Origin of the sequence: Paucibacter sp. Y2R2-4, from assembly GCF_025717535.1 — a bacterium.
Taxonomy (GTDB): Bacteria; Pseudomonadota; Gammaproteobacteria; order Burkholderiales; family Burkholderiaceae_C; genus Paucibacter_A.
On record NZ_JAJIRO010000005.1, the window covers coordinates 171,605 to 283,457 of the forward strand.

Here is a 111,853-nt window from a genome sequence, read left to right on the forward strand (position 1 = left end):
GCCGGTAGCCGGGATGCCGCCGAAGAACGGCGTCACGATATTGGCAACACCTTGGGCCATCAACTCTTGGTTGGGGTCGTGGCGCGGCAACTCGGTCAGGTTGTCCGCCACACGGGCGCAAAGCAGCGACTCAATCGCCCCCAAGAGCGCAATCGTCAGGGTCGGAATCACCAGCAGGCGGGCCGTGTCCCAACTCAGCGCTGGCAAGGCAAAGCTGGGCAGGCCCTGGGGAATGCCGCCAAAGCGGCTGCCAATGGTCTCTACCGGCAGCTTGAAGGCATAGCAGGCGACGGTGGCGCCCACCAAGGCGATCACCGTGCCCGGCAATTGCGACATCCAGCGTTTCATCTGGGTCTTCAGGTCGTGGCTGCCTCTTTGCATTGCATAGGTCTTGGGCCAGAGCAGCACGATGGCCACACAGGCGGAGCCGATGAGCAGTGCCGCAGGTGAGATCTCGCGCCAGTGTTGGCTCAACACCGCCACCTGGCCGAAAAAGTCGGCCGGCATGTCGGCAATCTTTAGACCCAGAAAGTCCTTCAGCTGCGACAAGCCGATCAGAACCGCGATGCCATTGGTGAAGCCGATCACGATGCTGACCGGGATGTAGCGCACCAAGGCGCCCAGGCGCAACAGGCCCATGAGGAACAAAAGGCCGCCCGCCAAGATGGTGGCGATCAATAAATTGGGCAGGCCGTAGCGCTGGTTGATGCCGTAAATGATGACGATGAAGGCACCGGCGGGCCCGCCGATCTGCACATTCGACCCGCCCAAGAGCGAGATCAAGAAGCCGGCAATGATGGCGGTGAAGATGCCCTGCTCCGGTTTGACGCCACTAGCGATGGCAAAGGCAATGGCCAGTGGCAGGGCCACGATGCCGACCGTCAATCCTGCGCCGATATCCGCGATAAAGCGTGCTCGGGAGTAGTCCTTGAGCAAGGACAAGGCGCGCGGGCGGAAAGGGTGGAAGTGCGTCATTGCCCTTGATTTTGCGCCTGCTGCTGCCCAAAGCAATACGGGCCACCCTGATCTAACTCATCAGGTGGCCCGTACTTTTTTGATGCTTGAGGGTCAGGTCTTGCCTGCCCCTCACTCGCAAGCCTTAGCGCACCCGCATGCCGGGCTGCGCGCCGGGGAAGGGCTCCAGCACAAAGATGCCGGGATTGGTTTTCTCGTCAGCGTGGCTGGCGGCCAGGACCATGCCTTCGCTGATGCCGAACTTCATTTTGCGTGGCGCCAGATTGGCCACCATCACGGTCAGCTTGCCTTCCAACTGTTCGGGTTGGTAGGCGCTTTTGATGCCGCTGAAGACATTGCGCAAGCGACCTTCGCCAGCGTCCAAGGTCAGGCGCAGCAGCTTGTCGGAACCTTCCACATGCTCGGCCTTGACGATCTTGGCAATGCGCAGATCGACCTTGCTGAAGTCATCGATCTTGATCTCGGGGGCGATGTCTTCGCCGCCGGGCACGACCTTGGGCGCGGGTGGCGCTTCGAACAGGGCCTCGACCATCATGGCGTCGACGCGCTGCATCAAGTGCTCATAAGCGCCGATCTGGTGGGGGCCCATGGCGCGAGCGGCGTCAGCAAACTGCAGCGGCTCCACGCGCAAGAAGGTCTCGACCTTGGCGGCCAGGGCCGGCAGCACCGGCTTCAGATAAATGGTCAGCAGGCGGAAGGCTTCGATGCAAACGCTGCACACATCGTGCAGCACCGCTTCCATGCCTTCTTTCTTGGCCAGCTCCCAAGGCTTGTTTTGGTCCACATATTCGTTGACCTTGTCCGCCAGCAGCATGGTCTCGCGCAAGGCCTTGCCGAACTCGCGTTCTTCGTATAACTCGGCAATCACTTCGGCCTGGGCGCGCAACGCGTCCAGCAAGCTGCGACCTTCCACGCCCAGATCGCCCGACAGATGGCCGTCAAAGCGCTTGCTCAAAAAGCCTGCGGCACGCGAAGCGATATTGATGTACTTGCCGACCAGATCGCTGTTGATGCGGGCGACAAAGTCCTCAGGGTTGAAGTCAATGTCTTCCACCTTGGCATTGAGCTTGGCGGCAATGTAGTAACGCAGCCATTCAGCGTTCAGGCCCAGGCCCAGGTACTTCATCGGGTCGAGGCCGGTGCCACGGCTCTTGCTCATCTTCTCGCCGTTGTTGACGGTCATGAAGCCGTGCACGAACACATGATCCGGCGTCTTGCGGCCGCTGAAGTGCAGCATGGCGGGCCAGAACAGGGTGTGGAAATAGGTGATGTCTTTGCCGATGAAATGCACCTGCTCGACCGACTCGTCGGCGAAGAAGGCGTCAAAGTCGCGGCCGGTCTTGTTGAAGTAGTTCTTCAGTGAGGCCAGGTAGCCAATCGGCGCATCCAGCCAGACGTAGAAGTACTTGCCCGGTGCATCGGGAATCTCGATGCCGAAGTAGGGCGCATCGCGGCTGATGTCCCAGTCGCCCAGGCCGCCATTGCCTTCTTCGTCTTTGGCAAACCATTCCTTGATCTTGTTGAAAACCTCGGGCTGCAAGCGGCCGGGGGTCTGCGTCCATTCTTCGAGGAAGGCGATGCAGCGGGGATCGCTGAGCTTGAAGAAGTAATGCTCCGAGCTCTTCATCACCGGCGTGGCGCCGGTCAAGACGGAGAAGGGGTTCTTCAGGTCGGTAGGCGTGTAGACCGCGCCGCAGACCTCGCAAGAGTCGCCGTATTGATCCTTGGCGCCACACTTGGGGCATTCGCCCTTGATGAAGCGGTCCGGCAGGAACATGGACTTTTCGGGGTCGAAGAACTGCTCGATGGTCTTCACACCGATCAACTCATTGCTGCGCAGGGCACGGTAAACGTCCTGGCTGAGCTCATGGTTCTCGGGCCCGTCAGTGGAGTGCCAGTTGTCGAAGCTGATGTGAAAGCCGTCGAGATAGGACTTGCGACCGGCGGCGATATTGGCCACGAATTGCTGCGGCGTGATGCCGGCTTTTTCGGCGGCGATCATGATGGGCGCGCCGTGGGCGTCGTCCGCGCAAACAAAGTGCACCTCTTGGCCGCGCATACGCTGGAAGCGAACCCAGACGTCAGCCTGGGTGTATTCCATGATGTGGCCAATGTGGAAGTTGGCGTTGGCGTAGGGCAGTGCGGTGGTGACGAAGAGCTTGCGGGTCATGATGTTCTTTGTGGGCCTGGCAGCAGCGCCGAGCAGCCCGACATTTTAGGGGCAGCGCTCGCAGCCGGGCTGAGGCGCACGGCAGAGGGCGTCGCTGCGGGGCGGGCTGAAGCCGCCCGGAATGGCTCAGGCGGCCGCGGGTGGCGTACTGTCGGAGCTGGGTGTTTCTTCAGGGTTTGCACCGGCTTCTGTGCCTTCACCCTCTTCACCGGGCTGGGCCTCGCCGTCCCCCTTATTGGCCTTACGCATGCGCTTTTCTTCGGTCTTGCGCTTCTTGGCCAATTCACGTTGGCGTTTTTCGTATGAGTAGTTGGGTGTTGCCAAGGACGTGCTCCTGCTGGGGGTCCGCGGTGCGCGGATTTGCCTTCACTGTAACCGCTGCAGCGTGTGAGGCCTCATTCCGGTGTTGTGTTGGATTGCTTTCTGAATCCGTCCAACTTAGCGGCGAATGCTCATTTTTGCTTGAGGCTTCGGCGCTAAGTGGCTGATTTCAAAAGCCTTCAAAGCCTATCCACCTTATCTGTGGATAACTTTGTGGACAAGGGCTGGCGAGTCGCGCTAAACCCTTGAAATTCGGCCCTTGGGCTTGGCTTGCCTCATTTCGATGCACTTCCTTGCTTTCTATATGAATCAATGACTTAGCGCGCTTGCCCCGATCTTGGGCATAGGCAACAAAGCGCTGTCGCAATGGGCTCGCGTAAATCCTGATGTGGGGATAAGTCAAGCGTCTATAGGAATCTGTCACAAAAAAAATCGCTGGACGAGGGGCTGCGGCGCACGTTTTTTTCCACATTGGCTGTGGATATCCATGTGAGTGGCCTTGGCAAAGTCTGTCTAAGTGCTTGAGCCGACTGGTTCTTTGCTGGTCTGCTCAAAACTCGAGCAGTGTCGGACGCCCGGCTTGGGGGCAATGCCTAGCGAGGCCTTTCATGGGCCGGGCTAAAATCGTGTTTTTTGCACAAGAACAGCAAGCAATGGCTCAGGCACAAGTGGGGAGGACGGCGCAAAAGTCGGCCGAGGTATTCGAGTTGAAGAGCGCCTCATTGAGCCTGCTCTCCTTGGTCCTGCGGTCGAGTGACCTGGCATTGCTGGAGGCGGCGCTGAAGGAGCGTCTGGGTGACACGCCCGACGTTTTCAATCACGACCCATTGTTGATCGACCTCAGCCACTTGACCCGCGCCCCGCTGGCGCCTGAGTCCGAAGGCCAGGCGCAGCTGAGCTTGGACGACCAGGTCGCGGCTGCCGATGTTGAGCTAGCGCCTTTGGTGGCCTTGCTGCGACAGTTCCGCATGCAGCCGGTGGCGGTGGTGGGGGCCAGTGCTGCTGAGTTGGCTCAGGCCATGGCCTTGGGCTTGGCCGAAGCTCCGGCCAGCGATGCCCCGGCTCAACCCCGCAAAGAAATGGCGGCAAGCGAGGCCGCAGCTGGTGCCAAAGAAGTCGTGGTCGAAGTCGTTCGCGAAGTGATCAAAGAAGTGCGGGTGGAAGTGCCCGTGCCGCTTGAAGGCTCGGCGCGCACCCTGATCATCGACAAGCCCTTGCGCTCGGGCCAACAGGTCTACGCCAAGGGCGGCGACTTGGTGGTTCTTGCCTTGGTCAACCATGGCGCTGAAGTGATTGCCGACGGCAGCATTCATGTCTACGCACCGCTGCGTGGCAAGGCGATTGCAGGCGCCAAGGGCAATACCGAGGCGCGCATTTTTGCCACCTGCATGGAGGCCGAGTTGATTGCCATTGCAGGTACTTACCGCACCACCGAGAACCCGCTGCCCGAGACCGTGTTGGGCAAGCCGGCGCAGATCCGCTTGGAAGGCGAGAAGCTGGTGATGGAAGCGCTGAACTTCTGAATTTGAATGATGTGTTGAATCGTGGGCGGGATGCATGGGATGCATCCGCCCGTTTGAAAAAATAGTTTGAAAGGCTTGATTCGATGACCAAGATCGTCGTGGTGACCTCCGGCAAGGGCGGCGTGGGCAAGACCACCACCAGCGCCAGCTTTGCAACCGGCTTGGCTTTGCGCGGGCACAAGACCTGCGTGATCGACTTTGACGTCGGCCTGCGCAACCTCGACCTCATCATGGGTTGCGAACGCCGCGTGGTTTATGACCTGATCAATGTGATCAACGACGAAGCCAAGCTCAGCCAGGCCCTGATCAAGGACAAGCAACTCGACAAGCTGTTTGTCTTGGCCGCTTCGCAAACCCGCGACAAGGATGCGCTCTCGGTTGAAGGTGTGGAGCGCGTGCTGGAAGAGCTCAAGGCCATGGACTTCGAGTTCATCGTTTGCGACTCGCCGGCCGGTATCGAAACCGGCGCCTTGATGGCCATGCACTTCGCCGACGAAGCCATCGTGGTGACGAACCCTGAAGTCTCCTCGGTGCGCGACTCCGATCGCATCTTGGGCATGCTCAATAGCAAGACCAAGCGCGCCATCGAAGGCAAAGAGCCGATCAAAGAGCACCTCTTAATCACCCGCTACAACCCGAACCGGGTTGAAGGCGGCCATATGCTCTCGCTGGAAGACATCCACGAGATTCTGCGCACGCCGCTGATCGGTGTGATTCCAGAATCGGAAGTGGTGTTGCAAGCCTCCAACCAGGGCTCACCGGCGATTCATATGCAAGGCACCGATGTGTCGGAAGCCTACAAAGACGTGATCCGCCGTTTCCTGGGTGAAGAGCGCCCGATGCGCTTTATTGAGGCCATCAAGCCCAGCCTGTTCAAGCGCCTGTTCGGCGGCAAGTGAGGAGGGCTTTGCCATGGGATTTTTGAGTTATTTTCTCGGCGAGAAAAAGAGCACGGCCAGCGTGGCCAAAGAGCGCCTGCAACTGATCTTGGCGCATGAGCGCAATGGTCGCGCGCCCAAGGCCGATTGGCTGCCGCAACTGAAGAACGAGTTGCTGGTGGTGATCTCCAAATACATGGAGATCGACCCCAAGGACATCAACGTCGACATCCAGCATGTGGGCGATATGGATGTGCTGGAATTGAAGATCGAGATGCCGGAACCCAAGCCGCGCTGATTCGGTTCTGCTTCCTACGAAAAACGCGACCCTCGGGTCGCGTTTTGTTTTTTTCTCGGCTGTTTTGGATCAGGGCCGTGGTTGGCGCTGCTGCTCCCGCAGCATAAACAGGTACAGACTCTCCACCTTGGTGCGTGCCCAAGGCGTTTTGCGCAGGAACTTCAGGCTCGAGGCAATGCTGGGGTCGATGACAAAGCAGCGGATTTCGATCTGATGCCCCAATTCTTCCCAGCCGAAATAATCGACCAGAGCGGTGACGATGGCTTCCAGCGTTAGGCCGTGCAGCGGGTCTTTCGATTTGAAAGGCTTGGCAGCCGTGTCGCTGGTGTTCGAAGCTTCACTCATTGGTGGTCAAACTGTTGCCAGTTCTTGCCTTTGAACTGCGCGTAATAGGCTTTGATTTTGACCATATCGGCTTCGATATCGCCGCTGGGGATGAACTCGGGGCCGAGTCCGCTGAGCTTTCGCTCGTAGTCCATATACGCCATCACGATGGGCACCTTGGCGGTGTGGGCGATCCAGTAAAAGCCGGTCTTCCAATAGCGGGTCTTGCTGCGCGTGCCTTCGGGGGGCACGATCAGTTGCACCGCACCGTCCGCCTCCACCAGGGCCGCGGCGGAGGCGGCCACCAGATTGGTCGACTGATCGCGATTCACCGAGATACCGCCCAGCCAGCGCATGATGCCGCCGAAGGGGAAGCGGAAGATCTGGCTCTTGCCCATCCAATACGGCGTCAGCCGCAAAGAGAAGGCCACCATCAAGGTGTAGGGCAGGTCCCAGTTGCTGGTGTGGGGTGCGGCGATCAGCACGCATTTGTGCTGTTGGGCCGGCAGATTGCCTTCGATGGTCCAGCCCTTCCATTTGAGGAAGGCGATCGAGCCGGCGCGCAGCAAGGTGTTGACGACGGGCGTGGTGAAGATGGTGCGGTGCATGAAGCAAGGGGCGCCGGGGGCGGCGCGGACCGTTGGGAGAGGAGGGGCGAACATGGAGTCGCCGATATTGGGGAGGGATTATCCCGCCGCAAGCTAGCGCTCGCGCAGCTGAGTGCCTGTTTTTTGGGCAAATCAGTAAAGAATGAGTGTTTTCAAGCACTTGGCGACTGCATGCGCAGGCTGTACACGGACTTGTCCACAGCCGCTGTGGATGCAGTTGATGCCGGCCGAATTGCATTTCATCGCGCGGTGCATGAGCAAGATGGGCCGCTTCCCTAAAGTCGCGCCATCGCAATTTCTCTGAGCTGCCCATATGCTGAGTGCGTCATCCAAGATCAAGTTTCGCGCCGCCCCCGGTGCAACATCCGCCGTGCTGGCTGCCATCGCTGGACTGGGCATTGCGCTGTGTGCGCCTCAGCAGGCTCTTGCCGGTCCCTTGCCCGCTGCCGCTGACGTGGCCGCTTATGCCGAGCGCTTGATGGATGAGCAAAAGCTGGGCCGCGAGGGCCCGGGCGTGGCTTTGCTGGTGGCGCGTGGCGATCAGTTGCTTTATAAGGGCGCGCGCGGCATGGCCAGCATCGAGCTGGGCGTGCCCTTGTCGGCCGAACAGTCTTTCCGCATCGGTTCGGTGACCAAGCAGTTCGGCGCTGCGGCCTTGCTCAAGCTGGTCGACGAGGGCCGAGCCAAGCTGGAAGATCCGCTGTCCAAGTACCTGCCCAGTTATCCGGGCGGCGACAAGATCACCCTGGCGCAGCTGCTCAACCACAGCTCGGGCATCAAGAGCTATACCGGCATCCCCGGCTATATGCACAACCCCATCCGCCGCGAGCTGAGCACCGAGCAATTGGTGGCTGAGTTCAAGGATCAATCGGTCGACTTTGCGCCCGGCCAGAGCTGGGCCTACAACAACTCGGGCTATGTCTTGGTCGGTGCGGTGGTCGAGGCCATCAGCGGCAAGCCTTGGCATCAATACATCGACGAAGCCTTGCTGCGCCCGCAAAAAATCAGCTCGGTGCGCTACCCCGGAGAGAACCTTTTGATCAAAGGCATGGTGCAGGGCTATAGCGGCGAAGCCTCTTCAGGCTACACCGTGGCGGGCTTGCTCAGCATGACCCAGCCGCATGCAGCCGGAGCCTTGGTGTCGGATGTGGAAGGGCTGTGGCGCTGGAACCAGGCCTTGCATGGCGGCAAGCTGATCTCCGCCGAGTCCTACAAGCGCATGACGACGCCAGAAGGTGCTGCCATCAAGTCACCCATGCATTACGGCTATGGCCTGGGTGTGGACAGCTTGCGCGGTCAGCTCATGCTGCAACATGGCGGCGGCATTCACGGCTTTGTCAGTACTTTGAACTACCTGCCGTCCAGCAAGACCACGGTGGTCGCGCTGCGCAATAGCGATGGGCCGGGCCTGGCCATGGACTTGTTGGTGCGCAAACTCGGCGCCTTTGCAATTGGCGAGGCCTACCCTGAGCTCAAGCCGGTGCAAGTCAGTGCGGCCGAGTTGAGCGCTGCCGAAGGGGTGTACAGCCTGGATGCCAAGACCAGTCGGAGCTTGCGGGTCCAAGGTGGCGTGTTGACCAGCACCCGCAGCGGTGGCCGGCCTTTGAATTTGATTCCCCTGGGGCACGACCAATTTGCCTTTGAAAACAGTGTGGCGCGTTTGAAGATCGAGCGCGGCACCGATGGCAAAGCCACCGGCCTGCGCTTCTTCAACGACGGTGATGGTGTCGGTGAAGCCTGGGCGCGCAGCGGCGAACTGCCGGCGGTCCACGCCAGCGTGAGCCTGACGCCTGAACAGCAGCAGGCCTTGCTGGGTGACTACGCCTCACCTCAGTTGCAGGTGAAGATCTTCTTGGGTCCACAAGCGCAATTGATGGGCCAAGTGCCGGGGCAGTCGGCGATGGAACTCAAGGCCAGTGGGCCGCGCAGCTTGCTGGTGCAGGGCGTGGACGCCAAGCTGGAGTTCTCGGCGGAAGCTGCGGCGGCACAAGAAGTTACCTTGCTTCAAGGGCCCGCGCGCATCACCATGAAGCGGCGTTGAACCTGGTTTGCGACCAGTCGTAGCACCCAGCCGAGCCCCTCATCGAGGGGCTCTTTTTCATCAAGCGAGCGAGAAGCCCTGCATAGCCCGCGCAGCTTGAGGCATAGCTTTGTCTCGTTTTGATGCAAACTCAGGCCATCGTCGCGGAGGGTTTGCGTGCAAGCTGGGGCCGTTCAGTCCAAGTTGAGTGAGGTATGGGCCAGCCTGACAGGTCAAACTTGTGCCTTTGCCTCGTCGAGCAGCCTGCCCCTGCTGCAGGCGGACGATGCCTGTTTTTCTTTGCCCATCACCGACGGCGTGACGGGTTACACCAACCACACCCGGGCCTTGGTCCTGCTGCAGATGGGTCGAGCGGAGGCCTTGGCTTTGGCCGCGGCCATGTTTGGCCTGCCTGCGGCTGAGTTGCAGCCGGCCGATCTGCAAGATGCGGGCATGGAGCTGTGCAATATCTTGAGCGCCTGTTTGTTGGAGTGTCTGGGTGACACCAGTCTGTCCCACCTGGGCTTGCCCGAGGCGCTGGCCCATGAACCCTGGCAGCGGCTCAGCCAAAGCGCGCCAGCCTTGGCGCTGTATGTATCCGACGACCCAGCCCAGCGCTTGGCCGTGATGATGATTGAAATCTCTACCGTTGCGGGCGAAGCAGGGCTGAACCCTCTGCTGCCGCCCGGCGGTTTTTCTAGCGAGCACTGAAATGATGCAAACAGCCACACCCACCCCCTTGCGTGTTCTGATTGTGGATGACAGTCGGGCCATCCAGGCCATCATTCAACGGGTCTTGCAATCGGCGTCCTTGGGGCCTTTGAGCATTGAGTTGGCCATGGACGGCGAGCAAGCCCTGCGATTGGTGAACTCCTTCCAGCCCGACTTGGTGATCTCCGACTGGCATATGCCCAAGGTCGGCGGTCTGGAAATGTTGCAGACCTTGCGTCAAATCGGCATGCACGATGTCAAGGTCGGTTTTGTCACCACCGAGACCGCACCCCGTCACCTGGATCAAGCGCGCAGCAATGGCGCCTTGTTCGTCATCAACAAGCCCTTCAAGGACGAAGACTTGTTGCGCGAGGTGCAGGCTGCTCTAGCTCAGCGGGTGGCGGAACTGGCGGCGCCCGCCAAGCCGGCCGGCGGGCAGGCTCCCGCGATTGAATCGGTCGATGCCTTGAGCCAATTGATCAAGAGCTTGTTGCGCGACATTCCCTTCCGCTTGATCCCCGCGCCGGATCAAAAGCTGGCTGACTTGAAGCTGCCGCACAACTTGGCCATGTATGTGGCGGAGGGACAAAAAACGCCTCACGCCTTGGCCGCGCTGGATGCCAATTGCTGTTGCATTCTGGGTGGCGGCGGGGCTCAAATGCAGCCCATGCCGGTGCGTGCCGCCATGCAAACCGGGGCACCCACGGCGGAGATGATGAAGTTTGCCGATCAGTTCCTGCGCAGCGCGGCCGGGCTCTTGAGCAAGGACAGCAGCACGCCAGAAGTCGGCCTGAAGGTGGTCAATTTGGTGCCCAAGCCTTTTGAGAAGTTGGGCACCTTGATGGAACGCGGCTTGGCGCGCAGCGACTACCGGCTCTCGGTGCCAGGCTATGGCGAAGGCCGTTTGGTGTTTGTGCGGGTCTGAAGGGCTCTGCTCATGGAACTCAATGTCGAAGGCCTGGCGGCGGTTTCGCTGTTTCTGGCCAATGTGATCGTGGTGATTGTGGTGATCGGCACCTATTGGCGCATGACGCGTTACGAGGAGAGCAACCACATCCACATCGTCAACGCCTTGCGAGAGGCGCGTGAAGCAGGCCGCGAGATGAAGATTGCCTCCCGAGAGCTGTTGCGGGCTGCCGAGCGTGGCGGCATTGCAGGTCCTGGTATGGGGCCTGGCATGGGCCATGCCGGGGACCATCAGCTGTCCGCCACTGATTTGCGCGCCATTGCTGAGTTGCCGCAGTTGGTTCGTCAATTGCTGGGTGCTTATGGCTCGGATCATGAATCCGCGCCCGGCGCTGAGGCGGGCGGCGCCGACGATGGGCTTGAGCGCATGCCTTGGCCCGAACGTGCCCAGGAGATGGATCAGGAGCAGTTGGAGACACTCAAGCAGAGTCATCGCAAAGAAGTCGAGCGCATCCTGGCGCAGCGCCGACGTGTGCAGATGGAGTTGAGCCATGCGCGTGAGCGCCTGGAGGAAAGCAGCCGCCTCTTGAACTCCTTCCGGGCCCGAGCCACTCAGAGCTTGTCGGATAAAGCGGACCTGAATGCTGCGCGGCAGCGGGCCGAACGCGCGGAGCGCACGGCCGCCCGGCTGCAGCGTGAGTTGGAGGAAGCGGCGCTCAATCCGCAAGTGATGACCGGCTCTCCCGGCAAACCAAGCACCGCCGATCCAGCGGCTTTGAAAAAGTTGGAGAAAGAAGCCCAGGCGCAACGCGAACAATTGGCCGATGCGGCCCGCACCATCGAAAAGCTGCGCCGCGATTTGGAGGTTTTGTCGGCCGACCCGCCGCAGCATGATGAGCCCAGTCCCGCAGACAATGAATCGGCACGCCAAAAGCTGGAGAAAGAGATCGAGCAGCTCAACGGTCGGGTGGAAGAGCTGGAGGATTCTTTACGCCGCAATCTGGTGGAGAAGAACTTTATCGAGGAGCACTATTTGAAAGAGGCGCAGAAGCAGCGCGAGGCCGAAGCTTTGCTGGCCATGCCGGCGCTGATTCAGCCTGCCGAGCCGGCCCAAACCCAAGCGCCGGAACCAGACCCGGGGCCGGAGCCGGAACAAGATCAGACGCTCGAGAAAGCAGAGGTCGAGCGCAGCGACACCTCGACTCGCCCTGCACCTTGAGCTTCAACTTGAATTTCGCCGTCAATAGAGCGCAGCGTCCGGCTTGATGAGGCCTCAAGCCCCAAAGTCCGGCCGCTTCAAGCGCAAATCACTGCAGGCTTGGGCCACGCAGGGCAGGATCCAGCCCTCGGCCTTTTCTTCGGCACTCAGGCCTGGCCACTCGATCACATAGCGAATCTCGCCCTCGAGCAAATGGCAGCGGCAGGCGCGGCAAGTGCCGTTGCGGCAGGAACTGAGCAACCCCGCGCCTGCTTGCAGGGCAGCTTTCAAGATGGTTTGGTCGGCAAAGGCCTCAAAGGGAGCTTCTTCGCCGTCAATGGCAATGCGCCAGCGTGCTTTCATGCCGCCATGATGCCTTCAAACTTGACCTTGCCGCGGTGGCGAGAGTCGCTAGACGCTATGCTGTCTGCCCTCGCCGACTCCACAAGAGCCCAGATCCCATGCCTGCCACCACCCAACAAGCTCGCGCTTTTTTCGACCAGCTGAACGAGGCGTACAACGCCGTCCACAAGCGCAAAGAAGATTTGTTTTGGGCCACCTATATGGCCACCAGTGATGACCACGCGGGCTTTGCGGCGGCCGAGGGTGAGTACAAAGCCTTTATCTCCGACCCCCTCAAGCTGAGCGAGACGCGCCAGCATTTGCAGCAACTGCAGGCCTTGCCCGCCGCCGAGCACGACGCGGCCTTGTTGCATGGCTTGACGGGCTGGCTGGCGCTGTTTGAGGCCAATATCATCGACAACGATGAAGGCCGCGCTTTGATGGCGCAGATCATCGAAGCCGAGGCGGCGCTGTTCGCCAAAAAGCGCGACTTGCAGCCCACCCATATCAATGAGCAAGGCGAGACCGAGGTGGCTACGCTGAGCATGTTGGCCACCAACCAAGCCACCAACCCGCGGGAAGAGCGCCGCCGCAGCTCCTTCGAGGGTTTTCAATCCATCGAACACTGGGTCTTGGCGAATGGCTTCTTGGATCTGGTCAAGCTGCGCAATCGCTTTGCCCGCGCCCTGGGCTTTGAGAACTACTTCGAGCTGAAGCTGCGCAAGAATGAGCGCATGACGCCGGCCCAGTTGAAGGGCATCTTGGACGACTTTGTGGCCCGTACCAACGAGGCTCACACACGCACGCTGGCTGACCTGAAGGCCCAACATGGCGAGGCGGCGCTGCAGCCTTGGAACCTGCGCTTCTTCTCTAGCGGCGACGTGGTGCGCCGCATGGACGAATACATGCCTTTTGGTCCGGCGCTGCGCCGCTGGGTCGAGTCCTTCCGGCGCCTGGGCATTCAGTACCGCGGTGCCACCATGCAACTGGACTTGTTGGCGCGCAAGGGCAAGTACCAAAACGGTTTTTGCCATGGGCCTATCCCCAGCTATGTGAACGAGAAGGGCGAGTGGGTGCCGGGCCAGATCAATTTCACCGCCGAGGCCAAGCCCGATCAGGTGGGCAGCGGCTTGCGCGCCATCAACACCTTGTTCCACGAAGGCGGCCACGCAGCCCACTTCGCCAATGTGGCGCAGAACTCGCCCTGCTTTTCTCAGGAATTCGCGCCGACCTCGATGGCCTATGCCGAGACGCAGTCGATGTTCTGCGACAGCCTGCTGGGCGACGCCGACTGGCTCAAGCGTTATGCCAAGAATGCGGCCGGCGAAGCCATCCCTGATCAACTGATCCATGACCGCATTGCCAGCAGCCAGCCGATGCGCGCCTTTGATGAGCGCTCCATCGCCGTGGTGCCTTACTTCGAGGCGGCGTTGTATGAGATGAGCGATGAGGCCCTGACGGCCGAATCGGTGCTGGCGCTGGCCCGCGCGACCGAGCTGCGAGTGCTTGGCATGGCCAGCCCACGGCCGATGTTGGCGATTCCTCATTTGCTGAACCAGGAGTCGGCGGCTTCGTACCAAGGCTATTTGCTGGCCCATATGGCGGTTTATCAAACCCGCGCCTATTTCTTGCGTGAGTATGGCTATCTGACCGACAACGTCGCCATCGGCCCGCAACTGGCCCAGCACTACTGGGTGCCTGGCAACAGCATCGACCACGATGCCACCCTGCGCAGCCTGACCGGCGAGGGCTTCTCGGCTCGCTATTTGGCTGAAGCTTGCAATCAGTCGGTAGCCGACTGCTGGCGTGAGGCGCAGGGCAAGCTGGCCGCTGCGGCCACGCGCGTCTATCCGAGCGAGGTGCCGGCCGCTTTGGACGCGCAGATCCGCGTCGTCCATGGCGATGAGGTTCTGGCCGACAGCAGCGAGGGCGAGGCCGCGATGTGCAGGCGGTTCGAGGCTTGGGTCAAAGCAAATTTCCCCCAGCCCGTGGCGGCTTGAATCGCGAAGTCTTGCTTGTGAAACCTCTGAAGTACCTGGCGGGCTACCCGGCCGATACCTTGCTGCAAGTGCAGCAGCTGATTGCCGAAGGCCCCGAGCGTTTGGGGCAATTGCTCGCGCGGCGCTATCCGCTGGGCCATGAGGTGCGCAGCGACAAGGCCTTGTTCGACTACACCCAGGACTTGAAGCAGCGCTATTTGCGCAATGCCGAGCCGCTCTCCAAGGTCTGCTTCGACGCCAAGCTCAAGATCATTCAGCATGCCTTGGGTACGCACACAAGGGCTGCGCGGGTGCAGGGCAGCAAACTCAAGACCAAGCGCGAGATCCGCGTCGCCACGCTGTTCAAGGAGGCGCCGGCCGAATTCTTGAAGATGATCGTGGTGCACGAATTGGCGCATTTGAAGGAGCTCGATCACAACAAGGCCTTCTATCAACTCTGCCAACACATGGAGCCCAGCTACGGGCAGCTGGAGTTTGACCTGCGTCTCTACCTGACGCATTTGGACTTGCTCGCCGAGGTGCAAGCGTGATTCTCTTGGCGCCGATGGAGGGCTTGCTGGACCATATGTTGCGCGATGTGCTGACCCGTGTGGGCGGCATTGATCGCTGTGTGTCAGAGTTCATCCGCGTCACCGATCGCTTGATGCCGAACCGCGTCTTCACCCGCATCGTGCCCGAGTTGCTGCATGGCGGCCTGACGCCGGCCGGCGTGCCAGTGCGCGCGCAATTGCTGGGCGCCGACCCGGTTTGCATGGCCGAGAACGCGGCCAAGCTGGCGGCCTTGCGGCCGGCAGGCATCGACCTGAACTTTGGCTGCCCGGCTAAATGCGTCAACCAGCATCGCGGTGGTGCGGTACTGCTGGACGAGCCGGAGCTGATTGCGCAAATCGTCGCCGCGGTGCGCCGCGCGGTGCCGCGCGACATGCCGGTCTCGGCCAAGATGCGCCTGGGCTATATGGACGATTCGCGCACCTTGGAATGCGCGCACGCCATGGTTGACGCGGGTGCCGAAGAACTGGTGGTGCACGCCCGCACCAAGGCCGATGGCTACAAGCCGCCGGCCTATTGGGACCGCATCGCGGCGGTGCGCGAAAGCGTGGCGGTACCCGTGGTGGCCAATGGCGAGGTGTGGACGGCGGCAGACGCCGAGAACTGCCTGGCGCAAAGCGGCTGCAGCGCTTTGATGCTGGGGCGCGGCATGGTGGCCGACCCTGGCCTGGCTTTGGCGATTCGATCGGCCGGTGGCGACGGTGTTGAGCCCCTCAGCTGGGGTCAGGTCTTGCCCTTGCTGCGCGACTTCTGGGCCTTGGTGCATATGAATGTCGAAACCAAGCATCAGTCCGGCCGTCTGAAACAATGGCTGAACTATCTGCGCCGCCGCTACCCGGAGGCGCAAGAGGCTTATATGCGGGTGCGCACCATCAACGCCCCGCTGGAACTGCATCAGCAGCTGTTTGGCTGCGCCGCTTAAGACACTTCGGGACGCTTCAGGAAGCTTGAAACCACGATGAGCTCGAACAACAAAAAAACCGCCTCCGGCTTGGCGGGCCTCGGGGCCCTGACTGGCTTGGTCTACTCGACAGACAGCGGCCGCACCTGCCCGGAGTGTCGCCAGGCCAAGGCCGACTGCCGCTGCGGCCGGCCGGTGCTGCCCAAGGGCGATGGCATCGTGCGCGTCTCGCGTGAGACCAAGGGCCGCGCTGGCAAGGGCGTCACTCTGGTCAAGGGCGTACCGCTGGATGAGGCCGGCTTGGTGGCCTTGGGCAAAGAGCTGAAAGCCGCTTGCGGCTCCGGCGGCACGGTCAAGGACGGCGTCATCGAAGTGCAGGGCGACCACCGCGAGCGCGTGATCGAGTTGCTGAAGAAAAAAGGCAGTTGGACGGTCAAGCAGGCCGGCGGCTGAGGGTTGGCGACGCCAGCTTTGGCGAATCTGAGGTTCTGCGTAGTAGCCCAAAGAGGCCCCCGAAGGAGCACGCTGCGAGATAGACTTCGGCGCGGGGAGTGGACTCGATAAGCTGACATCTGAGTCGTGTGAGCGACCGGTCGGCATCATGGGAGAAGTCCATGAAACGCGGGCGTCGGAAGCATTCTTGTGTCGCTTTGGCAGCACCACTGCTGCTGGGCTTGTCAAACGAAGCGGCGCGAGCGGCTTCCTTGCTCGATCTGGATATCGACGCTTTGTCGCAGATCGAGGTGCGCAGTGCCACCGGCTTCAAGATGCCGGCCCGCGATGCGCCCGCAGTCGTGACGGTCTTGACGGCTGCTCAGATCGAAGCGCTTGGCGCACTGAGCCTAGAGGAGGCCTTGCAAGGCATTGTCGGCCTGCACATAACGCCCAAAAATCGCAACCCCAATTTTGTCATTCGGGGCGTCGCCACTTTTGACAACCCCGAAGTCTTGGTGACCCTGAACGATGTGCCCATCAACCAGGTCTTGACCGGCGCTCTTGGGCTGGGCGTGCAACTGCCTTTGGCGGCGGTAGAGCGCATCGAGGTGGTGCGCGGGCCTGGCTCCGCCGTCTTTGGTGCGGACGCCTTCACCGGAGTGATCAATATCGTCACCCGCGATCCGATGCGGGAGCCTGAGACGGTGGCGGGCATGAATCTGGGGGCTTTTGGTGCTCGAGGCGCCTGGGTGCGCAGCAGTACCCGAGTGGCCGATTGGGGGCTGATGTTGAGCGCACAGACGCAGCGCAGTGATGGCGACCGGGGTCGCCGTGTTCAGGCGGATCAGCAGACCGAGTTCGACGCCATTTTTGGCAGCAAGGCCTCCTTGGCGCCGGGCAGTTTGGACACGCAATATCGGGTGAGCAACTTCCATGCGGAACTGTCCCGGCCCAACCTACAAGTCCGCCTGTGGCATTACCGTGCCGATCGTCTCGGCAATGCCTGGGGCGTGGGTGGTGCTTTAGACCCCACAGCCAGCACCGATGTGCGCCAAAGTCTGGGTGAATTGCGTTGGCAATTGCCGGGTAGCAGTGCCGAGCTGAGCTCCAGCTTGCGAGCCTCTTGGATGCATTTTTGGTTTGATGCCCAGTACAAAGTGTTTCCGCCCGGAACGACTTTGCCCGTTGATGAAGACGGAGTGTTGTTCGGCCCGGGCAAGTCTCGGTTGTTCACCTTCACCGAGGGCGCGATTGGCAACCCCGGATTGGTGGAGAACGACTATCGACTGGAGTGGGAGAGTAACTACGCAGGCTGGGACGGGCATCGCCTGCGCCTGGCCCTGGGTTTGAGTCAGCAAAACTTCCACGCTTGGGAGTCCAAGAATTTTTCTAATGGCGGGCCTGCGGGGATCTTGCGTGATGTGACGAACACCCCCTATGTCTACGAGCCGGACCTGAGCCGGCGCAACCGCTACCTCTCGCTGCAAGATGTCTGGCATGTGAGCGAAGGCATCGACGTGACCTTGGGCGTTCGAGCTGATCACTACAACGACTTCGGCAGCAGCGTGAATCCGCGTGCATCCTTGGTCTGGCGGCATACGCCAAGCCTGAGCAGCAAATGGTTGTACGGCCAAGCTTTCCGCGCGCCTTCGATGAAGGAGCAGTATGTGGCCTCCAATCCGCTCAACCTGGGCTCCAAGTCGCTGCAGCCGGAGCGGGTGCAGACGCTTGAATGGCAAGGCGACTGGATCGTCGGCCCCAACTTCAGCACACGCTTGGCGGTTTTTCACAACCGTTTCAGTGAGCTGATTCGCTTGGTGTCCAAGGTTTACCGCAATGTTGGCGAGTTGTCGGGGCCTGGTTTTGAGCTGGAGTTTGATTGGCGCGCCTTTGAGGCCTGCCGCTTTGCTCTCAACTACGCCTACCAACGCATTGCCGATGAGCACGGTCAGCCCGCGCCCTTGGCACCTCGCCAGACCTTGAATCTGATCGCTGAACAGCGGCTGTCGCCAGCCTTGAAGTTGAACGGTCAACTGCGCTGGGTGGGTGAGCGGCCACGTGAAGCGGGAGACATGCGCAGTGGCCTGCCGGCCTACCGTTTGTTGGACCTGGGGCTGCAATGGCAGCCGGCCGCCTCCGCTTGGTCTTGGCGATTGGGGCTGAGGAATGCCTTGGACGCCAAGGCCACCGAGCCGACTGACAGCAGCGCGCTGCAAGGGGACAACCCACTGGCGGGGCGCGAGTGGCGACTTGATTTCCGGATGGCTTTCTGAGACAGCCCAAGCCTATGACCGTGATTTCCTGGCTGGCGCATGGGTCGAAACGAGCTTTGCTGCTCGGGTGCTGTGGGCTCGTGTTTTTGAGCCCCTGGGCTCGGAGCTCGGACGCGAGCTTGGGCGAGTACCGCCTCAAGGCTGCCTACCTCTACCGTATCAGCCAGTTCATTGAATGGCCGGAGGCGGGTAAGCCGGAGCAGGCTTTCAATATTTGTGTGCTGGGCAGCGACCCATTCGGGGAAAGCCTGCGCGAATTGAGCACCCGCACAGTGGCCTCGCGGCCGATTGCCCTGCAGTACCCGGCTACGCCTCGCGAGGCGCGGGCTTGTCAAATCGTCTATATCGATGAAGCGCAGAAGAAAGCGCTCAGCGACTTGGCTGCGGTGCTGGGCGACCTGCCGGTGCTGGTCGTCGGCGGTTCGCCGCAGTTCATCGACCAAGGGGGCGCGATCGGCTTTGTGGTCGAGGCGGGCAAGCTGCGTATGGAGCTCAATCTCGACGTCTTGCGGCGCGCCAACTTGAAGCCCAGTGCCAAGCTGATTGAAGTGGCAGTACGAACTGTCGGTTCGGGGCGGGGGCGGCCATGAAGCGTCTGGCGCAAATCCCAATCCGGCACTTCAGTGTGCTCTTGATCATGGCCGTGTGTTTGGGCAGTTTGCTGCTCTCCAGCCTGGTTCATGTTTGGTCCGAGGCGCGCAGCGCGCGCAGTGCTTTGGGGGATGAGTTGACCACCTTGGCAACGGTCTTGGCCAACCGCAGCACGGCAGCGCTGGCCTTTGATGACGCCAAGACCGCCGCTGAGAACTTGTCAGCCTTGAAAGACGTTCGGCATGTCTTGCGTGCCTGCCTTTATGGCGAGCAAGGCGAGTTGTTTGCGAGTTATGTGCGGGCCTTGCCTCCACGATCTCCAGGGGCAGCGGCAGCATTGCCTGAGGCTGTTTCTCGCGCCTGTCAGATGCAGATGCCTACGGGTGAGCAGACCTTGCTGTTCAGCGCTGATGGGGCACAGCTGCGTCAGCCGGTGCATGTGGACGATCAAAAGCGTGCCTGGCTTTTGATCGATTCTTCCTTGGACGGCGTTCACGAACGCCTGCTGCAACAACTGCAGCTGCAAGGCGGCGTGCTCTTGGTGGCGACCCTGCTGGCGCTGGCGGCGGCATTGCGGCTGCAGCGCTTGATCTCGCAGCCAATCCAGCAACTCAGCCAAGTGGCCCAATCGATTGTCTCCACGCATGACTACGCCACCCGGGCGCAGCGCGGCGGACCCTTGGAGTTGGACGCCTTGTCGGCCTCTTTCAACCAGCTGATGCAGACCACCCAGCAGCAGCATGCGGAGCTGGAGTCGGCGCGAGTGATCGCTCAAGGCCGCTTTGAACAATTGCGCGACAGCGAGGCCTACAACAAGCTCTTGTTCCGAGAGAGCTGCATGGCGCAAGGCATTTTGGACCCGCAGACTCTGCGCTTTGTCGATTGCAATCGGGCTGCGCTCGAGCTGTTTGGCTTTGGCTTGCCCAGACAGTTGCTGGGTATGGCTCCGGCGGATGTGGCCCCGATACGCCAGCCCGACGGCAGTGCCTCGGGCGAACTGCTGGCGACACATTTGGCCGCCGCATTGAGCGGCGAGCGCTGCGTGTTTGAAATGCAACTCTTGCGCGAGCGGCCCGACTTGGGGCCGCTGCCTTGGGAAGCCGAACTGCACCTGGATCGCTTTGAGTCGGGGCTCAAGACGCTTTTGCAAATCAGCCTGATCGATGTCTCAGCGCGTGTCCAAGCTCAGCGTGAGCTGGAAGAGTTGAACCAGCAATTGGAGTCGCGCGTGGTGCGACGCACCGAGGCTTTGTCTGCCGCCAACAGCCAACTCAGCAGTGCCCTCGATGCTCTGCAAAACACCAAAGATGAGTTGGTGCGCAGCGAGCGCTTGGCGTCCCTCGGCGCCATGGTGGCCGGTGTGGCCCATGAGCTCAACACGCCAATTGGCAACAGCCTGGTGGTGGCATCAACGCTGCAAGAGCACAGCCTGGTGCTGCAGCGGGATATGGAAAGCGGTCAGATGCGCCGCTCCACCCTGAATACCTATCTGGACCTGGCACAAGAAAGCAGCGGCCTGTTGATGCGCAATTTGCAGCGCGCGGCCGAATTGGTCTCGCGCTTCAAGCAGGTGGCGGGCGACCAGTCGGGCGGGCAGCGGCAGCGCTTTGATCTGGCCGAGCTGCTGCAGCAGCTGACCGCGGCGCTGCAGCCTCAGTTTCTGGCAACACCGCACCAGCTTTCCTGCCAGGTGCCCGAGGGCCTCCGCATGGACAGCCGCCCTGGCGCTTTGGAGCAGGTGCTGACGCAGTTGGTGATGAACACCTTGGTGCATGCCCACTCCGCGAGTCGCGCCGGGCACACCAGGATCGAGGCTCATTTGAAAGACGGGGAGAGCGGTTTGCTGCAGCTGAGCGTCAGCGATGACGGTTGCGGCATTTCGCCCGAAGCCTTGCCACGCATTTTTGACCCTTTCTTCACCACTCGCATGGGCTCGGGCGGCAACGGCCTGGGGCTGCACACGGTTTTCAGTCTGGTCAACAAGTCGCTGGGCGGCCGCATCTCGGTGGAAAGTCAGCCCGGCCTGGGCAGCAAGTTCCTGCTGGAGATCCCGTGCATCGCCCCACGCGGCTTGGATGAAAAGCTGTGATCACCGGGTTGCTGCCGGGCTTGGAGATTCGGGTTTTTACCGAGCAGGGATAATCGGACGATGAACGCACCCGCCCAAGACAAGAATTCCTTCGCTCAACTGCCGCTGAGCGCCGCCATGCAAGCCAATCTGGCGCAGCTGGGCTATGCGCAAATGACGCCAATTCAGGCTGCCAGCCTGCCGCTGGCGCTGGCCGGCCAAGATTTGATCGCGCAAGCCCAGACCGGCAGCGGCAAGACCGCCGCCTTCGCGCTGGCGCTGCTGCACAAATTGGATGCCGCTCGTTTTGATGTGCAGGCCTTGGTGCTGTGCCCCACCCGCGAGTTGGCCGACCAAGTCACGCAAGAGATTCGCCGCTTGGCCCGCGCGGCCGACAATATCAAGGTCTTGACCCTGTGCGGCGGCTCGCCGATGAAGCCGCAGATGGAGAGCCTGGGCTTTGGCTGCCATATCGCCGTGGGCACGCCCGGCCGGGTGATGGACCATCTGGACCGCGGCAGCTTGAATCTGGCGGCTTTGAACACCCTGGTGCTGGACGAGGCCGATCGCATGCTCGATATGGGCTTCTTTGACGACATCGTCACCGTCGCCAAACAAGCGCCCAAGAAACGCCAGACCCTGCTGTTCTCGGCCACTTACCCGGAAGGCATTGCCAAGCTGAGCGCGCAATTCATGCGCGAGCCCAAAGAGGTCAAGCTCAACACCGCCGCCGTGCAAGCGCCCAGCAGCATCCGCCAATTGGCTTTTGAAGTGAGCGAGGGCGAGCGTCTGCATGCGGTGTCCTTGCTGCTGAACCACTTCCGCCCGGCCAGCACGATTGCGTTTTGCAATACCAAAGCGCAGTGCCGTGATTTGGTGGAGGTGTTGGCGGGTCAGGGCTTTGTGGCCATGGCCTTGCATGGCGACTTGGAACAGCGCGACCGGGACCAAGTCTTGATCCAGTTTGCCAACCGCAGCTGTTCCGTCTTGGTGGCCACCGATGTGGCTGCGCGTGGCTTGGACATTGCACAGCTGGAGTGCGTGATCAATGTCGAGGTGACGCCGGATATGGAGGTGCACACCCACCGCATCGGCCGCACCGGTCGTGCGGGCGCTGATGGCCTGGCCTTGAGTCTGGCCAGCCTGGATGAAATGGGCCGCATCGGCCGCATTGAGCAGATGCAGGGCTACCCCTTCGCCTGGCAAGGGCTTGATTCGCTAACGCCCAGCGCTGGCGGTGTGATGCAGCCGCCCATGGATACGCTGCAAATCCTGGGCGGGCGCAAGGACAAGATTCGCCCCGGCGACATCTTGGGCGCGCTGACCGGTGAGGCCGGCTTCAAGTTCGAGCAGGTCGGCAAGATCAATATCACCGAATTCCACAGCTATGTGGCGGTGGAGCGCAGCATTGCGCGCGAGGCGGTCAAACGCCTCTCGGCGGGCAAGCTCAAAGGCCGCAAGGTCAAGGTGCGCCGCATGGCCGATCTGGCCGAGCTTGGGGATTGAGGAGGCAGACGCTCCGCTGTTTCGGTGGCTCTGTGTTTCGTGACAAATTGGTGTCAGCGAAAGTCCTAGTGCACCGCAGGCTTTGATCCGACGTTATTTCGAGACGTATGCACATGGTCTCCCCCTCATCTGGGGCCTAGTCTTCAAGCATGGCAGTCGAGATCATGGTGACGCATCTGGAGTACACGATGGACACCCAATTCATGCAAAGCAAGACGATTCAGAACATGGCGGCCAACGCGGCCGCCACCCTGCCTAGCAGTCAGTTTGAGCTGCGCTTTCAGTCGCTGTTCCACACCGGCAAAGCGCTGTCCTTTCCCTGCGATTCGCGCGGCGATGTGCTTTTGGACATGCTCAGCAAAAAGGCGCTGGAGAACTATCTGTTCGCCCGCGCCGTGGTCGGCCACGAATACGCAAGCCCCGTGGTTCAGCCTTTGGAGGACTGAGCCACAGGGGCTTCTTCAAGCCCGCTCGGTTTTTTGCTTTACTTAGTCCAGCCGTCCTTCAGCCCGGTGATCTTGTTGAAGACCGGCTTCTCGGCTTGGTGATCATGCCGGTCGGCGACAAAGTAGCCGTGGCGCTCAAACTGGAAGTGAGTTTCCGCGGCCACGCCGGCCAGTGAAGGCTCCAGATAGGCGGTTACCACTTTGCGGCTGTTCGGGTTGATGAAGCTCAGGAAATCGGCATCGCCCGAGTCCGGCTGCGCTTCGGTGAACAAGCGGTCATACAAACGCACCTCGGCCTCAACGGCCTCGTGCACGCTGACCCAGGTGATGGCGCTCTTGACCTTCACTGCATCCGCACCCGGTGTGCCGCTCTTGGTGTCGGGCACCACGGTCGCCAGCACGGCGGTGATCTTGCCGTCCGCATCTTTCTCGCAGCCGGTGCATTCGATCACATAGCCATACTTCAGTCGCGTCTTGTTGCCGGGGTAGAGGCGGTGGTAGCCCTTGACCGGCTCTTCCATGAAGTCTTCGCGTTCGATCCAGACTTCGTGGCCGAGTTGGAACTCGCGCTGACCCAACTCCGGCACTTGTGGGTGTGCCGGTGCGCTGCTGGTTTCCACATGGCTGAGGCTGCCGAACAGCTCTGCCCAGTTCGTGAGCTTCAGTTTGACCGGATCCAGCACCGCACAGGCGCGGGCGGCCTTGCCTTCTAGGTCGGCGCGCAAGCAGCCGTCCAGCACCGAATACTCCAACCAAGCATTGCTCTTGGTCACGCCGGTGGCTTCCACCATATTGCGGATGCTGGCCGGTGTGTAGCCACGGCGGCGCATGCCCACCAGAGTGGGCAGGCGCGGGTCATCCCAGCCGGACACATGGCCTTCGTCCACCAACTGACGCAGCTTGCGCTTGGAGGTGACCACATAGGTGAGGTTCAGGCGGCCGAATTCGTACTGATGCGGCAGCGGGTGCGCCAGCAAGCCTCCGTTGGCCAAATGGCCCAGCAGCCAGTCATAGAAAGGCCGCTGGTCTTCAAACTCCAGCGTGCACAGGCTGTGGGTGATGCGCTCCAGCGCGTCTTCAATCGGATGGGCGAAGGTGTACATCGGGTAGATGCACCATTGGTCGCCGGTGTTGTGGTGAGTGGCGCGGCGGATGCGGTAGAGCGCCGGGTCACGTAGATTGATATTGGGCGAGGCCATGTCGATCTTGGCGCGCAAAATCATCGCGCCGTCGGCATGTTGGCCGTCCTTCATTTCACGAAAGCGTGCCAAGTTCTCGGCGGGTGTGCGCTCGCGGAAGGGGCTGTTCACGCCGGGGCGGCTGAAGTCGCCGCGATTGGCGCGCATCTCGTCCGGCGTCTGCTCATCCACATAGGCCAGGCCGGCTTCGATCAGGTGCTCGGCGGCGCGGTACATGAAGTCGAAATAGTTGCTGGCGTAGAACAGGTGCGAGGTGCCGCTCTGGTTCCAATCCCAGCCCAGCCAAGACACCATCTCGCGGATGGCGTCCACATATTCCTGCTCTTCTTTTTCAGGATTGGTGTCGTCAAAGCGCAGATGGCAGATGCCGCCGTAGTCACGCGCCATGCCGAAGTTCAGGCAGATGCTTTTGGCGTGGCCGATGTGCAAATAGCCGTTCGGCTCGGGCGGGAAACGGGTGCGGATCTTGGCTGCGTCCAGCGGGCCGGCAGCATGGTGAGCCGCGTCGCCCGGCGTGCCAGCAAAGTGACGCTCGGGCTGCCCGGGTTGGCCTTGTTGGGCCAGGTCGCGCTCGATGATGGTGCGCAGAAAGTTATTGCTCGGGGCGGGCTTGTTGGCGTCGGCAGTCGTTTGGGGCATGAAGTCGGCGGCGCAGGGGCGCCGTCAGAGTGGCTGGTTTGCGCTGATTTTATCGGGCTCGGCGTCAGGGGCCGGCCGAGCGTCCCCTGCAAGCAGGAATGACGCTCTCCGACAGCCGTCTCTGAGGGGCGTTCGCTGCCCTTCAGCCTTCCTCCTTCAACACATTGTTGCTGCCCGAGCGATTGATCTTGGACTTGAATCCGCGCGGCACATGCACGGTATTGCCTGTGCCGGAGATGTCGATCCGGTCCACTTCCACGCCGGATTGAATCCAAACATCGTGGTTGATGCCGGTGATGTCCAGGCTGCCGACTTTGTTGCCGGAAGTGATGGTCACATCATTGTTGGAGCCGGTGACCTCGACGTTGTAGATCCCGGCCTTGTTGAGGGTGCTCTTGATATTGAGGCCGTCCACATAGATGGTGTTGCCGTCCTCGCTGGTGCCGCCGCAGCCTAAGAGGCTCAAGGGCAGTAGGGCGATGACCGTGGCGCATAGCAAGCGGCGTGTTGGGTTCGTAGTCATTTAGATTTCCTTATGAATTGAGGTTGCGAGCTGAAGCGGTTCAAAGCAAATAGCTAAAGCCGCCGAAAGCGCTGAGGCTGCGCGACTTTTGGGTCAGGGGGCTGGCCTTGGCCTCGCTGCCCAGCTGGTTGGCACTCACGCCCAAGGAAAAGCCGCTGCGTTCCGAAAGGGCGTAGCTGAGCAAGAGGTTGATGCGCGCATCTCGGAGTCCCGCCTTGGGGTTGTAGACGGCCCAGCCGCTGCTCAGCGACTGTTGTGAGCTGACGCCGAAGTAACTCTGCATATGTTCAGCATTGACCACGCTGGCACCGACGCCGACGCCCAGCAAGATGCGAGGAGCGAGCGGCCTCGTGTAGCTGATGCCAAAGTCGGCGACCAGGCCTTTTTTTGTCTGTCCCGAGCCGTAGCGCAGCGAGTGTGTCGCTTCCAGGCCCTCTGCCAAGGCATAGTTGAAGAAGGCGCCGGCTTCGGGGCGGATGTCCACATCGCCCATGCCGTGCAGGCGAGCATCCAGCGACTCTTTGCGGCCGAAGTCGGCGGTCAAGCGCAGACCATAGGTGGCTGGTCCAGACTTTGCGAAGTTGTAGCCCAGGCCATTGCCGGTGCCGGCGAAAAAGCCGTTTGCCCAGCGATAGTCGATCAAGGGAAAGCCCTGGACGTGGTAGTCCTTGGCCCCCATGTATCTGGGCGCGTAGATGGCTCCGCCACCGATCGTTGCGCCGTCTTCGGCAATCTTGGCGCCATACAGGCGCACGGCGTCAAAGCCTTGGGCCTGGGCTGTGGCGCTGAAAGCGCTCACGAGGAGCAAACCGAGTCCCGCTCGTGCCGCTTGGTCAAGCAGCCGTCGCTTGGTGATTGAGGGGATGAAAGGAGTGAAGGGAGTGATGGAGCGTTGTGTTGGCATGGGCTTTCCTGATCGATGGGCTGGTGTGGAACCGATGGCGCCGCAAGCTGCGGTTCAATCGGTTGCTGAGGCCATTCTGTTCAGGAGGCGGCGCCGCCAGTATTCCGATGCGACGAGCCGTTAGCCTCTGGCGCCAATGGTGCTGATTGGGCGCAAGCTGTGAGGCGAAAGTTGGGCAATGCGGGGGGCAGAAAGACAGCGAGAGCTGTGGCGCCCATCCGCGCGGCGAGCCCAGCCTTCCCAGGCCAAGCTCGTCGAATTGTTTACAGGCCCTTGAACAAGGGCGCGTACAGGCGGCTGACGGCGATGCGCTCGGGGCTGCCGTGCAGGTGCAAGGTGACTTTGCCAGTTTCATCGCGGATCACGCGGTCGATGGCGTCTGATCGCACGATGACGCTGCGATGCACCTGCCAGAAGCGTTGCGTATCCAGTTGCGGCAGCAACTCACGCAGTGAGATGCGCACCAGATGCTCTTTGCTGGCGGTCAGCACGCGCACGTATTTGTCCGCGGCCTCGAAGTACAAGACCTCATCGACCGGCACCATATGGATGGTATTGCCCAAACCAACTTGCAGCAGTCGCAGTGGTGGTGCGGGTCGGGCAGTTAATGCGTTGGCCCCGGAGGCCGTATTGGCTGCGTTGCTACCGGGCTCGCCGATGGCGGTGCCCAGCAATTGGCGCAGCTGTTGGATGGCCAACTCCAATGAGGCGGGCTCAGCGACTTGCGGTGCAGGCGGGTTTGTATGACCGGCGCTCTGACGTAAAGCCAGGGCCTTCTTCAAGCGCTCGCAAGTTTGCGCCAGACGCTCGCTTTGCACTGGCTTGAGTACATAGTCGATGGCCGAACGCTCAAACGCTTGTACTGCGTACTGGTCATAAGCGGTCACAAAGACCAGCAAGGGGAAGGGCTGGTCGGCGGGCCAGTCTTCGGCCATGGCGGCAGCGGCCTCCAGACCTGTCATGCCTGGCATGCGAATGTCCAAGAAGCACACATCAGGGTGCTTTTGCAGGGCCGCATCGACGGCCGCTTGGCCATGCGCAGCCATGCTCACGATGTGCAGCTCCGGCCACAGTCGCGCCAACTCTTGGCGCAGGTTCTCGGCCAACAAGGCCTCGTCTTCGGCGATCAGGGCGGTATGTTTCATGGGTTCTGAATCGGGATGAGGATTCGCGCCAGCGTGCCGCCTTGTGGCGCTGGTGAAATGCTCAGGCTGGCCTGTGAGCCGTATTGCGTGGCCAGGCGCTCGCGCACCTGGTGCAGGCCAAAGTGCGTGCCTGATTCGGCGCCGGGGGGGAGCTCATCAGCGGTGCGGGTGTCTGGACTTGCACTTGAGTTGATGCCGATGCCGATACCGGTGTCCAGCACGTCGAGTTGCAAATGGCTGCCCATGCGCAGGGCGCGGACACTAAGCTCGCCGCCGTCAATGGCCGGCTCCAGGCCATGCTTGATAGCGTTCTCTACCAGGGGCTGAAGTAGTAGCGGCGCAATGGGGAACTCGGCCAGTTCGGCCGGCAGCTCCAAGCTGGGCCGCAGTCTCTGGCCCATGCGGATTTGCATCAACGCCAAATAGTCGCGCAAGCGCTCGAACTCGTCGCGCAAAGGGTGGCTCTCGGCGCGCGAGGCGGTGAGGGTGGCGCGCAGATAGGCGATCAGCTGGTCCAGCATGTGCTGGGCTCGCGCCGGGTCCATGCCGATCAGAACCCGCAAATTGGCCAAGGTGTTGAACAGCATATGGGGCTCGAGCTGCGATTGCAGCAGGCGCAACTGGTTCTCGGCGGCAGAGCGTTGGGCCTTCAGGGCGAGCGCATGGGCTGCCTCGACGCGGCCTCGGCCGACAAAGTACAAGGTGACGGCAACGCCAGGAATCAGCGAAATCACCAAAATCACCAGACCTTGGCGCAGGCTCACATCAACCAGCCCTACGTTTTGATGCCCGCTGATCCAATTGGCCAGCGCATTGCCCAGGCTGTAGCCCAAGAGCGTACCCACGATCAGGCAAGCGCTTTGCAAAGGCCATCCCAACCAAATCCGCGGCTCCGTATGGGCTGGAAGCGATCGGTTGAGCCCATAGAGCATGAGCTGACTCAGGCCCTGAATGATCAGTGAGCAGCAGCAACTGATCACAAAGGTGTAGAGCAAGCTTTGACCGGTCGGTTGGCCAAACACCAGGGTCTCTAGCGCGGTGAAGACCGCGGTGATCACCAAGACGATGCGCAACTGAGAAAACGCGCGTTGCCGCAAGCTGGGCGCTGCCTTAGGCGCCAATCGGTCAAGTGCTACTGCGCTCGGGGATGGTTTCATAAATCCTTGAAGAACGGGAGCGAAAGTGCTGTGCGTGAGTTGGCTGCCTTATGCGCCTTATGCGCCTTGGGCGCCTTGTGCGCCTTGCAGCTGGACTTGTGTGGGCGTTGCGCTTTGCAGAATCTGCCTCGAGCGTGCCAACAAGGCGCCACTCAGGCAGCCGAAGAGGGCACTAAAGCTGGCGGCGAAGTTGGCATTGCTGATCAGCTCCGGGCGCATGCCCAGGCTCATGCCCAGCGCAAACTTGGCCGCGAAAAGGCTCAGCATCAAAGCCAGAGGAGCCCAACTGCCGGGCACGAAGTAGAGCTGCGTTTTCGCATCGAATCGGCTGCCATGGGCCCAGCCGATTTGACGCAGCGTGGCCAGGCTCAGAACCAGAGCGAGCACCCAGGGCAGGATGACGCTGGCACCAAAACCAAAGGTGTTGAAAACGCCCCACAGGCCGTAGCCCAGCCAGACCAGCGGCAAGATCATCAGTCTTTGGCGATTCATGAAACGATCGCGACTTTGCATCACGCCCAGCACCAAGAGCATTGCCAGGATGGCCCAGACATAGGTCGGGACCTGCGACAGGATGGCGTTCAGGGCTGTAAACATGGTGTGGGCTTGTCGGTGGAGGGCTGAAGAGTGCGGCGCTTTTGGCTCGCGTCATCTGTTCAGAGTTCGCAAGCGCTGCAATGCCGGGCTCATCAATCGACTCAGTGCCCGGTGTGTTGGCATCTTGGCCGAGTCCTGGCGTGGCCCCAAGTCTGTTGCGACGAAGGGAGGCTCAAGGTCGCGAGTGGTTTGCTGTGGGCGCGAAGCGAGCTCGGCCCTGGCCGACCTTTGCAAGGCACCCCCAGCGGCTTCACCTTCGACGGCTATTGCTCCCGCCCAAAAGGCTGCCCAACACGCCGCGAACAATTTCGCGCCCCACCGAGCTGCCCATGGTGCGCATGGCTGATTTGGCGGCAGTCTCTGCCAGGCCGGGGTGATGGCCGCCGCGCGGTCCGGTGCTGCCAAACAAGAGCTCTTTCAATCCGCCCAACATGCCGCCGTCATCCGTGCTGCTCGGTACACCGTTGCCGGGCAGGCCGGCGGTGCCTGTGGGCAGGGTGGAGGGTGCTGAACCTGTGCCGGCTGCAGGTCCACCCTTGAGCTTCTCAAAGGCCGACTCGCGATCCAACATGGCCTCGTAAACGCCGGCCACCAGTGAGTTCTTGATCAAGGCCTGACGTTGTTCGGCATTGATGGGCCCAATCTGGCTGCCGGGAGGCAGCACGAAGACGCGTTCGGTCACGCTGGGGCGGCCCTTCTCATCCAACAGACTGACCAAGGCTTCGCCCACCGCGAGTTCGGTGATGGCCGTGCTGATGTCCAAGCCCGGCTTGGCGCGCATGGTCTCGGCGGCGGCTTTGACCGCTTTCTGATCACGTGGGGTGAAGGCGCGCAGCGCATGTTGCACCCGGTTGCCCAGCTGACCCAGCACCGCGTCGGGAATGTCTAGCGGGTTCTGAGTGACGAAATAGACGCCCACGCCCTTGGAGCGCACCAGACGCACGACCAGTTCGATGCGCTCCACCAGGGCCGCCGGCGCATCCTTGAAGAGCAGGTGGGCCTCATCGAAGAAGAACACCAGCTTGGGCTTGTCGAGGTCGCCCACCTCGGGCAGGGTTTCGAACAGCTCCGACAACATCCACAGCAAGAAGGTGGCGTAGAGCCGCGGCGCGTTCATCAGCTTGTCGGCGGCCAGCACATTGATGACGCCTTGGCCGGCCTCGGTTTGCATGAAGTCGGCGATGTTCAGCATCGGCTCGCCGAAGAATTTGTCGCCGCCTTGGGCTTCGATCTGCAGCAGGCCGCGCTGAATGGCGCCGACGCTGGCCGCCGAGACATTGCCGTACTGGGTGGTGAACTGCGCCGCGTTGTCACCCACATGCTGCAGCATGGCGCGCAGGTCCTTCAAGTCCAGCAACAAGAGGCCGGCGTCATCGGCAATCTTGAAGACCATTTGCAACACGCCCTGCTGGGTTTCGTTCAAAGCCAGCATGCGGGCCAAGAGCAGCGGGCCCATATCGGAGACGGTGGCGCGCACCGGGTGGCCTTGTTCGCCAAACACATCCCAGAGCGTGGTCGGGCAGGCGAGGGGCGCTGGGGCTTCGATGCCGCGTTCTTTCAAGGCGGCCAGCAACTTCTCGGAAGGCTTGCCCGCTTGCGAAATGCCGGTCAGGTCACCTTTCACATCCGCCATGAAGACAGGCACGCCGATGCTGCTGAAACTTTCGGCCAGTTTTTGCAGGCTGATGGTCTTGCCGGTGCCGGTGGCGCCGGTGATCAAGCCATGCCGATTGGCCAGTGCGGGCAGCAACAGGCATTCGGTGGTGTCATGGCGGGCCAGCAGAATCGGGTCGGACATGGGGGCTCCAGGGCTCACAGTTAATGCAGTTTTGCTTCAATGAAGACTCAAATCGCGGAGGCGATGTGATGTCGGAATTAAAGCGGTTTGCGCTTCAGAGAAGACTCATATCGCGAAGCGATGTGATGTCGGAACTAAAATCGCAGTCTATCTAACTAAATGGGGCTCGCGAACGCGCGGGTTCAGCAGGAGCAAGAGCCATATGGCGGGTCATTCCAAATGGGCCAATATTCAGCATCGCAAGGGCCGTCAAGACGAAAAGCGCGGCAAGATCTGGACGCGCATCATTCGTGAAATTACCGTGGCGGCCCGCCAGGGCGGCCCCGACATCAAGGACAACCCGCGCCTGCGCTTGGCGGTGGACAAGGCCAAGGGCGCCAATATGCCGGCCGACCGCATCAAGTACAACATCGACAAGGCCTCGGGCAATATTGACGGCCTGGTCTATGAAGAGATCCGTTATGAGGGTTACGGCATCGGTGGTGCCGCCGTCATCATCGACACCATGACCGACAACAAGGTCCGCACCGTGGCCGAGGTGCGGCATGCCTTCAGCAAGTGCGGCGGCAATATGGGCACCGAAGGCGCGGTGGCCTTCCAGTTCAAACATTGCGGCCAACTGGTGTTCGCGCCCGGCAGTGATGAGGACAAGATCATGGAGGTGGCGCTGGAAGCCGGCGCCGAGGATGTGATCACCGATGACGATGGCGCGATTGAGGTCTTGACCGCGCCGGCCGACTTTGAAGCCGTGCGCAATGCCCTGGAAGCAGCCGGCCTGACGGCCGATGCGGCCGAGGTCACGATGCGGGCCGAGAACACCATCGAGCTCAGCGGCGACGAAGGCGTGCGCATGCAAAAGCTGCTCGATATGCTGGAAGACTTGGACGATGTCCAAGAGGTCTACAGCAACGCCAGCATCAGCGAATAAGGGTGGGCTGCGGCCTGTCCAGCAAAACCTCAGAAAGTAAGGTCCTCGAATGAAGGTATTGGTGCTTGGTAACGGCGGGCGAGAGCACGCGCTGGCCTGGAAGTTGGCACAGGGCGCTCGGGTGAGCCAAGTGTTTGTGGCGCCGGGCAATGGCGGTACGGCACGTGACTCGCGGCTGAAGAACGTGCCCATCACCGATGTGAAGGCTTTGGCCGACTTCGCGGTGGAACAAAAGATCGCGCTGACCGTGGTCGGCCCCGAGGCCTACCTGGCCGCTGGCGTGGTGGATGAGTTCCGCGCGCGCGGCTTGCGCATTTTTGGCCCCACCAAGGCGGCCGCGCAGCTGGAGTCGTCCAAGGCCTTTGCCAAGGACTTCATGAAGCGCCACGCCATCCCGACTGCGGCCTACGAGGTCTTCAGTGATGTGGCTGCAGCCCATGCCTATGTGGACGCGCAAGGCGCGCCCATCGTCATCAAGGCCGACGGCTTGGCTGCCGGCAAGGGCGTGGTTGTGGCCATGACCCTGGCCGAGGCGCATGAGGCGATCGACTGGATTCTGGAAGACAACAAGCTCGGCGTGGTGCATAACGAAGGTGGCGCGCGCGTCGTCATCGAGCAGTTCCTGCAAGGCGAAGAAGCCAGCTTCATCGTCTTGTGCGACGGCAAGAACGTGGTCTCGCTGGCCACCAGTCAAGACCACAAACGCCTGCTGGATGGCGACGAAGGCCCCAACACTGGGGGCATGGGCGCTTACTCGCCGGCCCCGGTGGTCACGCCCAATGTGCACGCCAAGGCCATGCACGAAATCATCATGCCCACCATCCAGGGCATGGCGCGTGACGGCATTCCCTTCACCGGCTTCCTCTACGCCGGCCTGATGATCGATGCGCAGGGCCAGCCCCGCACCGTGGAATTCAACACCCGCATGGGTGACCCCGAGACTCAACCCATCATGATGCGCTTGAAGAGCGATCTGTTGGAAGTGCTCTTGCACGCGACCGACGGCACGCTCGATCAGGTCGAGCTGCAATGGGATCGCCGTGTCGCCTTGGGCGTGGTGATGGCGGCCGGCGGTTATCCGCTGTCGCCGCGCAAGGGTGATGCCATCACTGGCCTGCCGGCCGATGCCGAAGACCATATGGTCTTCCATGCTGGTACCGCTGAAGTGGACGGGCAGCTGCGCACCTCCGGTGGGCGTGTCTTGTGCGTGACGGCCTTGGGCGAGTCGGTGCGCAAGGCCCAGCAACTCGCTTATGAGTCGCTGGTCAATATTCAGTTCGAAGGCAAGCAGTACCGCCAGGACATCGGACACCGCGCGGTGAAACGTTGAGCGGACGCGATCTACTGCCCCAGCCGCGCGCATTTGCGGCGGCCGAAAGCCCTCAGCAGCTGCGTTTGCAGGGCAGCGTCTGGGCGCAGGGTCTGCTGCGTCTGGCCGGTTGGCGCTTGGAGTTTGATGGCCTGCCGGGCAAGCAGGGCGTGATTTTGGTCTACCCGCACACCTCGAACTGGGATTTTGTGGTCGGCATTCTGGCCAAGTGGGCGCTGGGCTTGCAGCTGCGCTTTTGGGCCAAAGACAGCTTGTTCCAACTGCCGCTGTTCGGCTCCTGGGTGCGCTGGCTCGGCGGTGTGGCGGTGCGCCGCGACAGCCCGCAGGGCTTGGTGCGCGACACGGTGCAAGACATGCAGGCGGCGCAAGCGCGTGGCGAAATGTATTGGCTGGCCATGGCGCCCGAAGGCACTCGTTCCTTGGCGCCGGCTTGGCGCTCAGGCGCCTATCAGGTGGCGTTGCAAGCGCAGGTGCCGGCCGGTCTGGCCTATTTGGACTACGCCAGCAAAACAATTTGCCTGCGTCAGTTTGTGCAACTGGGCGGCGACCCGGCCGCTGACTTGGCACTGATGGCCCAGACCTTCAGCGCGGAACATGGCCTGAAGCCGGCTTTGGCCAGCCCGATAAGGATGAAATCATGACCATGAACACCCAAAGGGTGCGGGAGTACCTGCTTGATTTGCAGTCCCGCATCGTCGCGGCCTTGCAAAAAGCCGACGGCGGCGAGTTCATCAGCGACGGTTGGACCCGCGAACCCGGCAGCCGCTTGGAAGGTGACGGCCTCTCGCGCCTGATCGAGGGCGGGGCGGTGTTTGAGCGCGGCGGCGTCAACTTCTCACATGTACGGGGTCGGGTCTTGCCTCCCTCGGCCACCCAGCACCGGCCCGAGTTGGCCGGCGCGCCGTTTGAAGCCATGGGCGTGTCGCTGGTGATTCATCCGCACAATCCTTTCGTGCCGACGGTGCATATGAATGTGCGCATGTTTGCCGCCTTCCCGGCCGATGCCGAGCCGGTCGTCTGGTTCGGTGGCGGCATGGACCTGACGCCGTACTACGGCTTTGAGCGCGACGCCCAGCATTTCCACCGCACCTGTGAGGCTGCCTTGCAGCCGCATGGCGAAGACCTGTATGGCCGTTTTAAGCCCTGGTGCGATGAGTATTTCTATCTGAAGCACCGCGATGAGCCGCGCGGCATCGGCGGCATCTTTTTTGATGACTATGCCGAGGGCGGGTTCGAAGCCGCTTTCGCCATGCTGCGCTCGGTGGGCGATGCTTTCGTGCCCGCTTACCTGCCCATCGTGGAGCGCCGCCATGGCTTGGCCTACACCGAGCGCGAGCGTGACTTCCAAGCCTATCGGCGCGGGCGTTACGTCGAATTCAATCTGGTTTTTGACCGTGGCACCTTGTTCGGTCTGCAGTCGGGCGGGCGCACCGAGGCCATCCTGATGTCCATGCCACCCATCGTGAAATGGCGCTATCAATGGGCGCCGGAAGAGGGCAGCCTGGAAGCCAAGTTGTACAGTGACTTCCTGCGCCCGCGCGATTGGGCACAGGAGGCGGCGACGCATCTATGGCTGTAAACCTCTGCGGGGCGGGCCGCACCGGCCTGTTTGGCGGGAGTTTTGATCCGGTGCATCTGGGTCATTTGAGCCTGGCACGCTGTGCCCTGGAACAATTGAGTCTGGACCGCCTGCTTTGGCTGCCGGCCGGCCGGCCATGGCAGAAGACCGGCCGAGGCTTGGCGTCGCCGCTGCATCGGCGCGCCATGGTCGAGCTGATGGTGGCCGAGGAGCCGCGCTTCTCGGTGGATGACAGCGAGTTGGAGCGTGACGGCGCCAGCTACACCATAGACACGGTGCGGCAGCGCTTGGCAGCGCACCCCGGCGAGCAATTGTTCTTGGTGATCGGCCAGGACCAGTTCGAGCGCTTTCACACCTGGCGCGAATGGCGCGAGTTGCTCAGCCTGGTAACACTCGCCGTGGCCGCACGTGCGGGTCAAGAAGTTCAGGGATCGGCCGAAGTACTAGAAATCCTTCAAGCCGAGCCCAACAAAATGCTGAAACTGGCGATGCCGGCGATGCAGGTTTCATCCACCCAAGTGCGCGAACTGGCTTCGCGCGCTCAGGACATCAGCCCCTTGGTGGGCGACGCGGTCGCGGGGTATATTGCCCAGCACCGTCTTTACAGTGAGTAGGTACTGAATGGACATTCGTAAGCTGCAACGCGCCATCGTCGATGGTTTGGAAGATGTGAAGGCCCAGAACATTGTGGTCTTCAATACCGAGCACCTCTCGCCGCTGTTTGAGCGCGTGATCATTGCCTCGGGCACCAGCAATCGGCAGACCAAGGCGCTGGCTTCCAGTGTGCGAGTAACGGTCAAAGAGCGCGGCATGGATGTGCTGCGCTGCGAGGGCGAAGAAAACGGCGAATGGATCATCGTCGACTGCGGCGCCGCCGTGGTGCATGTGATGCAGCCCGCCATTCGCGACTATTACCACCTGGAAGAAATCTGGGGCGGCAAGCCGGTGAAGATGGCGCTGGGCGACGGCAAGACCAAGCTGGTCAAGGCCTCGGATGATGATGAAGAAGACGCCGCGCCAGCTAAGAAGCCCGCCAAGAAAGCCGTCAAGCCCTCGCTGCCCGGCAAGCCCGGCGTGAGCAAGAAGGTCGCGGCCAAGGAAGCCGAAGCCAAGCCAGCGGCCAAGAAGACCGCTGCGAAAAAGGTCGTCGCCAAGAAGAGCGCCAGCTCGCGCGAGGTGGATCACAAGACGCCTGCTACCCAAACCCTCAAAGTGGGCTTGGTCAAGCCTGCCGCGAAGAAGGTGGCCGCCAAGAAAGTGGCGACCAAGACCGTGGGCGTCAAGAAGGCGCCGGCCAAGTCTGCCGCCAAGCCCGCTGCAAAGACGACCGCCACCAAGGCTCCGGCTAAAAAGGTTGTGGCCAAGAAGGCCGCTCGCTGAGCTTCGCTGACCCTCACTGATGCGTTTGTATTTGGTCGCTGTGGGCCAGCGTCAGCCGGCCTGGGCTGATGCGGCTTATGAGGATTTCGCCAAACGGTTTCCGCCCGAGATGCGTCTCGAGTTGAAGGCCGTGAAGGCTGAAACACGCGGCAGCAAAACGGCCGAGCAATTGATGGCCGCCGAGGCCTTGCGCATCGAGGCTGCTTTGCCGCGCGGAGTTCGTCGTGTCATCTTGGATGAGCGCGGCGAGCGCCGTACCAGCATGCAATTGGCCGAGCGCATGAAGCTGTGGATGGGCGATGGCCGCGATGTTGCCTTGATCATCGGCGGGCCGGACGGTCTGGCCACGTCCCTGAAAGCCACTGCTGATGAGACGCTGCGCCTCTCCGACCTGACCCTCCCTCACGCCTTCGCGCGCGTCTTGCTGGCCGAGGGGCTTTACCGCGCTTGGACGGTGATGACAGGGCACCCCTATCACCGCGAGTAAGTGACGATGAGGCAAGCGGACTTGGGCGGTGCCGGGCTCTATCGGCGGGATATTGATGGGCTAAGAGCTTTGGCCGTCTTGGCGGTCGTACTTTTTCACATCAACGCCCATTGGCTGCCCGGCGGCTTTGTCGGCGTCGATGTGTTTTTCGTCATTTCAGGTTACCTGATCACACGCAATATCGTCAGTGATCTGGATGGCGCGCGCTTCACGCTGGCCGAGTTTTATCGACGCCGTATCAAGCGAATCGTGCCAGTGATGTTGACGGTATTGGCCTTCACCTTGCTCGCTGGCTATTTTGTTTTATTGCCTGAAGACTTGGAAGCCTTGGCCAAGTCGGCGGTCTGGTCGGTCGCATCACTTGCCAATGTGTATTTCTGGCGAGAGGTCAATACCGACTACTTTGCTACCGAGAGTGCCCAGTTGCCGCTTTTGCACCTGTGGTCTTTAGGTGTGGAGGAACAGTTTTATCTATTCTGGCCTTTGCTGCTGGCCGTCATTTGGCGACTGTGGCCGCGCACGGTTTCGGGACGCAACGCTGCCTTGTGGCCCGCTTTGATCTTGGTGCTTTTGCTTGTGCCGCTCTCCGTGGTCTTCGCTGAGTGGTATTTCGAAGCGAGTCCGCGATTTGTGTATTACATGCTGCCCAGTCGTGCCGGCGAACTGATGGTTGGCGCTGCCGCGGCCCTTTGGTCTATGGGGAGTCGACCAGACAGCATCACACGAGTTCGCTCGACTGTCATGAGCTGGATGGGTTTGGGCTTGCTGTTGCTGAGTCTGCTTTTTCTGAATGAAACGCAGGTGTTTCCGGGTTGGCGCAGCCTGCTGCCGACGGTCGGTGCGGCCTTGTTGCTCTTGGCTGGCCTGGGAGCACAAGGTACTTGGCTGCAGAGAGCTTTGAGCTTCGCGCCCATGGTTTGGATTGGGCGGCTGTCCTATTCCCTCTACCTTTGGCATTGGCCGGTGTTGGCGTTTTGGCGCTATTTGTACGGCCAGCCCAGTGCGCTGGAAGGCATGGGCCTGCTGGCTTTGATGTTTGTGCTGTCATGGTGCAGCCATCGCTGGGTGGAGGAGCCTGCGCGGCATGTGCGTTATGGTGCCGCCCGCGTGCTGATGGGTCAATTTGTCCTGCCGGGTGGAGCGTTACTGCTTTTCGCACTTTTCTTGGTCTTGGGCCCGCGCTTGGGTCTGCCGACGCATTCGCAGCAGTATCTGCTCGCTTTGCAAGAACGGCGCGCAGACTTGCAAGCTGCTTACCAGCAAGACTGGGTATGTCAACGACAAAGGCTGCATGACGATGACCTGAAGAACGACCGATGTGTGTTGGGGAAGGCCACAGAGCGGCCACCTCGCGTTTTGTTGTTCGGTGACTCCAACGCGGCCCATTACATTCCGATGCTTAAAACGGTGGCCGAAACTACGGGCTTTTCGTTTCGGAACTACGCGATTGGGGCATGCCCGCCGGTGATGGGGGACCCCCAGCCATTTGTCCATGCAGAACGCTTGTCTGATTGCCGAGAGTCGCTGGCGCTGGCTTGGACCGATAGCCAAGCCTACTCCGTGCTGGTTCTGGGTGGTTCTTGGCTCGACTACGGGCGGCGTTCGCCCATATTCATGGCGCGGCTGGAAGAAACTTTGCAATTGGTTGCCGCTCGCGGGCAACGGGTGGTTTTGCTGGCCAAGACGCCGCAACTCAGTGGCTACGATAGCCATTGCCGAGAGAAGGCCTTGAAGTTGCCGTGGCTCAACTGCGCGGGGCTGGACCAGCGGTTCAGTTCTGAACTGCAAGACCTGAATCAGGCCCTTCGCGAAATGGCTGATCGAATTCCGGGCGTGAAGTTTTTTGACGCTAGCGCGCAGCTTTGCCCTGAGGGGCGCTGCAAAATCTATGCAGACGACAACACGCCTCGGTACTTCGACGCCAGTCATCTCACAGTGAAGGCATCTCATGAACTTGGTCTTGCGGTTTTGCAGCAAGACGCGGGAGCAGTGTCTGAAATGTTTGCCCCCTGAACGACGAAGCCAAAAGACCTTGGAATTGCATCGATGATCTATCTTGCCTCGCAAAGCCCACGTCGCCGCCAATTGTTGGAGCAGTTGGGCGTGGCGTATGAATTGCTTTTGCCTGGACCTGAAGAGGACGCCGAGAGCCTGGAGGCCGAGCTTGCGGGGGAGTCGCCTGAGGACTATGTCGCACGGGTGACCGAGGCCAAGTTGGAGGCGGCGCTGAAGCGGCTGAAGATGCGTGGCTTGGCACCTGCTCCGGTGCTGTGCTCGGATACGACGGTGGCGATCGAGCAGCGGATTCTGGGCAAGCCGCAAGATGCGGACGATGCGTTTCAGACGCTGAGTCTTTTGTCTGGGCGCAGCCACCGGGTGATCACGGCCGTGGCGATTGGCCTGGGCGAGCGCCAGACAGCGGCCCTGAACGTCTCCGAAGTGGACTTCATCCAGGTACCCGAGGAGCAGATCCGGCGCTATATCGCCAGCGGCGAGCCCTTTGGCAAAGCGGGTGCTTACGCGATCCAGAGTCAAGCGGCGGCGTGGATTTCTCGCATCGAGGGCAGCTATTCAGGCATCATGGGCCTGCCCTTGTTTGAAACTGCGCAGATGTTGCAGCAATGGGGGCTGCGTTTTTGAGAGAAGTCCGCGTGTTCTGACGCATGCCCGTGGCCCAGTCGGCATGCGTCAGTATTCGAGGTTAGCGCCATGGAAGATATTTTGATCAACTGGTCTCCGCAGGAGACGCGTGTGGCCGTGGTGGAGAACGGTGCCGTGCAGGAGTTGCACGTCGAACGCACCTTGGAACGAGGCCTGGTCGGCAATGTCTATTCGGGCAAAGTGGCTCGAGTCTTGCCCGGTATGCAGTCCGCTTTCATCGACATCGGATTAGAGCGGGCCGCTTTTTTACATGTGGCCGATCTGCATGTGAACGGTGCGCCTGGCCATGTGCGCAGCCAGCATGCCGAGGGCGGCGTGGCCACTCCCATTGAACGCCTGGTCTTTGAGGGCCAGGCCTTGACGGTGCAAGTCATCAAGGACCCCATTGGCACCAAGGGTGCGCGCTTGTCGACCCAGATCAGCATCGCCGGTCGCATGTTGGTGTTCTTGCCGCAAGATGAACACATCGGCATCTCGCAAAAAATTGGCTCGCCCGAGGCTCGTGAACAACTGCGCAGTCGCATGCAAGCCTTGGTCGGTACGGCCGAACAAGGCGGTGGCGGTGGCTTCATCCTGCGCACCAATGCCGAAGATGCCAGCGATGAGGAGCTGGCTTCTGACATCGCCTATTTGCGCAAAGCCTGGGCCGCCATCCGCGAGAAAGGCTCGAACTCACCGCCCGGCACCTTGCTTCACCAAGACCTGAGCCTGGTCGAGCGGGTACTGCGCGATTTGGTCAGCGAGCGTACCGGCTCGATTCGCATTGATTCCAAGCTGCAGTTTGATGTCTTGCACAGCTTTGGCGAGAAGTTCATGCCTGCGGCAACCGCCAAGCTGGAGCATTACCGGGGCGAGCGGCCGATCTTTGATCTGAACAATATCGATGCTGAGCTGAGCCGCGCCTTGGCGCGCCGTGTGGATTTGAAGTCTGGCGGCTATTTGATTTTTGATCAGACCGAGGCCATGACCACGGTGGATGTGAACACCGGCGGCTTCGTCGGCGCCCGCAATTTCGACGACACCATTTTCAAAACCAATCTGGAAGCGGCGGGCGCGATTTCTCGCCAACTGCGCCTTCGCAATTTGGGTGGCATCATCATTGTTGACTTCATCGACATGACACGCGAGGAGCATCGCTCCGCCGTGTTGACCGAGTTCCGCAAGCAGCTCGGCCGCGATCGCACCAAGGTGACCTTGGGAGGCTTCACGCAGCTGGGCCTGGTGGAGATGACGCGCAAGCGCACGCGAGAGTCTTTGTCTCGCATGTTGTGCGAGCCATGCCCCACTTGTGAGGGACGCGGCCAAGTCAAAACAGCGCGCACCGTCTGCTACGACATCATGCGCGAGATCTTGCGTGAGGCCCGGCAGTTCTCGCCCAAGGAATTCCGGATCGTGGCAGCCGCCAACGTGGTGGAGATGCTGCTGGACGAAGAAAGCCAACATCTGGCGGGCCTGTCTGATTTCATTGGCAAGCCCATCTCTTTGACCGCTGAGCCAGCCAATCAGACCGAGCATTACGACATCGTCTTGCTTTAGCCTTGGATGACCTAAAGCGGACAAAAACGGAACACAGAGGCCACAAGCTGTTACCGGCCTCAGGGCGGAAATGCCCCCGGCTCAGGCAGAATGCAAAGCAGTTTGAAGTCGCACCCTGGGGTGCTTTGATCGCGAGTCGCATGTCTGCACAGAACACTACTCCTCTTCAGTTTGAATCGGTGCGAGGCGAGGGCCTTGGCGCTCAGGCGCAAGCACGTCGCTCGGTCTTGATTCGCGGTGCTTCCGCAGTCGGTGCTTGGGCTGGTCTGGCTGGCTTGAGTACACCAGCTTGGGCACAGTTCCGGGTCGAGATTTCAGGCGTGGGCGCCACGCAATTGCCGATCGCTTTGCCGGAATTTCGTGATGAATCGAGGGCCGGCCAGGCCGTGGCCTCCATCATTCGTTCTGACCTGGAACGTAGTGGCAAGTTCCGCATCATTGATGCGCCACAGTCGGGCCTTTTTGAAGGCAGCCAGCCCACGTGGAGCGACTGGCGAGGTCGCAATGCCGACGCCTTGGCGGCGGGTTCTGCTTCGCGCTTGGCCGATGGCCGTGTGGACCTGCGCTACAAGCTCTGGGATGTGGTCAAGGGCCAGGACCTGGGCGGCGAAGCCCATGCGGTGGCCCCTGATGATGTGCGCTTGGCAGCTCATCGCATTGCCGACACCATCTATCAAAAACTCACCGGTGAGCCCGGCGTGTTTGCGACGCGCATGGCCTATGTCACCAAGGCCGGCGGTCGTTACAGTCTGCGCATCACCGATGCGGACGGCGAGGGCGGACAAGTGGCGCTGGCCAGTCCTGACCCCATCATCTCGCCGGCTTGGTCGCCGAATGGCCGTGAGCTGGTTTATGTGTCCTTTGAGACCCGCAAGGCGGTGGTTTGGATTCAAGATGTCTCCACCGGCAAGCGCCGTGCGCTCGCTGATTTCCGGGGCACGAACAGCGCGCCGGCTTTCTCGCCCGATGGGCAGCAACTTTCTTTGACGCTGTCGCGTGAAGGCGGCTCGCAGCTCTTCATCATCAACCGCGATGGCAGTGGCTTGCGCCGCTTGACGCAGAGCTCAGCCATCGACACCGAGTCAGTGTTTTCGCCCGATGGCCGCTCGCTCTATTTCGTCAGCGACCGGGGCGGTAGTCCGCAGATTTACCGTATGTCTGTGGCCGGTGGCGCGGCCGAGCGTGTGACCTTCAATGGCGCTTACAACATCAGCCCGGCCATCAGCCCGGATGGTCGCACCATGGCTTTCATCACCCGCCTCAACGGCGGCACCTTCAGGCTTTGCGTGATGGACCTGGCCAGTGGCACGGTGCAGCAGATCAGCGATGGCAATGATGATGAAAGCCCCAGCTTTGCACCGAACGGCCGCTTGCTGGTGTATGCCAGCCGCTCGGCCGGGCGCGATGTGCTGATGACGACCACTTTGGATGGCCGTATCAAGGCCAAGCTGATCTCGACGCTGGCCGATGTGCGCGAGCCGACTTGGGGCCCGTTTGGCCGTTGAAGCTCGCGATTGTTGGGCCAAAGCGGCGCTGAAAAGCGGCTTGTGAAAGTTGTAAGACAATGAGCCTCAGCGCTATCACAAGAGCTGATTGAGGCTTGTTGTTTTTTGACGCAAATGTAGATTTTTCCGAAGGAGTGAACCGCATGAAGATGACTCGTTACGCATTGAGCTTGCTGGCCGCCGCTGTACTGGCAGGCTGTGCATCGTCCGTCAAGCTGGATGAGCCGGCCCCGGTTGAAACCCGCCCCGTGGCACCGCCGAGCTCGGCTGCTAACAGTGGTGCCAGCGCCACTCCGATGGCCGAGTCCAAGGTGGCAACCGTTGATCTGGGAGCACAACTGACGGCGGCTGTCGCTAACCAGCGCGTGGTGCTGTTTGATTTCGACAGCTATGTGGTGAAGGACGACTACCGCGGCTTGGTGGAGGCGCATGCCAAGCGTCTGAGCAATGACCGCAAGCTGGCTCTGAGCCTGGAAGGCCATACCGACGAGCGCGGCGGTCGTGAGTACAACCTGGCCCTGGGTCAAAAGCGTGCGGAAGCGGTGGCCAAGTCGTTGAGCCTCTTGGGCGTTGCTGCTGCGCAGGTGGAGCCGGTCAGCTTCGGCAAAGAAAAGCCGGCTGCACAAGGCAGCGATGAGGCCGCCTGGGCCAAAAATCGCCGCGTCGAACTGAAGGACAAGTGAGATGAGTCTGCTGCAGCGCAGCCTGGGTGCCTCACGAGTGCTGGCGGTCGCGTCCGTGGCAGCCTTGATGGCGGCTGGCGCGGCTCAAGCGGCCTTGTTTGATGATGACGAGGCGCGCAAAGCCATTTTGGAATTGCGCGGCCGTGTTCAGCAGAGCGAGGACGCCCAGCGCCAACGGGTCGAGCAGTTGTCGACCCAGGTGCAGGACCAGTTGGGACCTTTGCGTCGCAGCATGTTGGATCTCAATTCGCAGATCGACATGTTGCGCAGCGAGATCGCCAAGCTGCGCGGCCAGAATGAACAACTGGCGCGGGAGCTGTCGGAGACTCAGCGCAAGTTGAACGACCAGGCGCAAGCCTTGGATTCGCGCCTGAAGCCGCTGGAGCCACAAAAAGTGGCACTTGATGGTAAAGAGTTCCAGGTCAATCCAGAGGAGCGTCGGCAATACGATGCGGCCATGGGTTTGGTGCGCCGTGGGGACTTCGCCGAAGCGGTCAACACCTTGGGCAGCTTCTTGAAGCGTTTCCCGGCGAGTGGCTATGCAGACTCGGTTCGCTTTTGGTTAGGCAATGCCCAATACGGCAAACGTGACTACAAAGATGCCATCGCTACGTTCAAGGCCTTTATTGCAGGCAACCCTGAGCACCCGCGGGCCAGTGAAGCTCTGCTGGCATTGGCTAACTGTCAAATCGAGCTGAAGGACGTCAAGTCCGCCAAGCGCAGCCTGGAGGACTTGATCAAGGCCTACCCAGGCACAGAGGCTGCACAGGCCAGCAAAGAACGGCTTGCTGCGCTGAAATAATGTTGCAGCGCCAAGCGCTCGCGTGATCCCTGGCCCCGCTTGCGGGGCCTTTTTATTGCCCGCGTCATGCTCGTGCGAGCGGCGAGCATTGCTTTCTACAATCGGTCCATGCGAAAAATGACAAGGGCGAGTCGGCCTATTGCCTCTGTGCCGCAAGGGCTGAATTACGGCGCCAAATATGAGTGACTTCAACGATGACTTCATGGCGCCGGATGACGAGCGCCGATTCGGTGGTTTGCGCCGCCTCTATGGCGAGCAGGACTATCAGTGCTTGCGCCGTGCGCATATTGCCGTGGTCGGCTTGGGCGGCGTCGGCTCCTGGGTGGTCGAGGCTTTGGCGCGCAGCGGTGTTGCGGCTCTAACCCTGATCGATTTGGATCAAGTGGCAGAGTCCAATATCAACCGCCAAGTGCAAGCCTTGGGGTCAACCGTCGGTATGGCCAAGGTCGAGGCGCTGCGTCAGCGTATTCTGGATATTCACCCTAACTGCAAAGTCACGCTGATTGAAGAGTTTGTCGACGAGCAAAATTGGCCGGGTTTGCTGCTTGGCCGAGAGGGTGAATTGCATGGCTTAGTTGATGCTTGCGATCAGGTTCGCGCCAAGGCCTGCCTCGCGGCCTGGGCGCTAGAGCGGCGTCTGCCCTTCGTCAGCGTCGGCGCGGCGGGCGGCAAGCGCATGCCACATCTGATGGGCATCGAAGACTTGGCCGAGATCACCCACGACCCCTTATTGGCTTCCTTGCGGCAACGATTGCGCAAGCAGTACGGCGCCAAGCGGCAGGGGAAGATGGGCGTGGCCTGTGTTTTCTCTCGAGAGCCGGTACATCGCCCGACGGCGCCCGAGGGCCAAGCTTGCGAAGTGGACGGCAGCCTCAATTGCCATGGCTATGGATCTAGTGTGGCGGTCACTGCCAGCTTTGGCATGGCCGCTGCTGCAGCGCTATTGAAGATTCTTTTCGATAATTTGAAAAAACCTCTTGCGCGCGAATTAAAAGTCGGCTTAAAATAGTGGGCTTCTCTGGTAGGGGTCGTTAGCTCAGTTGGTAGAGCAGCGGACTTTTAATCCGTAGGTCGCAGGTTCGAGTCCCGCACGACCCACCAGAAATTACAGCAAATATGTGCTATAATGCGAAGCTTGCAAATTGACTGATTTGAATCTAATTCAATAAGTTAATAAGTGAGGGCTCTTAGCTCAGTTGGTAGAGCAGCGGACTCTTAATCCGTAGGTCGAGTGTTCGAGTCACTCAGGGCCCACCAAAATTAAGAATGGATCAAGCACCGAATGCGAAAGCACTCGGTGCTTTTTTCATTGGCCTTATGCTTTGTGAAAATTGGGGTCGATACTCGCTCGTGGCGTCGCCGCGAGTTTTTGCTCTCTTTTCTTTTTTGAGGCGGCTATGAAAAAGTTTCTCTTTTTTGCAACGCTCTTGTCGGTGATGAGCTGCGTTGGGGCCAAAGAAGTCGTCATCGATGTGCGCACTGCGGCCGAGTATGTCGAGGGTCACGTGGCCGGTTCACTCAATATCGAGCACACCGAGATCGCTAAAGAAATTTCCAAGCTAGCCATAGGCAAGGATGACAAGATCATCTTGTATTGCCGATCAGGTCGCCGGTCGTCGATTGCCTTGGAAACTCTCAAGAACTTGGGTTACTCCAAGCTTGAGAACTATGGCGGCTTGGAAGAGGCGCGGCGACGCTTGGAGTCTCCGGTCACTCCAAAGGTTGAGGACGCAGGCCAGTGAGGCCAGTGCGAGCGCAAGTCTGCCTAGCTGGCGGTGAGTGCCTGCCGCAAGGCTAAAGCTGGAAACAAAGTCTTGAGAGCTGGCGCTGCGTGGCTCTTGGGCGCAAATCAAGAGCTTTGTAAAAAGCTTTGAATCAAGCGAGGTGGGCTTGCTGCAGACGCGGCAGCCAGAACGGCCTCGCGAAACTCATGCTGCATTTGAGCAGCGACCCGGGGAGGGTGGTGAGTTGGGGTTGACGAGCCTTGCCCCGGCACTGGTCACAACGGTTAGGGCTGCTTCGTTCCCGACCTGACCCGGTTGGCCGCGCTTCCATGCGAGGAGGCCCGTCACTTTCTATTGTAAACGATGCGGCGTGTCGCTCTGGGCGCGGGGCTTGAATTGCGCAAGTTTTGAACAAGAAAAAGGCGCCCGTTGGGCGCCTGATTCACAAGACTTGTCGTGTCAGCTCATCTCAGCGCAGCTGCAAATCGTCGTCGCTGAAGCGGATGTTCAAGGGCTCGATCAGCAACTGCTTAGGTCCATCTTCCAATTGGCCCGCCACGATGGCGTCGATGCCGCAAGCTTTGGCTACTTCAACCGTGCGCGCCGCATCTTCTGCCTTCACAAAGATGGCAAAACCTGCACCCATGTTCAGCGTGGAATAGGCTTCGCGGTCATCCTGCTTGGCCTGCTCTTGCATGAAGCGCAGCACCGGTGTGACGGGAGGCACGCTGTGGATGCGGTAAGTGAACTGACCCGGATGACGCAGCAGCTTGCGCCAGCCGTGGCCAGTGATGTTTGCGCAGTAATGCGGTGTGATGCCGGCCTTGAACAGGGCTTCGGTGACCGGTGAGTACAGCACGGTCGGGGCCAGCAGCGCGTCGCCATAGCTCAGGCCGGGTTCGATCTCGGTCAGATAGCCTTCTGGCAGACGCTCAACCAGCTTGCGTGCCAGGCTCAGGCCATTGGCGTGGATGCCGCTGGAGGCCAGCAGCACGATGGCATCGCCGGCGCCGAGTTTGTCGCCCACCGAGAGGCGTTCCTTGGGGTTGATCAAACCGGTGCAGGAGGCGGCCAGATCGATGCGGTCAGCTTCCACAATGCCGGCCAGGGCCGGTGTTTCGCCGCCGCCCCAGGCCACTTGGCAGGTGTCGCAGGCTTTCTTCCAGCCTTCCACCAAGCTCTGGGCGCGCAATTTGTCGCCAAACCAGTCCGAGCCGCCAGCGGCCCAGTAGGCCTGCACCACCAGCGGCGTGGCGCCGACGGTGATCAGGTCATTGATGGCCATGGCGATGGTGTCTTGCGCGATACCGGCGTAATAGCTCTTGCCGGTCAGCTTGTACATCTCGTCAGCGACCAAGGTCTTGGTGCCCAGGCACTCGACGATGGAGGCGATGTAGAACGGCCCCACGTCGACCACGTAGGCTGACTCGCCGCGCGAAGCCAGCACCTCGCTGAAGCCGTGGCCACCGAGGTGGGCGCCAGTCGCAGCGGCAGCGCGCTGCGCGCTGATCTTCAGCGGATCGATCAGGTCGTAGTTGACCCCGGCTTGGCTGTAGCTGAGGGTGTCGGGGGAGGATGGGGCGTCATGCGTACTCATGGGGCGGGATTATCGGTCAGACCGCGCTGATATTCCGCCCAGGCTTTGCAATCGATGCTTCAAGCCTTTCTTTGTCATCTTCTCCGCGAGCGCAGCAGGAGGCATGGGTCGACCCCCGTAGAATCCAACGCCATGAGTTACCAGGTTCTCGCGCGCAAGTATCGTCCCCACAGCTTTGAAGAGTTGGTGGGTCAGGAGCATGTGGTGCAGGCGCTGGCCAATGCGCTGACGCAGCAGCGTTTGCATCATGCCTATCTGTTCACCGGCACACGGGGTGTGGGCAAGACCACGGTTTCGCGGATCCTGGCCAAGAGCCTCAATTGCACCGGCGCCGATGGGCAAGGCGGCATCACGGCCACGCCTTGCGGCGTTTGCGATGCCTGCCGCGATATTGATGCGGGCCGATTCGTGGACTACATCGAGCTCGATGCGGCTTCCAATCGCGGCGTGGAGGAGATCTCGCAATTGCTGGACCAATCGGTCTACAAGCCGGTGATGGGCCGCTTCAAGGTCTACATGATCGACGAAGTCCACATGCTCTCAAACACCGCCTTCAATGCGATGTTGAAAACGCTGGAGGAGCCGCCGGACTACTTGAAGTTTGTGCTGGCCACCACTGACCCGCAAAAGGTGCCGGTGACGGTTTTGTCGCGCTGCCTGCAGTTCAATTTGCGCCCGATGGCTCCGCAAACGGTGTTGAGTCATCTGCGCCAGGTCTTGGAGGCAGAGAACGTTCCTGCCGATCCTGGGGCCTTGCGATTGCTGTCGCGCTCGGCGCGCGGCTCTATGCGCGACGCCTTGTCTTTGACCGACCAAGCGATTGCCTTTGGCGCGGGCGCCTTGGTCGAAGAGGGCGTACGCCAAATGCTGGGCAGCGTGGACCGCAGCCATGTGGTGGCGATTTTGGATGCCTTGATCGCTGCTGATGGGGCCGCAGTGGTGGCGCAGGCCGATGGTTTGCGCAGTCTGGGCTTGTCGGCCGCCGGTACCTTGGAAGACTTGGCCGGGCTGTTGCAGCAAATGGCTGTCGCCCAGGCCGCGCCGGGCGCTTTGGATGAGCAAGACCCCGACACCGCTGAAGCGGAACGTTTGGCCGCGCTGTTGCCGGCGGATGAAATTCAGCTGATGTACAGCATGGCCTTGCATGGTCGGCAAGAGTTGGCCTTGGCCCCGGATGAATATGCTGGCTTGCTGATGGTGCTGCTGCGCATGTTGAGCTTTCGCCCGAATGGGGTGAAGGGATCAGGCGGCAACTCCAGCCAGTTGGCTAAGCCGGTTGCCAGGTCGGCAGGAGGTTCCGCCGGGGGCATGAATGCTGCTGCTGCCGCAGCTCGGCCGGCTGCGCCAAACACGCAAGCTGCAACTCTGAGCGCACCAGTGAGCGCGCCTTTGTTGCGCCCGCAGGCCGCTGTAGCGACCGTGCCGGCGCCGCTGCCGCCTCAGGTGGTGGCGGCTATTAGCCGTCCACAGGCGGCGCCTGCCATCGCTACCCTTGAGGTTTCGGCGCCTGTGCTTGTGGCAGACGCAGGTGAAGAGGCTGATGCCATGGTGCCGGTCGTGGGCGAGATTGCCTCAGCGGCTGTCGTTGATCCTGTCTTGCAAGCTGAGGCCGAAGTTGTTGAATCAGCCCCTGCTGCAGCGCCCGCTGAGTCGCGTCCGACGCCACCTCGTGCTCCTCTGGGCCGCGGTGCGGCCAACGCAGACTTCAGTGCACGCCTGCGGCCCCGCGCGATCGAGCCTGAACCTGCAGCGAAAGTCGAGCCGCCTCGACAAGCGGCCAGTGATGAAGTGCCGCCATGGCTGGACATGCCGCCTCCGGACGACGATGACATGGCTGCCTCGAGCGCCATGGCTTTTGAAGAGGGCGAGGCTGAACTCGATGATTCTTCGCGGGGCATTTCAGCCGCTGAACGTCAGGCCTATGCCTCTACGGCGGGTGAAGATGTTCCCTTGCTGCCCACTGCTCTGGGTGAGCGCTGGGCCGAGCTGGTCAAACCGCTGGGCTTGACGGCGCTGACCCGTGAGCTGGCCGTGCGTTCAGAATGTGTGGGCTTTGAGGAGCAGGGCGAGACCTGGGTCTGGCGACTGCGCGTTGAGCGCGAGTCGCTGCGGCAACCGGCGCTGCGAGATAAATTGCAGGCGGCGCTGGTGGCTCATTTGCAGCGTCCGGTGCAGATAGAGATGGAGGCCGGCGTGGCGCAGGATTCGCCCGCTTTGCGCGACCTGGCGCAGGCGCAGGCGCGGCAACGCTCCTTGGAGCAAATCGTCGTTAAGGACCCGCTGGCGCAAGCTTTGCTGGCGCAGTTCAAGACGGCGCGCATCGTCCCGGGCTCGATCCGCTCGCACTGAGCCGCACTGAGCGTTTCTTCCATCTATTTATTTATTGTTTTGATTCGTCGCGCTGTCACTGGCGAATGAGTTTTTTGAATTTGAACCGAGAGGAGTACGGCAATGATGAAGGGTCAACTGGCAGGTCTGATGAAGCAAGCTCAGGCCATGCAAGACAATTTGAAGAAGGCGCAAGAAGAGCTGGCCACCGTCGAGGTAGAAGGTCAGTCGGGCGCAGGCTTGGTCAAGGTCTTGATGACCTGCAAAAACGACGTCAAACGCGTCACCATCGATCCCAGCCTTTTGGCCGACGACAAGGACATGCTGGAAGACTTGGTCGCCGCCGCTTTCAATGACGCGGTGCGTCGCGCCGAAGAAGTCAGCTCGCAAAAAATGGGCAAGCTCACCGCCGGCATGCCCATGCCTCCCGGCATGAAGTTCCCGTTCTGACGCGATAGTTCTGATCGGTGACGGCACTCGAAACCTTGATTGAGGCGCTCAAGCGCCTGCCGGGCGTGGGCCAGAAGTCGGCGCAGCGCATGGCTTATCACCTTTTGCAGCATGACCGTGAGGGCGCGCAGCGCCTGTCGACGGCCTTGCAAGCGGCTGCCGAGCAGATCGGCCATTGCCGGCGCTGCCACACCTTCAGCGAAACGGAAATTTGCACTATCTGCGCCGACGTTTCGCGCGACCCCAAGCTGCTCTGTGTGGTGGAGTCACCTGCGGACCAAGCGGCCTTGGAGCGCAGCAATTCCTACCGCGGCTACTACTTCGTGCTTTTGGGGCGTATCAGTCCACTGGACGGGGTGGGCGTCGGCCAGATTGGGGCGGCCGAACTCTTGCAGCGCGCCGCAGAAACCGGCGTGGAAGAGGTGATTCTGGCTTGCAGCTTTACCGCTGAAGGCGAGGCCACCGCCCATGTCTTGGCCGAGGCTTTGCGCTCGCGCGGCCTGCGCTCAAGTCGTTTGGCGCGGGGTGTGCCGGTGGGCAGCGAATTGGAATATGTGGATTTGGGCACCATCGCCCATGCCCTGGTTGATCGGCGTTAGGCTGGGCGATTGTTCGGTGTTCGTGCGGGCTTCAGCCTTGCGGCTAAAGCCTCGTAATTTCAATTGACACTACTGGAGAAGCGATGACCATCGCCCATTTCTGCATCATCGCGGCCTGTATGCTGCCCATTGTTTGTGCCGGCCTGGCCAAGTCGAGCGGCTTCGGCCGTTCGCGCCGCGAAGGTGGCTACGACAACCATGATCCGCGCGCCTGGTTGGCCAAGCAATCGGGCCGTCAAGCACGGGCCAATGCCGCACAGGCCAATAGCTTTGAGGCGCTGCCGCTTTTCATTGCGGGCGTCTTGGTGGCGCACCAGTTGCAAGCACCGCAAGGCTGGGTCGATGGACTGGCCCTGGGTTTTATCGCGGCGCGTGTGGCCTATATCGCCGCCTACTTGGCCGACAAGGCGAGCCTGCGTTCCGCCATTTGGTTTGTCGGCGTGGCCTGCAGCGTGGGTTTGTTCTTCAGCGCGCACTGAGCGGGCCAATGAGCTCGCCCATGGGAATTGGGCGGCCGCCTGTAGACACGGCCCGATAAGCCTCTGCAGGCTTGACGCTTCAGCGCTTCATCATCTGACGGGCCGCCACGTTCGGATGCGATGCCGAGGCCACCACGGCCCGGCCGCCTGTCGGCTTGCGGCTGCTCTTGCTGGGCTTCGCGGCTGCAGGGGCGCTATTCGATTTGGCCAAGGTGACCCGCTTGCCGGCAGCGCTCGGTGCGGTGTAGACCACCAAGGTTTGGCCGGGCTTGAAGCTTGATTTGACTGCCACTTTGTTCCACTCGGCCACCTGAGCTGGGCTGACCCGGTAGCGGGCCGCGACAGTCGCCACGGTGTCATGCTTGCCCGCCTTCAGGCTCAGGCGGCGCAGGGGAGGGACGTCCGGCGCCAAGCTGATCGACGCGTGGTCGGCCAAATGTTCAGAGACATCTTCGATGCGATGGGCGGCACGCGGCACCAGCAAGGTGGAGCCTTGCTTGACCAACATCCGCGGCGGAATCTTGTTGATCTCGCGCAGCGAGCTTTCGCTCATGCCGACTTCTTTGGCCGCGGCTTGCGGGCTCATGGTCTTGGGCACGGTCCAGGCGGTCCAACTGGCCAAGGGACCGCGGTGGGCGGCCAAGGCCTGAGCAAAGGCGCGAGCATTGTCGTAGGGCAGCAGAATCTGGTTGGTGCCTGCCGCCAGCATCACCGGCTTGTTCATCTGCGGATTGAACTGCTTGAATTCGTCGACCTTCATGCCCGCCAGTCTCGCGGCCAGGTCCACGTCCATATCGCGGTCGAGATTGACGCTCAAAAAGTAGGGGTGATTGGCCGCCGGTGGCAGCGTCAGCGCAAACTTTTGAGGGGCCAGCACGATGTTTTTGACCGCCTGCAGCTTGGGCACGTAATAGCGGGTTTCATCGGGCATCTTCAGGCTCTCGTAATCGGTCGGCAAACCGGCCTTCTGATTGCGCGTGATGGCTTTTTGCACATTGCCCTGACCCCAGTTGTAGGCGGCCAAGGCCAGATGCCAGTCGCCAAACATCTTGTGCAAGCGGCCCAGATAGTCGAGGGCCGCGCGGGTCGAGGCCAGCACATCGCGGCGGTCATCACGGAAGATGTTTTGCTTCAGATCGAAATCGCGGCCGGTGGCGGGCACGAACTGCCACATGCCCGAAGCCTTGGCCGTGGACATGGCTTGCGGATTGAAGGCGCTTTCGATGAAGGGCAACAGGGCCAGTTCGGTGGGCATGCCGCGCTTTTCGACTTCTTCGATGATGTGGAAAAGATAGCGGCCGCCGCGGTCGGTCATGCGCTGCACATAGTCGGGGCGCGTGCTGTACCAAGTCTCGGCTTTGCGTACCCAGTCATTGTCCAGATCGTTCATGGCGAAACCCGCGCGCAAGCGCATCCACAAATCAGTTTGTGCTTCGGATTCGCTCAGTTCGATCTTGACGCCGGGTCGCAGACTGTCTTCCAGCAAAGGCAGGCCGGCAGTTTCTGTGTTGGTGCTTGCGGCCGCGACGGTGCTGCTTTCGGGCGCCGCTGGGTTCGCGATCCAAGTGCGGGGCAAAGCATTGCGTTCGGTGCTGGTCGCCAATTCTTGCGTGGGCGGTGTACTGGCGCAGGCGCCCAGCAGGGCACTCATCAGCAGCAGGCTCAGACGCCCAAGGGCGCGTGGCAACACGGGAGGCATGGTCAATTTCATCTGAATTCGTTCTTCCACTGCCGCAGGCGGGCGAAGACCTCGACCGCGCGTTCGGCGGTGTCGATGGCGGACGTTGAATGAGGGGCGTTTGAGGCCTGAGCCACGTCAGGTGCGGCCTGGGCGCTAGCGACAGCGCGCGCGACGGTTGCATGGTCGCAGCGCAAAAATGGGTTGATCTGCAACTCCAGCTCAAGCGTGGAGGGCAGAGTGGATAAATTCTGGCCGCGCTGGGTCTCGCACCATGCTTGATAACGCATCAGCTCAGCGTTATCTGGCTCCACCGCGCGAGCAAAGCGCAGATTGGACAAGGTGTATTCATGGGTGCAGCACACCCGTGTTGCGGCTGGCAAAGCCGCCAAACGCTGCAAAGAGGCATGCATCTGGGCCGGCGTGCCTTCAAACAAACGACCGCAGCCGCCGGAAAAAAGCGTGTCACCGCAAAACAGGATGGGCGCGCTATCGTCCTCTGGTTCTGGCAAGAAGAAGGCGATATGGCCGGCCGTATGGCCTGGCACATCCATCACCTCGAACTTCAGGCCAAGCAGTTCGACCTGTTCACCGCCATGACAGGGCGTGCAGTCCACCGGCATGGTTTCAAGTGCTGGGGCGAAGATCGGGCCTTGTAGCACCGGCAGCAGTTCTTTCAGGCCGCCGACATGGTCGGCATGGTGGTGCGTCACTAGAATGCCGCTCAGCTGCAGCGAATGATCGGCCAAGAATTTCAGGACCGGCTGCGCATCACCGGGGTCGACCACCAAGGCATTGCGGCCATCGTGCAAGATCCAGATGTAGTTGTCCGCAAAGGCGGCGATCGCCTCGAGCTTCATGCAGCCAAGTCCAGACCCGAATTCATGCCCAATTTCATGCGTCCATGCCCATGCCAGGTGAAGCGTCGATTATAGAGTTGGCATCGTGGCTGCAGACCCCGCCCGGGCGCTATTTGCTCGAATGGGAGCAGGCTCGGCTGGATGCGGTCGTGGTGGACTTGTTTGGCTTTCATGCCTTGCAACTCGGCCTGCCCGAGTTAGCCGGCTTGCAAGCCAATCGCATGCCCCACCGTTGGCTGGCTCTCGACAGAACCGAGCGTTATTCCAAAACCGCACTGACAGGGCCAGGTCTTGCCTTGTTCTGCGAGTTTGACGCGCTGCCATTTGAGAGCGCCAGTCTCGATCTGGTGGTCCTGCCGCATGCCTTGGAGTTAGCCTCCGATCCGCATCAGCTGCTGCGCGAGGCGGAACGGGTGCTGAGGCCCGAGGGGCGCTTGGTCATCTTGGGCTTGAATCCGGCGAGCAGTTGGGGGCTCAGGCAAAATCTGGGGCGAAATCTTCCAGGTCGGCCGAAACCTTTCCTGCCACAGGACGGCGAATTCATGGCTTATTGGCGCTTGCGCGACTGGTTGCGCTTGTTGAGCTTCGAGGTCGAGGCTGCGCAATTTGGCTGTTACCGGCCGCCCTTGCGCTCTGAGGCCTGGCTGGCGCGCTGGTCCTGGATCGAGCCCATCGGTGCGCGCTGGTGGCCGGTTCTGGGGGCGGTTTATTTCATCCAGGCGGTCAAGCGCGTACATGGCATGCGTTTGGTCGGGCTTGAAAAGTCTCGCAAGCCGGTGCGGGGCGCGGCCCCAGCGGTGGCGGTTCAGAGTCATCACCATGCAGGGCACCATGCGCGACATCACACACAACAACACAAAGAACAAGGTTCATGAATCAAGCGACGAATACGACCGGCCCCGAAGGTGCTACCCCCAAGATCGCCAAGCCAGTGGTGGTGATCTACACCGATGGCGCTTGCAAGGGCAACCCAGGCCCAGGCGGCTGGGGGGCTTGGCTGAGTAGCGCCGGCCACGAGAAAGAGTTGTTTGGGGGTGAAGCTAACACCACCAACAATCGCATGGAGCTGACCGCGGTGATCGAGGCGCTGGCTTCTTTGAAGAGAACCTGCCAGATCACGGTCTTCACCGACAGCGAATATGTGCGCAAAGGCATGACCGAGTGGATGAGCGGCTGGCAGCGGCGCGGCTGGAAAACGGCGGACAACAAGCCGGTCAAGAACGCCGACCTTTGGCAGCGCTTGGACGCGCTGCGCAAGCTGCATCAGGTGGAATGGCGCTGGGTCAAGGGCCATGCGGGCGACCCTGGCAATGAACGGGCGGATGCCTTGGCCAATAAGGGCGTGGCGGCGGCGGGTCGTTGAAGCACTTGGGTCTACTTGGGAGGCTTCGGGTTTGCGCCGGGCAAGGAGTTTTGTGCGCTGTGCGAGCAGCGGCCGTCGTCTGAGGATCTGAAAACGTCATTCAGACCTTTTCAAGCCGCGGGCATCGCCCTCAATCGAAGGAAATGAGCCGGCAGGCGCTAGAGTGCCCGCTCGGAGACCTGCATGACATTCAAGAAAAAATTCCATACCGTCGGAGCGCTGGCCGCTCTTGTGGCACTCAGCGCCGGCGCCTATTGGTGGCAGCATCGGCCCGTCAACGCGATGACCGGTACGGCGGCGGAAGCGAAGCCCAGCGCTGGGCAGGTAGCCCCTGGAAAGGGTGCAAACGCAGCGTCCGGCAAAGGGCCGCAAGCGAATGGCCCAGTGCCGGTGGAGGTGGGCACGGTGGAGTCAGTGTCCTTGCCGGATGACGCGCAGACCGTCGGCACCTTGAAAGCGCGTCAATCGGCGCTGCTCAAGCCCGAGGTCAGCGGTCGCATCGTCAAGCTGGGTTTCACCGACGGTCAACGCGTGCGTCAAGGTCAGGTGCTGGTGCAGCTGGATGACAGCTTGCAAGCCGCACAATTGCAGCAGGCCGAAGCGCAAGCCAGCATTGCGCGCAGCAATCTGAAGCGCAACAAGGAATTGCTGGCCCAGAGCTTTGTCAGTGCGAGCGCGGTGGATCAAGCCCAATCCGCGCTGGAGGTGGCCGAGGCCCAGGTTGCCCTGAGCCGGGCGCAGCAGAGTCGCATGCAAGTGCGCGCGCCCTTCGACGGTGTGATGGGCATTCGCTCGGTCAGCGTCGGCGACTATGTCAAAGACGGCAGTGATCTGGTCAGCATCGAAGATGCCTCTTCGATGTGGGTGGACTTTCGACTGCCGGAGCGTTTTGTCCCGCGCCTGAAGATCGGCCAAGCGGTCGATGTGGCGATGGATGCCTTGCCGGGCCGCAGCTTCAAGGCGCAAATTGAGGCTCTGGACACCCAACTCGAAGCGAACGGTCGTTCGCTGCTGGTGCGGGCGCGACTTCCGGCCAATGTCGCAGCTCAGGGTGAGCTGCGCTCCGGCTTGTTTGCTCGGGTGAGTGTCCTGCTGGCCACACACCAAAACGCCTTGTTGGTGCCCGAGGAAGCCTTGGTGCCCCAAGGTGGGCAGCAGTACATCATCAAGCTTGCAGGAGAGGCAAGTGCGCCGACCGCGCAGCGCATCGAGGCCAAGCTGGGCCTGCGCCTGCCGGGCAAGGTGGAAATTTTGTCGGGCCTGAAGGCGGGTGACCGGGTCGTCACCGCAGGTCAGGCCAAGCTGATGCGCGGCGAGGGTCAAGCGCTGAAGATCATCGACGTGGACAAGCAGGGCGCGGCTCGTGCTGGCTTGGGCGCCAACCCAGCGGTGCTGGGCGCTTCGGCGGCGAGCCGCTGAGAGGCCTGCAATGAAGATTTCTGAAACCTCCATCCGCCGGCCGGTCTTTGCGACGGTGATGTCGCTGCTTTTGGTGCTGGTGGGCATCGTGGCCTTTGGTCGCTTGGCCCTGCGTGAGTACCCGCGCATCGACGAGCCGGTGGTGACGGTCAGCACCCGCTTGGTTGGCGCTTCCAGCGAGGTGATTGAAGGCCAGATCACCAAGCCTTTGGAAGACTCGATCGCGGGCATCGATGGCGTGGAGGTGCTGACCTCCAGTTCGCGCACCGAGTCCAGCCAGATTACCGCGCGCTTCAAACTGGAGAAAAATCCCGACGACGCTGCCGCCGATGTGCGCGACCGCGTCGCCCGGGTGCGCGGCCGGCTGCCCGATGCGGCCGATGAGCCGGTGGTGGCCAAGGTGGAGGCCGACGCCCAGCCGACCATCTGGATTGCTTTCTCCAGCGAGACCCTGAGCCCGCTGGAGATCACCGATTTGGTCAATCGCGTGGTGAAGCCGCGCTTGCAGACGATTCCCGGTGTGGCCGATGTGCAAACCGGCGGTGACCGCAAATATGCCATGCGCGTCTGGCTGGATGCGGATCGCCTGGCGGCCTACAAACTGACGGTGCAGGATGTCGAAGACGCCTTGCGCAAGCAGAACCTGGAGGTGCCGGCCGGCCGCATCGAGAGCCAGCAGCGCGAATTCAGCGTGACGGCGCGCACCGACCTGAACACGGTGGCCGAGTTCTCCGAAGTGATGATCAGGCAAACCGGCGGTTTCGCGGTGCGCTTGAAGGATGTGGCTCGCATCGAAGAGGCGGCATCCAGCGAGCGCTCGCGGGTGCGCTTGAATGGGGTGTTATCGGTGTCTTTGGGCGTGGTGCGTCAAGCCACGGCCAACCCGCTGGAGGTGTCGGAAGCGGTGCGCGAGATGATGCCCAAGCTGCAGGCCGACCTGCCGGACAGCATCAAGGTTTTGCCCGCCAACGACAACTCGGTTTTCATTGATCGTTCGATTAAGTCGGTGTACCACACCATTGGCGAGGCCGTGGTCTTGGTGGCGTTGGTGGTGTTTGTCTTCCTGCGCACCCTGCGGGCTTCCATCATTCCGCTGTTGACGATTCCGATCAGCTTGATCGGCTCCTTCGCGCTGATGGCCGCCGCCGGCTTCACCGTCAACACGCTGACCTTGCTGGCCTTGGTGCTGGCCATCGGCCTGGTGGTGGACGATGCCATCGTGGTGCTGGAGAACATCTTCCGCCATATCGAGGAGGGGCTGGAGCCCTTTCAGGCGGCGCTGAAGGGCGCCAAGGAAATTGCCTTCGCTGTCTTGGCCATGACGATGACCTTGGCGGCGGTGTTCGCGCCGCTGGCTTTCACGCCGGGGCGCACGGGGCGATTGTTTGTCGAGTTCGCCTTGACGCTAGCTGGCGCTGTGATCGTTTCCGGCTTTGTGGCGCTGACGCTAACGCCCATGATGTGCAGCAAGCTCTTGCGCCATAACGCCAAGCCCAGCCGCTTTGATCGTGGCATGGAGCGGGTGCTGGTGTGGATCAGCGAGCGCTATGCCGCCGCGCTGCGTTTTGCCTTGCGGGCACGTTGGTTGGTGGTGCTCGTGATGCTGGCCTCGGGCGGTGCGAGTTGGTGGCTATTCACCACCACCAAGTCGGAATTGGCGCCCATGGAAGACCGTGGCGTCATCGTGATGCCCATCAGCGCGCCGGATGGCTCCACCTTGGCTTTCACCGCGCGCTATCTGGATGCAGTGGACCGCATCGCGGCGCAATACCCGGAGTTTGACCGCGCCTTTTTGTTCTCGGGTGGTGGCGGCGTGTCTTCGGGCCTGGCGATCTTGCGCACCGTGGATTGGTCGGACCGCACTCGCTCAACTCAAGAGATCGCCCGCAAGATGCTGCCTCAAGTGAGCATGCTGCCGGGCGTGCAGGCTTTCCCGACCACGCCGGCCAGTCTGGGCCAGGGCTTTACTGCACGGCCGGTCAACTTCGTGGTGGTCACCAGCGACAGCTATGCCAATTTGGCCAAGGTGACGCAGGCCATGATGGCCGAGATGGGCAAGAACCCCGGCTTGATCCAGCCTGACAATGATTTGCGCCTGAACAAGCCCGAGCTGTACATGGCGGTGGATCGTGAACGCGCCGCCGATCTGGGCGTGCCGGTGGACCAGATTGCGCGCACGGTGGAGACCATGCTGGGCAGTCGCGCGGTCACGCGTTACAAGCGGGGTGCTGATCAATACGATGTGCTGGTGCAAACCGAGGCGGCCAGCCGCAGTACGCCGGAGCAGATTGAAAAACTGTTTGTGCGTGGCCGCGGCGACACCATGGTGCCGCTGTCTAGCCTGGTCAAAGTGGAAGAGGCGGTCAGCCCGCGCGAATTGAATCACTTCAACCAGCGGCGCTCGGTGACGCTGTCCGCCAACTTGGCCCCGGGCTACGCCCTGGGTGAAGCCCTGGCCTTCATGGACAAGACCGCCGCCAAGGTGCTGCCGGTGGGCTATGCCACCGAGTTGAACGGCGTGTCGCGCGAGTACAAGTCCAGCAGCGGCGCGCTGGGCCTGGTGTTTGTGTTGGCACTTCTGTTCATCTTTTTGGTCTTGTCGGCGCAGTTCGAGAGTTTTATCGACCCTTTTGTGATCATGCTCTCGGTGCCCCTGTCGATGGTGGGTGCGCTGGCGGCCTTGCAATGGTCGGGCGGCACGCTCAACGTCTACTCGCAGATCGGCTTGATCACGCTGGTGGGCCTGATCACCAAGCATGGCATTTTGATTGTGGAGTTCAGTAATCAACTGCGCCAGCAAGGCCGCGAGGTCAAGGAAGCCGTGATCGAAGCTGCGGCCTTGCGTCTGCGTCCCATCTTGATGACCACCGGAGCGATGGTGCTGGGCGCCTTGCCCTTGGCCTTGGCCACGGGCGCCGGTGCCGAGAGCCGCCAGCAAATTGGCTGGGTCATCGTGGGCGGCATGAGCTTGGGTACCTTGCTCACCATTTTTGTGGTGCCGACCATGTACACCTTGTTTGCTCGCAAGGGGATTCCAGGCGAGATCACCACGCCGGCCTTGCCCGAGGTGCAAGCTTAGCGCGCAGGCAAAGTGTGCTGGGCCTGGGCCTAAAATGCGGCGCAAAACCTGGGAACATCAGATGAGCATCAAAAGCGACAAGTGGATCCGCCGCATGGCCGAACAGCACGGCATGATCGAGCCCTTTGAGCCGGGCCAAATTCGTGCCAACGCCGCCGGCGAGAAGATCGTCAGCTACGGCACCTCCAGCTACGGCTACGACATTCGCTGCGCGCCCGAGTTCAAGGTCTTCACCAATGTCTACAGCTCTATCGTCGACCCGAAAAATTTCGACGATAAGAGTTTTGTCGATATGGAAGGCGACTTCTGCATCATCCCTCCCAACAGCTTCTGCTTGGCTCGCACGGTCGAGTACTTCCGCATTCCGCGCAATGTGCTGACGGTGTGCTTGGGCAAGAGCACCTATGCGCGCTGCGGCATCATCGTCAACGTCACGCCCTTTGAGCCCGAGTGGGAAGGCTATGTGACGCTGGAGTTCAGCAACACCACGCCGCTGCCAGCCAAGATCTACGCTGGCGAGGGCTGCGCCCAGGTGCTGTTCTTTGAAAGTGACGAGGTCTGCGAGACCAGCTACAAAGACCGCGGCGGCAAGTACCAGGGGCAGCGTGGCGTGACCCTGCCCAAGACTTGATCTTTGGGGTGCTCCCAAAACTTGAACTGAATCAGCGGGTGAAAGGCCTGCTTTTTCCGATTTAAGTTTTCGCCTCGGCCGGCAAGATGGCGCCATCTCCCGTCCTTGCCGAGGTTGTCATGAACAAGGTCTACCATCTGCTCCCCAATCCGCAGCTGAACGCGCCGGTCTTTTTTGATCTGCGCGAACAGGGCGGGCCCGACTATTTGCTGGGCGGCTGCGCATTGGACCCTTCGCTGCGCCCTCAAACGAGCGTCGATCTGGGTTCTTTGCTGGTGGGTCCAGTGGATGGCTCCGAACTGCAGCGCTTTCAGCAGCTGATGCAGATGGAGGGTCAGGTCTTGCAGCCCACCCGCATGATGTACGACCGGCTCTATGCTTGCGAGCGTTTGGCGGTAGGGCATGCCAGTTCCAACTTGGTTTTGCGCGACCTGGCTTTGAAGCTGTTCAACAGCTACCAACAAGCCGGCGAGTGGATCGGTTTGGCACACTGAAGCCCGTGCCTCTTCCTTGGGCTTCCAGCCCAGTGACTTCAAGCCCTCGTTCCGCGAGGGCTTTGTCGTTTTGGGGCCTGTGCGTGATCAGAGCGCCGTCAGCCAGTCGCAGCGCAGTCGGCCGCTGTGGTGCAGACGCAGACGCCATTGGGCATAAAAGCCCGGCAACATGAAGCCGGCCGGGCATAGCGGCAAGAAGATCCAAGCGTGAATCAGCAAGAGCGCCGGCAATGCCACCCAACCCAAGACCCAAGCGGTCAGCACCAAGTCCCAGGCATGCAGTTCCACCGGGTGGCGGCGACCATGCAAAAACAGCCAGCGTTTGATCGAAGTCAGTTGAATCAAAGACATGATGCACTCCCGCTGGAGCGGCTCTCACCTGTTGCGATGTAAGCTTCGCGTCAGTTGATTTATCGGCGATCTTCAGCCAAAACGCCAGCGCTTTTGGCAGCCTTTGTGCTTTTTTTGAGCCTTGTGTTTTCTATTGCTTTTGCAAGCTCACGGGCTGCTCAAGGCGAGCAGCCCAAATGATGGATCTGTATGCAATATGTTCTGGTCAGTGCCTGTTTGCTCGGCCATGCGGTTCGCTATGACGGGCTGGACAATGCCAGCCAGCACCCGGTTTTGCTTCAATGGCTGCAGGAGGGCCGGGTCTTGCCCTTTTGCCCTGAGGTGAGTGGCGGACTGCCAACACCCAGGCCGGCGGCGGAGATCGAGGCCGCCGAGTCCGCACTTGAGGGCTTAGGCGCCGCACAGCCTGCGCTTGGCGGGGGCGAAGGCGTGCTGAAGGGCGCGCGTCGCGTCATCACCTTGCAAGGTGACGATGTCAGCCAGGCCTTTGTTCATGGAGCACAACAAGGCCTGGCCCTCGCGCAAGCGCGCGGCATCCGCCTTGCGGTCATGAAAGACGGCAGCCCATCCTGCGGCAGCACGCGAATCTATGACGGCTCTTTCGCTTCGGTTCGTATCCCAGGTGCGGGTGTGGCTGCCGCCTTGCAGCGCAGTGCGGGTATCGAGGTCTTTGCTGAAACGCAATGGGACCTGGCAAAGGCCGCTTTGGATCGTCTGGAAACACTCGATGGCGAGGTCTCACAAAGGAGCGACACTGGCGAATCGACAAGCTGAGCTACGGTTTGTTCCATGGCGGGAAGAGGTGCGATGACGCTCATGCAAGAAGGACCTGCGAACCCACTCGGGCTGGAGCCGCGTATCGCCCAACGCCAAGCCCATTTGCACGCCTTGCAGGCCATGGAGCATGGCAAGGTGGTCAGCGCGGCCGAGGCTGTTGCCTTGATCCATGACGGTGATTGCCTCGCTACTTCGGGCTTTGTGGGTATCGGCTTCGCTGAGAGCTTGGCGGTGGCTTTGGAGGCGCAGTTTCTGCAAAGCGGTCGGCCGCGCAATCTGAGTCTGGTGTATGCAGCCGGACAAGGTGACGGCAAATCTCGTGGGCTCAACCATCTGGGCCATGCGGGGCTTTTGCGGCGCGTGGTGGGCGGGCATTGGGGCTTGGTGCCGGCCTTGCAAAAGCTGGCTTTGGCCGGTGAGATCGAAGCCTGGAACCTGCCCCAAGGCGTGATCAGCCAGCTCTACCGCGATATTGCGGCGGGCAAGCCGGGTCATTTGAGCCGGGTGGGTTTGGATACTTTCGTCGACCCTCGCTTGGGTGGTGGCGCGGTGAACGCGCGCAGTACTGAGGCTTTGGTGCGCTTGATGAGCATCGATGGCGAGGACTTTCTTTTTTACAAGACCTTCCCCATCGATGTGGCTTTTGTGCGCGGCACGACCGCTGATGCCGACGGCAACGTCACCATGGAGCGCGAGGCGCTGACCTTGGATTCGCTGGCCATGGCCATGGCCGCACGTAATAGCGGTGGCATCGTGATCGCGCAGGTGGAACGCTTGGCCGAGCGCGGCAGCCTGAACCCGCGGCAGGTCAAGATCCCCTGCATCTTGGTGGACGCGGTGGTCGTCGCCGACAAGCCCGAGCATCATATGCAGACCTTTGCCGAGCCCTACAGCCCGGCCTTTGCCGCTGAGTTGCGTGTGCCTTTGAGCGCTGTGGCGCCGCTGGCCATGAGTGCTCGCAAGCACATTGCCCGCCGCGCCGCGCTGGAATTGCGCAGCCATGATGTGGTGAACCTGGGCATAGGCATGCCCGAGGGCGTGGCAGCCGTTGCGGCCGAAGAGCACATCATCGATTTGATCACCCTGACGGCCGAGGCCGGCGTGATCGGCGGCATCCCGGCCGGTGGTTTGAATTTCGGCGCGGCAGTCAACACTCAGGCGGTGATCGATCAGCCCTATCAGTTCGATTTCTATGACGGCGGCGGCCTCGACTTGGCGGTCTTGGGGCTGGCGCAAGCCGATGCCCAGGGCAACGTCAACGTCAGCCGTTTTGGCTATCGCTTGGCCGGTGCGGGCGGCTTCATCAACATCAGCCAGAACGCCAAACGCTTGATCTTTGTCGGCAGTTTTTTGAGCGAAGGGGCTCCTAAGTTTTTGGCCCAGGTGGAGCAGCGCAGTTTCTCCGGCCGTGAGGCCTTGCGGCGCGGGCAGCAAGTGCTTTATGTGACCGAGCGCTGCGTGCTCGAGTTGCAGCCTCAAGGTTTGCTTCTGAAAGAGTTGGCGCCAGGCCTGGATCTGCAACGCGATGTCTTGGACCTGATGGGCTTTCGGCCATGGATGCCTGAGCCGCCTCAGCCCATGCCCGCCAGCGTCTTTGAAGAGGGCCTGATGGGCCTGAGGGCCCGCTTGTTGATGCTGCCATTGGCGGATCGCATCAGCTATGACGTGGCCACGCGCCAGCTTTTTCTTAATCTCGAACGCATGAGTGTTCGCTCGCTTGATGATGTGGAAGCGATTCGTGGAGAGGTCGAGCGACGTTTGGCGCCGCTGGGTCAGCGGGTCTGGTGCGTCGTCAATTACGACCATTTCCATCTCGACCCGCAGGTGGCCGATGCTTATGCAGCCATGGTGCGTGAACTCAGTGAGCGCTATTACGAGAACGTCACCCGCTATGGCAAAGCGGGCTTCAATCGAAGCCTGCTCGGCGCCGCTTTGAAGGCGCGCGGCATGGCGCCGCATTTGTTCGACTCAGCCCAGCAGGCCTTGCTGGAGGTCAAAGGCCCGGTTTGAGGGCAGGCTTTTGGCTTGGTGTGGCCAGTTCAGCGCAGCCGGTGGAAGCTCAGCTGATCGAACAAGAGTTCGCCCATGGCTGGGCGCTGGTGTTCGCTGAGGATCTCGACCAAGCCCATCGAGGCCCAATGTTTGAATTCACGCGCCGCTCGGTCAAAGACCCAAGGGTTCTCCAAGCTGCTGCCGGCGTTGGGCAGATCGGTCGGCAGACCCATTTGTGAGTCCAGATAGACGTCGCGAGCAAGCGTATGCATAGGGTCACCTTTTTAATGATGCGCAGGCCTGTAACGAAAGCCACGCGGTCTTGATGGGCGAAATTGCGAAATTGCGAAACTGCGCTACAGGGCGAGCAGTGCTTAGATCAGCAGCGTGCGGCCATTACAGCGGCAGCAAAACGCAGCGCACCCAAACTTTGCGCTGGGCAAAGCTCTCGAAACTGCTCAAGAACTCGGCCGCTGGGCTGTCGGTGCCTAGATATTCAAAACCGTTGACGTCGACCATGGCCGTCAGAGACTCGGACCAGGCACGGCGCAGCTGAGCGCTGAAGGGCTGGATGCCATGGCCCTCGTCCAGCAGCAGCTTGAGTTGGTAGCGCGCGGCCGAGAGCGGAAATTCGGCATTGGTCAGAATTTGCAGGCCGCCTTTGCTGACATTGGCGACCACGCCGGCATGTCCCTCGAGATCCTGCTCGGGCTTGAAGACCCACACCGGCATTTGCTCTCTTTCGACCGGGATCAGGAAGAACTCGACCCGTTGGTCCTTGCGTTTGTCTGTCGTTGCTTGTTGGTTCACGAGAGGTCCAGCTTGACTGAGAGTGGCGATATGCAGACCCCATTGGGCACTGCGCAGATGAACTGCGCGTGACAGTCTTCACTCCGCAGTCGAGGCCCTCAGTCCCCTGTGCCGTGGTTTCTTGTGGATTTGTCTCTCAACAAAAAACAAGAAAGCAAATGGCCGACAAACGTGCGTTATTTCGCCGACAAAAAGGCCGGCAGGTACTAATCTGCATGTGTCCGTTTCTCGTGCTTTTTTGTTTCACAGCTCGGAGAGAAGATCATGTCCCTGGATATCAACAAAACCGAACAATCCTGGTTTGAGCCCATTTGGGTGCGGATTCCGGTGGTGCTGCTGCTCGGCTTGCTGGGTATTTTGGGACTGCAACTGATCATGGACTGGCTGTCGCGGGCGATCTGAAGTCGCCCAATTCGAGCGCGCGCCTCAAGGCGGGGCGCTGCCGGCGAAGCTGCCGGGATAGGTGCCGGGATAGGTGCCCGGCAAGAGGATGCTGCGATCCACAGTCTCGATTTGGGTATGGCCGCAAAACGCCATGCTCAGGTCGAGCTCCTTGTGAATGATCTCCAGCGCCTTGCTCACGCCGGCTTCGCCCATGGCACCCAGGCCATATAAAAAGGCGCGGCCGATATAGCAGCCCCGCGCACCTAGCGCTCTGGCTTTGAGCACGTCTTGGCCGGAGCGAATGCCGCCGTCCATATGCACTTCGATTTGGGAGCCGACGGCCTCAACAATGCGTGGCAGCGCATGGATGCTGGATTCGGCCCCGTCGAGCTGGCGGCCGCCATGGTTGCTGACGATCAAAGCGTCAGCGCCTGAGTCCACCGCCAAGCGTGCGTCCTCCACGTCTTGAATGCCCTTCAAAATCAGCTTGCCGCCCCAGCGTTTTTTGATCCACTCGACATCGCCCCAGTTCAGCTGCGGGTCGAACTGCTTGGCTGTCCACTCGGACAGCGAGCCCATGTTCTCCACGCCTTTGACATGGCCGACGATATTGCCGAACTGCCGTCTGGGCGTGCCCAACATGCCCAAACACCAGCGCGGCTTGCCCATCAGGTTGATCAGATTGGCCAAGGTCGGCTTGGGCGGCGCAGACAAGCCGTTCTTGATGTCTTTGTGGCGCTGACCCAGGATTTGCAGGTCCAGGGTCAAAACCAAGGCGCCGCAGCGCGCCGCACGGGCGCGCTCAATCAAGCGCTCGATGAAGTCGCGATCGCGCATCACATAGAGCTGGAACCAGAAGGGCGCCTTTGTGTGCGCGGCAATGTCCTCGATCGAGCAGATGCTCATGGTCGACAAGGTGAAGGGGATGCCGAACTTCTCAGCGGCGCGGGCCGCCAAGATCTCGCCATCGGCGTGTTGCATGCCGGTCAAGCCGGTCGGCGCAATCGCCACCGGCATGGCCACCGGCACGCCGACCATCTGCGTGGCGGTGGAGCGGTTCGTCATATTCACCGCCACTCGCTGGCGCAACTTGATGGCCTGGAAGTCCGCGCTGTTGGCGCGGTAGGTGCTCTCGGTCCAAGAGCCTGAGTCCGCATAGTCGTAGAACATGCGAGGCACGCGTTTCTTCGCCAAAACGCGCAGGTCTTCGATGCAGGTGATCACGGGCATGCAAGCCTCTCCACAAGCTGTTGTTCAATGCAAAGCGATGCTTGGCATGCTAGTGGAGTCGCAGCCGAATGGATTGAAAGCGGGCTGAAAAACGAGCAAGAAATTGCCTCGCAACATTCGGTGATGGGCTGGCTACACTGGCACGCATGCCAGACGCTGACTTCTCTTCTGTCCCCAAGGCCACCAGCCTTGAGTCGACGATGCCGCCCGTTCAGAAGCATGCGCTGGCCTGGCGTGTGCTGTGGCTGCTGGCGGGCCTGGCCAGTTTGGTGCTGGGCATCATCGGCATCTTTGTGCCGCTTTTGCCGACCACGCCTTTTGTCTTGCTGGCCGCCTTTTGCTTTTCGCGCGGCAGCACGCGTTGCGAGCGCTGGTTGCTGGAACACCGCGTTTTTGGCCCGATGGTGCGCGACTGGCGCGCTACCCGCGCCGTGCCGCTGCGGGCCAAGCAGTTGGCGAGCGTGATGATGGCTTTTGGCTCCATCACGGCGGCCTACAAAATGCCTCTGCAATGGGCTTGGCTGCCCGCGGCTTGCTGTGCCTGTGTGGCTTGGTGGTTATGGAGCTTGCCGACTCGCAAACCTTGAGCCAAGGCTGAAGCTCAGCCTGCGGTGCCATCCACGGGCAGGCGCAATCGCACACACAAGCCGTGCTCGCAAGGGGGCAATTCGATGCTGCCGTTCATGCGCTGCATCAGGTTTTGCACGATGTACATGCCCAGGCCTGAGCCTCCCTTGCCTCGCTTGGTGGTGAAGAAGGGTTCGAACATGCGGGCTCGCACCTCGGCGCTGGCACCCACGCCGTCGTCGGCAATGTCCATGACGATCTGCCGCCCCTCCAACCTCGCTTGGATGTGGATGCTGCCGCCGCGCCGGCCTTCGAAGGCGTGATTGATGCAGTTCATCACCAGGTTCGACAGCACCTGGGTCAGCAAGCCCGAGGCCATGCGCAGCTCAAACTCAGGATCAATCGCAACGCTGACACTGACCGAGGCTTTGCGAAGCACCGGGCTCAAGACCGAGAGCACGCTGTGCACATACTCGGCCAACTTGAAATCACTGACCGCTTCAGAGGCCTGGTCGACCGCCACTTTTTTGAAGTCGCCAATCAAACCGGCCGCCCGTTCCAAATTGCGCTCGACCAAGGGCACGCCCGCGCTCAGCCGCGCCGCCAGTTGTTGCAATTCAATGCGACTGACTTTCTCGCTGGCCAGGAGCTGGGTGAGACGCTTGGCGACATCGCTCAAGCTGGAGGCAGCTGTGACCGCCACACCAATCGGCGTGTTGACCTCATGGGCCACGCCCGCGACCAGTCGACCCAGCGCGTCGGCTTTTTCCTGTTCCATTAGCGCTTGGGTCTGTTGTGACAGCGCCAGATCGTGCCCCAGCAAGAGCCGCTCGTAGATGCGGGCCAGGTGGTTGGCATGAAACTGGTCCAGCTTGGACCAGGCGCGTATCTGCTTGCTTTGCACCAGCCACAGCACCGCTCGCAACTGCTGCTGCACAAACAAGGGAATCTCAATGCGGGAGCAGGCCGGGGCTATCCCGCGGACCCCGCTGATCTCGTTGGCCCCGCTGATCTTGCTCAGTTCGCTGCCGCAGGGATGCAGGCGCAGATCACCGAGAACGAGGGGCTCGCGCTGCTGCATCAGCAAGCGCAGATAGTCGGGCTGCTCGCGGCTGTTCAAGCGGGGTGTGGTGAGGGGCTGGGCCTCGGTCTTAGTCTTGGCTTGCTGCAAGTCGAAGCTGCCGGGCTCTTCATCGGCCCACCAGAACAGCACCTCATCCAGCGACAAAATCTCGCGGACCTTGTCTCCCAACTCCTGGGTGGCGAGCAGCAATTCCTCGCGGCTGTTCAAAGGCCATTGCTGGTTTGACAGTTCCAGCAACATGACCTCGGGCGGCTTGCGCGACAAGTCGTAATGCGCCAGCTTGGACAGGCGCTCGGGCAGGCCGAGTTGCTGGGCCTCGGTCTGCAGGTTCAAGTGTTGCCATAGGTGCTGCAGCGCGCTGTTCAAATTCCCCTGGGCTTGCAGCAGCTGGGCTAGTTGCAGATGGGCACGGCTTTCTTGGGTGCGCGATTGGATGCGCTGCGCCTGATCCAAAGCGAACTGCGCACAGCGCAAGGCCTCGGTGGCATTGCCTTGAGTCCAGGCGATTTCGGTGAGGGTTTGGCTGGCCATGCTTTCCAGCCAAGCGTGGTTCAAATGAGCGGCCAGCTGCAGGGCCAGACGGCATTGCTGCGCCGCCAGCTCCATCTGACCTCGCTCTTTGGCGGTGCGCGCGAGCTGCCAATAGGCCTCGGCCTCGAATTCCCGGTGCCCGCCTCGAATCGCAGCCGCCATGCCTTGGCGGAACTGTTGTTCGGCCTCTTCAATCTGGGCATTTTCAAAGTTGCCAACGCCCAAATTGATGGCCAGCTTGGCTTCCAGGTAGCTGTCTTCAAGATTCGCAAGCAGCAGCGCTGCATCGCGATGAAAACGCCTGCCCTTGTCCCAAGCCCCCAGGGCATAGTGGATCTGGCCCAGGCCGATGCGAGCCGCTACGCCGATTCGTAGATCACCCGCCAAGACCGCCAGATCGACCGCTCGCGACCATTTTTCGGCGGCTTCTAGATAGTCGCCATGCTGATAGGAAATCCGGCCCAAGGCTTCCAGCAATCGCGCCGATTGTTCATGCAAGCCGGCTTGGGTGGCTTGCTGCTGGGCCATGCCCAGCGCACCCCGCAGTTGCGCGCCGCGGCCGCGGTGTTCCAGCAGATTGAAGTGGGCGTAAAGGGTGTCGAAGGCCAGATCCATTTGACCCGCCTGCCTGGCACTCGCCTCCAGCCTTTCGTACAGGCGAAGTGCCTGGCGAGGGTGGCGCTGCGCGACCCGAGCCAAACGACTCAGCCATGCAGACTTCGGTTCGTGCACATGGGGGGCGGAGGGGAGCACTCAATGCCTCTCTAGGGATCGGGGCCATTTGGGCACCCTGGGCAAGGATAGCGGCGCGCTTCAACGCTGTCTGCCGGGTTTGTCGCGAGACTGTCGCGATTTCGCTGCGGCCCTGGCTGGGGACGTGGGCGGAGCTTAGAACAGCGGCAGGTTCTGCGGGCGTTCGCTGGCCGGCAGGGGCTTGGTGCTCGCGCTGCTACCTGCCTTGCGCCGCTTGGGAGCCGCCTCAGGCGCCCCCGGCCGACTCAAGCCGCCCACGCGTACACCCAGCAGTCGAATCCTTTTGTCCAGAGCGACGCGCTTCAAGCAGGCGCCAGCCGCGCGGCGTATGGCTTGGGCGTCTTGGGTGGGCGTATCCAGCGTCAGGTCGCGGGTGACGGTATGAAAGCCTTCGAAGCGCAACTTCAGGCCAATGGTTCGGCCTTGGTAGCCTTTGCGTATCAGATCGCCGGCCAGTTGTTCGCACAGGCGGGTGAAGATCTGGCTCAACTCGGCGCGGTCATGCACCGCGTGCAGATCGCGCTCGAAGGTGGTTTCCCGGCTGATGCTGACCGGCTCGCTATAGGTCACCACCGGGCGCTTGTCGCGGCCATGCGCGGCCTCGTGCAACCAGGCGCCAAAGCTCTTGCCGAATTGCGCGATCAGCATCAAAGGGTCGGCCGCCGCCAACTGCTCGACGGTTTCTATCCCCAAAGCTTGCAGCTTGGCCGCTGCTTTGGGGCCGATGCCATTGACCTTGCGCACGCCCAGCGGCCAGATGCGCTCAGGGATGTCGGACTCCAGCAACAAGGTGATGCCGTCGGGCTTGTCCAGCTCAGAGGCAATCTTGGACAGCAGCTTGTTGGGCGTGATGCCAATCGAGCAGGTCAAGCCCGTGGCGCGCAAGACCGAGTTTTTGATTTCGCGAGCAATGGCGCGCACGCCCCCCAGCGGGTCGTGCCCGACCGGTTCGCGGATGCCCGGTACCTCGCTGAGGTCGATATAGATCTCGTCGATGCCCCGGTCTTCAATCACCGGTGCCAGCTCGGCCACCGCCGCCTTGAACAGGCGCGAGTAGTGGCGATAGGCCTCGAAATCGGTGGGCAACAGGATGGCATCAGGCGCGCGCAAGGCGGCTTTCATCATGCCCATGCCCGAGAACACGCCGAGATCGCGGGCCGCGTAGGTGGAGGTGGTGATGACGCCGCGACCGGTGTAGTCGCGCAGTCGGGCATAACGGCGAGTGCCATCAGGCAAGGTGACCGGCTCATGCATGCGCCGGCCACCGATCACCACCGCCTGCCCTTTCAAATCGGGGTAGCGCAGCAACTCCACCGAGGCGTAGAACGCATCCATGTCCAGATGCGCAATCAGGCGCTCGGGCAGGGCTGAGGCATTGGCCGGCGCCGCGGCGGTGTCAGCAGCTGCGTCTACCAGCTTGGCATCAGTGGAATCGGAGGGCAGGGCGGCCATGCCGCATTGTCGGCCCAGGCTGCTGACAGCAGCTGTCAGCAGCCCATGAGCGTCAAGAGGAGCAGCTATTGCTGCCGCAGGAGCTGATGGCCTCGGCAGCGGGTGCAGGAGCATGGCTCATGGTGCCGGTCACCGGGTCAAAGCCCAGCTGATTCATATGAAAGACCAGGGCTGCGTCCATCATGTCCACATGGGCGGGCAGCCAGTTGGCCAACTCCGGGACCAGATTGCGCATCGGTTCCAGGTCTTGCTCGGCCAGGGTATGGGCCATCACCTGACGCATCACGTCCAGCACCATGGCGTGTTGCTTGCTGTGGCAGTTGTCAGCAGCGAAGCCGGTGGCAGCCATAAAGCCTTCTTCCATTGCGAAATGGGCCTCGGTGTGTTCTAAGAAACGGCGGTAGACCGGCAAAGCGCTGTTGCAATCGTTCGGCGCGTTTTTCAGCGTCCGGTCCAGCTCATCCAGCAGATCGACGAATTCTTGATGGGTTTGATCGATTTGTGGCTGATGCAGGGTCAGCTCTTCGGTCCAGCTCAGGCTTGTCATAACTTTTTGAAAATTGGCGTGATGGGACCGGATTTTGCCTTCTCAGGCTGGGGCGGCCCAAGCCCAAGCCCAAAGCCGATCCCGAGCAGTGCACTCGGTTTGCGCCAAGTCAAACGTTGAGCGCGCTTTCAGGCTTGTGCGATTGCCGTTTCAACGTAGTCCGAAAGGACTATTTTTGAGTGAACGAAAACGCAGCTTTGTGAAGATGGGTGTGGGGTGGCCGCCTACTCTGAGCGCTAGTACAAGGCCTTGGCTGCCAAGATGCCGCTGCACCGATGGTGATGGCCGGCAGGACCTTTGAGACTTCTCATGAGGCTGTTCGCGCCCGCCACGCAAAACAATCAGAGGGAACGCGCAACGATGGACGAGCAACACGCCAGTCTGGCTAACACCAGTTTCTTTCAGCATCACGGCATCTGGGCCCTCGGGGTACGGGGCTTTCGCCATCTGAGCTTCCGTGCCAAAGCCATTTGCATCAGCCTGGCTTTCGGCATTCCTATCCTGCTGTTGAGCCTGTGTTTTTTGCAGAATCAGCAAAGTCAGTTGGACGTGCTACGCAAAGAGCGCGCCGGCGTGCGTTTGATGAGCGATTTGCAGCCCTTGCTCTTGGGCTTGCTGGAGGCTCGCAACGCCACTCGCGCGATGCTGGGCGGCCATGAGCCTGCGTCGGCGGATCTGCAGCGAGCGCGTGTGCAGGTCGATCAGGCGCTGCAGCGCCTTCAAACCGAGGATGCGGCCGTGGTGTCGGCCTTGAATCTGCAAGCGCCGATTCAGGAATTGCAAGCCGCCTGGCGCGCCAGTGCCGCCGCGGAGCGTGGTGTCGATGCCCAAGGCCGCACGGTCTTCGGCCCGGTGTCCGATGCGGTGGTGCGATTGCTGCAAGCCGTGGGCGACAACGCCCGCTTGGTGCTGGACCCAGAGTTGGACAGCTTCTACCTCATCAACGCCTTGGTGCTGACCCTGCCTCAAATGGCGGAGGACCTGGGGCAGCTCTGGGGCTGGTCCAGCTATGGGGTCAGCCGTGGGGGCTTGAGCCTGGATGAGTTTCGCCGTTATGCCGTCTGGGATGCCGGCGTTTTGCACGGCATGCAGGCACTGCGAGGCCATTTGGACCGAGCCTTCAAGGCGAGGCCCGATCTGAGCAAACGCGTGGACGTGACGCTCTTGGACGAGGTTCGGCAATACCGCCAGCGGGTCAGTGATCCTTCGCAGCTATTGGCCGCGGCGATTGAGCCGGCCGAAGCCTACACCGACGGGCGCAAAGTCTTGCGTCAATGCATGGTCTTGGCCGACAGCGGTCTCAGGGCCTTGGACGAGGTGTTGGCCGAGCGCGAGGCCCATTTGGACTGGTTGCTGCAGGGCTTGCTGGTGCTGACCGTCAGCTTTGTGCTTTTGGCGGCCTATTTGTTCCATTCATTCTTCTTGGTGGTCGATGGTGGATTGAAGGAAGTGCGCCGCCATTTGCTGGCCATGACGGCCGGCGACCTGACCACCCGCCCCGAGCCTTGGGGCCAAGACGAAGCGGCGCGTCTGATGCTGACCTTGCGCGATATGCAGCAGTCTTTGTGCCAGATCGTGGCCGGCGTGCGCGATGGTTCTCAGACCATGCTCAAGGCCAGCGAGCGCATGGCACAGGGCGCGCGTGAACTGTCCAGCCGAGCCGAACGAAGTGCGGAGCGTTTGCAAGAGTCGGCCTCGGCCATGGAGCAGATCTCGGGCACGGTGCAGCAGATGGCGGCGCATGCGGCCCAGGCCGAGGGCATGGCGCGCAACAACGCCGCCGTTGCCCAGAGCGGCAGCCACCAGGTCAGCGGCGTGATGGGCAGCATGAGCGGCATCGAGCAAGCTTCGGGCCGCATGGAGGACGTGATTGGCTTGATCGACAGCATTGCCTTTCGCACCAATATCCTGGCCTTGAATGCAGCGGTGGAAGCGGCGCGAGCCGGCGAGCAGGGGCGAGGCTTCGCGGTGGTGGCGGCCGAAGTGCGCGCCTTGGCGCAGCGCTCGGCCTCCGCCTCACAAGACATTCGCACGCTGATTCGTGCCAATCTGGACTGTGTGGATGCGGGCAGTGCCGAGGTGCGCGTGGCCGGGGCCACAATGAGCCAGATTGAACAGAGCGCCTATCAGATGAAGCAACTCTTGGAAGAAATCGCTCGCGGCGCACAAGAGCAGCGCGCCGGCGTGGCGGGCGTGGGGCAGTCGGTACAACAACTGGACGCTTTGACGCAGCAAAACGTCGGCCTGGTCGAGCAAAGCGTGGCCGCTTCGCTCGAACTGCAAGAGCAGGCCGGGGCCTTGGTTGCCGGCGTGTCTCGCTTCAGGCTGCCGGTTTGAGTCTTGCTTCGCCTGGGCTTCAGCCCAGGCGAGCGCGGTGGCGGGCCACCTGGGCCCGCACCTGTGCCGGTGCGGTGCCGCCCAGGATGTTGCGCGCATTCAAGGAGCCGCGCAGCGAAAGCACTTCGAACACATCCTCGCCGATGCGGGCGTCAAACTTTTGCAGCTCGGCCAGCGGCAGGGCAGACAAGTCCAGCCCGGTGCCGATGGCGGTCTTGACCGCATGGGCAACGATTTCATGCGCGTCGCGGAAGGCCAAGCCCTTCTTCACCAAGTAGTCGGCCAGGTCGGTGGCGGTGGCATAACCCTTCAAAGCGGCGCGCTCCATGGCCTCGGGTTTGACGGTCAAGCCGCCCATCATTTCGGCAAAGATGCGCAGCGTGTCTTTGAGGGTGTCGACGGTGTCGAACAGCGGCTCTTTGTCTTCTTGGTTGTCCTTGTTGTAGGCCAGCGGCTGGCCCTTCATCAAGGTAATCAAGCCCATCAAATGGCCGACCACACGACCGGTCTTGCCGCGCGCCAGCTCAGGCACATCGGGGTTTTTCTTCTGCGGCATGATGGACGAGCCGGTGCAGAAGCGATCGGCCAGATCGATGAAACCAAAGCTCTGGCTCATCCACAGAATCAGCTCTTCTGACAGACGCGAGATGTGCACCATCACCAGCGAGGCGGCGGCGCTGAACTCAATGGCGAAGTCGCGGTCGGAGACGGCATCCAGGCTGTTTTGGCAGACCGCTTCCATGCCCAAGGTTTTGGCCACGCGCTCGCGGTCCAGCGGGTAGCTGGTGCCGGCCAGGGCGGCGGCGCCCAGCGGCAGGCGGTTGACGCGGCGGCGCACATCGGCCATGCGCTCGGCGTCGCGAGCGAACATCTCGACATAGGCCAGCAGATGGTGACCAAAAGCCACCGGCTGTGCCACTTGCAAATGGGTGAAGCCGGGCAAGATCACCTCGGCATTTTTCTCAGCCACTTCGATCAGGGCCAGTTGCAAGGCGCTGAGCAGGGCTTGCAATTCATCGATTTCGCCGCGCAGCCACAGGCGCACATCGGTGGCGACCTGGTCATTGCGGCTGCGGCCGGTGTGCAGGCGCTTGCCGGCGAGACCCACCAATTCGGTCAGTCGGGCTTCGATGTTCAGGTGCACGTCTTCCAGATCGAGCTTCCACTCGAACTGGCCGGCTTCGATTTCGCTTTTGATCTGCGCCATGCCGCGCTCAATGGCGGCGTGGTCTTCTGCATTCAGAATGCCTTGGGCATGCAGCATTTCGGCGTGGGCCAAGCTGCCTTGAATATCCGCCGCCCACATGCGCTTGTCGAAGAACACGCTCGAGGTGTAGCGCTTGACCAGATCGCTCATGGGCTCCGAGAAGAGCGCGGACCAGGCTTGGGCTTTGTTGGCGAGGGGGTTGTTCGAGATGGAGGACATGGCGGCAGACGAGGGAGACGGTGGGCAGATGGCTGACAATTCAGCGCAGCGCGATTCTATCGACGCTAGGCTCGGGATCGAGCCGCATCTTCCGTTTCAAGTCCAAGGCAGGCATGGTTCTTCCAGCAGCGAATCGAGAAACCCCGCAGGCGAGCGTCTCGCAGCAAGACCCTGCGTGGCATGAGACTGTCGGTCTCAGCAGCCGTTTTGAGCCTGCCGCTCCTGTGACCGAGTCCGGCATTGGTTCCAGCTCTGATATTGGGCGAGGCCAGGCGCTCTTTGATCCAGAGCGAGTCTTCGACGTCTGTCATGTCGGCTTGGTGCTGCGCGCGGTCTTAGGCGTGCAGGGTTTGCTGGCCTTGGGGCTGGGCCTGGCCACCAGCAGCTTCAATCAATGGGCCCAGGCCATGGCGGTGGGCACGGTGGTCACCATGTCGGCTTTGCTTTTGTGGCTGCTGCTGGTTTGCGCGGCCAAGCGAGGGCTGGCTAGCCTGGCACAACATTGGCTGTGGTTCTTGCTGCTGAGCTTGGGGGCCGGATGCGCTTCCCTGGGTTGGCAATTGCTGAACCTGGCCACCCAGGAGCCGAGTGGCGTGTTTCGACTGAGCACCGTTGCCCTGGCCGGCGCTGCCACGGCCGGCTTCTTGCTGGCTTGGTTGAAGCAGCGAGAGCGTCTGCAGCGGCCGGCCGACGCCATGGCGCAGTTGGTGGAGTTGCAGGCGCGCATCCGGCCGCACTTTTTGTTCAATACGCTGAACAGCGCGATCGCCTTGGTGCGTCTGGATCCGCAGCGGGCCGAAGGCTTGCTGGAAGACTTGAGCGAGTTGTTCCGAGCGGCCTTGGCCGAGTCCAGTGCGGTGGTCAGCTTGAATGAAGAGATAGAACTGGCGCAGCGCTATCTGGCGATTGAGCAGATTCGCTTTGGCGAACGCTTGCGCATTCGCTGGGAGTTGGACCCCAGCGCCGGAGCAGCGCGGGTGCCGCCTTTGCTCTTACAGCCCTTGGTCGAAAATGCGGTGCGCCATGGCGTTGAGCCCAATGATGAGGGCGGCGAGCTGGAGATCCGCACCCGCCGCATCGGCGCCGAGGTCGAGATTCGGGTGCTCAACAGCGTGGGCCTGCCAGCGCGAACATCCGGTCACGGTTTGGCCCTGCGCAATGTGCGACAACGGCTGCGGCTGATGCATGATGTGGCCGCACAGTTTGAATTGAATCAAGAGACAGGGCGCTTTGCGGTGCGCATCGTCTTGCCCCGTTGAGGGCATTGATTCGCGTTTGAGGACAGGAGTGAAGAGGCCATGACATTGGGGGCTGCGCTGAAGGTTTTGCTGGTGGATGACGAGCCTTTGGCGCGTCTGCGCATGCGCAGCCTGCTGGAGGCCTGCATTGACCCGCGTGCCGTGGTGGAAGCCGAAGCCTCTTCGTCCTCACAGGCTCAGCATTGGCTGCGGGAGCATGGCTGTGATTTGATCCTGCTCGATGTGCAAATGCCTGGCCCTGACGGCCTGCAACTGGCTGAAGCACTGCGCCAGCAAGAAGCCCAAGGTCTGAAGCCGCCGGCGGTCGTGTTTGTCAGCGCCCATGCCGAACATGCACTGCGCGCCTTTGATTTGGAGGCGATGGATTACCTGACCAAACCGGTGCGCCGCGAGCGTTTGCAAGCGGCCTTGCAGCGGGTGGCGCAGCGCCTGGATGAGCGGGCGGCGGCGCAGGCGCGCCAAGGGCAACCAAGCGGGCAGGGTGGAGCTCATGAACTCGACGACAGCGCATTCATCAATGTCAGCGATCGGGGGCGGCTCTTGCGAGTGCCGCTCTCAGAAGTGCTGTACTTCAAGGCCGAACTGAAGTATCTGACCTTGCGCACTGCCACACAGAGCTTGGTGATGGACGGCAGCTTGTCCGACTTGGAGCCGCGCCTGGGCGATCGCTTTTTGAGGGTGCACCGCAATGCCTTGGTGGCCAAGGCGGCGGTGCGGGAGCTCGAGCGCCATGCGCCCAGCCCGGGCGCTGAGGATGAGGCAACGACAGCGGCGATCGCTGGCGACGCCGGCGAGGGCTGGGCGGTCCGCATAGCCGGGGTCAATGTTTGGCTGGCTGTGTCCAGGCGTCAGATTGCGGCCGTGCGTGAGGCCTTGGCGGCGCAGGGCAATTAGGACTAAGACTCGAGCGCAATGGCTCAAGTGCTAAGGCAGCCAGATCTCAAAACGTGTGCCTCCGCCTTGCGGCCTGGCGGCCAAGCTCACCCGACCTTGACGCGGCCCGTTGTGATGGGCGCGGGCCACCGCTGCGCACAACTCCATGCCCAGGCCGGTGGACGAGCGGCTGGACGGATCGCTGGCGCCCAAGCCCAGGCCATCGTCTTCGACAGAAAAGACCAGAAAATCGTCGTGAAGCGCGGCGTCTAGACAAACATCGCTGCGCGCAAAGCGCCAAGCATTGTGCAGGGCTGCTTCCATGGCCAGCAACACCAAGCGCGCATCGAAGTACCAGAAGGGCGGCGCAGTAGCGCAGTCAGCCAAGCGCAATGGGGCGCCGTCGGGGCGGGAGTCGACGCGCAGCAACTGCTGCAAAAAGCCCTGCGGTGATTCATCCACGCATTGGGCGAAGAGCGCCTTGTCCGCCGATCCGTACAGCGTCAGATAAGCAATCAAGCGCTGGCGCAGCTGCGAGCAATGTTGATGGGCGCGATGGGCGCGGGGCCGGTCCGGGTCGGCCTCCAGCAGGCTCAACTCGGCTTCCAGCACGCCGAGCTGGTTTTTTACATCGTGTACAAAAAGCGCCAGCAGTTCCCGATTCATGGGCTTTGCTTATGGCGCAAGGGAACCGAGGCCAGAGTTGCCGGCTGCTTGGCGCCCGGTGCTGATTTCAAACGCGCCATTGCCCTGCAGCGCAGCGAGGGTCTCTCGCAAATAGCGCCGCATCTGGGCCACCCGGTCATTCGCGGGCAGCAGTTTCTCTAGCCGAGCCAGATAGTCGCGCACTTGATTGATTCGGCCCTCATCGGCGGTCTTTTTCAAGCGCAGTGACATGCAGTTCATCTGCGCGCATTCCAGCAGCACCGTGGTGTTGTCGGGGTACTCCGCCAGCTCGGCCTCGATGGCATGCAAGGCATCATCCAACTGGCCGCTGCGCAGCAGGCGTTTGGCTTCATACAGCCGGGTTTTGAGGCCTTGCGTGGCGGCATGCACCATCACCTCAATCTGCTCGGCATGACCGGTATCGGTCAAGGCTTTGCAGATCAGCTGCTGCATGCGGCTGTTTTCATGGTCGGCGCTGACCGATTGGCGCAGCAGGGCCAGGCCCGCCTCGACTTGGCCGGTTTGCAGCGCTGCCCGCGCCACGGCCACCGTGGCAAAGTCGGCCTTGCCCTGGCGCAAGCCGGCCAAGGCCTGGGTGGCTTCTTTTTGTGCCCGGTCGGTCTCGCCCAGCAAGGCATGGGCCTGGGCGCGTAAGGCTTGCACGACCAGATCGAACTCGGGCTTGTGCAGGCCACGCAAGGCGCTTTCGCTGATAGTTTCGAGCGCTTCCTTGGCCTCGCCGATGTCGATTTGGGTTTGCGCCAGTGCCAGGACATCTTGCGAATTCGCCGTCATTGCGCCTTGGCTGGACTTCAAGGCCTTGGCCAGGCTGGATTTGGCGGTGACCAAATCGTCGTTGCGATAGGCGCTCTCCGACAACAGGCGCAGCCGCTTGGCGGAGGGCACCACTTGCGCGGCCTGCTTGAGCGTGCTGAGGGCGCCGCCGGCGTCACCGAGGGCTTCCATAGAGCCGGCCAGCAAATCAAACGCAGCCAGGCATTTGGCACCTTCGCGGCTCTCCAAGATTTCTTCTGACAGGCGTTTGGATTCTTCGAACTTGCCGCTCGCTTTGGCGGCTCGCGCCATGCCGATTTGCGCCCACATCAGGCCAGCGCGCAGGCCCAGGGCGTCTTGATAGACCTTCTTGGCGTCATCCGGGCAGCCGAGGTCGAGCAAGACCTGACCCTTGATCTGCAGCCCGTGCATGAACCAGCGGTCTTTCTTGGCCAGCAAGGCATCGCAGGCGGCCAGGGCCGCGCCCAGGTCTTTTTTGTTCAGCTTGCGGTTGATGTCCAGCAAGGCTTGGCGCTTGTCGAGCTGGTTTTTGAGGCGGTCTTCGATATCACCCGCGGTGATGGGCTTGAGCAGATAAGCGTCAGGCATATGCTCGCTGGCCGCCGCCACCGAGTTGTAATTGCTCTCGGCCGTGATCATGAAGAACAGACAGTCGGAATTCAGCAACTGCTGCTCGCGCAGCAATTCAAACAATTGCTGGCCGTCGGTGCGGTGGTTCAGGTTGTAGTCGCACAGGATCAGGCCATAAGGCTTGGCGCGAATCATGCGCAAGGCGTCTTCTGCGGAAGCCGCGGCGTCAATCTTGCCGATGCCCAGCATGCCGAGTTGACCGCGCAGCGTGGTTTGCTGGGTGGCCATATCGTCCACCACCAGCGCTTCAATGCGGGAGTACGGAGTCTCGACGTGCATGTCCTGCCCTTCCTGCTGAACCTACTCGCTGAACCAGGCGCCCGGCCTGGGCTCGCAATTGAAGGCGGTCCGGCGGGTCATTCTTCTTGTCTGCAGGCTTGAGCTTACCGGAGGCGCCAGCATGCCGGTGTGGCATGACGCAAACAAGCGTGCGATAAAACGGCCGCGCGGGCTCAGGTCTAGGTGCTCAGGCGTAGGTATCCAGGCGCGTACCCAGGCTACCGCTGCTGGCCAGCGGTGGGTTGGGTGGCACGGCATTCAGCAGTTCCATCACTCCTTGCGCTTGCAGATGCATGGCCTTTTTGAGAACGCTGATCTGCGCCTCGGCTTGCACCGAACCCGTGGGGGCAGATCCGGCCTTGTTGACCAGTGCGGTATTGGCAAGATCCATGATGCGGGCTCCCAGGGGCTGCTGACTCTTGAGCTATCGGCCACTAGGCGCCCAGCTTGAGGCCTGAACGTTGGACGAAAAAAAGGCCTGCTCGGTGCGAACGCCGCTGCAGGCCCTCTTTTGTCTTACTTGGTTCTCAACCTGTGTTGCGCAAACCCGCCGCAATGCCATTGATGGACAAATGGATGCCGCGTTGCACACGCTCCATGGCCGGGTCCTCCGAACGTTTGTCCGCCGGAATGGCGCGGTAGCGGCGCATCAGCTCGACCTGCAAGTGGTTCAACGGGTCGATATAGGGGAAGCGGTGCTCGATCGAGCGGGCCAGCGCCGGATTGCCGGCCAAGCGCTGGGCTTCGCCGGTGATCAGGTTCAAGGCTTGTTGGGTGCGGCTGAATTCCTCTTGCACGGCGGCAAAGATCTTTTTGCCCAGACGCTTGTTCTCGACCAACTCCACATAGCGCTCGGCAATACCCATATCGGTCTTGGCCAGCACCATGTCAAGATTGGACAGCAGCGTACGGAAGAAGGGCCATTGCTTGAGCATGCGCTTGAGCAGGGCCAGGTTCTGCGAGTACTGCTCGCTGCCTTCCGCGCCCAAGAAGCCCATCACCGCCGAGCCAAAACCGCACCAGCCGGGCAGGGCTACACGGCTCTGACCCCAGCTGAAGCCCCAGGGAATGGCGCGCAGGTCTTCAATCGCCCGTGTGGCTTTGCGCGAGGCCGGGCGCGAGCCGATGTTCAGCTCGGCAATCTCGCGGATGGGCGTGGCGGCGAAGAAGTAATCGGCAAAACCGGCGGTGTCATAGACCAAGCCCCGGTAGGCTTTGAAGCTGGCGTCCGACAAGGTCTGGGCCGCTTCCAAAAAGCTCTTGGGCGCATTCTTGGTGGGGTGCAACAGGGTCGCTTCCAAGGTGGCGGCCACCAGGGTCTCTAGATTGCGCCGGCCGATCTCGGGGTTGGCGTACTTAGATGCAATCACCTCGCCTTGCTCGGTCAGGCGAATTTGGCCATTCACCGTGCCGGGAGGCTGGGCCAAGATGGCTTGATAGCTGGGGCCGCCGCCGCGACCCACGGTGCCGCCACGGCCGTGGAACAAGCGCAAGGTGATGCCGTGCTCGGCGCGCAAGGCGTCGAACATCTGCACCAGGGCAATCTCGGCGCGGTAGAGCTCCCAACTGCTGGTGAAGACACCGCCGTCTTTGTTGGAATCGGAGTAGCCCAGCATGATGTCTTGCTCGGCGCCACTGCGCACCAGCATGGCGGCCATGCCGGGCAGGGCGTAGAACTCCTGCATGATCTGCGGCGCTTCGCGCAGGTCGCCAATGGTTTCGAACAGCGGCGAGACGATCAGATCGCTGACGGCCGCGCGTTCGGCGTCGCCGTCCAAGGTGCCGCGCAGCAGTCCCACTTCCTTCAGCAGCAAGAGCACTTCCAGCAAGTCGCTGACCGATTCGGTGTGCGAGATGATGTAGTGGCGCAAGGACTCGCGGCCAAAGCGCTGCAGCGATTCGCGCGTCGCTTCAAAGATGGCCAGCTCGGTGACGCTGCGCTCGCTGTATTGAGCGCCATGCACGCGCAAGGGCCGTGCATCGTTGAGCAGGCGCAAGAGCAGCTCGCGCCTTGGAGCTTCACCCAAGCTGGAATAGTTCGCTTCGATGCGTGCGGTTTGCAGCAGCTCGGCGACCACGGCCTCATGCTGGTCCGAGCTCTGGCGCAGATCCAAGGTGGCCAGATGGAAGCCGAACACCCGCACGGCGCGCATCAGCGGCTTCAGGCGCGGCGCAATCAAAGCCTCGGCATGGTGGCTGCGCAAAGAGGCTTCGATCACGCGCAAATCGGCCAGCAGCTCGTCGGGGTTAGCGTAAGGCTGCTGGGGCGCCACCGCATGGCGCAAGGCCTCGGTGCCGGTCAGTTGATGCAAGGTGGCCGCCGCACGGGCATACATGCCGGTGAGGGCGCGCCGATAGGGCTCGTCCATGCGGTGTTCGTTGCGGTCCGGGCTGCGTTCGGCCAGTGCCTGCATTTCAGGCGAGATCTGGGCCAAGCGAGCCGAAATCGACAACTCCGCGCCCAGCTCATGGATCTCGGTCAGATAGTGGCGCAACGCCACCTCGCTCTGATGCGAGAGCGCATAACGCAGGGTTGCTGCGGTGACATTGGGGTTGCCGTCGCGGTCGCCGCCAATCCAATGGCCCATGCGCAAGAAGCTGTTGAAGTCATGCCCTGGCAGGGCTTCTTCCAGCTCGGCATAGAGCTTGGGGATTTGGCGCAAAAAGGTCGACTGGTAGTAGGACAGCGCGTTTTCGATCTCGTCTGCCACCGTCAGCTTGCTGTAGCGCAGCATGCGGGTCTGCCAGAGCTGGGTCACGCGGGCGCGGATCAGAGCCTCGTTGTCGCGCTTCTCGCGCTCGGTGTGCAGGCTGTCGCGCAGCTCCACCAACTGGGCCACGGCACGCTCGGCATCCAAGATGCTCTTGCGCTGGACTTCGGTGGGGTGGGCGGTCAGCACCGGCGAGATGAAGCCATGGTGCAGGGTTTTGGCGATCTCAGCGGGGCGCACGCCTGCTTCGTGGAGTCGCTCCAAGGCGAAACCCAGAGAGCCAGCTTGTTGGCTGCCGGCGCGCTCATGGATTTCGCGGCGGCGCACATGGTGACGGTCTTCGGCGATATTGGCCAGGTGCGAGAAATAGCTGAAGGCGCGAATCACGCTGACGGCTTGCTCGCCGCTCAAGCTCTTGAGCAGTTTGTCAAAGCTCTTGCCGGCCTGGGCGTCGGCCTTGTGGCGGTAGGCCACCGAGAGCTTGCGGATGCGTTCCACCAACTCGTAAACCTCGCGCCCCTCTTGTTCGCGAATCACCTCGCCCAGAATTCGGCCCAGCAGGCGGATGTCATCCATCAGCGGCTGGTTCTTGTCGGCACCGATCAGCTTGGGTGCGACGGATTTTGCGGAGACTCTTTTTGCGGACACTGGGGACTTGGGCGGCATGGCGGGGGCTCGTCAAAAGGGTGAAACCAGCATGTAACCAAGTTACATGCTTCTGACTTTAACAGTTTCTTTGAGGCAGTCGAAAACGCGCGCAAAGAGAGCTGCGCCTAATGTCAATTCAAGGCCCTGGCAACGCTGCGGTGTGGGGCCTTGGCGGCCTGCCTGCTAGCATTCGCCCCATGAGTGAAACCATTACCATTGCGACGCGCGAAAGCCGTCTGGCGCTGTGGCAGGCCGAATATGTGAAGTCCTTGCTGGAGCAGGATCTGGGGCTGCAGGTCAGCCTGCTGGGCATGACGACCCGGGGCGACCAAATCTTGGACCGCAGCCTGTCCAAGGTGGGCGGTAAGGGCCTCTTCGTCAAGGAGCTGGAGACCGCCCTGGAAGAAGGCGCGGCCCAGTTGGCGGTCCATTCCTTGAAGGATGTGCCCATGGAGCTGCCTGAAGGCTTCGAGCTGGTGGCGATTCTGGAACGTGAGGACCCGCGCGACGCTTTTGTCTCCAATCAATACGCTTCCCTCCATGAACTGCCGCAGGGCGCTGTGGTGGGCACCTCGAGCTTGCGCCGCGTGGTGCAACTCAAGGCCTTGCGGCCCGATCTCCGCATTGAGCCCTTGCGTGGCAATTTGGACACACGCTTGCGCAAGCTCGACGAAGGCGGCTATGACGCCATCGTGCTGGCCGCCGCAGGTTTGATGCGTTTGGGCTTGGCGGACCGCATCCGCTGCCGTTTCGAGACCCGCGAAATGATTCCCTGCGCCGGCCAAGGCGCGCTGGGCCTGGAGGTGCGCGCCGAGGCTGAGGCCTTGAAGGCGAAGCTCAGCCCCTTGATCCACACGCCCACGTGGTTGGCAACGCAGGCCGAGCGGGCGGTGTCGCGCAGCTTAGGCGGCAGCTGCAGCATGCCTTTGGCAGCCCATGCGCATTGGGGCGATGAGGCGGTGTTGACGATCGATGTGGCGCTGGGCGATGCCGAGCAGCCGGAGCGCGCGCTCTTGAAGGCGACGCTGAGCGAGGACGTTCAAACGGTGGCGCAGGCTTTGGCCTTTGGCGAGCGCGCCGCCCAAGCCTTGCGTGATCTGGGTGCCGGTAGCTATCTGCCCCAGGTTTGAGTGAGCTGATTGCCATGTCAGAAGCGCGGCTGATTCTGACCCGGCCGCGTCAGCAGGCCGAAGATTGGCTGCGGCGCCTGTCCCTGCATGGGGTCGCTGCCGCCAGCCTACCCCTGATCGACATCGTGCCCGGCGATGGGGCTGCGGCTGAGCAAGCTTGGTCGCTCTTGCCGGCCGCTGGCTTGGCCATGTTTGTCAGCCCCAATGCCGTGGCGCAGTTCTTTGCCCGTAGGCCTGCGGCGCAGACTTGGCCGCCTCAGACTTTGGCCGCCTGCGTAGGCCCTGGCAGCGCCAAGGCTTTGGTGGCCCATGGCGTCCCTGAACATTTGATCGTTCAACCGCCTTCGGATGCGCCCAGCCTGGACTCTGAGCACCTGTGGCCGGTCTTGCAGGCTCGCGGGCCGTGGGCGGGACGGCTGTGCTTGATGCTGCGCGGCGATGGTGGCCGCGAATGGCTGGCCGAGCGTTTGCAAGAGGCTGGAGCGCAGACGCAGTTTTTCAGCGTCTATCAACGGCGCTGCCCGCAGCTGAGTGAGACGGAGCAAGCGCTGCTGGAGCAAGCCTTGGCCGCGCCCGAGCGGCATGTTTGGTTGTTCAGCAGCGCCGAGGCCATTGGCTATTTGCAGCGCCTGGCAGGCGAGCAGACCGATTGGCGCGGGCTGAGATGCATCGCCACCCATGAGCGGATTGCGGCGCGAGCACGCGAGTTGCTCGGCCCAAAGGCGGGGCTTGTGGTTTTGGCGCGACCCGACGCGGCTGCAGTGGTCGAAGCCTTCCGTGCGATCCAGGGTCGACCCCTACAATCATTTTCACCGTGAGTGATACCCAACAAACCCCTTTTGAAGCCGCCAAGCCTGCGGGCGAAGCTGCTGTCGCTGCATCGGCGGCAATGGCTGCACCCGTCGCCGCTGGCTCTGGCTCTTTGCCCACCTGGGTGCCGGTCAGCGTCGCACTCTTGACCTTGAGTTCCCTGGCTGGCGTTGGCTTGGCCTGGCAAAGTCTGAGCCGGCAGCAGGCGCTTGAGCAAGAGCTGGTGAAACGCCAAACAGCGGTGCAGGCCGATGCGGGCGAGGCGCGCGCCCTGGCTCGTCAGTCTCAAGACCTGACCCGCGATACCGCCGCCAAGGTGGCTTTGCTGGATGCGCGCTTGGCCGAGGTGTCTTTGCAGCGCGGGCAGTTGGAAGAGTTGATCCAGTCGATGTCCCGCTCCAGAGATGAGAACGTGATCGGGGATATTGAAGCCTCGATTCGGGTTGCGCTGCAGCAGTCCACCATCACCGGCAGTGCCGAACCTTTGATCGCCACCTTGCGGCAGGCCGACGAGCGCTTGCTGCGCTACAAGCAGCCGCGCATGGAAGGTGTGCGCCGCGCGGTGTCGCGCGACTTGGATCGGGTCAAGGCGGTTAGCGTGGTGGATATTTCCACCTTGACCATCAAGCTCGACGAAGTGGTGCGCTTGCTGGATGAGTTGCCGCTCTTGTCCAGCGCCGATTCACTTCATGTCCCTGACGCGGCGGCGCCGCGCGAGGAAAAGACCAACAGCACGCGCAAGCCCTCGGCGAGCGTGGCCGCCAGGGCGCCGGACCCGGCTGATGGCGTGCTGGCGCAGTGGTGGTGGCAGGCCAAACGAAGCCTGAGCGAAGGCGCCGGGCTGGTGTGGGGCGAGGCCAGAACCTTGCTGCGTGTCACCCGCATCGATCATCCCGAAGCAGCATTGCTGACGCCGGACCAGTCTTTCTTTCTACGCGAGAACTTGAAGCTGCGCTTGCTGAATGCTCGGCTGGCTTTGTTGAGCCGCCAGTTCGATACGGCGCAGGCCGATCTACGGGATTCGCAAGAAATGCTGGGACGCTATTTCGACGCTCGCTCGCGCAAAGTGGCCTCGGCTGCGGATCTGATGCGGCAAGTTGCAGGTCAAGCTCGTCAGGTGAATGTTCCCCGGCCCGACGATACGCTGGCGGCCTTGACCGCGGCCGCGGCTGGACGTTGAGGCGGGGGCGAGTTCATGCGCACCATCATTTGGTTGGTTTTGCTCTTCGCTGTTGCGGTTGTCGCGGCCCTGGTTTTGGGTCGCAACGATGGCTTGGCGAGTTTTTATTGGAATGGGTGGCGGCTTGATGTCTCCTTGAACCTGTTCTTGCTGGTGCTGGTCGGCAGCTGCTTTGCCTTTGTGACCGCCATTCAAACGCTGAATTCCCTGACCAGCTTGCCAAGGCGTGCGCGCGAATGGCGCTTGGCCCAGCGTGAGCGCACGGCGCAACTGGCTTTGCGGGAGTCTTTGGCCGAGTTTTTTGGTGCACGTTACGGGCGAGCTCAGAAGGCCGCTCAACGGGCACTCAGCATTCATGCCCAAACGCCCGACTTGGCTCAAGACGCGGGCTTCTTGGCCCTGGGTCATTTATTGGCCGCCAGCAGCGCGCACCGCTTGCAAGACCGACGTCGTCGCGATGAACAGTTGCAACTGGCGCTTGAGCTGTCACGCCGCAGTGCCGCGACCCGGCCGCAGGAAGAGGGCGCCTTGCTCTTGGCTGCCGAATGGGCCTTGGATGACCGTGATGCCAGCCGAGCCCTGGCCTTGTTGGCAGACCTGAATCCTGGCGTGGCGCGCCGCACCCAGGCTTTGCGCTTGAAGCTGCAGGCCACGCGTTTGGCCAAGCAGTCTTTGGAAGCTCTGCGCACCGCCCGCTTGCTGGCCAAGCATCAAGGCTTCTCCAAATCAGCAGCTCAGGGCTTGTTGCGCTCTCTGGCTTTTGAGGCCTTGGATGGTGCCCGCGATGTCGATCAGCTTCGCGCCGTCTGGCTGCAACTGGACGCGGCCGATCGGCGCGATGTCTTGGTCGCCGCGCGAGCCGCGCAACGCGCTGCGGTGCTCGGTGCGCCGGATGACGGGCGCGGCTGGTTGCGCCCCTTTTGGGATGATGTGGGCGAAATGCCTGCCGACGAGCGCGCGGTCTTGGCCGAGGCCTTGGTCCAAGTCTTGGCAGGTTTGGGGCCGGAATGGCTGCAACGCCTGGAATCTGCCGTTCAACGTTTTCCTCGAGACAAGTATCTGGCCTACGCCTTGGGTCACGCCTTGGCCGAGCGCCAGCTGTGGGGCAAGGCACGCTTGATGCTGGAGCAGGTTTGCGATGACCGCGAGATGTCAGCGGCAGCGCGGCGCCGCAGCTGGCTGATGCTGGCGCAAATGGCCGATCACGACGGCAATCAAGAGCGGCGCGCGCGCTGCCATGAAGCTGCGGCCTTGGTTCAGTAATGCAAATATGTGGCAAATTCTTGTCATGGTCATGAAAGTCATGCTATAGTGCAAGGCTTCGCGGCTGTAGCTCAGTTGGATAGAGTACTTGGCTACGAACCAAGGGGTCGTGGGTTCGAATCCTGCCAGCCGCACCAAAACAAGAAGAATAGAAACAAGGGTCAGTGATTAATCGCTGACCCTTTTTCAATATCTCAAATCGAGGACGGATACTCGTCAAGAGTTTTGGTTTTCGAGTCTGATTAAAAATCGGGCAAAGTTTTTTTGAAAAAGCGGCGAGAAGTTTTGAAAAGAATTTTTTGACGCAAATCGTTTTCCTCTTGTGTTGAATTAAAAATCAATGCTATAGTAGAGGGCTTGGAGCGGCTGTAGCTCAGTTGGATAGAGTACTTGGCTACGAACCAAGGGGTCGTGGGTTCGAATCCTGCCAGCCGCACCAAACTAATAAGAAGAGAGAAGGGCCAGTGAGAAATCACTGGCCCTTTTTCCGTTTGGGCTCACGGGTTTGTGAGTCTGGGGCTAGTTCTTGGCATTGGCGCGCTCGATCAAATCGGGTGGGAGGCCCAGTTCCGACAAGACTTCCTGCGTATGGCTGCCCGCCGCAGGGCCGGCTTGCGGTGCGCGAGGCTGGCTGCGAGAAAACCTAGGCGCCGCGGCAGGCTGCCATTGGCCGTTGACGCGTTGGAAATTGCCGCGTGCCAGCTGATGGGGATGGGCGACGGCTTCGTCCAGGCTCAGAATCGGCGCAAAGCAAGCATCGCTGCCTTCTAGCTGCTGCGTCCATTCGCTTCGCGTGCGGCTGCGTATGCGCTCGGCGACCCGAGCGCGCAGCGCGGGCCACTGCCTGGCGTCGAATTGGCAGGCTGGGTTTACGTCGCCCAAATCCAGCAGGCGCAACATCTCTTTGAAGAACTGCGGCTCGATGGCGCCCAGGGTGATGAAGCCTCCGTCCGCGCATTCAAATGCGTCATAGAAGGGGGATTGATGCATGAATAGATTCTGAGCATCGTCGGCAGGCCAGAGTCCGCTGCCACGCATCGAATGAACCAGCGCGCTCAAGCTGCCCACGCCGTCGATCATGGCCGCGTCAACGACCTGGCCGCGTCCCGAGCGCTGAGACTCCAGGATGGCGCAGAGCAGGCCGAATGCGAGGAACATGCCGCCGCCGGCCATGTCGCCGATCACTGTGGCGGGCAGGCTGGGCATAGAGCCGGGCCGTGCTGCAAGTGAGGCCACGCCAGTCAGGGCGACATAGTTGATGTCATGCCCTGCAGCATGTGCCAGAGGCCCACTTTGGCCCCAGCCGGTTACGCGCCCGTAGATCAAACGCGGGTTGCTGTCCTCAAAGACTGCCGGGCCTAAGCCCAGGCGCTCCATCACACCGGGCCGGTAGCCCTCGATCACAGCAGAAGCGCCGTTGATCAAGGCGATCGCGGCTTGCAGCCCGGCTTCTTGCTTCAGGTCCAGGCAAACTGAGCGCTTGCCGCGATTCATGGCTTCGCCACCGCTCAGGCTGCGCATTGATGCGGGGCGTTCGATGACGATGACGTCGGCTCCCATATCGGCCAGCAGCATGCCGCAGTAGGGCGCCGGGCCGATACCGGCCATTTCAATCACGCGCAGGCCTTGCAAGGAGCCGGAGTGAGCAGCAGAAGAGGGCATGGTTTGTCGAGGCAGCTTTTCTTGGCACGACAATACACGCCATGAGCAAGGCATTCACCAAGGAAAACGAGCAGCAAGATGGCGATGACGACGAAGTCGGCCTGCCTGCGCTGCCGCAAGGCACGCGCAACTACATGACGCCGGCTGGCTACGCGCGCATGCGGGCGGAGTTCATGACGCTGCTGGACGAAGAGCGCCCCAAGATTGTCGAAATCGTGTCCTGGGCTGCGAAGAACGGCGATCGCTCAGAGAACGGCGACTACTTGTATGGCAAGAAGCGATTGCGTGAGATTGATCGCCGCCTGCGTTTCTTGAGCAAGCGCCTGGACCTGGCTGAGGTGGCCGATCCCAGCGTTCATCATGGCAGTGAGCAAGTCTTTTTTGGCGCCACCGTGACCTACTGCAATGCCAAAGGTGATGAGCGCACCATCACCATCAAGGGCATTGATGAGTCAGACAGCTTGGCCGGCGAGGTGTCTTGGATCGCCCCAATTGCGCGTGTGCTTTTGAAGTCACGCGTGGGCGATGAGCTGCAATTGATGACGCCGGGCGGCGTCGAGCAGATCGAGGTGCTGGAGGTTAACTATCCAGCGCCAAGCCAGGCATGAACTTCAAGGCTTAACGCGCCAAACCCGCAGCACCACTGGCGAGCGTTTGAGGGTGCGCAAAACATCGGCCAGGTGCAGGCGGTCGCGAACCGACAGCAGCAGATTCATCTCGGCGGTTTCGCGCTGCTGAGATTCGTCATTCATCACGATATGGGTGATGTCAGCCTCGGCCGAGCTGACCGCGGCAGCCACCTGGGCCAGTACCCCTTTGCCGTTGTTCAAAAGAATGGACACGGCGGCTTCAAAGGGGCGGGTCAACTCCTCGGACCAATTGACGGCAATCCAGTGCTCGCTGTCTCGCTGGAAGAGGCGGCGGCCCACCGCACATTCGGCGGTGTGGACCAGCAAGCCTTCGCCGCGACCAAGATACCCCTTGATTTCATCTCCAGGGATGGGTCTGCAGCAGCTTGCCAGGCGTACCGAGGCGCCTTCGCTGCCATCCAGCGTGACCTGGCCTTGCGCCGGCGCGTCGTCGGCTGCAAAACGGCCCATGCTGAGCATGACGGCGTCGGGCCGCTGGCCTTGCTCGGCCAGCATGCGGGCTAGCTTTTTGGCGACGATGCTGGCGATCTTGCGGCCCAGACCGATTTCAACCAAGAGTTCGTCCACATGGCGGTTGCCGGCCCAGCGCGCGAGTTGCTGCCAGAGTTGCGCGGCGTGTGCATCCTCATCGCTCAAGCTGGGCAAGGCCAAGCCTTCGGCGCGCAGCGCCTGGGAGAGCATTTTTTCGCCCAAGTCGCGGGACTCTTCCTGCTCCAAGTTCTTCAGGAAGTGTCGGATCTTGGAGCGCGCGCGCCCGGTCCGCACAAAGCTCAGCCAGGCAGGGTTGGGGCGTGCGCCAGCGGCGGTGACGATCTCGATCACATCGCCGCTGCGCAGCTCGGTGCGCAAAGGCACCGGTTCGCCATTGATTTGCGCCGCCACGCAATGGTCCCCCACATCGGAATGGATGGCGTAAGCAAAGTCCACCGGCGTGGCGCCCTTGGGCAGGGCCATGATCTTGGACTTGGGCGTGAACACATAGACCGCATCAGGGAACAGGTCGATCTTGACGTGCTCCAAAAATTCGTTCGCGTCGCGGGTTTCGTCCTGAATGTCGATCAGCGACTGCAGCCAGCGCGAGCCCATTTGTTGGGCGCTTTGAGCGCTTTGGTTGTTGCCGGCGTTTTTGTAGAGCCAATGTGCGGCCACGCCTTTTTCGGCCACCATATGCATGGCCTCGGTGCGGATCTGAAATTCCACCGGCGTGCCCAGCGGGCTCACCAGCGTGGTGTGCAGTGACTGATAGCCATTCGGCTTGGGGATGGCGATGTAGTCCTTGAAGCGACCCGGTTGCGGCTTGTAAAGCTGATGCAGTACACCGAGGCTCAAATAACACTGCGACAAGTCGTCCACGACGATTCGAAAGCCAAAGATATCGCTCACCTGGGCAAAGCTCAGGTGCTTGTCTTTCATCTTTTTGTAGATCGAATACAGGGTCTTCTCGCGACCGTGGATCTCAACCTTGTGGGCGCTGTGCTCAAAAGCCTTCAGCACATCCCGCTCAATGCGCGAGACCAGGTCCCGGCGATTGCCGCGCGCTTTGGTGATGGCCTTGTCCAGCGCCGCATGGCGCCAGGGGTTGTTGTGTTGAAAGGAGAGGTCTTGCAGTTCGCGGTAGATCTGGTTCAGACCGAGGCGATGGGCGATGGGGGCGTAGATGTCCAGCGTTTCACGGGCAATGCGGCGGCGCTTGTGCGCGGCCATGGCCTCCATGGTGCGCATATTGTGCAAACGGTCGGCCAACTTGATCAGAATGACGCGCACATCGCGCGCCATGGCCAGCAGCATTTTGCGGAAGGACTCGGCCTGCGATTCTTCCTTGGTGGAGAACTGCAGTTTGTCCAGCTTGGTCAGGCCGTCGACCAACTCGGCGGTGGGCGCCTCGAAGCGCTCGATCAGCTCGGTCTTGGTGACGCCGCAGTCTTCCATGGCGTCGTGCATCAGCGCGGCCATGATGGCTTGGGCGTCCAGCCGCCATTCGGCGCAAATGCCGGCGACCGCAATCGGATGGGTGATGTAGGGTTCGCCGCTGGCACGGAATTGGCCCAGATGGGCTTCGTCCGCGAATTTATAGGCTTCGCGAATGCGCTTGATGTCGGCCTTGGGCAAATAGCTCAGGCGATGGACCAAGGCGTCAAACGATGCCGCCTCGGCCTCCGTCGGTTCGGGCGTTGCACGTAGGCCAGACAAGCCGCTCAAGGCGGCGGGCAGGCGAGAAACAGCAAATGATCGAAAACCCATGAGCCTAATTTACCGCATCAGCAGCAGAGGGCAGGGCTGAAAGGGCATGGAAACGACAACGGGCACCCGAAGGTGCCCGTTGATTCAGTTCAGTGGGGGTGAGCTGAGGCTCAGACCGGCACTTTGCGCAGCATTTCGATGCCGACTTCGCCGGCGGCGATTTCGCGCAGAGCGGTCACGCCAGGCTTGTTCTTGCTTTCGATCTTGGGGGTGTGACCTTGGCTCAGCATGCGAGCGCGGTAAGTCGCGGCAAGCACCAGCTGGAAGCGGTTCGGGATCTTGGTCAGGCAGTCTTCAACAGTGATGCGGGCCATATGAATTTTCCAGGTCAGGTGTTCAAAAATATTCGACAGCAGAAGGCACTTGAGAAGCCCAAGGCAGGTCAAGGGAGGTCCAGGGCCGTGAACACGGCCGAGCGGTTTCTGCGCTGAGCCGCGTATTTTAACCGCTGCGCATGAACAATCGCCTTCAAATCGAAAACTGCGGTGTCAAAAACCGCATTCACGACCACAAAGTCGAAGTTTTGCGCCTTCGCCACCTCGAGTCGGGCATTGGCCATGCGCTTGGCGATGACCTCGGGCTGGGTGTCGCCACGGCGCTTCAGGCGTTGCTCCAGCTCGTCCCAGCTGGGCGGCAAGATGAAGACCAAGACCGCGTAGGGAAACAGCTGTTTGATCTGCAGCGCACCTTGGAAGTCGATCTCCAGCACCACATCATCGCCATGTGCCATGCGGGCTTCGATGGCAGCGCGCGAGGTGCCGTAGAGATTGCCATGCACCTCGGCCCATTCGAAAAACTCGCCGCGATCGGCCATGGCGCGGAACTCTTCCGCGCTGGTGAACCAGTATTCGCGGCCATGTTGCTCTTGGCCACGCGGCGCGCGCGAGGTGTGTGAGATCGAGACGTCCAACTTGGCGTCCAGCTCCAGCAAGGCCTTGACCAGGCTGGATTTGCCGGCGCCGCTGGGGGCCGAAACGACGAAAAGATTGCCTGGGTATTCCATGCGGAGTGTTGCCGGTTGTGTGTTTATTCGATGTTCTGCACTTGCTCGCGCAACTGCTCCACGGCGACCTTCATCTCCACCGAGATATTGGTCAGCTCCAGCGCTGCGGCCTTGGAGCCCAAGGTGTTGGCTTCGCGGTGCAGTTCTTGGATCAGGAAGTCCAGGCGCTTGCCGATTTCGCCGCCCTTTTTGAGCAGGCGGGCAATTTCTTCCAGATGCGCGCGCAGGCGAGCCAACTCCTCGGCCACGTCGATGCGGATGGCGTAAGCGGCGGCTTCGTTGAGTGCCCGTTCGCGCAGGTTTTCTTCCGGAATCGTCTGGGCCGCGCCGGTGGTGGCGAGCGCCTCTTGCCAGCGCTCCAAAAAGCGTTGCTGTTGACGCTGCACGATGGCCGGCAGCATCGGCTCGGCCGCGTCGGCCAATTCGCGCAGACGGGCGATGCGTTCCATCAAAATGGCAACCAGCTTCTCGCCTTCACGCTCGCGCGCTTCCAGCAAACCCACCACGCATTGGCGTGCGGCTTCCAGGGCCGGTTCATCGAGCTTTTCAGTGGCGGAGCCGCCGCCCTTGCACCATTGCAAGGCTTCGTGCACCGACAGCGGCTGCGCTTTCGGCAGCCAGCTTTGTACGGTGTTTTCCAGGCGCGACAGCTTGTTGAGTTGATCCGCCTGCGGCTGCGGCCAAGCACCATCGCCTTCGCGCTGGGTGTTGATGCGCATCTCCACCTTGCCGCGTTTGAGCTTGGTGGTCAGCAGTTCGCGCAGGGCCGGTTCGAGTCCGCGCAACTCCTCGGGCATGCGCAGGCTCAGGTCCAGGAATCGGCCGTTGACCGAGCGCAGTTCAACCGTCACGCCGGCATGGGGGCTGGCATTGGAGACCGCAGTGTTTTCACTGGGGGCGGAGGGCTGCGAGCTGGCGCTGGCATATCCCGTCATGCTGTAGACTGGCATCTAGCGTCCGGTGTGTAAATAAAACTCGATTATGTCAAAGCCAAAACCGGCGCCTCTGCCAGCCGGCACGGTGGTTGGGGGCTACCAGATCATCAAGCGACTGGCAGCAGGAGGATTCGGCGTTGTTTATCTCGCCGAAGACCCCGAGCACCACCTGGTGGCCCTGAAGGAATACCTGCCTTCCTCCTTGGCCGAGCGCTCGCCGGGCGAGTTGACGCCGCGCGTCAAACCCGAGAAACAGCCGCTTTACCGCCTGGGGCTGAAAAGCTTTTTCGAAGAAGGCCGCTCGCTGGCGCAGATCTCTCACCCGAGCGTGGTCTCGGTGCTGAATTTCCTGCGCGAGAACGAAACCGTCTACATGGTGATGAACTATCTGCAGGGCGACACCTTGCAGGACTTCATCGTCACCGCGCGCGACATGAAGCGCGACAAGGTCTTCCGCGAGTCCACCATTCGCAGCTTGTTCGATGAAATCCTGCGCGGCCTGCGCATCGTGCATCAGCACAAGATGCTGCATCTGGACATCAAGCCTGCCAATATCTTCATCACCAATGAAAACAAGGCGGTGCTGCTGGACTTTGGCGCGGCACGCGAGGTGCTGAGCAAAGAAGGCAACTTCATTCGCCCGATGTACACCCCTGGTTTTGCTGCGCCCGAGATGTATCGCCGCGATGGCTCGCTAGGCCCTTGGACCGACATCTACGCCATTGGCGCGTGCATCTACGCCTGCATGCAAGGCTATCCGCCGAATGACGCGCCACAGCGCCTGGAGAAAGACCGCCTGGCCCTGAGTCTGTCGCGCCTGCGCAATGTCTACTCCGACAATATGATCGAAGTGGCCGAGTGGTGCATGTCGCTGGACCCGCTGGCGCGGCCGCAAAGCGTCTTCTCCTTGCAAAAAGAGTTGGCCCGCGAAACCGAGCGTCGCTACACCAAGCTGAGCTTCAGTGAGCGCTTGAAGCTGCAGCTGGAGAATCTCAAGACCGGAGCGAAGGCGTGAGGTTCAGCACCTACCAGGTCAGCAGGCGTGGCGGGCGTGAGAAAAACGAAGACCGCATGGGCTACTGCTACACGCGGGAAGCCGGGCTGTTTGCCTTGGCCGACGGCATGGGCGGACACCCCGAGGGCGAAGTTGCGGCGCAACTGGCTTTGCAGACTTTGGCGGCGCTATTCCAGCGCGAAGCCAAACCCGCACTGGCCAAGCCGGATGAGTATCTGCAAGACGCCATCCTGATCGCGCAGCAGCAACTCTTGCGCTATGCGGCCGACAAGCAAATGTCCGACACGCCGCGTACCACCATCGTGGCCTGCGTCTTGCAGGGGCGCAATGCCTATTGGGCCCATTGCGGCGACTCGCGGCTCTACCTGGTGCGAGCCGGTCGATTGATCGCTCGCACCCGTGACCATTCCTATATCGAGCTGCAGGCGGCTTTGGGCCGCGTGCCGCAAGGGGCTGATGCCTTCAATCGCAATGTCTTGTTCACCTGCCTGGGCAGCCCGGGCAAGCCGATGGTGGACATCAGCGGTCCGATGCAGTTGGAGCCGGGCGACCGCCTGTTGCTGTGCTCGGACGGCTTGTGGGGCACGGTGGCCGACGATGAAATCACTGAGCAGTTGGCGAAACGTCCGATATCGGACGCGGTGCCCGAGTTGGTGGAGCAGGCCCTGCGCAACGGCGGCGTGCGCTGCGACAACGTGACGGTCTTGGCGGTGGAGTGGGAAGGCGCCGGCGATCCGGAAGCCGACAGCGAAGCGATCTCGACCTTGGGGCTGGACGATCAAGGCTTTGCCTCCACCATTCAAGGCCGCATGGGTGCTGCCGGTCGGCGCGACGAGATGGACGAAGACGAGCTAGACCGCTCGGTGCGTGAGATCAATGAAGTGATCCGCCAGGCGAACAGTCGCGCCGACAACGCTGCCAAAGTGGCTGCGCCAGATCCGGCCGCCAAGAAGAATTCCTGAAGAAAGACTTGAATCCATGACTGCAGAAACTTCCCGCGTGAACACACGGGCGGATGGCCGTGGCGCCGACGCTTTGCGCCCTGTCACCATCACCCGCCACTACACCCGCCACGCCGAGGGTTCGGTGCTGATCGAATTCGGCGGCACCAAGGTTTTGTGCACTGCATCGGTGGAAGAAAAAGTGCCGCCGCACAAACGCGGCTCGGGCGAGGGCTGGGTGACGGCCGAATACGGCATGTTGCCGCGCGCCACCCACACCCGCAGCGACCGCGAAGCCGCACGCGGCAAGCAAAGTGGCCGTACTCAAGAGATTCAGCGATTGATTGGCCGCTCGCTGCGCTGTGTGTTCGATTTGAAGCGACTGGGCGAGCGCACCATTGCACTCGACTGCGATGTGATCCAAGCCGATGGCGGCACCCGTACGGCAGCCATCACCGGCGCTTTTGTTGCGGCGCATGATGCGGTCACTTGGCTGCTGGCCCAGGGCAAGATCAGTCAGTCGCCGATCGTCGACGCGGTAGCCGCGATCTCGGTCGGCATCGTTGATGGGCAGCCCTTGCTGGACCTGGAATACACCGAGGATTCGGCCTGCGACACCGATATGAATGTGGTGATGACCGCCGGCGGCGGCTTTGTCGAGTTGCAAGGCACGGCCGAAGGCCAGGCCTTCAGCCGCAAGGAGATGAATGCCTTGTTGGATCTGGCCGAAAAGGGCATTGGTGAATTGCTAGCCGCCCAGAAGACAGCGCTTGGAGTTTGAAGACGATGAAACTGGTCCTCGCCTCCAACAACGCCAAGAAGCTGGCCGAGCTGCAAGTCTTGTTTGCGCCGCTCGGCATTGAGCTGGTGACACAGGGCTCGCTGGGCATTCCCGAGGCGGAGGAGCCTTTTGAGAGCTTTGTCGAGAACGCCTTGACCAAAGCGCGCCACGCCGCGCGTTTGAGCGGACTGCCGGCTCTGGCCGACGATTCGGGTCTGGCGGTCGAAGCGCTGAAGGGGGCGCCTGGCGTCTTGTCGGCGCGTTATGCCACGCTGTTTGGCCAGCCCAAGTCGGATGCGGACAACAACCGCGTCTTGCTGGAGCAGTTGGCTGGTTTTCCGCAAGCCGAGCAACGTGCTGCCCGATTTGTGTGTGCCCTGGTCGCCGTGCACAGCGCCGCTGACCCCGAGCCGCTGATCGCCATGGGCCGCTGGCAGGGGCAGATCTTGCCTCAGGCGCAAGGCGACTCGGGCTTTGGCTACGACCCCTTGATGTTCATTCCTGCTTTGGGTCGCAGCGTGGCGCAACTGAGTGCTGCAGAGAAGAACTCTCAGAGCCACCGCGCTCTGGCGGCCGCCGATTTGGTCGCCCAAATGCGTGAGGTCTGGCATCTTGGCTGATGTCTTGCACCTGATGCGACCCGGCACCTTGCAGCTGGCGGCGTTGCCTCCGCTGTCTTTGTATGTGCACCTGCCTTGGTGCTTGCGCAAATGCCCCTACTGCGATTTCAACAGCCATGAGTGGCGGGTTGATGGCGCCGCGCGCGAGTTGCCGGCTGACACGGCGCGAGCCTACTTGGCCGCGCTGCGTGCCGATTTGGAAGCCGCGCTGCCCTTGATCTGGGGCCGGCCGGTGGTCAGCATCTTCATCGGCGGCGGCACGCCCAGCTTGTTTGCACCGGAGCAGATTGCCGAGCTGATTTCAGACCTGCGCGCACGCTTGCCGCTGGAGGCGGGCTGCGAAATCACCTTGGAAGCCAATCCTGGCACCTTTGAGCGGGAGCGCTTCAAAGGCTTCAGGGATGCCGGCGTAACCCGTTTGTCTATCGGTGTGCAGAGCTTTGACGACGCCAAGCTCAAGGCCTTGGGTCGGGTGCACAGTGCCGAGCAGGCGCTGGCTGCCATTGGCGAGGCGGCCCAGGCCTTTGAGACCTTCAATATTGATTTGATGTACGCCTTGCCCGGCCAGACCTTGGCCGAGTTGGCTCTGGAATTGACGACGGCACTCAATTTCGAACCGCCGCATCTGTCGGTCTACCACCTGACCATTGAGCCCAATACCCGCTTTGCAACAGCGCCGCCCAGTGGCCTGCCGGATGCGGATCTGGCCAGCGAGATGCTGGACCTGATCACCGCGCGAACCGGTGGCGTTGAAATGGAGCGCTATGAGGTGTCGGCTTATGCGCGCGCTGGCCATCGCTGTGCGCATAACTTGAACTACTGGCAGTTCGGCGATTACTTGGGCATAGGTGCGGGAGCGCACAGCAAGCTCTCGTTCCCGCACCGGGTGCTGCGCCAAGTGCGTTGGCGTGAGCCCGCTGCCTATATGAGCAAGGCGGGCGAGGGCGCTGCGGTATCGAATGAGAACGAGGTGACGCGCGCCGAGCTGCCTTTTGAGTTCATGCTCAATGCGCTGCGCTTGCGCGAGGGCGTGCCCATGCAGTCCTTCTTGGAGCGCACCGGCTTGCCGCCCTCCAGCATTACCAAGGCCTTGGAGCAAGCGCGCGCCCAAGGTTTGTTGGAGGTGGATCCCGCACGCATCGCTGCCACGCCGCGCGGCTTTGACTTTCTCAACGACCTGCAGGCCTTGTTCTTGGCCGATTGAAGGCGTGCTTGCCCTTCAAGCCGCCATCACGTACACGCTGAGTTGCTCATGCTTGGCATGGCGCTTGGCGGTGGCGGCCGCTGTGGCTACTTCCTCCGCGCGGTGCAGTGTGCCTGGTGCGACCCGCACAGCGCCGATGCTCAGCGTGGTGCAGGGGTGAAAGCGCAGATCGCCATGGCGGTCTTCGGCCATGATGCCGCCGGCCTCGAGTGCGGCCGCGTCGAAGAGATTGCGCGCCATGCTGTTGAAGCGCTCGATGATTTGCTCGCAGCGATGCTCCCAGTCATCGCTTTGAAAGAGCATGACAAAGTCATCGCCGCCGACATGGCCGAGGAAGTCGCGCTGGCTGTCGCAATGGCTGCTGGCCACGCGGGCCACCAAGCGAATCATCTCGTCGCCGCGCCAATAGCCGTATTCGTCATTGAAGGGCTTGAAGTGATTCAAGTCGGCATAGGCCGCGACGAACTCGCGGCCACTGGTCAATAGACGACCAATGTGCTGGCTGATCGGAATATTGCCCGGCAAGAAGGTCAGCGGGTTGGCATGTCGCGCCGCCTCAATGCGCGCCTCGGTGACCGAGCGCACCAGTTGCTCGCCGGTACCCAAGCCCAGGTAGCGGCCCTCACGGGTGATGATGAAACCCTCGCGCAAATAGCGTTGGTCGGCCGAGGTCAGCACCGTGGTCAGGGCTTCGATGCCGGTGTCTGCATCCACGATCAGCGGCGTGGGGTTGGCAAACAAGGTGCAGGCGTGGCGGCCGTACAGATCGTTGAAGAAGGGCTTGGCCCAGCGGTTGATGAATTGGCTGCGGTCGACGAGGGCCACTGGTTTCTGCTCGGCGTTCAAAACCGCGATGGCATGCAGTTGCTCATGTTGGTTGAACAGGCGGAACAATTGTTCATGCGTGGTGTCTTCGCGCACGGTCACGGCATCGACCATCAGGCGTTCCGCGGTGACGCCATTGCTGGAGGCGCGGCGCAGCTCGGGCAACACGGCGATGTCATTGCTGGCCAAGACTTCGCGGGCGGCCACCAAGGCCTCGTGTGCACCTTCTGCCGAGGGGCGGCCGATCAGCCAGCCCTGTCCAAAGGCCACGCCCAGATCACGCAGCACGCGCATCTCTTCGGCGCTTTCGATGCCTTCGGCGACCAATTGGGCGCCAAAGGTTTCGGCCAGTTGCAGCAAGGCGCGAAAGGTCTGCAGCTTCTCGGCATGGGCCGGCAAATCGTGGGTGAAGTATTTGTCGATCTTGACCAGGTCGGGCTGCATCTCCGACCACAAGCGCAAGGACGAACGACCATCGCCAAAATCATCCAGCGCAATGCCCACGCCTTGACGGCGCAAACTGGTGATGGCCTGGCGCAAGCTGTCGATATCGGTGACCCGCTCGTGCTCGGTCAACTCAATGATGATGCTGCCGGGCTTGACGCCATAGTCCTCGCAAACGAACAAGCTGCCACGACCGTCTGCATCGTGTGCGACCGCGCGGGCCAGGGCGGTGGCGCTCATATTGATCAAGAGCTTGCCTGGCAGTTTGAGGCGGCTCCAGTCTTTGAGCGCTTGCTGGGCGCAGCGCACTTCGAGCTCGACCGTCAGCCCTTCGCGGCGCCCGGCGGCGAACAAGGCATCGGGGTACTCCAGTGAGCTGCCAGTTGGTCCTCGGACCAAGGCCTCGTGGCCGTAGATCAAGCCGCAATCCAATTGGACGATGGGCTGAAACAAAGTGCTCAGCAGGTCTTCTTGGATGAGGTTCTCTACTCGTAATTTGAGCGGACGCTCAAGGCGCCGGCTGTGCTCTGCCTGGCGGTCGGGGAGGGCAATGGTCGTCATGGCGCAATGCTGCCCGACGAAGGTGACAGGGCTACGACGATCTCGCCCTGGCGTGCTAAAACTGGCCTCTGTGTGAGGAAATACCGCGCGCTTGGGGTCGCTGACAGACCCAAGCGGCGAGTCGCTCTCGGATCAAACCCGGTTGATCGAGATGCCGGCGGTGCTGCGCAGACGTTCGAGCAGGCGCGGCGCGATCTGCGACAGCGGCAGCACTTCGTCGGCCGCACCCGCCGCAATGGCTTCGCGCGGCATGCCGAAGACCACGCAGCTGGCTTCATCTTGCACAAAGTTGTAGGCGCCGGCGTCCTTCATCACCTTCATGGCCTTGGCGCCGTCAGCGCCCATGCCGGTCAGCATGATGCCCAGGGCGTTGGGGCCGACCACCCGTGCAGCGGAGTGGAACAAAACTTCGACCGAAGGCTTGTGGCGATTCACGGGTTCACCGTCTTGCACCCGAGCGATGTAGTTGGCGCCTGAGCGCTCCACGCTGAGGTGAAAACCGCCCGGGGCGATGTAGCCGTGACCCGGCAAGATCCGTTCGCCGTCTTGTGCTTCTTTGACGCGAATGCGGCACAGGCCATCGAGTCGCGCTGCATAGCTCTTGGTAAAGCCTGGAGGCATGTGCTGGGTGATGACCACGGCCGGGCAGTCGGCGGGCAGATTCAGCAGCACGTCTTTGGTGGCTTCCGTGCCGCCGGTGGAGGCACCGATGAAGATGATCTTTTCGGTTGAGAGACGTCCCAAGCTCGCCATGGTCACCGGTTTGGCCGGTGGCGGCGGGGCGGAGCTCGCATGTGCCGCCGCGCCGGTGGGGCTGGCGGACAGCGCCGCATGGCTGCGGCGAATATGGGCCTTGGCGGCGATGCGAATCTTGTCGGTGATGTCGTCGGCCAAGAGGCGGATGCCGTCTGCGACGCCGATTTTTGGCTTGGCGACAAAGTCCACCGCACCCAGTTCCAGCGCTTTCAAAGTGACTTCTGCGCCGCGCTCGGTCAGGGTGGAGACCATCACCACCGGCATGGGGCGCAGACGCATCAGCCGCGACAAGAAATCCAGCCCGTCCATCTTGGGCATTTCGATGTCCAGCGTGATGACATCAGGGTTCAGATTGCGGATCATTTCGCGCGCCAGCAGTGGATCGGCAGCAGCGCCAATGCATTCCATATCGGTCTGGCGGTTGATGATTTCGCTCAGGATGCTGCGCACCAGCGCCGAGTCATCCACCACCACAACTTTGATTTTGGCCATGTTTTCTACTTCTCCTAACAGGGGGCAGGCTCAGAACAGATCGACGGAGCCGCCCGTGGCGACCACCGGCTGAGCCTTCTGGGCTGCGGCGCGATCTTGTTGCACCAGAGCCTCGGCATTGGTCGGAGCCAAGCGTTTGACCATGGCTTTGCCGCTGTGGGGCAGGAAGCAGACCTTGCGGGGATAGATGTCCATCACATCTTTGGACACGATGGGAATACGTTCCGTCTTCAGATAGTCGATGACGAAGTTGGTGTTGCGCTCGCCGACGTTGATGGTGTTCATGCCGGCAATGACCGCGCCGCCGCCGAAGATCTTGGCTTCCATGCGGCTCTTGGACGCGCCGCGCTTCATCATTTCATTGATCAAGAGTTCCATCGCGAAGGAGCCGTAGCGGCCGGAATCGCCGCTGCCTTCTGGCAGCATGAAATGGTTCATGCCGCCGATCTGGGCATGTCGATCCCAAAGGCAAGCCGCGATGCACGAGCCTAATGTGGTCATCACCAGAATGTCTTCGGTGTCGACAAAGTACTCGCCGGGCAAGATCTTGACCGCCGCATTCTTGAAATGGGCGTCATAAAAGAAGAACGAGGCTTCCCCGTTCTTGCGCGGCATGGCTTTCAGTTGGGCAACACGAGTTGCCCCCGCGCCGCTTGAATACAACACGCCGGAGCTGGCGCCGGTGGAGGCGGTTGGGGTGCTCATATTTTTGTATCGGCCGCTGTTTGTTGGACTTGAGGGGCGATCTGAGGGGAGTGCGTGTACTTCAAACGCGCTCGTAAATCGTCTTGCCGCGCAGGCGGAACAGATCTCGCGACTCGGTGAAATTCTCCGAGTGGCCGACGAACAGCAGTCCATGCGGCCGCATCACCTTGTGGATGCGTTCCAAGACTTTGCGCTGTGTCGGCGCGTCAAAGTAAATCATGACGTTGCGACAGAACACGATGTGAAAGGGGTCGCCCAGTGACCACTGCGCGTCCATCAAATTGAGGGGGCGGAAGTCGATCCAGCGCTGCAATTCCGGCTTGACACGAATGCGCCCCGAATTCGTCCCGGTGCCCTTCATGAAGAAGTTGCGCAGGCGGGTTTGGTCCAGCCCCCGGGCGTCGGCGTTATAGACGCCGCGCTTGGCGGTGTTCAGCACATTGGTATCAATATCGCTGGCGGTGATTTGCACCTGCGCATTGCTGCCGAGCGCTTCGCTGCAGCTGATAGCGATTGAATAGGGCTCTTCGCCCGTGGACGCCGCGCAACACCAAATGCGAACCGGCTTGCCTGCAAGCGGCTTGAGGTCATCGGCCAAGGCGTGGAAATGGTGCTCCTCGCGGAAGAAGGAGGTCAGATTGGTGGTCAGGCAATTGACGAACTCTTGCCATTCCTGGGCGCCTTGCGGGCCGGTGACGTTCTCCAGCCACTGCAGGTAGGCGGCAAATGACTTGTGGCCGGTGTCGCGCAGCCGGCGCGAGAGGCGGCTGTAGACCATGGCGTGCTTGCCGTCATGCAGGCTGATGCCAGCGTGCTTGTAGATCAACTCCCGCACGCGGTCGAAGTCGGCGCGGCTGAAACTGAACTCGTGGTCAATCACTTCTGCGCCTGAGGCGCTTGGAACAGCGGGCATGTGATGAGCTCGGTTGATAGTCCCTGAACTGTTGAACAGCTCGGGATCTGATTTTGCATCGGCGTCAAGTGTGGTCCGTGAACCGCCTCCAGCATAGAGCAAACAAGGCCTGCATTGCGGCCTTGTTTGAGTTTCAGCGACAGACACCCCACTGCTAGACTGAAGCCGTACTTGCCTTGGACTATCTTGGAATCAAGCCCACAACCCGTTCTTCTGGACGCCCGCCGATTGCGGCTCGACCTCGCCCTGCAGCTGCTGCAGCAGGCGGGGGCTTTGCTGCCTGAGTCCGAACCCTATGGTGAGGCCTGGATGCAGGGCGTGATTGACGCCTTGTGTGATTTATCCAGCAAGGATGCCCTCACCGGCCTGGTGAACCGCCGCAGTTTCGAAATGGCGCTGTCGCGCGAGGTCGATCGGGTGGCGCGCTCCGGCGAGTCGGCCCTGTTGTTAACCGTCGACATTGACCATTTCAAGGCCGTCAATGACACCTATGGCCATGCCGCTGGAGATTTGGTGATCCAGGCCGTGGCGGGTGCTTTGAATCAAGTGGTGCGCCCCATGGACACGGTGGCGCGTGTGGGCGGCGAAGAATTTGCGATCGTGCTGCCGAAATGTGCTGCCAGCTTTGGCGCCATGGTGGCCGAGCGTTTGCGAGAGCGAGTGTCTGAATTGCGTATTGAAGTGGCTTCAGGCCAGATTTTGGCGGTGACGATCAGCTTGGGCGGTGCGTTCGCGCCGCAGTGGGTGCGCTCGTCTTCGCTGCTTTGGATGGAGCGAGCCGATCGTCAGCTCTACCGCGCCAAAGCTGAGGGTCGTAACCGCGCCTGCCTGGAGTCGCAGGTGGATTCCTTGGTCAGCGCCGAGGAAAAAGGCATGTTGTTTGCTGTAACGCAACAGGAAAGTGAATGAGTACGACATCTGATCCTGCTGCATCCGGCGCTGCGCCACTCGCGCAGGCCATGTCCCGGCCCCTCGCGTCCAAGGGTGGCGCGCGTACTTTGGCAGTGACCAGCGGCAAAGGCGGCGTAGGCAAGACCTTTGTTACGGCCAATCTGGCCGCTGCATTGGCGGCGCGTGGCCAAAAAGTCTTGGTGCTGGACGCTGACCTCGGCTTGGCCAATCTGGATGTGGTGCTGAATCTGCACCCCAAGTTGACCCTGCACGATGTGTTCACCGAAAAGGCCACGCTGGAGCAGGCGATTTTGCCCGCGCCCGGGGGCTTTTCTGTGCTCTTGGCCGGCTCCGGCATGGTGGAGTACTCGCGCCTGACACCCGATGTGCGCGACAAGCTGCTGCACATCGTCGACCTGGTCAAACCGCGCTTTGATTGGGTGCTCTTGGACACTGGCGCCGGTATTTCCGACGTCGTCTTGTTCGCGATTTCTCTGGCCACCGATGTCTTGGTGGTGGCCACGCCCGAACCCACGTCTTTGACGGATGCTTACGCCACCATCAAGGTACTGGCCACCCAGCAAAACCGGCGTGAAGTCGGTTTGCTGGTCAATCAAGCCAACCGGGTGGGCGAGGGCAAGCTGATCTGCGGCCAGCTGCAGCAGGTCTTGCAACGCTTTGTAGGCTCTAAGCCTGGGCAAACCTTCAAGCTGGAATTGCTGGGCGAGGTCAAGAGCGACCAATCTGTTCGCCAAGCGGTGCTCAAGCGCCAGTTGGTGCTCGAGCATTACCCCGGCTGCGATGCCGCCCAAGCCATCAAGGCCTTGGCGAGCAAGCTTTTGGGCTGAGACGGCCGCTGGGGCTAGGTTTCAAAGCCCGCTCAGCCGCCCCGATTACGCATCCAGTCGGCGGTGCCATAAAAAGACTCCGCTAGCCTTTGCTGCAAAGGCTCGGGCAGCGCGCAAGCCTGCATGGCTTCGATCATGCAGGCCATCCATTGGTCCCGTTCAGCAATGCCGATGGAATAGGGCAGGTGACGGGCGCGCAGGCGTGGGTGGCCAAAACGCTCGATGTACAAATCGGGCCCGCCGCTCCAGCCGCATAAAAACCAATGCAGCTTGTTGCGTGATTCCTCCAGCGTGCTGGGGTGGAGCGAGCGCAGCAGCGCGTAGTGGGGCTCCAGCTCCATGCGGTCATAGAACTGGTCCACCAGTTCGCGGATGCCAGGCTCGCCACCGAGAAGTTCAAACAGGGTGGTGGCGGGTTCTTGCGTATTGGCTTGGGTGTCTTGCATTGGCGGATTGTCCCGCCTCCTCAATCCACTTGCTGCAGCAAGACCATCAAGGCGCCGGTGCCCCCGTCGCTGGCGCGCGCCTGGACGAAGGCCAGCACCTGCTGCTTTTGCACCAGCCAGCGGCGCACCCGCGCTTTCAGCACCGGTTCCCGGCCTGGCGAGCCATTGCCTTTGCCATGCACCACGCGAACGCAGCGCAGGCCGCGCTTGGCGCTGTCTTGGACGAAAGTGCCCAGCGCCTCCCGAGCTTGGTCGCGACGCAAACCATGCAGATCCAACTGCGCCTGCAAGCTCCAATGGCCGCGACGCAGTTTGCGCACCACTTCTTGGCTGATTTCTGGCCGGCGGAAGGACAGGCTGTCGTCGGTCTCCAGCAGCGACTCCACATCGAAATCGTCCGACAAAGCTTGTAGCAAGACCTGGCGCTCGTCGGCCTCGCGCTGCAAGGGCTCTGGCGGTGGGCGCATCGGTGTGTGTTGCACGCGTTGCTTGTCTGGCAAGGGCGTGACCGCACCGACGCTGAGCTCAAACACCCGGCGCTCTTGTTCCGCCAAGCGTTGCGCCGCCGCTTGGCGCTCGCGCTCTTCTTCGGCCCGTTTGCGTTGCAGGGCCAGTTCGCGTTGCAGCAGTTTGAGGTCTTGCAGGCTGTGCAGCGCCGAGTCGGACGTGGATTTTTGCGGGGCCCGTGGGCGGTGCTTCACATCAGCCCCCGTTCGGCAAAAGACACCACCTCGCCGCAGCCCACCACCAAATGGTCAAGCACCCGCATATCTACCAAGGCCAGCGCGCTGCGCAGCGCGTCAGTCAGCATCTCATCCGCACGCGAAGGTTCGGCCACGCCGGAGGGGTGGTTGTGCGCCAGGATGACGGCAGCCGCGCCCAAGTCCAGGCTGCGTTTGATGACTTCTCTGGGGTAAACCGAGGTTTGCGTCAGGGTGCCGCGAAACATTTCTTCCATGGCAATCAAGCGGTGTTGGGCATCCAAAAACATCACGGCAAACACTTCATGTGGCAGGCCGGCCAGTTTCAGTCGGATGAATTGCTTGACCGAATCGGGTGAGTCGAACACCGGTTGCTGCGCCAACTCTTGCAGCAGCGAACGGCGGGCGATCTCCAGCACGGCGGCGATTTCTGCACGTTTGGCCGGTCCTAAGCCCTTGATGCAAGCCAGATCGCTGACGCTGGCGTGCAAGAGGCCATGCCAACCCTTGAATTGATCGAGCAGGTTTTGCGCCAGTTGCAAGACCGGCGTGCCCTGGATGCCGGTGCGCAGCAAAAGCGCCAGCAATTCGGCATCTGCCAAGGCCTGCGGCCCGCGTGCCAGCAGTTTTTCGCGCGGGCGGGCGTCGGGCGGGAGGTGAGTTAAGGGCATGGCAAGGGGCGAGGTACGGCAGAGGATGTAGCAAAGGCAGGGCGTCAATTCCCGGCAATCCACAGGCATCCAGAAAGGCAATCTTCGCAGACCGACGAAGCCAAAGCAGCGAGGCCCTAAAATCCTGGCAGTCTAGCCAATATTGTTTCCATGAATCTCATTCAAGCCGGTTCCTTTTTGACCTTGCATTACCGACTGGCTGGCCCGGATGGCAGTGACGTCATCAATACCTTCAATGAAAAGCCGGCCACGCTGTCGCTGGGCAGCGGCCAGTTGTCGCCGGCCATCGAGGCCCGTTTGATCGGCTTGGAGGAGGGCGTGCGCACCCAAATCGAGTTGGCCCCCGGCGAGGCCTTTGGGCCGCACAACCCGGACATGCTGCAGCGCGTCAAGACCAGCTTGTTGCATGAGTTTGGCGATCCGGACGAGCAATACGTCGTGGGCGATGTGGTGCAGTTCCCAACGCCCGACGGCCAAGGCAACTTCACCGGCACCGTGCGAGAGCTGGGCGAGGACTGGATGTTGTTCGACTTCAACCATCCGCTCGCTGGCCAGCCGGTCAGCTTTGAAGTGCATGTGATCGGGGTGATTTGAGATGAGCGTTGAGATGCAAGCCCAAGAAGTGCTGTTGGCCGAGCCGCGTGGTTTTTGCGCCGGTGTGGACCGGGCGATTGAGATCGTCGAGCGCGCGCTGATCAAGTTCGGTTCGCCCATCTATGTGCGCCATGAAATCGTGCACAACACCTATGTGGTCAATGATTTGAAGGCGCGTGGCGCCATCTTCATCGAAGACCTGGCCGAAGTGCCGCCTGGCGCCACGCTGGTGTTCAGTGCGCACGGGGTCAGTCAGGCGGTGCGGGCCGAGGCGGCCGCGCGCGGCTTCCAGGTGTTTGATGCGACTTGCCCCTTGGTCACCAAGGTTCATGTGGAAGTGGCCAAGCTGCACCGCGAGGGCTACGAGTTCATCATGATTGGCCACAAAGGTCACCCCGAGGTGGAAGGCACCATGGGCCAGTTGAGCGAGGGCATCTATCTGGTCGAAGAAGCCAGCGATGTGCCGCATGTGCGAGTCAAAGATCCCAGCCGCTTGGCGGTGGTGACGCAAACCACGCTGAGCGTGGACGACGCGGCCGAAATCTTGCAAGCCGTCAAAACGCATTTCCCACAAGTGCGTGAACCCAAGAAACAAGACATTTGCTACGCCACCCAGAACCGCCAAGACGCCGTCAAGGTCTTGGCGCCGCAGGTCGATGTGGTGATCGTGGTCGGCAGCCCGACCAGTTCCAACAGCAACCGATTGCGTGAGTTGGCCGAGCGACTGGGCACGCCTGGCTTCATGGTGGACGCCGCCGAAGATCTGCAAGCCGAATGGCTGGAGGGGCGCAGCCGTGTCGGTTTGACGGCCGGCGCTTCAGCACCGGACGTGCTGGTGCAGGCTGTGATTGCCCGCCTGCGTGAGCTGGGCGCCACCACGGTGCGCAGCCTGCCCGGTGTGGAAGAGCATGTGCGCTTCCCGCTGCCTATGGGCCTCGGCGACAAGTCGATGGCAGAGCTGGACGCGTCTCGATCTTGACGCAGGCGTAACGCTAGATCAGCGGCGCCCGAGTCCTTCGACCGGCGCCGTTTTTGCTTTCATAGAATCGAACCAGTTTCAAGGATCCTCAACATGCTAGACATCACCCTGCTGCGCAAAGACCTGGACGCCGTGGTCGCGCGCCTGAACACCCGCAAGAATCCGCAAGCGTTTTTGGATGTGGAGCGCTACAGCGCTCTGGAGAATGAGCGCAAGGGCGTGCAAATGCGCACCGAAGAGTTGCAGAGCCGCCGTAACAGCTTGTCTAAGCAGATCGGCATGCTGAAAGGCAAGGGCGAAGACGCATCGGCCGTGATGGCTGAGGTGGGTGGCATTGGCGATGAATTGAAGGCCGCTGCGGAGCGACTCGAGGCCATTCAGGCTGAACTCAGCACCATGCTGATGAGCGTGCCCAATCTGCCGGATGACAGCGTGCCTGTGGGCGCAGATGAGAGTGGCAATGTGGAAGTGCGCCGCTGGGGAACGCCGCGCACTTTTGACTTTGAAGTGCGCGACCATGTGGACGTCGGCGCGGCTTTGGGCCTGGACTTTGAGACCGGTGCCAAGCTCAGCGGCTCGCGCTTCAGCTTCTTGAAGGGCAAGGTGGCGCGCCTGCACCGTGCGCTGGCCCAGTTCATGCTGGACACCCAGACCGAAGAGCACGGCTACACCGAGTGCTACACGCCCTATATCGTCAATCGTGAAGTCTTGGAAGGCACCGGCCAGCTGCCCAAGTTCAAGGAAGACATGTTCTGGGTGCTGCGCGGTGGCGATGATCAGGCGCAGGAGCAGTACCTGATCTCCACCTCGGAAATCTCTTTGACCAATACGGTGCGCGAGCAGGTCTTGGACGCCGCTGAGTTGCCGATCAAGCTGACCGCGCACAGCCCGTGCTTCCGCTCGGAAGCCGGCAGCGCCGGCCGCGACACCCGCGGCCTGATCCGTCAGCACCAGTTCGACAAGGTCGAAATGGTTCGCATCGAACATCCCGACCACAGCATGGCGGCCTTGGAAGAGATGACCTTGCACGCTGAGGCGATTCTGCAAAAGCTGGAACTGCCTTATCGCACCGTGCTGCTGTGCAGCGGCGATATGGGTTTTGGTGCGGTCAAGACCTATGACTTGGAAGTCTGGGTACCGGCGCAAAACACCTACCGCGAGATCAGCTCCTGCTCGAATATGGGCGCCTTCCAAGCCCGCCGCATGCAGGCGCGCTTCAAGAACGCACAAGGCAAGAACGAGTTGGTTCACACCTTGAATGGTTCGGGCCTGGCGGTGGGCCGCACCTTGGTGGCGGTGCTCGAGAACTATCAGAACGCCGATGGCAGCATCACCGTGCCCGCGGTCCTGCGCCCGTACTTGGGTGGTCAAGAAATCTTGCGTGCCTGACACAAAATTTCTTGAAACCTGAAAAAGTCCGCTATACTAGTCGGCTTACTCGCTAGCACCACGGCGAGCACCGGAATTCGGAGAGGTGGCAGAGTGGTTGAATGTACCTGACTCGAAATCAGGCGGACGGAAACGTCTCGGGGGTTCGAATCCCCCCCTCTCCTCCAAGTGTTACTGTAAGTCGTTGATTTGTAGAGGTTTTTTAGCCTAACAGTCACCGACTCACAAGTCAACTCACAGAACGCCGCATCGGCTTTGTCGATGCGGCGTTTTTGTTTACACGGTCAGGCCGCGGCTTGGCTGGTCGACAGGGCGAGACCCGGTGCTGTTGGGTTGCTCGGGGACATGTCCGCAAGGCTCTGCCGAATCGGAACTCGCCATAGCGCGAAGTATTTTGTTCGTTGGCCCGTTCACTGAACCCGGCTAGCATTTGCGAGCCGTGCCATGCGTTCTGCTTGGCCGGCGCGTCGGCGCCATGCAGCGCCCAGCACGAAGTCGAGTAGGGCGCTTCCGCCCACCCCCTCCACCCAATTGCCTGCTCACCTCGCCAACACCGGCCAGGTGAGCCGCTGCATTGCACCGCCGCCTCTTCAACTCCAAATAGGAAACAGAAATGGCAAGCGCCAAGACCAACAACGGACAACTCCCGCCCGGTTTCGTGTCCCCGTTCAAGCGGGTCGAAATGAAGGGCACCCACGACGACTTGCTGGCCTGTGCGGCCATCTTGTGTGGCAAGTCCATGGAGGACGTCAAGAAGATGGCCGTCACCCTGGGCATGCCGGCCAACGGTCCATTCTTCATGTCAGACATGTTGTTTAGGCAGATTGCCTTCAACCTCAGTCCCCTAGCCGTAAGCGAGTACAAGGATTTGACCGCGACCAATGCGTTGCCCGAGGTAGCCGTTCTTTGCGTGGACTACGACAAGCACAGCGAGGCCTGTCGGCACGTGGTGTTCCACCAAGTCCGGGCTTCCGAGAAGACGCCAGCTTTCGGCTATGTGATTGATCCCGCCAACTGGCTAACGCCTGACCAGCACATCACGATCGACTTGAGCCATCTAAATCTGAAGCCAGCCTGGTACTTGGAGATCACGCAGCGCCCCGGCACCACGCCGATCCGTAGCAGCAAATAAGCAGAGCCGGACGCCCACCATGCACACCAGAATGCAAGCGATCCGGCCAATGCGCAGCCTGCTGAATCAGTTGCCATGCCTGCCGGTGACGGACGAGCGCATGGTGGACTACACCGCAGCTGACCCACATCTCTTCGTAGCGATCCGCGACGACGCGGAGATGACTATGCGGGTCATTCATCAAGGCCTTACCGCCATTGGCAGTCTCATTGCCCACTCTGGGGTGGCCATTGAGGATGGCTCCATAGGGGCAGACTGCCTTGAAAGCCTGGGCTACCTGATGGCGGAACTTGGGGACATTGCGTCCGGCTTCATGGTCATGGCGGCGCACTGCCGGCGCGAGACTCAGGATTTCAAGGAGCCTTTCCTTTAAGGGGGCAAGGAGCCTGCATGTTCTAGTGGATGCTGCGCGTGGGAAAATACAGCAAAGTTGCTTGGCAAATGCCAGGCTAAGAATTGTTCAGGACAAATGATGCTGATGAAGCAAGTGGAGTTACTGGAGCCTGAGGCGCCGGTGCGAAAGCCCAAGCGGGTGGCGGGCGGCGAAGCCACGACCGATCTTGTCTTCTCGGCCTACGTATCAGACAACGCGCCAGTATTCAGGCAGATTCTCGACCTGCATATGCCCGACGGCGGCATCATCGCAGACGTTACCTACGGTAAGGGTGCGTTCTGGACCGAGATTGACCTGAGCCGCTACACGTTGCTTGCTTCAGACATAGCAGCCAAGCCTCAGCGCAAGGAACTGTCGCAGATCGAAATCAAGGACGGTGTGGACTGTCGCGCCTTGCCATATGGCGACAACTCTCTCGATGGCCTAGTGCTAGACCCACCCTACATGGAGGGCTTCTATCGTGGAGACACAGACCATTTGGCGGGCGGAGGAACTCACGCGGCGTTCAGACATCATTATTCCAACGGGCGCGCAATCGAAGCCCCCGAAGAGGGGGCTCCGAAGTGGCACGACGCAGTAGTTGATATGTATGTTCGTGCTGGCTGGGAGGCTGAACGAGCACTCAAGAGGGACGGCATCTTCATCGTGAAGTGTCAAGATGAGGTCAGCGCCAACAAGCAGCGCTTGACCCATGTTGAACTCATCACCGCATACGAGTCGATGGGTTTCTATACAAAAGACTTGTTTGTAGTCGTTAGATCCAACAAAGCAGGCGTGAGTCGCCTTATCAAGCAAGCCCACGCTCGGAAGAACCACTCCTACTTCCTCGTGTTCCAGAAAAGGAAGGTCAAGCTCTCGTCGGTCGTTACCGCGCCTAAGCCTAGGTAGGCTCGTTTGCACCCTTTGCGGCCAGCCGACGTTCGAGGAGCTTGTCCAACAGCTCGAACGGGTCGCTCACGAACGGAGCGTTCAGTGGCA

At 61.4% G+C, this 111,853-nt stretch carries 107 protein-coding genes, 5 tRNA genes and 1 other RNA gene (2 of these 113 cut by a window edge); 71 read left to right on the plus strand and 42 right to left on the minus strand.

The annotated features are described in order from the left end of the window. From LNV06_RS19195 to LNV06_RS19205, 3 genes are all read right to left on the minus strand, one after another. Window positions 1–975, minus strand: the 5' portion of a protein-coding gene (locus LNV06_RS19195; RefSeq protein WP_263539907.1) for a SulP family inorganic anion transporter. The gene continues 696 nt to the left of window position 1, outside the view; 975 of the gene's 1,671 nt are visible here — the first part of the coding sequence; the start codon lies at window positions 973–975; the stop codon falls past the left edge of the window. Window positions 976–1,099: 124 nt separating this feature from the next. Then, on the minus strand, window positions 1,100–3,145 hold the full coding sequence (gene metG / locus LNV06_RS19200) for a methionine--tRNA ligase (protein WP_263539908.1): 2,046 nt from the start codon (window positions 3,143–3,145) through the stop codon (window positions 1,100–1,102). A gap of 126 nt (window positions 3,146–3,271) precedes the next feature. Next, the gene (locus LNV06_RS19205; RefSeq protein WP_263539909.1) at window positions 3,272–3,469 is read right to left on the minus strand and encodes a hypothetical protein; all 198 of its coding nucleotides are present in this window, start codon (window positions 3,467–3,469) and stop codon (window positions 3,272–3,274) included. Between the two features lie 650 nt (window positions 3,470–4,119). On the opposite strand from LNV06_RS19205, the gene minC reads away from it, so the two are divergent. From minC to minE, 3 genes are all read left to right on the plus strand, one after another. After that, window positions 4,120–4,989, plus strand: a complete 870-nt coding sequence (minC, locus tag LNV06_RS19210; protein ID WP_263539910.1) for a septum site-determining protein MinC — start codon at window positions 4,120–4,122, stop codon at window positions 4,987–4,989. A gap of 83 nt (window positions 4,990–5,072) precedes the next feature. Beyond that, window positions 5,073–5,888 carry a septum site-determining protein MinD gene (minD, locus tag LNV06_RS19215; protein WP_263539911.1) on the plus strand — a complete coding sequence of 272 codons (816 nt, stop codon included), beginning with the start codon at window positions 5,073–5,075 and terminating at the stop codon, window positions 5,886–5,888. A gap of 13 nt (window positions 5,889–5,901) precedes the next feature. Next, window positions 5,902–6,165, plus strand: a complete 264-nt coding sequence (gene minE, locus LNV06_RS19220; protein WP_263539912.1) for a cell division topological specificity factor MinE — start codon at window positions 5,902–5,904, stop codon at window positions 6,163–6,165. A gap of 69 nt (window positions 6,166–6,234) precedes the next feature. Here the strand turns inward: minE and LNV06_RS19225 are convergent, their stop codons facing one another. Continuing rightward, window positions 6,235–6,510: a VF530 family protein gene (locus LNV06_RS19225; protein WP_263539913.1), complete on the minus strand. Its 276-nt coding sequence runs from the start codon at window positions 6,508–6,510 to the stop codon at window positions 6,235–6,237. Then, window positions 6,507–7,097 (minus strand): 1-acyl-sn-glycerol-3-phosphate acyltransferase, encoded by a 591-nt coding sequence (locus LNV06_RS19230; protein WP_263539914.1) that lies wholly within the window; start codon window positions 7,095–7,097, stop codon window positions 6,507–6,509. Before LNV06_RS19230 ends, LNV06_RS19225 begins: the two co-directional genes overlap by 4 nt. A gap of 313 nt (window positions 7,098–7,410) precedes the next feature. On the opposite strand from LNV06_RS19230, the gene LNV06_RS19235 reads away from it, so the two are divergent. The 4 genes from LNV06_RS19235 to LNV06_RS19250 all read left to right on the plus strand — a co-directional run bounded on the left by LNV06_RS19235 (window position 7,411) and on the right by LNV06_RS19250 (window position 11,953). Then, window positions 7,411–9,138, plus strand: coding sequence for a serine hydrolase domain-containing protein (locus tag LNV06_RS19235; RefSeq protein WP_263539915.1), 1,728 nt, complete (start codon window positions 7,411–7,413; stop codon window positions 9,136–9,138). 183 nt (window positions 9,139–9,321) lie between these two features. Beyond that, window positions 9,322–9,828 carry a chemotaxis protein CheX gene (locus tag LNV06_RS19240; RefSeq protein WP_263539916.1) on the plus strand — a complete coding sequence of 169 codons (507 nt, stop codon included), beginning with the start codon at window positions 9,322–9,324 and terminating at the stop codon, window positions 9,826–9,828. A gap of 28 nt (window positions 9,829–9,856) precedes the next feature. Then, window positions 9,857–10,753 (plus strand): response regulator, encoded by an 897-nt coding sequence (locus LNV06_RS19245; RefSeq protein WP_263539917.1) that lies wholly within the window; start codon window positions 9,857–9,859, stop codon window positions 10,751–10,753. Window positions 10,754–10,765: 12 nt separating this feature from the next. Continuing rightward, window positions 10,766–11,953 carry a coiled-coil domain-containing protein gene (locus LNV06_RS19250; RefSeq protein ID WP_263539918.1) on the plus strand — a complete coding sequence of 396 codons (1,188 nt, stop codon included), beginning with the start codon at window positions 10,766–10,768 and terminating at the stop codon, window positions 11,951–11,953. 54 nt (window positions 11,954–12,007) lie between these two features. Here LNV06_RS19250 and LNV06_RS19255 read toward each other — a convergent pair whose 3' ends face one another. Then, entirely contained in the window at window positions 12,008–12,295 is a 288-nt protein-coding gene (locus LNV06_RS19255; RefSeq protein ID WP_263539919.1) for a 2Fe-2S iron-sulfur cluster-binding protein, read from the minus strand. A 98-nt stretch (window positions 12,296–12,393) separates the two neighbouring features. On the opposite strand from LNV06_RS19255, the gene LNV06_RS19260 reads away from it, so the two are divergent. The 9 genes from LNV06_RS19260 to LNV06_RS19300 all read left to right on the plus strand — a co-directional run bounded on the left by LNV06_RS19260 (window position 12,394) and on the right by LNV06_RS19300 (window position 23,043). Next, window positions 12,394–14,274 (plus strand): M3 family metallopeptidase, encoded by a 1,881-nt coding sequence (locus LNV06_RS19260; RefSeq protein ID WP_263539920.1) that lies wholly within the window; start codon window positions 12,394–12,396, stop codon window positions 14,272–14,274. Between the two features lie 26 nt (window positions 14,275–14,300). Further along, a complete protein-coding gene (locus tag LNV06_RS19265) occupies window positions 14,301–14,804 on the plus strand; it encodes a M48 family metallopeptidase (protein WP_263540247.1) in 504 nt (167 codons plus the stop codon). 14 nt (window positions 14,805–14,818) lie between these two features. Further along, the gene (locus LNV06_RS19270; RefSeq protein ID WP_263540248.1) at window positions 14,819–15,745 is read left to right on the plus strand and encodes a tRNA dihydrouridine synthase; all 927 of its coding nucleotides are present in this window, start codon (window positions 14,819–14,821) and stop codon (window positions 15,743–15,745) included. Window positions 15,746–15,781: 36 nt separating this feature from the next. After that, window positions 15,782–16,177 (plus strand): translation initiation factor Sui1, encoded by a 396-nt coding sequence (locus LNV06_RS19275; protein ID WP_263539921.1) that lies wholly within the window; start codon window positions 15,782–15,784, stop codon window positions 16,175–16,177. A gap of 197 nt (window positions 16,178–16,374) precedes the next feature. After that, a complete protein-coding gene (locus LNV06_RS19280; protein WP_263539922.1) occupies window positions 16,375–18,432 on the plus strand; it encodes a TonB-dependent receptor plug domain-containing protein in 2,058 nt (685 codons plus the stop codon). 14 nt (window positions 18,433–18,446) lie between these two features. Beyond that, on the plus strand, window positions 18,447–19,022 hold the full coding sequence (locus LNV06_RS19285) for a YfiR family protein (RefSeq protein WP_263539923.1): 576 nt from the start codon (window positions 18,447–18,449) through the stop codon (window positions 19,020–19,022). Next, on the plus strand, window positions 19,019–21,112 hold the full coding sequence (locus tag LNV06_RS19290; RefSeq protein WP_263539924.1) for an ATP-binding protein: 2,094 nt from the start codon (window positions 19,019–19,021) through the stop codon (window positions 21,110–21,112). The genes LNV06_RS19285 and LNV06_RS19290 overlap by 4 nt, the downstream gene beginning before the upstream one ends. Before the next feature lie 60 nt (window positions 21,113–21,172). Continuing rightward, window positions 21,173–22,597 (plus strand): ATP-dependent RNA helicase DbpA, encoded by a 1,425-nt coding sequence (dbpA, locus tag LNV06_RS19295; RefSeq protein WP_263539925.1) that lies wholly within the window; start codon window positions 21,173–21,175, stop codon window positions 22,595–22,597. A gap of 149 nt (window positions 22,598–22,746) precedes the next feature. Further along, window positions 22,747–23,043 (plus strand): hypothetical protein, encoded by a 297-nt coding sequence (locus LNV06_RS19300; RefSeq protein WP_318013537.1) that lies wholly within the window; start codon window positions 22,747–22,749, stop codon window positions 23,041–23,043. A gap of 38 nt (window positions 23,044–23,081) precedes the next feature. Here LNV06_RS19300 and LNV06_RS19305 read toward each other — a convergent pair whose 3' ends face one another. From LNV06_RS19305 to LNV06_RS19335, 7 genes are all read right to left on the minus strand, one after another. Then, window positions 23,082–24,881 (minus strand): glutamine--tRNA ligase/YqeY domain fusion protein, encoded by a 1,800-nt coding sequence (locus tag LNV06_RS19305; RefSeq protein ID WP_263539926.1) that lies wholly within the window; start codon window positions 24,879–24,881, stop codon window positions 23,082–23,084. 142 nt (window positions 24,882–25,023) lie between these two features. Continuing rightward, window positions 25,024–25,404: a DUF3060 domain-containing protein gene (locus tag LNV06_RS19310; RefSeq protein ID WP_263539927.1), complete on the minus strand. Its 381-nt coding sequence runs from the start codon at window positions 25,402–25,404 to the stop codon at window positions 25,024–25,026. Window positions 25,405–25,444: 40 nt separating this feature from the next. After that, window positions 25,445–26,203, minus strand: coding sequence for a MipA/OmpV family protein (locus LNV06_RS19315; RefSeq protein WP_263539928.1), 759 nt, complete (start codon window positions 26,201–26,203; stop codon window positions 25,445–25,447). 368 nt (window positions 26,204–26,571) lie between these two features. Further along, window positions 26,572–27,453: a LytR/AlgR family response regulator transcription factor gene (locus tag LNV06_RS19320; RefSeq protein WP_263539929.1), complete on the minus strand. Its 882-nt coding sequence runs from the start codon at window positions 27,451–27,453 to the stop codon at window positions 26,572–26,574. Next, entirely contained in the window at window positions 27,450–28,610 is a 1,161-nt protein-coding gene (locus LNV06_RS19325; protein WP_263539930.1) for a sensor histidine kinase, read from the minus strand. Before LNV06_RS19325 ends, LNV06_RS19320 begins: the two co-directional genes overlap by 4 nt. Window positions 28,611–28,667: 57 nt before the next feature. Continuing rightward, complete coding sequence (locus LNV06_RS19330; RefSeq protein ID WP_263539931.1) at window positions 28,668–29,207, minus strand: DUF6622 family protein; 540 nt, start codon at window positions 29,205–29,207, stop codon at window positions 28,668–28,670. 250 nt (window positions 29,208–29,457) lie between these two features. Continuing rightward, a complete protein-coding gene (locus LNV06_RS19335) occupies window positions 29,458–31,005 on the minus strand; it encodes a helicase HerA-like domain-containing protein (RefSeq protein WP_263539932.1) in 1,548 nt (515 codons plus the stop codon). 202 nt (window positions 31,006–31,207) lie between these two features. Here LNV06_RS19335 and LNV06_RS19340 point away from each other — a divergent pair, with 202 nt between their 5' ends. The 17 genes from LNV06_RS19340 to LNV06_RS19420 all read left to right on the plus strand — a co-directional run bounded on the left by LNV06_RS19340 (window position 31,208) and on the right by LNV06_RS19420 (window position 45,638). Further along, complete coding sequence (locus LNV06_RS19340) at window positions 31,208–31,933, plus strand: YebC/PmpR family DNA-binding transcriptional regulator (RefSeq protein WP_263539933.1); 726 nt, start codon at window positions 31,208–31,210, stop codon at window positions 31,931–31,933. Window positions 31,934–31,982: 49 nt separating this feature from the next. After that, complete coding sequence (purD, locus tag LNV06_RS19345) at window positions 31,983–33,263, plus strand: phosphoribosylamine--glycine ligase (protein ID WP_263539934.1); 1,281 nt, start codon at window positions 31,983–31,985, stop codon at window positions 33,261–33,263. Then, window positions 33,260–33,904, plus strand: coding sequence for a 1-acyl-sn-glycerol-3-phosphate acyltransferase (locus LNV06_RS19350; RefSeq protein ID WP_263539935.1), 645 nt, complete (start codon window positions 33,260–33,262; stop codon window positions 33,902–33,904). Before purD ends, LNV06_RS19350 begins: the two co-directional genes overlap by 4 nt. Window positions 33,905–33,906: 2 nt before the next feature. Beyond that, window positions 33,907–34,842 carry an oxygen-dependent coproporphyrinogen oxidase gene (hemF, locus tag LNV06_RS19355; protein WP_263540250.1) on the plus strand — a complete coding sequence of 312 codons (936 nt, stop codon included), beginning with the start codon at window positions 33,907–33,909 and terminating at the stop codon, window positions 34,840–34,842. Continuing rightward, complete coding sequence (nadD, locus tag LNV06_RS19360; RefSeq protein ID WP_263539936.1) at window positions 34,833–35,456, plus strand: nicotinate-nucleotide adenylyltransferase; 624 nt, start codon at window positions 34,833–34,835, stop codon at window positions 35,454–35,456. The genes hemF and nadD overlap by 10 nt, the downstream gene beginning before the upstream one ends. Window positions 35,457–35,463: 7 nt before the next feature. Continuing rightward, the gene (gene rsfS / locus LNV06_RS19365) at window positions 35,464–36,222 is read left to right on the plus strand and encodes a ribosome silencing factor (protein WP_263539937.1); all 759 of its coding nucleotides are present in this window, start codon (window positions 35,464–35,466) and stop codon (window positions 36,220–36,222) included. Window positions 36,223–36,241: 19 nt separating this feature from the next. Continuing rightward, complete coding sequence (gene rlmH, locus LNV06_RS19370; RefSeq protein ID WP_263539938.1) at window positions 36,242–36,709, plus strand: 23S rRNA (pseudouridine(1915)-N(3))-methyltransferase RlmH; 468 nt, start codon at window positions 36,242–36,244, stop codon at window positions 36,707–36,709. A 6-nt stretch (window positions 36,710–36,715) separates the two neighbouring features. Further along, the gene (locus LNV06_RS19375) at window positions 36,716–38,722 is read left to right on the plus strand and encodes an acyltransferase family protein (protein WP_263539939.1); all 2,007 of its coding nucleotides are present in this window, start codon (window positions 36,716–36,718) and stop codon (window positions 38,720–38,722) included. Window positions 38,723–38,746: 24 nt separating this feature from the next. Beyond that, on the plus strand, window positions 38,747–39,349 hold the full coding sequence (locus LNV06_RS19380) for a Maf family protein (protein WP_263540251.1): 603 nt from the start codon (window positions 38,747–38,749) through the stop codon (window positions 39,347–39,349). A 69-nt stretch (window positions 39,350–39,418) separates the two neighbouring features. After that, complete coding sequence (gene rng / locus LNV06_RS19385; RefSeq protein ID WP_263539940.1) at window positions 39,419–40,906, plus strand: ribonuclease G; 1,488 nt, start codon at window positions 39,419–39,421, stop codon at window positions 40,904–40,906. Window positions 40,907–41,046: 140 nt separating this feature from the next. Further along, window positions 41,047–42,411 carry a Tol-Pal system beta propeller repeat protein TolB gene (gene tolB, locus LNV06_RS19390; RefSeq protein WP_263539941.1) on the plus strand — a complete coding sequence of 455 codons (1,365 nt, stop codon included), beginning with the start codon at window positions 41,047–41,049 and terminating at the stop codon, window positions 42,409–42,411. Between the two features lie 143 nt (window positions 42,412–42,554). Continuing rightward, window positions 42,555–43,094: a peptidoglycan-associated lipoprotein Pal gene (pal, locus tag LNV06_RS19395; protein WP_263539942.1), complete on the plus strand. Its 540-nt coding sequence runs from the start codon at window positions 42,555–42,557 to the stop codon at window positions 43,092–43,094. Window position 43,095: 1 nt separating this feature from the next. Then, on the plus strand, window positions 43,096–43,896 hold the full coding sequence (gene ybgF, locus LNV06_RS19400; protein WP_263539943.1) for a tol-pal system protein YbgF: 801 nt from the start codon (window positions 43,096–43,098) through the stop codon (window positions 43,894–43,896). Window positions 43,897–44,074: 178 nt separating this feature from the next. Next, window positions 44,075–44,905, plus strand: a complete 831-nt coding sequence (locus LNV06_RS19405; RefSeq protein ID WP_263539944.1) for a tRNA threonylcarbamoyladenosine dehydratase — start codon at window positions 44,075–44,077, stop codon at window positions 44,903–44,905. A gap of 16 nt (window positions 44,906–44,921) precedes the next feature. Then, a tRNA-Lys gene (locus LNV06_RS19410) sits at window positions 44,922–44,997 on the plus strand. A gap of 80 nt (window positions 44,998–45,077) precedes the next feature. Continuing rightward, window positions 45,078–45,153 (plus strand) — tRNA-Lys (locus LNV06_RS19415). A gap of 140 nt (window positions 45,154–45,293) precedes the next feature. Further along, the gene (locus LNV06_RS19420) at window positions 45,294–45,638 is read left to right on the plus strand and encodes a rhodanese-like domain-containing protein (RefSeq protein WP_263539945.1); all 345 of its coding nucleotides are present in this window, start codon (window positions 45,294–45,296) and stop codon (window positions 45,636–45,638) included. Window positions 45,639–45,869: 231 nt separating this feature from the next. Here the strand turns inward: LNV06_RS19420 and ffs are convergent. Next, an RNA gene (ffs, locus tag LNV06_RS19425) (signal recognition particle sRNA small type) lies at window positions 45,870–45,966 on the minus strand. A 123-nt stretch (window positions 45,967–46,089) separates the two neighbouring features. Then, window positions 46,090–47,217 carry an AIR synthase related protein gene (locus tag LNV06_RS19430; RefSeq protein WP_263539946.1) on the minus strand — a complete coding sequence of 376 codons (1,128 nt, stop codon included), beginning with the start codon at window positions 47,215–47,217 and terminating at the stop codon, window positions 46,090–46,092. A 132-nt stretch (window positions 47,218–47,349) separates the two neighbouring features. Between LNV06_RS19430 and dnaX the strand changes: the two genes are divergently transcribed. The 4 genes from dnaX (at window position 47,350) to LNV06_RS19450 (ending at window position 51,073) form a co-directional block, all read left to right on the plus strand. Continuing rightward, window positions 47,350–49,566, plus strand: a complete 2,217-nt coding sequence (dnaX, locus tag LNV06_RS19435) for a DNA polymerase III subunit gamma/tau (RefSeq protein WP_263539947.1) — start codon at window positions 47,350–47,352, stop codon at window positions 49,564–49,566. Window positions 49,567–49,668: 102 nt separating this feature from the next. Further along, window positions 49,669–49,995 carry a YbaB/EbfC family nucleoid-associated protein gene (locus LNV06_RS19440; RefSeq protein WP_263539948.1) on the plus strand — a complete coding sequence of 109 codons (327 nt, stop codon included), beginning with the start codon at window positions 49,669–49,671 and terminating at the stop codon, window positions 49,993–49,995. Window positions 49,996–50,012: 17 nt separating this feature from the next. Further along, entirely contained in the window at window positions 50,013–50,594 is a 582-nt protein-coding gene (gene recR / locus LNV06_RS19445; protein ID WP_263539949.1) for a recombination mediator RecR, read from the plus strand. 83 nt (window positions 50,595–50,677) lie between these two features. Next, window positions 50,678–51,073: an MAPEG family protein gene (locus tag LNV06_RS19450; RefSeq protein ID WP_263539950.1), complete on the plus strand. Its 396-nt coding sequence runs from the start codon at window positions 50,678–50,680 to the stop codon at window positions 51,071–51,073. 79 nt (window positions 51,074–51,152) lie between these two features. On the opposite strand, the gene LNV06_RS19455 is transcribed toward LNV06_RS19450, so the two are convergent. Together LNV06_RS19455 and gloB are read right to left on the minus strand one after the other, a co-directional pair. After that, complete coding sequence (locus LNV06_RS19455) at window positions 51,153–52,784, minus strand: transglycosylase SLT domain-containing protein (RefSeq protein WP_263539951.1); 1,632 nt, start codon at window positions 52,782–52,784, stop codon at window positions 51,153–51,155. Beyond that, window positions 52,781–53,611 (minus strand): hydroxyacylglutathione hydrolase, encoded by an 831-nt coding sequence (gene gloB / locus LNV06_RS19460; protein ID WP_263539952.1) that lies wholly within the window; start codon window positions 53,609–53,611, stop codon window positions 52,781–52,783. Before gloB ends, LNV06_RS19455 begins: the two co-directional genes overlap by 4 nt. Window positions 53,612–53,688: 77 nt before the next feature. On the opposite strand from gloB, the gene LNV06_RS19465 reads away from it, so the two are divergent. From LNV06_RS19465 to LNV06_RS19490, 6 genes are all read left to right on the plus strand, one after another. After that, window positions 53,689–54,486: a class I SAM-dependent methyltransferase gene (locus LNV06_RS19465; RefSeq protein WP_411970137.1), complete on the plus strand. Its 798-nt coding sequence runs from the start codon at window positions 53,689–53,691 to the stop codon at window positions 54,484–54,486. Further along, window positions 54,483–54,974: a ribonuclease HI gene (gene rnhA / locus LNV06_RS19470; RefSeq protein ID WP_263539953.1), complete on the plus strand. Its 492-nt coding sequence runs from the start codon at window positions 54,483–54,485 to the stop codon at window positions 54,972–54,974. The genes LNV06_RS19465 and rnhA overlap by 4 nt, the downstream gene beginning before the upstream one ends. Window positions 54,975–55,157: 183 nt before the next feature. Next, complete coding sequence (locus LNV06_RS19475) at window positions 55,158–56,393, plus strand: efflux RND transporter periplasmic adaptor subunit (protein ID WP_263539954.1); 1,236 nt, start codon at window positions 55,158–55,160, stop codon at window positions 56,391–56,393. A 10-nt stretch (window positions 56,394–56,403) separates the two neighbouring features. Then, a complete protein-coding gene (locus LNV06_RS19480; protein ID WP_263539955.1) occupies window positions 56,404–59,472 on the plus strand; it encodes an efflux RND transporter permease subunit in 3,069 nt (1,022 codons plus the stop codon). A gap of 61 nt (window positions 59,473–59,533) precedes the next feature. Then, window positions 59,534–60,103, plus strand: a complete 570-nt coding sequence (gene dcd / locus LNV06_RS19485; protein WP_263539956.1) for a dCTP deaminase — start codon at window positions 59,534–59,536, stop codon at window positions 60,101–60,103. Window positions 60,104–60,222: 119 nt separating this feature from the next. Then, window positions 60,223–60,597, plus strand: a complete 375-nt coding sequence (locus tag LNV06_RS19490) for a hypothetical protein (protein WP_263539957.1) — start codon at window positions 60,223–60,225, stop codon at window positions 60,595–60,597. A gap of 87 nt (window positions 60,598–60,684) precedes the next feature. On the opposite strand, the gene LNV06_RS19495 is transcribed toward LNV06_RS19490, so the two are convergent. After that, a complete protein-coding gene (locus LNV06_RS19495) occupies window positions 60,685–60,948 on the minus strand; it encodes a hypothetical protein (protein ID WP_263539958.1) in 264 nt (87 codons plus the stop codon). Between the two features lie 189 nt (window positions 60,949–61,137). Here LNV06_RS19495 and LNV06_RS19500 point away from each other — a divergent pair, with 189 nt between their 5' ends. Continuing rightward, on the plus strand, window positions 61,138–61,722 hold the full coding sequence (locus LNV06_RS19500) for a 2-thiouracil desulfurase family protein (protein WP_263539959.1): 585 nt from the start codon (window positions 61,138–61,140) through the stop codon (window positions 61,720–61,722). Between the two features lie 123 nt (window positions 61,723–61,845). Continuing rightward, window positions 61,846–63,735 (plus strand): acyl CoA:acetate/3-ketoacid CoA transferase, encoded by a 1,890-nt coding sequence (locus LNV06_RS19505; RefSeq protein ID WP_263540253.1) that lies wholly within the window; start codon window positions 61,846–61,848, stop codon window positions 63,733–63,735. Window positions 63,736–63,764: 29 nt separating this feature from the next. Here the strand turns inward: LNV06_RS19505 and LNV06_RS19510 are convergent, their stop codons facing one another. Next, window positions 63,765–63,989: a hypothetical protein gene (locus tag LNV06_RS19510; protein WP_263539960.1), complete on the minus strand. Its 225-nt coding sequence runs from the start codon at window positions 63,987–63,989 to the stop codon at window positions 63,765–63,767. A gap of 124 nt (window positions 63,990–64,113) precedes the next feature. Further along, window positions 64,114–64,527, minus strand: a complete 414-nt coding sequence (locus tag LNV06_RS19515; protein WP_263539961.1) for a PilZ domain-containing protein — start codon at window positions 64,525–64,527, stop codon at window positions 64,114–64,116. 264 nt (window positions 64,528–64,791) lie between these two features. On the opposite strand from LNV06_RS19515, the gene LNV06_RS19520 reads away from it, so the two are divergent. Next, window positions 64,792–64,929, plus strand: a complete 138-nt coding sequence (locus LNV06_RS19520; protein ID WP_263539962.1) for a hypothetical protein — start codon at window positions 64,792–64,794, stop codon at window positions 64,927–64,929. Between the two features lie 24 nt (window positions 64,930–64,953). Here LNV06_RS19520 and LNV06_RS19525 read toward each other — a convergent pair whose 3' ends face one another. Further along, window positions 64,954–66,141 carry an alpha-hydroxy acid oxidase gene (locus LNV06_RS19525; RefSeq protein WP_263539963.1) on the minus strand — a complete coding sequence of 396 codons (1,188 nt, stop codon included), beginning with the start codon at window positions 66,139–66,141 and terminating at the stop codon, window positions 64,954–64,956. 200 nt (window positions 66,142–66,341) lie between these two features. On the opposite strand from LNV06_RS19525, the gene LNV06_RS19530 reads away from it, so the two are divergent. Continuing rightward, the gene (locus LNV06_RS19530) at window positions 66,342–66,728 is read left to right on the plus strand and encodes a YbaN family protein (RefSeq protein ID WP_263539964.1); all 387 of its coding nucleotides are present in this window, start codon (window positions 66,342–66,344) and stop codon (window positions 66,726–66,728) included. Between the two features lie 14 nt (window positions 66,729–66,742). Here the strand turns inward: LNV06_RS19530 and LNV06_RS19535 are convergent, their stop codons facing one another. From LNV06_RS19535 to LNV06_RS19545, 3 genes are all read right to left on the minus strand, one after another. After that, window positions 66,743–68,938 carry an ATP-binding protein gene (locus LNV06_RS19535; protein ID WP_263539965.1) on the minus strand — a complete coding sequence of 732 codons (2,196 nt, stop codon included), beginning with the start codon at window positions 68,936–68,938 and terminating at the stop codon, window positions 66,743–66,745. Between the two features lie 273 nt (window positions 68,939–69,211). Next, window positions 69,212–70,411: a DNA polymerase Y family protein gene (locus LNV06_RS19540; RefSeq protein WP_411970144.1), complete on the minus strand. Its 1,200-nt coding sequence runs from the start codon at window positions 70,409–70,411 to the stop codon at window positions 69,212–69,214. A 169-nt stretch (window positions 70,412–70,580) separates the two neighbouring features. Beyond that, window positions 70,581–71,075, minus strand: a complete 495-nt coding sequence (locus LNV06_RS19545) for a hemerythrin domain-containing protein (RefSeq protein WP_263539966.1) — start codon at window positions 71,073–71,075, stop codon at window positions 70,581–70,583. Window positions 71,076–71,435: 360 nt separating this feature from the next. Between LNV06_RS19545 and LNV06_RS19550 the strand changes: the two genes are divergently transcribed. Continuing rightward, window positions 71,436–73,412, plus strand: a complete 1,977-nt coding sequence (locus tag LNV06_RS19550) for a methyl-accepting chemotaxis protein (RefSeq protein WP_263539967.1) — start codon at window positions 71,436–71,438, stop codon at window positions 73,410–73,412. Window positions 73,413–73,431: 19 nt separating this feature from the next. On the opposite strand, the gene argH is transcribed toward LNV06_RS19550, so the two are convergent. Then, on the minus strand, window positions 73,432–74,838 hold the full coding sequence (gene argH / locus LNV06_RS19555; protein WP_263539968.1) for an argininosuccinate lyase: 1,407 nt from the start codon (window positions 74,836–74,838) through the stop codon (window positions 73,432–73,434). Between the two features lie 113 nt (window positions 74,839–74,951). Between argH and LNV06_RS19560 the strand changes: the two genes are divergently transcribed. Together LNV06_RS19560 and LNV06_RS19565 are read left to right on the plus strand one after the other, a co-directional pair. Next, a complete protein-coding gene (locus LNV06_RS19560) occupies window positions 74,952–76,097 on the plus strand; it encodes a sensor histidine kinase (RefSeq protein WP_263539969.1) in 1,146 nt (381 codons plus the stop codon). Window positions 76,098–76,136: 39 nt separating this feature from the next. Further along, complete coding sequence (locus LNV06_RS19565; protein ID WP_263539970.1) at window positions 76,137–76,991, plus strand: LytR/AlgR family response regulator transcription factor; 855 nt, start codon at window positions 76,137–76,139, stop codon at window positions 76,989–76,991. Between the two features lie 30 nt (window positions 76,992–77,021). Here LNV06_RS19565 and LNV06_RS19570 read toward each other — a convergent pair whose 3' ends face one another. The 4 genes from LNV06_RS19570 to ppc all read right to left on the minus strand — a co-directional run bounded on the left by LNV06_RS19570 (window position 77,022) and on the right by ppc (window position 82,717). Continuing rightward, complete coding sequence (locus LNV06_RS19570; protein ID WP_263539971.1) at window positions 77,022–77,636, minus strand: sensor histidine kinase; 615 nt, start codon at window positions 77,634–77,636, stop codon at window positions 77,022–77,024. A gap of 9 nt (window positions 77,637–77,645) precedes the next feature. After that, window positions 77,646–79,340: a response regulator gene (locus LNV06_RS19575; protein WP_263539972.1), complete on the minus strand. Its 1,695-nt coding sequence runs from the start codon at window positions 79,338–79,340 to the stop codon at window positions 77,646–77,648. Between the two features lie 187 nt (window positions 79,341–79,527). Beyond that, a complete protein-coding gene (locus tag LNV06_RS19580) occupies window positions 79,528–79,731 on the minus strand; it encodes a YjfB family protein (RefSeq protein WP_263539973.1) in 204 nt (67 codons plus the stop codon). 136 nt (window positions 79,732–79,867) lie between these two features. Next, the gene (ppc, locus tag LNV06_RS19585) at window positions 79,868–82,717 is read right to left on the minus strand and encodes a phosphoenolpyruvate carboxylase (RefSeq protein ID WP_411970138.1); all 2,850 of its coding nucleotides are present in this window, start codon (window positions 82,715–82,717) and stop codon (window positions 79,868–79,870) included. A gap of 179 nt (window positions 82,718–82,896) precedes the next feature. Between ppc and hemC the strand changes: the two genes are divergently transcribed. The 6 genes from hemC (at window position 82,897) to LNV06_RS19615 (ending at window position 87,521) form a co-directional block, all read left to right on the plus strand. Continuing rightward, window positions 82,897–83,829: a hydroxymethylbilane synthase gene (gene hemC, locus LNV06_RS19590; RefSeq protein WP_263539974.1), complete on the plus strand. Its 933-nt coding sequence runs from the start codon at window positions 82,897–82,899 to the stop codon at window positions 83,827–83,829. Then, window positions 83,826–84,647 (plus strand): uroporphyrinogen-III synthase, encoded by an 822-nt coding sequence (locus tag LNV06_RS19595; RefSeq protein ID WP_263539975.1) that lies wholly within the window; start codon window positions 83,826–83,828, stop codon window positions 84,645–84,647. Before hemC ends, LNV06_RS19595 begins: the two co-directional genes overlap by 4 nt. Beyond that, complete coding sequence (locus LNV06_RS19600) at window positions 84,644–85,819, plus strand: uroporphyrinogen-III C-methyltransferase (RefSeq protein ID WP_263539976.1); 1,176 nt, start codon at window positions 84,644–84,646, stop codon at window positions 85,817–85,819. The genes LNV06_RS19595 and LNV06_RS19600 overlap by 4 nt, the downstream gene beginning before the upstream one ends. A 15-nt stretch (window positions 85,820–85,834) precedes the next feature. Then, window positions 85,835–87,082 (plus strand): heme biosynthesis HemY N-terminal domain-containing protein, encoded by a 1,248-nt coding sequence (locus LNV06_RS19605; RefSeq protein ID WP_263539977.1) that lies wholly within the window; start codon window positions 85,835–85,837, stop codon window positions 87,080–87,082. Between the two features lie 60 nt (window positions 87,083–87,142). After that, a tRNA-Arg gene (locus LNV06_RS19610) sits at window positions 87,143–87,219 on the plus strand. A 225-nt stretch (window positions 87,220–87,444) separates the two neighbouring features. Beyond that, window positions 87,445–87,521: transfer RNA gene (locus LNV06_RS19615), tRNA-Arg, on the plus strand. An 80-nt stretch (window positions 87,522–87,601) separates the two neighbouring features. Here the strand turns inward: LNV06_RS19615 and LNV06_RS19620 are convergent. Next, complete coding sequence (locus LNV06_RS19620) at window positions 87,602–88,744, minus strand: CaiB/BaiF CoA transferase family protein (RefSeq protein ID WP_263539978.1); 1,143 nt, start codon at window positions 88,742–88,744, stop codon at window positions 87,602–87,604. Between the two features lie 41 nt (window positions 88,745–88,785). Between LNV06_RS19620 and greB the strand changes: the two genes are divergently transcribed. After that, window positions 88,786–89,352, plus strand: coding sequence for a transcription elongation factor GreB (gene greB, locus LNV06_RS19625; RefSeq protein ID WP_263539979.1), 567 nt, complete (start codon window positions 88,786–88,788; stop codon window positions 89,350–89,352). A gap of 3 nt (window positions 89,353–89,355) precedes the next feature. Here the strand turns inward: greB and LNV06_RS19630 are convergent, their stop codons facing one another. The 4 genes from LNV06_RS19630 to LNV06_RS19645 form a co-directional block, all read right to left on the minus strand. Next, the gene (locus LNV06_RS19630) at window positions 89,356–91,635 is read right to left on the minus strand and encodes a RelA/SpoT family protein (RefSeq protein WP_263539980.1); all 2,280 of its coding nucleotides are present in this window, start codon (window positions 91,633–91,635) and stop codon (window positions 89,356–89,358) included. Window positions 91,636–91,745: 110 nt separating this feature from the next. Next, window positions 91,746–91,949, minus strand: coding sequence for a DNA-directed RNA polymerase subunit omega (gene rpoZ, locus LNV06_RS19635; protein WP_124452325.1), 204 nt, complete (start codon window positions 91,947–91,949; stop codon window positions 91,746–91,748). A gap of 68 nt (window positions 91,950–92,017) precedes the next feature. Further along, on the minus strand, window positions 92,018–92,638 hold the full coding sequence (gmk, locus tag LNV06_RS19640) for a guanylate kinase (protein WP_263539981.1): 621 nt from the start codon (window positions 92,636–92,638) through the stop codon (window positions 92,018–92,020). A gap of 23 nt (window positions 92,639–92,661) precedes the next feature. Next, window positions 92,662–93,588, minus strand: a complete 927-nt coding sequence (locus LNV06_RS19645) for a YicC/YloC family endoribonuclease (RefSeq protein ID WP_263539982.1) — start codon at window positions 93,586–93,588, stop codon at window positions 92,662–92,664. A gap of 31 nt (window positions 93,589–93,619) precedes the next feature. Here LNV06_RS19645 and LNV06_RS19650 point away from each other — a divergent pair, with 31 nt between their 5' ends. Genes LNV06_RS19650 through hemW form a run of 5 tightly spaced genes read left to right on the plus strand, consistent with a single transcriptional unit; the run spans window position 93,620 to window position 98,134 of the window. Continuing rightward, a complete protein-coding gene (locus tag LNV06_RS19650) occupies window positions 93,620–94,588 on the plus strand; it encodes a serine/threonine protein kinase (protein ID WP_263539983.1) in 969 nt (322 codons plus the stop codon). Beyond that, complete coding sequence (locus tag LNV06_RS19655) at window positions 94,585–95,550, plus strand: PP2C family protein-serine/threonine phosphatase (RefSeq protein WP_263539984.1); 966 nt, start codon at window positions 94,585–94,587, stop codon at window positions 95,548–95,550. Before LNV06_RS19650 ends, LNV06_RS19655 begins: the two co-directional genes overlap by 4 nt. Window positions 95,551–95,566: 16 nt before the next feature. Next, window positions 95,567–96,310, plus strand: a complete 744-nt coding sequence (gene rph / locus LNV06_RS19660) for a ribonuclease PH (protein ID WP_263539985.1) — start codon at window positions 95,567–95,569, stop codon at window positions 96,308–96,310. A gap of 5 nt (window positions 96,311–96,315) precedes the next feature. Then, window positions 96,316–96,930 (plus strand): RdgB/HAM1 family non-canonical purine NTP pyrophosphatase, encoded by a 615-nt coding sequence (rdgB, locus tag LNV06_RS19665; RefSeq protein WP_263539986.1) that lies wholly within the window; start codon window positions 96,316–96,318, stop codon window positions 96,928–96,930. A gap of 13 nt (window positions 96,931–96,943) precedes the next feature. Beyond that, window positions 96,944–98,134 (plus strand): radical SAM family heme chaperone HemW, encoded by a 1,191-nt coding sequence (hemW, locus tag LNV06_RS19670; RefSeq protein ID WP_263540256.1) that lies wholly within the window; start codon window positions 96,944–96,946, stop codon window positions 98,132–98,134. 15 nt (window positions 98,135–98,149) lie between these two features. On the opposite strand, the gene LNV06_RS19675 is transcribed toward hemW, so the two are convergent. The 4 genes from LNV06_RS19675 to LNV06_RS19690 all read right to left on the minus strand — a co-directional run bounded on the left by LNV06_RS19675 (window position 98,150) and on the right by LNV06_RS19690 (window position 102,830). Beyond that, window positions 98,150–99,964 carry an EAL domain-containing protein gene (locus LNV06_RS19675; RefSeq protein WP_263539987.1) on the minus strand — a complete coding sequence of 605 codons (1,815 nt, stop codon included), beginning with the start codon at window positions 99,962–99,964 and terminating at the stop codon, window positions 98,150–98,152. Between the two features lie 132 nt (window positions 99,965–100,096). Beyond that, window positions 100,097–101,212, minus strand: coding sequence for a protein-glutamate methylesterase/protein-glutamine glutaminase (locus LNV06_RS19680; protein ID WP_263539988.1), 1,116 nt, complete (start codon window positions 101,210–101,212; stop codon window positions 100,097–100,099). A gap of 30 nt (window positions 101,213–101,242) precedes the next feature. Continuing rightward, a complete protein-coding gene (gene cheD / locus LNV06_RS19685) occupies window positions 101,243–101,917 on the minus strand; it encodes a chemoreceptor glutamine deamidase CheD (protein WP_263539989.1) in 675 nt (224 codons plus the stop codon). Between the two features lie 61 nt (window positions 101,918–101,978). Further along, the gene (locus LNV06_RS19690) at window positions 101,979–102,830 is read right to left on the minus strand and encodes a CheR family methyltransferase (protein WP_263539990.1); all 852 of its coding nucleotides are present in this window, start codon (window positions 102,828–102,830) and stop codon (window positions 101,979–101,981) included. A gap of 228 nt (window positions 102,831–103,058) precedes the next feature. On the opposite strand from LNV06_RS19690, the gene LNV06_RS19695 reads away from it, so the two are divergent. Both LNV06_RS19695 and LNV06_RS19700 read left to right on the plus strand, forming a co-directional pair. Continuing rightward, window positions 103,059–103,739 (plus strand): GGDEF domain-containing protein, encoded by a 681-nt coding sequence (locus LNV06_RS19695; protein WP_263539991.1) that lies wholly within the window; start codon window positions 103,059–103,061, stop codon window positions 103,737–103,739. After that, on the plus strand, window positions 103,736–104,569 hold the full coding sequence (locus LNV06_RS19700) for a MinD/ParA family protein (RefSeq protein ID WP_411970139.1): 834 nt from the start codon (window positions 103,736–103,738) through the stop codon (window positions 104,567–104,569). The genes LNV06_RS19695 and LNV06_RS19700 overlap by 4 nt, the downstream gene beginning before the upstream one ends. Window positions 104,570–104,601: 32 nt before the next feature. Here the strand turns inward: LNV06_RS19700 and LNV06_RS19705 are convergent, their stop codons facing one another. From LNV06_RS19705 to radC, 3 genes are read right to left on the minus strand one after another with little or no spacing between them, the layout of a single operon-like run. Beyond that, window positions 104,602–105,015 carry a group II truncated hemoglobin gene (locus LNV06_RS19705; RefSeq protein ID WP_263539992.1) on the minus strand — a complete coding sequence of 138 codons (414 nt, stop codon included), beginning with the start codon at window positions 105,013–105,015 and terminating at the stop codon, window positions 104,602–104,604. Between the two features lie 20 nt (window positions 105,016–105,035). After that, window positions 105,036–105,716: a Smr/MutS family protein gene (locus LNV06_RS19710; protein ID WP_263539993.1), complete on the minus strand. Its 681-nt coding sequence runs from the start codon at window positions 105,714–105,716 to the stop codon at window positions 105,036–105,038. Then, window positions 105,713–106,387 carry a RadC family protein gene (gene radC / locus LNV06_RS19715; RefSeq protein WP_263539994.1) on the minus strand — a complete coding sequence of 225 codons (675 nt, stop codon included), beginning with the start codon at window positions 106,385–106,387 and terminating at the stop codon, window positions 105,713–105,715. Before radC ends, LNV06_RS19710 begins: the two co-directional genes overlap by 4 nt. Window positions 106,388–106,537: 150 nt before the next feature. Here radC and LNV06_RS19720 point away from each other — a divergent pair, with 150 nt between their 5' ends. The 7 genes from LNV06_RS19720 to LNV06_RS19750 all read left to right on the plus strand — a co-directional run bounded on the left by LNV06_RS19720 (window position 106,538) and on the right by LNV06_RS19750 (window position 111,763). Then, window positions 106,538–106,981 carry an FKBP-type peptidyl-prolyl cis-trans isomerase gene (locus LNV06_RS19720; RefSeq protein WP_263539995.1) on the plus strand — a complete coding sequence of 148 codons (444 nt, stop codon included), beginning with the start codon at window positions 106,538–106,540 and terminating at the stop codon, window positions 106,979–106,981. Between the two features lie 13 nt (window positions 106,982–106,994). Then, window positions 106,995–107,960 (plus strand): 4-hydroxy-3-methylbut-2-enyl diphosphate reductase, encoded by a 966-nt coding sequence (ispH, locus tag LNV06_RS19725; protein WP_263539996.1) that lies wholly within the window; start codon window positions 106,995–106,997, stop codon window positions 107,958–107,960. A gap of 93 nt (window positions 107,961–108,053) precedes the next feature. Then, window positions 108,054–109,349: a serine--tRNA ligase gene (gene serS, locus LNV06_RS19730; RefSeq protein WP_263539997.1), complete on the plus strand. Its 1,296-nt coding sequence runs from the start codon at window positions 108,054–108,056 to the stop codon at window positions 109,347–109,349. A gap of 79 nt (window positions 109,350–109,428) precedes the next feature. After that, window positions 109,429–109,516, plus strand: a tRNA-Ser gene (locus LNV06_RS19735). A gap of 446 nt (window positions 109,517–109,962) precedes the next feature. Beyond that, entirely contained in the window at window positions 109,963–110,481 is a 519-nt protein-coding gene (locus LNV06_RS19740; RefSeq protein ID WP_263539998.1) for a hypothetical protein, read from the plus strand. A 19-nt stretch (window positions 110,482–110,500) separates the two neighbouring features. Continuing rightward, on the plus strand, window positions 110,501–110,854 hold the full coding sequence (locus tag LNV06_RS19745) for a hypothetical protein (RefSeq protein ID WP_263539999.1): 354 nt from the start codon (window positions 110,501–110,503) through the stop codon (window positions 110,852–110,854). A 96-nt stretch (window positions 110,855–110,950) separates the two neighbouring features. Then, window positions 110,951–111,763, plus strand: a complete 813-nt coding sequence (locus LNV06_RS19750) for a hypothetical protein (RefSeq protein ID WP_263540000.1) — start codon at window positions 110,951–110,953, stop codon at window positions 111,761–111,763. On the opposite strand, the gene LNV06_RS19755 is transcribed toward LNV06_RS19750, so the two are convergent. Then, on the minus strand, window positions 111,756–111,853 hold the end of the coding sequence (locus LNV06_RS19755) for a hypothetical protein (protein ID WP_263540001.1). The gene runs 685 nt beyond the window's last position; 98 of the gene's 783 nt are visible here — the last part of the coding sequence; its start codon lies off the right edge, out of view — the gene reads right to left on this strand; the stop codon is at window positions 111,756–111,758. The genes LNV06_RS19750 and LNV06_RS19755 overlap by 8 nt on opposite strands.

Bases quoted from the DNA above. Each gene is read 5' to 3' on its own strand.
- LNV06_RS19750 (WP_263540000.1), top strand. From the start codon at position 110,951: ATGATGCTGATGAAGCAAGTGGAGTTACTGGAGCCTGAGGCGCCGGTG.
- LNV06_RS19630 (WP_263539980.1), bottom strand. From the start codon at position 91,635: ATGGGTTTTCGATCATTTGCTGTTTCTCGCCTGCCCGCCGCCTTGAGC.
- radC (WP_263539994.1), bottom strand. From the start codon at position 106,387: ATGCCCTTAACTCACCTCCCGCCCGACGCCCGCCCGCGCGAAAAACTG.
- LNV06_RS19495 (WP_263539958.1), bottom strand. From the start codon at position 60,948: ATGTCTTTGATTCAACTGACTTCGATCAAACGCTGGCTGTTTTTGCAT.
- gmk (WP_263539981.1), bottom strand. From the start codon at position 92,638: ATGGAATACCCAGGCAATCTTTTCGTCGTTTCGGCCCCCAGCGGCGCC.
- hemC (WP_263539974.1), top strand. From the start codon at position 82,897: ATGAGTGAAACCATTACCATTGCGACGCGCGAAAGCCGTCTGGCGCTG.
- cheD (WP_263539989.1), bottom strand. From the start codon at position 101,917: ATGAGCACCCCAACCGCCTCCACCGGCGCCAGCTCCGGCGTGTTGTAT.
- LNV06_RS19250 (WP_263539918.1), top strand. From the start codon at position 10,766: ATGGAACTCAATGTCGAAGGCCTGGCGGCGGTTTCGCTGTTTCTGGCC.
- LNV06_RS19530 (WP_263539964.1), top strand. From the start codon at position 66,342: ATGCCGCCCGTTCAGAAGCATGCGCTGGCCTGGCGTGTGCTGTGGCTG.
- LNV06_RS19290 (WP_263539924.1), top strand. From the start codon at position 19,019: ATGAAGCGTCTGGCGCAAATCCCAATCCGGCACTTCAGTGTGCTCTTG.
- LNV06_RS19690 (WP_263539990.1), bottom strand. From the start codon at position 102,830: ATGCCCGCTGTTCCAAGCGCCTCAGGCGCAGAAGTGATTGACCACGAG.
- LNV06_RS19455 (WP_263539951.1), bottom strand. From the start codon at position 52,784: ATGAAATTGACCATGCCTCCCGTGTTGCCACGCGCCCTTGGGCGTCTG.
- LNV06_RS19560 (WP_263539969.1), top strand. From the start codon at position 74,952: ATGGTTCTTCCAGCAGCGAATCGAGAAACCCCGCAGGCGAGCGTCTCG.
- LNV06_RS19420 (WP_263539945.1), top strand. From the start codon at position 45,294: ATGAAAAAGTTTCTCTTTTTTGCAACGCTCTTGTCGGTGATGAGCTGC.
- LNV06_RS19745 (WP_263539999.1), top strand. From the start codon at position 110,501: ATGCACACCAGAATGCAAGCGATCCGGCCAATGCGCAGCCTGCTGAAT.
- LNV06_RS19565 (WP_263539970.1), top strand. From the start codon at position 76,137: ATGACATTGGGGGCTGCGCTGAAGGTTTTGCTGGTGGATGACGAGCCT.
- LNV06_RS19270 (WP_263540248.1), top strand. From the start codon at position 14,819: ATGGAGGGCTTGCTGGACCATATGTTGCGCGATGTGCTGACCCGTGTG.
- LNV06_RS19580 (WP_263539973.1), bottom strand. From the start codon at position 79,731: ATGGATCTTGCCAATACCGCACTGGTCAACAAGGCCGGATCTGCCCCC.
- LNV06_RS19525 (WP_263539963.1), bottom strand. From the start codon at position 66,141: ATGCCCGTGATCACCTGCATCGAAGACCTGCGCGTTTTGGCGAAGAAA.
- LNV06_RS19570 (WP_263539971.1), bottom strand. From the start codon at position 77,636: ATGAATCGGGAACTGCTGGCGCTTTTTGTACACGATGTAAAAAACCAG.
- LNV06_RS19430 (WP_263539946.1), bottom strand. From the start codon at position 47,217: ATGAGTACGCATGACGCCCCATCCTCCCCCGACACCCTCAGCTACAGC.
- LNV06_RS19405 (WP_263539944.1), top strand. From the start codon at position 44,075: ATGAGTGACTTCAACGATGACTTCATGGCGCCGGATGACGAGCGCCGA.
- LNV06_RS19475 (WP_263539954.1), top strand. From the start codon at position 55,158: ATGACATTCAAGAAAAAATTCCATACCGTCGGAGCGCTGGCCGCTCTT.
- ispH (WP_263539996.1), top strand. From the start codon at position 106,995: ATGCAAGCCCAAGAAGTGCTGTTGGCCGAGCCGCGTGGTTTTTGCGCC.
- minD (WP_263539911.1), top strand. From the start codon at position 5,073: ATGACCAAGATCGTCGTGGTGACCTCCGGCAAGGGCGGCGTGGGCAAG.
- LNV06_RS19675 (WP_263539987.1), bottom strand. From the start codon at position 99,964: ATGACGACCATTGCCCTCCCCGACCGCCAGGCAGAGCACAGCCGGCGC.
- tolB (WP_263539941.1), top strand. From the start codon at position 41,047: ATGTCTGCACAGAACACTACTCCTCTTCAGTTTGAATCGGTGCGAGGC.
- LNV06_RS19505 (WP_263540253.1), top strand. From the start codon at position 61,846: ATGGAGCATGGCAAGGTGGTCAGCGCGGCCGAGGCTGTTGCCTTGATC.
- nadD (WP_263539936.1), top strand. From the start codon at position 34,833: ATGGCTGTAAACCTCTGCGGGGCGGGCCGCACCGGCCTGTTTGGCGGG.
- rpoZ (WP_124452325.1), bottom strand. From the start codon at position 91,949: ATGGCCCGCATCACTGTTGAAGACTGCCTGACCAAGATCCCGAACCGC.
- LNV06_RS19375 (WP_263539939.1), top strand. From the start codon at position 36,716: ATGAGGCAAGCGGACTTGGGCGGTGCCGGGCTCTATCGGCGGGATATT.
- LNV06_RS19450 (WP_263539950.1), top strand. From the start codon at position 50,678: ATGACCATCGCCCATTTCTGCATCATCGCGGCCTGTATGCTGCCCATT.
- pal (WP_263539942.1), top strand. From the start codon at position 42,555: ATGAAGATGACTCGTTACGCATTGAGCTTGCTGGCCGCCGCTGTACTG.
- LNV06_RS19285 (WP_263539923.1), top strand. From the start codon at position 18,447: ATGACCGTGATTTCCTGGCTGGCGCATGGGTCGAAACGAGCTTTGCTG.
- gloB (WP_263539952.1), bottom strand. From the start codon at position 53,611: ATGAAGCTCGAGGCGATCGCCGCCTTTGCGGACAACTACATCTGGATC.
- LNV06_RS19620 (WP_263539978.1), bottom strand. From the start codon at position 88,744: ATGCCCTCTTCTGCTGCTCACTCCGGCTCCTTGCAAGGCCTGCGCGTG.
- dnaX (WP_263539947.1), top strand. From the start codon at position 47,350: ATGAGTTACCAGGTTCTCGCGCGCAAGTATCGTCCCCACAGCTTTGAA.
- LNV06_RS19490 (WP_263539957.1), top strand. From the start codon at position 60,223: ATGAACAAGGTCTACCATCTGCTCCCCAATCCGCAGCTGAACGCGCCG.
- rng (WP_263539940.1), top strand. From the start codon at position 39,419: ATGGAAGATATTTTGATCAACTGGTCTCCGCAGGAGACGCGTGTGGCC.
- greB (WP_263539979.1), top strand. From the start codon at position 88,786: ATGAGCAAGGCATTCACCAAGGAAAACGAGCAGCAAGATGGCGATGAC.
- LNV06_RS19275 (WP_263539921.1), top strand. From the start codon at position 15,782: ATGAGCTCGAACAACAAAAAAACCGCCTCCGGCTTGGCGGGCCTCGGG.
- LNV06_RS19535 (WP_263539965.1), bottom strand. From the start codon at position 68,938: ATGGATCTGGCCTTCGACACCCTTTACGCCCACTTCAATCTGCTGGAA.
- LNV06_RS19720 (WP_263539995.1), top strand. From the start codon at position 106,538: ATGAATCTCATTCAAGCCGGTTCCTTTTTGACCTTGCATTACCGACTG.
- LNV06_RS19520 (WP_263539962.1), top strand. From the start codon at position 64,792: ATGTCCCTGGATATCAACAAAACCGAACAATCCTGGTTTGAGCCCATT.
- rph (WP_263539985.1), top strand. From the start codon at position 95,567: ATGACTGCAGAAACTTCCCGCGTGAACACACGGGCGGATGGCCGTGGC.
- LNV06_RS19300 (WP_318013537.1), top strand. From the start codon at position 22,747: ATGGCAGTCGAGATCATGGTGACGCATCTGGAGTACACGATGGACACC.
- rnhA (WP_263539953.1), top strand. From the start codon at position 54,483: ATGAATCAAGCGACGAATACGACCGGCCCCGAAGGTGCTACCCCCAAG.
- LNV06_RS19645 (WP_263539982.1), bottom strand. From the start codon at position 93,588: ATGCCAGTCTACAGCATGACGGGATATGCCAGCGCCAGCTCGCAGCCC.
- LNV06_RS19255 (WP_263539919.1), bottom strand. From the start codon at position 12,295: ATGAAAGCACGCTGGCGCATTGCCATTGACGGCGAAGAAGCTCCCTTT.
- rlmH (WP_263539938.1), top strand. From the start codon at position 36,242: ATGCGTTTGTATTTGGTCGCTGTGGGCCAGCGTCAGCCGGCCTGGGCT.
- LNV06_RS19500 (WP_263539959.1), top strand. From the start codon at position 61,138: ATGCAATATGTTCTGGTCAGTGCCTGTTTGCTCGGCCATGCGGTTCGC.
- LNV06_RS19575 (WP_263539972.1), bottom strand. From the start codon at position 79,340: ATGCACGTCGAGACTCCGTACTCCCGCATTGAAGCGCTGGTGGTGGAC.
- dbpA (WP_263539925.1), top strand. From the start codon at position 21,173: ATGAACGCACCCGCCCAAGACAAGAATTCCTTCGCTCAACTGCCGCTG.
- LNV06_RS19650 (WP_263539983.1), top strand. From the start codon at position 93,620: ATGTCAAAGCCAAAACCGGCGCCTCTGCCAGCCGGCACGGTGGTTGGG.
- LNV06_RS19335 (WP_263539932.1), bottom strand. From the start codon at position 31,005: ATGTCCGACCCGATTCTGCTGGCCCGCCATGACACCACCGAATGCCTG.
- argH (WP_263539968.1), bottom strand. From the start codon at position 74,838: ATGTCCTCCATCTCGAACAACCCCCTCGCCAACAAAGCCCAAGCCTGG.
- LNV06_RS19260 (WP_263539920.1), top strand. From the start codon at position 12,394: ATGCCTGCCACCACCCAACAAGCTCGCGCTTTTTTCGACCAGCTGAAC.
- LNV06_RS19605 (WP_263539977.1), top strand. From the start codon at position 85,835: ATGCGCACCATCATTTGGTTGGTTTTGCTCTTCGCTGTTGCGGTTGTC.
- ybgF (WP_263539943.1), top strand. From the start codon at position 43,096: ATGAGTCTGCTGCAGCGCAGCCTGGGTGCCTCACGAGTGCTGGCGGTC.
- hemF (WP_263540250.1), top strand. From the start codon at position 33,907: ATGAACACCCAAAGGGTGCGGGAGTACCTGCTTGATTTGCAGTCCCGC.
- LNV06_RS19680 (WP_263539988.1), bottom strand. From the start codon at position 101,212: ATGGCCAAAATCAAAGTTGTGGTGGTGGATGACTCGGCGCTGGTGCGC.
- LNV06_RS19320 (WP_263539929.1), bottom strand. From the start codon at position 27,453: ATGAAACATACCGCCCTGATCGCCGAAGACGAGGCCTTGTTGGCCGAG.
- purD (WP_263539934.1), top strand. From the start codon at position 31,983: ATGAAGGTATTGGTGCTTGGTAACGGCGGGCGAGAGCACGCGCTGGCC.
- LNV06_RS19700 (WP_411970139.1), top strand. From the start codon at position 103,736: ATGAGTACGACATCTGATCCTGCTGCATCCGGCGCTGCGCCACTCGCG.
- minE (WP_263539912.1), top strand. From the start codon at position 5,902: ATGGGATTTTTGAGTTATTTTCTCGGCGAGAAAAAGAGCACGGCCAGC.
- LNV06_RS19440 (WP_263539948.1), top strand. From the start codon at position 49,669: ATGATGAAGGGTCAACTGGCAGGTCTGATGAAGCAAGCTCAGGCCATG.
- LNV06_RS19340 (WP_263539933.1), top strand. From the start codon at position 31,208: ATGGCGGGTCATTCCAAATGGGCCAATATTCAGCATCGCAAGGGCCGT.
- LNV06_RS19235 (WP_263539915.1), top strand. From the start codon at position 7,411: ATGCTGAGTGCGTCATCCAAGATCAAGTTTCGCGCCGCCCCCGGTGCA.
- minC (WP_263539910.1), top strand. From the start codon at position 4,120: ATGGCTCAGGCACAAGTGGGGAGGACGGCGCAAAAGTCGGCCGAGGTA.
- ppc (WP_411970138.1), bottom strand. From the start codon at position 82,717: ATGCCGCCCAAGTCCCCAGTGTCCGCAAAAAGAGTCTCCGCAAAATCC.
- rsfS (WP_263539937.1), top strand. From the start codon at position 35,464: ATGGACATTCGTAAGCTGCAACGCGCCATCGTCGATGGTTTGGAAGAT.
- LNV06_RS19540 (WP_411970144.1), bottom strand. From the start codon at position 70,411: ATGGATGCGTTCTACGCCTCGGTGGAGTTGCTGCGCTACCCCGATTTG.
- LNV06_RS19545 (WP_263539966.1), bottom strand. From the start codon at position 71,075: ATGACAAGCCTGAGCTGGACCGAAGAGCTGACCCTGCATCAGCCACAA.
- LNV06_RS19705 (WP_263539992.1), bottom strand. From the start codon at position 105,015: ATGCAAGACACCCAAGCCAATACGCAAGAACCCGCCACCACCCTGTTT.
- dcd (WP_263539956.1), top strand. From the start codon at position 59,534: ATGAGCATCAAAAGCGACAAGTGGATCCGCCGCATGGCCGAACAGCAC.
- hemW (WP_263540256.1), top strand. From the start codon at position 96,944: ATGCGACCCGGCACCTTGCAGCTGGCGGCGTTGCCTCCGCTGTCTTTG.
- LNV06_RS19325 (WP_263539930.1), bottom strand. From the start codon at position 28,610: ATGAAACCATCCCCGAGCGCAGTAGCACTTGACCGATTGGCGCCTAAG.
- rdgB (WP_263539986.1), top strand. From the start codon at position 96,316: ATGAAACTGGTCCTCGCCTCCAACAACGCCAAGAAGCTGGCCGAGCTG.
- LNV06_RS19310 (WP_263539927.1), bottom strand. From the start codon at position 25,404: ATGACTACGAACCCAACACGCCGCTTGCTATGCGCCACGGTCATCGCC.
- metG (WP_263539908.1), bottom strand. From the start codon at position 3,145: ATGACCCGCAAGCTCTTCGTCACCACCGCACTGCCCTACGCCAACGCC.
- LNV06_RS19510 (WP_263539960.1), bottom strand. From the start codon at position 63,989: ATGCATACGCTTGCTCGCGACGTCTATCTGGACTCACAAATGGGTCTG.
- LNV06_RS19330 (WP_263539931.1), bottom strand. From the start codon at position 29,207: ATGTTTACAGCCCTGAACGCCATCCTGTCGCAGGTCCCGACCTATGTC.
- LNV06_RS19740 (WP_263539998.1), top strand. From the start codon at position 109,963: ATGGCAAGCGCCAAGACCAACAACGGACAACTCCCGCCCGGTTTCGTG.
- serS (WP_263539997.1), top strand. From the start codon at position 108,054: ATGCTAGACATCACCCTGCTGCGCAAAGACCTGGACGCCGTGGTCGCG.
- LNV06_RS19230 (WP_263539914.1), bottom strand. From the start codon at position 7,097: ATGCACCGCACCATCTTCACCACGCCCGTCGTCAACACCTTGCTGCGC.
- LNV06_RS19305 (WP_263539926.1), bottom strand. From the start codon at position 24,881: ATGCCCCAAACGACTGCCGACGCCAACAAGCCCGCCCCGAGCAATAAC.
- LNV06_RS19225 (WP_263539913.1), bottom strand. From the start codon at position 6,510: ATGAGTGAAGCTTCGAACACCAGCGACACGGCTGCCAAGCCTTTCAAA.
- LNV06_RS19480 (WP_263539955.1), top strand. From the start codon at position 56,404: ATGAAGATTTCTGAAACCTCCATCCGCCGGCCGGTCTTTGCGACGGTG.
- LNV06_RS19550 (WP_263539967.1), top strand. From the start codon at position 71,436: ATGGACGAGCAACACGCCAGTCTGGCTAACACCAGTTTCTTTCAGCAT.